We start from the raw sequence: 113,290 nt of genomic DNA on the forward strand, positions 1-113,290 counted from the left end.
CAGGGGAACGCCGGCGTCGGGGAGGAAGTTGAGCATCGACTCGATGATGAGCGGCTTGCCCATGGCGTAGTTGGTCTTCTCGAGTTCGACGGTCTGGATGAAGTTGTCGAGAAGGATGCGTTGGACCTTGGTGTTCTTGTTGCCCGAGTAGTCCTCGACGGTGATCGTGACGTCGTAGAAGTCGTCGGGGAAGAGGGCGTGCGCGTTCTTCGCGGCGTCGTTGGCCTCGCTGCTCGGCGTGTTCCACTTCCGACCTTCGCCCTTCCTGACGTTGGAGTTCCAGTAGAGGTCCATGTTCGCCTTCTTGACGACACCCGTGCCGTCGGCGTTGGTGACGGTGAAGCAGTGCACGAGGTCCTTGTTGTCGCCGCTGCCGTCGTTCGAGTTTGCTCGCTTGTCGTTCGAGAAGAGTGCGCGGACGAGTTCGTGGTTGCGGAAGTCGTCGTAGTCCTGGCCCGCGCCGAGGAACTGTCCACGGAAGTCCACGGTGTTGACAGCCCCGGTGTCGCCGGCGGCGGTGACGCCCTTGGCCTGGAATCCGATCTTGCGGACACCTATGTAGCGTCCGTCCTTGTGCCACTGGTCCCACGCTGAGGCGACGATGTCGAAGTCGGCCGAGCCGTCGTGGTCTTCCTTGCCGGCCTTGATGCTGCGGGTGGCGGCGCGAGCGCCGACGATGGCGGCGTCCTTGCCGGGGCCGCCGGGAACCTTGAGGAAGAAGTAGTCGTTGTCGTCGCGTTCGGTCTCGTCCATCATGCCGTGGGTGTTTTTGGTGTGAGTGCCGAGGCGGTCGTGGGCGGCGACGCGGAACCGCACCGCGCCGACAGAAGGCTTGTGGGTGTCCTCGTTTCCCTTCGCGGGCGTGACGTGGGCGAGCAGGTCGTCCACGGGCTTGCCGATCTTGGTCCACGCGCTCTCGTTGTTGGCCCAATCGAAGTGGAGGTGGGCGGGGTGACCCGTGCCCTTGCGCACCTTGCCGAGGGTCGTGCCTGCGGCGATCTTGTCGCCGACCTTGAGGTCCTTGTGCGGCTCAAGGTGGACGAGGTTGAATGTCTGTCCATAGGCGCCGGCCTTGTTCTCCGCCAGAACGAGGTAGGAGTTGTATCCATCGCTCTTGATCGCGCGGACGAAGTAGTCCTTCATCCACGCGGGCGCCTTCATCTCGTCGCCGGCCTTCACCTCGATGTCCACGCCCTCGTGGAAGTGCAGCCCGCCGGCCCTTTCCTGGTACTGGCCGTAGCCGTTGTAGAGCGGACTCTTCCAGTCGTTGGGCGTGATGGGCCAGTCGTTCTGGGCCTTGGCGGAGGAGGTCAGGGCGGAGGCCGCGGTCAGGGCGGCTGCGATCACGATCTTGCTCACGGTTCGCATGTCTGGACTCCTTGTCGTGTCGGCCGCACGCCGGCCGGGGTGGTCGATACCCGATGGCACGAACGGAGCCGCACGTGAACACTCACGCTGGGAGTTTCCGAGGGTTGTCCTCGAAGTGCGTGTTTCGGGAGTTGGGGAGGCTCTCGGCCCTCGTTCCGCGAGGGACGCTACTCTGATCTCGTGCGCGTTCTGGGCGTCGATCCCGGCCTGCGGCTGACCGGCTACGGGTGCGTGGACGGGCTGGGTGAGCGGCCCGCGCTGGTCGAGGCGGGGGTGTTGCGGCTGGGCGCGCCGCGGCCTCGCGGGGCGGATGAGCCGCGTCGTCCGCCGGACGCTGTGAGTGTGTCGGCGAGACTGGCGGAGCTGGACGGGGACTTCCGCGAGTTGTTGGTACGGCTTCGGCCTGACGTTGTGGCGGTCGAGTCGCTCTTCGCGCACTACAAGCACCCTGCGACCGCGATCGTGATGGGGCACGCGCGGGGGGTGCTGCTGCTGGCGATCCGGTCGGCTGGCGTGCGGCTGGTGGAGTACAGGCCGAACGAGGTGAAGAAGTCGCTGACGGGGTTCGGGCACGCGAGCAAGGAGCAGATGCAGGCGGCGGTGCAGGCGTTCTTTTCTTTGGCTGAGCCGCCCGAGCCGCCGGACGTGGCCGATGCGCTGGCGGTGGCGCTGTGCGCGGCGCGGCGTTTGGCGGTCGATCCGGTCAAGACGGGGTGGTGAGGGGCAAACCGGAACTCGCCGATCGTCCTGCCCTCTAGACTGTGTGCCCATGACGGAGCGCGACAGACAAGGCGGAGGGCGGCTGGTCGCTCAGGTGCTGATCGTGGAGGACGAGCCGGACCACGCGGAGGTCATGGCCGACGCCCTTCGCAAACCGGGGCACGTCTGCACGATCGTCGGGTCGGTGGACGCGGCGATGGCGGAACTCAGGGGGGGGGCGTTCGACGTCATCGTGACGGACCTGCGGATGCCCGCGTCGGCGGGGCAGGCAACGCTCGGCGGCCGGCGCGTCGGGCCGGACGGAGCGGACGCGGGGCTGCTGGTGCTGGCGGCGGCCCGGGAACTTCAGCCCGCGGCCGAGACGATCATGGTGACGGCGCACGGCGACGTGCCGACGGCGCGGGCAGCGTTCAAGGAGGGGGCGTACGACTTCGTCGAGAAGCCGCTGGACCTCGAGGTCTTCCGCGGGGTGGTGAATCGGGCGGCGGAGACGGTGCTGCTGCGGCACGAGTCCGGCCCGCTCGACGACTTGGTGCAGCACGGCGGGTTCGAGGGGATCATCGCCGGGTCGGAGCCGATGCGGCGCATCCTGCGCACCGTGAAGACGGTCGCGGCGAGCAACATCCCCGTGCTGATCACGGGCGAGAGCGGGACGGGCAAGGAGCTGATCGCGCAGGCGGTGCACCGCAACTCGGCGCGCGCGAAGGCGCGGTACGTGGCATTCAACTGCGCCGGGCAGGCCGAGAGCCTGCTGGAGGACCAGCTGTTCGGGCACGTGCGCGGAGCGTTCACGGGTGCGGAGCGTGACCGCGAGGGCGTGTTCGAGTACGCGAACGGGGGGACGCTGTTCCTCGACGAAATCGGGGACATGCCGCTCTCGATGCAGGCAAAGCTGCTGAGGGTGCTGGAATCGGGCGAGGTCGTTCGGCTTGGCTCGAACGAGCCGCGGAAGACAGACGTGCGGTTCGTGAGCGCGACAAACCAGGACCTGCAGAAGATGGTGCGTGAAGGGACGTTCCGTGAGGATCTGTTCTTCCGCATCAACGGGGCGCACGTGCATCTGCCGCCGCTGCGGGAACGACGCGAGGACGTGCCTCGGATCGTGCGGCACGCGATCGCGAAGTACGCGTCGCAGCTCGCGCCGGACCGTCCGACGCCGGGGATCACCGACGCCGCACTGATGCGTCTGACAGCGTGCCCGTGGCCGGGCAATGTTCGGCAGTTGCTGAACGTGGTGCAGAACATGGTGGTGACCGCGCTGGGCGAGGCGGGAGAGAAGCGCGGCGAGGTGACGCTGGACTCGCGGCACATCCCGGACGAGGTGCGCGCGGCAGAGACGGACGACGCCGACGAGAGCTCGGGTGCGGCAGGCTCGCTCGCGGGAACGAGCCTCGAAGCGATCGAGAAGAGAGCGATCCGAGAGACGCTGCGGCTGACGGCGGGGAACCGCGAGCAGGCGGCGAAGTTGCTCGGGATCGGGGAGCGGACGCTCTATCGAAAACTGAAGGAGTACGGGCTTCGGTGACGGCTACCGACCGGCTCGCCGTGCGGACTCGGAGACGGCATCGGCGAGGGCGGCGACGCCTCGTTTGGCCATCTGGATCACCTTCGGTCCGGAGTAAAGGCTCGATACTTTGTGAGCGAGTTCGGTGCCGCCCCAGAGGACGACGCGGTCGGCACGGGCGATATCGTCGCGGGCCTGGCGCGCGCTCCGAGACGACGTGCCTTCGACGAAGGTAACGTCGAGGCGACCGGCGACGGCTTGGCGTACGTCCTCGCGCGTCGCGGGTGAGCCGCCGACGATGCAGAGGCGCGTCCAGCCCGCCGCCCGACAGGCCTCGATCATGCGGTCGATGGCGGCGGTGTTGGCGGAGCCGCCACAGATTTCGCAGGCGTCGGGGCCGGCGGCGGGGGCGATGGCGCGCCCGCGTGCGAGCCGCTCGGCGGCGGCTCGGCAGTCGCCGCGCGTGCAGACGGGCATGAAGCGTTCGCGGAGGACTCGCTCGACGTTGTCGCGTTTCGCCGACGAGATGGCGCGTTTCTCGGGGCGAGAGAGGCCGGCTTCGCGAAGGGCGGCGTCGTAGAAGGCTGGATCGCCGCCGAAGCCGAGCGAGCGGAGGAGTTCGTCCTTGGGCAGGTCGCGGTGCGGTCCGGCGGTCATGGCGCCCCCGGCGGGAGTGTACCTCCGGTCGTGGGAGATCGAAAAGAGAAGCCCGGGGCACAGGGCGCGCCGGGCGTCGGAGGGGAGAGCGGGGGTGGCGGTGGTCAGATGTCGTCGCTGACGTCGCTGACGAGGAATGGCTGTATGGTGATGAGGAGGCTGGAGGTCGTGTCGCTTTCGGATCGGGCTGAGAAGAGGCCGCCGAGAACGGGGATGTCGCCGAGGACAGGGACGCGGCCGCGGTAGAGGAGGTTGCCGTCGGATCGTCCTATGAGGCGCGTCTGTCCGTCGGGCACGACGACATTGGACTTCTGGAGGTCGCCGCCGACCGTCTGGTGCGACCAGTCCTGTGCGAACTCCCATCGGAAGATGGAGATGTCGGAGTCGTCGTTTCGGATTGCGAAGTTGTAGAAGTCGCCGGTGACACGGTCGAAGTGGAGGGCGGTGGAGTCGGGCCGGAGGTTGGTGGCGGGTTCGCCGAAGATGCCCGAGAAGTCGGAGGCGACCCAGTTGCCGATGAGTTCGGGCGCCCACCAGACGTGCCAGAGGGTGCCGCCGACGGTGAGGCTGACGTGGATGGCCTGCCAGTCGGTGGTGATGGCGCTGATGCCGGTGGCGTCGATGTTGCGCAGGCCGGAGTTGGTGGAGAGGTTGTTGTTGAAGTAGTCGTTGAGGCCCGGCGCGGTCCAGACGACGCGGAGGTCGCCGATCCCGTCGATGTAGAAGAAGTGCCAGGCGTTCCAGGGCGTGACGTGCATGTCGGCGACGGCGGTGGGGGCCGCGGGATCGCCGTCGGGGTTGACGACTTCATCGAGCACGGTGGCGACCTCGTTGCCGTTGATGTCGTAGCGGAGCGGCGTGCCGTTCTGGTTGAAGCCGGCGAAGGTTCGGTTGCCGTCGTTGTCGAGGCCGGAGACGGGTGTGATGCCGAAGGCGTCGGCGGCGGACTGGTTGACCTTCTGGGTGCTCCACTCGCCCGCGGGGCTTCGGCGGACGATGTAAACGCCGGAATCGTTGGCGCCGAAGCACTTGAGCCCCTGTCCGCCGTCGGTGAGTCCCACGGTCAGCCCGAAGGTGAACGGCCCGACGCCGCCCTGCTGTGTGACGTTGAATCGGATCTGTCGGGCGTCGGTGGTCTGGGCGATGACGTAGTGGTTGCCGTCGTCGTCGGCGACGACGGAGGCGGAGGTGAAGGTGTAGACGTTGGGGGTGCCGGGGTCGTCGTCGTCGTTGTCGTCGCCTGGGCTGAGGTCCACGGCGGGGAAGTCGCCCGGCGCGCCGTCGCGGATGAGGGTTCCGCCGCCGAAGGTGTGCTTGAACTCGGCCGCAAGGGCGGTTCGGTAGTGCCCGGTGAGGATCGTGGAGAGGTCGTCGCCGAGTTTGAAGCCGATGGATCGCTCGCCGTCGCGGGCGGTGAGAGAGAGCCAGTCCTGGTTGACGGCGTACGACCCGTCGAAGACGACGGGGGCGTTGTCACGGCCGAGGGCATAAAGGTCGTGGAGCCAGTAGTAGCGGAAGGTGGCGGCGTCGGCGAGTTCGAGGGCGCCGGTGTAGGAGAAGAACCGCTCGCTGGTGGGCGTGACGCCGAAGAAGTCCGCGAGGGCGGGGGAGCCGGCGATGGTCATGGCGTAGATGTTGCCCGCCAGGTCGGAGGCCTGGAAGTTGGCTTCGGGGTTCACCTTGATTCCGAGCGAGTAGCTGCGGAAGCCGTCGGAGCCGTCGAAGTCGGCCTGGAGAACGGTTCGGGCGGAGTTGCCGAAGAGGGCGATGGAGGAGTGACCGTCGAACTGGGTGAACCCGTCGGCGAACATGCCCGTGGAGAGGAAGTTGTAAGAGAACGGGACAGGGTCGCCGGTCTCGAAGCGTTGCTCGCCCGTGAGGCTGGTCCCGCTGATGATCCCGGGGCCCTTGGCGAGCATGAAGGTGTCGTTGACGACGTCGTTGACGAAGCCGTTGAACCAGAAGTTGCCGTCGCGTGAGCCGGGGCCTTCGGACAGGTTGGTGGCCTGGTTCATCAGGTAGGTGATCGAGACGTGGTAGTTGTTCGGCTCGTAGCCGAAGGAGAAGCCCCAGGGCCGGTTGGCGAAGCCGACGGTAGTTCTCTCCGAGAAGGCATCGGGATCGGTGAACCCGATCGAGCCTTGGAACAGGTTGTTCGCGTCGCCGAAGGTGAAGTTCGAGAACGGCGTGAGCGAGCCGCCCGCCGTGCCGTTGCGCGAGCCGAAGATGATCTGCCCGTCGTCGTCGTACTGTCCGAACTCCTGGAAGAAGTCAACAGAGGCGTTGTAGTTCACCCCCGCGGCGAAGTAGCCGGAAAGCAGGCACCGACTCTCGAGATGTTCGAGGAGCGAGGCGTGATCTCGACAAGACGAGCGTTGTTGCGGCTTCATGGCGTCCTCCACGGTGCGATGGGGTGACGTTCCCCGGATGCGAGCAGTAGAACACCTGCCGCCCCGAGCCGCAAGTCGAGGGACCATGGGTTCCGCGTCCCCTTTACCAGTCGAGCGGAGCGCGCCAGGCCCGGGCGAGGTCTTCGACCTGGGCGTCGAGCGAGGCCGCGGGCCAGCGGAGTCGGCCGGAGAAGTCGAGGACGCCGATCTGTTGGACGACGGCGCCGGTGGCGTGCTGCTGCACGATCTCCCGCACTCGGGCGACGCCGAGGGGGGGCACTTCGAGCAGGTAGCGGGACGGGGTCTCGGCGAAGGCCCAGACGGTCGCCCCGAGATCGTCGGGATCGTGGGTGAGTTCCGCGCCGATCGGTGCGTGCGGACGCGAGCCGGCGATGAGCATCTCGGCGATGGCGACGAGCGTGCCCCCATCGGAACAATCGTGCGCCGATGCGGCCAGACCCTCGGCGATCACGGCCGCGACCGCGCGGGCCTTGGCGGGTCCGAGTTCGAGGTCGGTGGTCGGAACGGCGGGGCTGGTCCAACCGCGCCTGGCGGCGTCCGCGATGGCGTTCACGATCGCTGCGGCCCGCTCGCGTCCGACCTCGGCTTCGAGGCTTTCCGCCTGCTCGCGGCCGACGAGTTTCGCCAGCCGGCGCACGGCCTGTTCGGCCTTGGAAGCGCCGAGCGCGACGGCCTCGCCGAGGTGATCCACGATCACCGGCGCGATGCCGTGCAACAGCGTGTCCACGTGGCGGCGGGCTGTCTCCGGGAGCGGGCCGACGACGGACTCGACGCGCGCGGCGACATCATCGGCGAGCGAGCGTGCGGGATCACCCAGGCCGAACGTCTGCTGGTAGTGCGACCCGCCCATCGAGGGGGACGTGCGGCCGATGAGGAGCAGCACGTTGCCGGGTCGCTTGGCATCGCTGGTGACGCACCTGGCGAGGTCGGGCACGATGCCGAGGCCGGTGATGAGCAGCGTCGGCGGGATGGCGATGGTCCGGCCGTCCTCCGTGGTGAACTGGTTGTTGAGCGAGTCCTTGCCCGAGACGAAGGGCGTGCGATAGGCCTTGGCGGCGTCGTAACAGCCCTCGGCGGCGCGGACGAGAGAGCCCAGGTTCATGGGATCCTTGCAACTCGGCCAGCAGAAGTTGTCGAGGATGGCGGTGCGGGCAGGGTCCGCGCCGACGCACACGAGGTTTCGCACGCATTCGTCCACGGCGGCCAGCGCCATCAGGTACGGATCGCCGCCGATGGCCGGATCGCCGATGCCCGTCGCAAGCCCGGACGCGATGGCGATGCCGCGGCCCGAGCCGGGCACGGGTTCGAGGACGGCGGCGTCGCCCGGGCCGCGCGAGGTCGGGCCGACGAGCGGCTTGACGACGGTGTTGCCCTGCACCTCGTGGTCGTACTGGCGGATGATCCAGTGCTTGGAGGCGATGTTGGGGTGGGCCAGCAGCCGCAGGAGCGCATCCTGAACGGACGGAATGAACGCGGAGGGCGCGGAGCGGGGCGATGAGAACGCGGAGTCGGTCGTTGACTCGGCGCTTGGCATCCACACCGCGTCGCGGGTGGGCATGGGCAGGCCGTCGTGGAGGAAGTCCATGGAGAGGCGGCCGACTTCGGCGCCGTCGTAGCGGAGGACCAGGTCTTCGTCGGGCGTGCCGAACTCGCCCAGGACGGCGGCCTCGACGTGCTCCTCCTCGCAGATGCGCCGCAGGGCGTCGAGATTCTCCGGCGGAACGGCGAGGACCATGCGCTCCTGGGCCTCGCTGATCCAGACCTCGGTGTAGGTCAGTCCTTCGTACTTGAGCGGGGCGCGGTCAAGGTGGACCTCCGCGCCGAGGCGCCGGCCCATCTCGCCGACGGCGGAGGAGAAGCCGCCCGCACCGCAATCGGTGATCGCGTGGTAGAGCGGCTCGCCGTGCTCGTCGCGCGCTCGCAGGATCGCGTCCAGCACGCGTTTTTCCTCGATGGCGTTGCCGATCTGGACCGCGTGGGCGAACTCGTCGGCGTGGGTGTCGGTGAGTTCGGCGGAGGAGAAGGTCGCGCCGTGGATGCCGTCGCGCCCCGTGCGCCCGCCGAGGGCGACGATGAGGTCGCCGTGGCGGGCCTTGCCGCGCACGCGGTCGCGCGGGAGCAGCCCGACGCAGCCGCAGAAGACGAGCGGGTTGCCGACGTAGCGGTCGTCGAACCAGACCGCGCCGTTGACGGTGGGGATGCCCATGCGGTTGCCGTAGTCGCGGACGCCCGCGACGACCTCGGTGAGCGTGCGGCGCGGGTGCAGGCAGCCGGCGGGCAGGGCGAACGCGGCGTTGTTCTCCGTGCTCTCCGCGTTCCAGTTCCCTGGGAACGCGACGCAGAAGACGTCCGTGCTGGCGATGGGCTTGGCGCCGAGTCCGGTGCCGATGACGTCGCGGATGCACCCTCCGATGCCGGTGGCCGCGCCGCCGTAGGGTTCGATGGCGGAGGGGTGATTGTGGGTCTCGACCTTGATGCAGACGGCGTGGGTGTCGTCGAACGCGACGACGCCGGAGTTGTCCTCGAAGACGGAGAGCGTCCAGTCCACGCCGTCGGCGATGAGTTCGTGCGTGGCGGCGGCGACGGTGCGCTTGAGCAGGTTGTCGATCTCGACGGTGCCGTCGGGGTGGATCGTGTGGCCGGGGCGATCGTTCCAGTCGATCGGGTCGGCGGGGCGCGGTTCGTCGCCGTCGGACGCCGCGTGCCCGCGGTAGCGGATGCGGCTCTTGAGCGTCTTGTGAACGCAGTGCTCGGACCAGGTCTGCGCGAGGGTCTCGAGTTCGACATCCGTCGGCTCGCGGCCGAGCGCGCGGTAGTGCTCGCGGATCGCCCGCATCTCGTCGAGGCTCAGGAACAGGTGGGCATCGCGGCTCAGGCGTTCGAGGTCGGCATCCGCGAGCGGCGTGAGCGTGACGTGCCGGACGTGCTGTTCCACGCGCCGGCCCGCGGGCAGGCGGTCGGGGTGGAACGGCCGCGTGTGCACCGCGTGGACGACCGTGTTCGCGAGCAGCCGCCGGGCGATCTCCTCAGCGCGGGGGGCATCGGGGCCGGCCAGGTCGTAGCGCCAGCCGGTAGAGACGCGGACCGCCTCGCCGGTCAGCTCGCGGATGGCGTCGGTGACGGTCCGAGCCGTCGGGTCCATGACGCCGGGGAGCGGGTGGACTTCGATGAGACCGGGAGCGGCGGGCGATGCGCCGAGGGTGGATCGCTCCGCGACCGGGTCGGTGAGCAGCCGCGCGGCCAGGTCGCCCGCCTCAGCGGCGTCGAGCGCCCCCTCGACGAGGTAGACCCGCGCCACGGCGATCGAGTCCAGCCTGAAGCCGAGCGAGGCCGCATCGGCGAGCAGACGCCGCCCCCGCGGGTCCGCGGCCGGATCGGCGGGACGCACCTCGACACGATGCACGGCGACACCGGGCGCGGTGGGCGCGGCGGGGGTGGTGGGGGTCGTGGGAGTGGGCATGGGCGATGGTAGAGCGGGGTGCGGGCAGAACGTCGGGGGCGCGGAGGGGGCGAAGGGGGAGGGATCGGGGGGAGAGGGGTCGGGCGGCGAGAAAGGGGGGGGCCGGATCGCGGCCGCTCGGGGCGGGGCCTCGGATGCCCTCACGAAGGGCCGGAATCGGGGGAACACCTCGGGTTTCGCGCAGGCCATGCGCACGAAACGCTCCATCCCCGAGCGCGAACGGAAGGTTCGCGCACGCGAACATGACATTCGCGCGCGGGAAGACGAGGTTCGCGCTCGCGGGCCGGACCCTCGCGTCGCCGGCCCGACCCGCCGCCGCGTGAGTTGCTTGCGCGTCCTTCGCGCCCTTCGCGTTCCGCCTTCAATCCTTGATCCCCCGCTCCCTCGCCTGCCGCTACAGTGCGGGCCATGGCCGAGCGGCATGAGACTGTGCATCTGTTCACGGACGGCGCGTGCTCGGGGAATCCGGGGCCGGGGGGGTGGGCGTATATCCTGCGCGACGAGCGGACGGGCGTGGAGAAGGAGGCGTCCGGGGGCGAACCGGAGACGACGAACAACCGCATGGAACTCGTGGCGGTGATCGAGGGGCTGGGCGCGCTCAGGCGGCCGACGGTCGTCGAGCTGCACTCGGACTCGCAGTACGTGCTCAACGGGATGCGCGAGTGGCTCCCCGCGTGGAAGGCCCGTGGCTGGCGCACCGCGGGCAGGCAGCCGGTGAAGAACCGCGACCTGTGGGAACGGCTGGACGCGCTGCTCGCCATGCACGAGGTCCGGTTCAACTGGGTCCGCGGGCACTCGGACCACCCCGAGAACGAGCGGTGCGACCGGCTGGCCGTCGCGGCCCGGGAGCGGCAGGCGGGCCGCTGATCCGGGGCACCCTACCCTTCCGGCTCCGCGTCGGCGGGCGTTCGAGGCCGGCCGTGCGACACTGAAAGGCGATTCCCCATGGCCAAGCGTGATGCGTTGAACCTGGACCTGCTCAAGCGGCTCTGCGAGACGCCCGGCGTGCCGGGGCGCGAGGAGCGCGTGCGTGCGTTGATCGAGAAGGAGGTCAAGGGGCTGTTCGACGAGGCGCGGACGGACGCGATGGGGTCGCTGATCTGCACGCGCGGGCCGCGTGGGGCTGCGGGGAAGAAGACCGGCAAGGGTTCGCGTCCGACGCGGGTGATGATCCTGTGCCACATGGACGAGATCGGGTTCTACGTCTCGCACGTGAGCGACAAGGGGTTCATCTACGTCGATCCGGCGGGCGGATTCGACGCGCGCAACCTGTTCTCGCGGCGTGTGCTGGTCTGCACGGAGGACGGCGACCTGCCGGGCGTGATGAACCCCGGTGGGCGGCCGATCCACATCTCGTCGCCGGAGGAGCGGACGAAGGTGCCGGAGACCAAGGAGTTCTTCATCGACGTGGGGCTGCCGGTAGAAGAGGTGAAGCAGCGCGTGCGGGTCGGGGACTTCGTGGTCATGCACGAGCCGGCGATGGCCATGGGCGAGAAGTTCGTGAGCAAGGCGCTGGACAACCGCGTGGCGTGCTGGCTGGGGATCGAGGGCGTGCGTGAACTGGACCGGCTCGGCGGCGAGCACGCCTGCGAGGTGGTGGTCGCGTTTACGACGCAGGAGGAGGTCGGGCTGCGCGGTGCGAAGGCGGCCGCGTACGCGGTCAAGCCGGACATCGGGCTGGGGATCGACGTGACGCTGGCGTGCGATACGCCGGGCGTCCCCGAGCCGGAGTGGGTGACGAAGCAGGGCGACGGCTTCGGGCTGCACGTGAAGGACGCCTCGTTCATCGCGGACAAGGCGCTGGTGGACGAGGTCGAAGCGGTGGCGAAGAAGCACAAGATCGCGTATCAGCGGACGATCCTCGCCCGGGGCGGCCAGGACGGGGCGGCGGCGCAGCAGGCCGCTGCCGGCGCGCGGGCGGTGGGGATCACGGTGGGGACGCGGTACATCCACACCGTGACGGAGATGATCGACGTCCGCGACCTGAAGGCGGCGCGGGACGTGATCGCGCGGTATCTGGCGGAAGTCGAGTAGACACGGCGCGGGGTCACGAAGGCAGGTGCTCGAGCAGCCTTGCCTCGTCCCAGACTTCCACGCCGAGGGCGCGGGCCTTGTCGAGTTTCGAACCCGCGGCCTCGCCGGCGATGACAAGGTCGGTGTTCTTCGAAACCGACCCGGTCACCTTCGCGCCGAGTGATTCGAGCAGTTCGGTGAGCGTGGTGCGGTCGAAGGACTCGAGCGTGCCGGTGAGCACGATGGTCTTCCCGGCGAACGGGCTGTCGGGGCGGGACGAGGCCCTGCCCGGCGGGCGGTAGTCGTGGCTGGCCAGGTCCACGCCGAGGCTCCGAAGTTCAGCGAAGGTCTTGCGTGCCGCGGCGGAATGGAGGTATTCGTACACCACGGGCGCGGTGTCCTCGCCGAGTCCCGTCTCGTAGACAGGCTCGACGGGGTCAGGGCTGCCGGTGAGTTGTCTGCGGCGGATCGACGACATGCGGTTGACCGCCATCGGCATAAGTTGCCAGACCTTCGCGGCGAGCAGTGCGTCGAGATCGGGAAAGACCCGTGCGATGGCCCTCGCCGTGGTATCTCCTACGTGGCGGATGCCCATGCCGGCGAGCACGCGGGCGAGGCCGCGAGATTTCGCCTGCTCGATGCCCGCGAGGAGGTTGTCTACGGACTTCTCGCCCATGCGTTCGAGACCGACAAGCGCATCGCGGTGCTCGCGGAGCCGGAAGACGTCGGCGAACGAGTTCAGGGGGATCGGCCGGTCCGTGCCGGCGGTCGCGCGGATCAGGTCAACCGTCTTCTCGCCCAGGCCCTCGATGTCCATCTGCTTTCGGCCCGCGAACCAGATGATCTTCTCGCGGACCTGGGCCGGGCACTCGGGGTTGATGCATCGGCGTTCGGTTTCGAGCGTCGGGTCGTCCCGCGCTTCGGGCGGCTCGATCTCAACCGGGCCATCGCAAACGGGGCAGGTCTGGGGAGCCTGCACACGCCTCGCCCCCTTCGGTCGCTTGGCGAGGACGACGCGGAGGACGTAGGGGATGATCTCCCCGGCCTTCTCGATCTCGACCGTGTCGCCGATGCAGAGGTGCGTGCAGGGGTCGGCGGGTTCGTCCACGGATAGATCGGTGCGCATCTTGCGCACCCGGCCGTAGTTGTGCAGGGTCGCGTGCTGCACGACCGTGCCGGCGATGAGCGTCGGTTCCATGACCGCCCTGGGCGTGATCCGACCGCTCTTGCCCACCTGCGGCTCGACGCGCAGGAGTTTCGTGAGTTTGCGCTCGGCGGGGTACTTGTACGCGATGATCCAGCGTGGGCTTTTGGCGGTCGTGCCGAGGCGGTCCTGCACAGACCAGGCGTCCACCCGCACGACCATGCCGTCGGTTGCGTAGGGCATCTCGTGGCGGTGCGAGGCGAACTTCTCGATCGCGCAGATCATGTCCTCGATCCTGCGGCCGCGTGCCTGGATCGGATTGACGGGGATGCCGAGGCTGCGCAGGCGGTCGAGGAAGCGGGAGTGCGAGTCGGCGAAGTGGGGGTCGGAGACTTCGCCGCGGCCGTGGGCGACGAAGGCCAGCCGCCGCTGGGCGACGGCCTTGGGGTCGAGCTGCTTGAGCGTTCCAGCGGTGGCGTTGCGGGGATTCATGAAGGGGTCGAGTTCGTCGGCCTCGCGCTGGGTGTTGATGCGTTCGAACTCGTCGAGCGGCATGTAGATTTCGCCGCGGGCTTCGAGGACACCGGGAGCGTCGCCTTCGAGTCGGAGGGGGATGGAGCGGATGGTGCGCGCGTTGTGGGTGATGTCGTCGCCGCGGGCGCCGTCGCCGCGGGTGAGGGCGAGGGCGAGGCTCCCCTTCTCCCATCGCACACTGACGGCGACGCCGTCGATCTTGGGGTCGCAGACGAGCCAGGGGGGTTCGCCCGCGAACAGCCCGCCTTCGCCGCCGAGGCCGCGCAGGACGCGGGCGTGCCACTCGCGCAGTTCGGCCTCGTCGTAGGTGTTGTCGATGGAGAGCATGGGCCGCGAGTGCGCGACGGTCCGGAAGCCCTTGATCGGCTCGCCGCCGACGCGCCGGGTGGGGCTGTTGGGGTCGGCCAGTTCGGGGTGCGCGGCTTCGAGGTCCTCGAGTTCCCGCAGGAGGCGGTCGAACTCGGCGTCGGGCATGATGGGGCGCGTGTCGACGTAGTACGCGCGGTTGGCGCGTTCGAGGAGGCTCCGAAGTTCCGCCGCTCGGCGCGCCGGGTCACGAGCGCTCATGCCGCCATCGTACTCGCCCGCCGCCGTTCGCCGCGTGCCCCGCGTATGCTGCCCGCATGACGGCCCGGACCATCGACGGCCGCGCCCTCGCGGAGGCGTACCGCGCCCGGATCGCCGGGCGGGTGGCGGCAGCGCGTGCAGCCGGCGCGAGCGTGCGGCTCGATGCGGTGCTGGTCGAGTCCGGGGACAGCGCGGCCCGCCTCTACGCGGACAACCAGAAGCGGACCTGCGAGGCGCTCGGGATCGAATACCGGCTGCACCTGCTGCCGGCGACGGCGGGATTCGACGAGATCGCGGGGCGCGTGCTGCTGCTCAATCTTGACGAGGCCGTCTCGGCGATCATGATCCACATGCCCCTGCCCGAGGGCGTGGATGCCTACCGCGTCCAGCGGTTGATCGCACCGGAGAAGGACGTGGAGGGCGTGAACCCCGCGAACATCGGGAACATCGTGTACGGACGGTCGTCGCTTGCGCCGTGCACCGCGCTCGCCACGGTCCGCATGATCCAGCACACCGGGGTGGCGCTGCGGGGGCGGGTGGCGGTCGTGGTCGGGGCGAGCGACGTCGTGGGCAAGCCGATCGCCGTGCTGCTGATGCGCGAGGACGCGACGGTCATCTCGTGCAACAAGTGGACGCCGAGGTTGGACGAACTTTGTCGAGGGGGGGACGTTCTTGTGGCTGCGGCCGGGGTGCCGGGGCTGATCCGGCGCGAGATGGTGAAGCCCGGCGCGGTGGTGATCGACGTGGGCGTGAACCGGGTGCAGGGGCCGGGTGGCTCGATGCGGACGGTTGGCGACGTCGACTTCGACGCAGTCAGGGAAGTGGCGGGTTGGATCAGCCCCGTGCCCGGGGGCGTCGGCCCGATGACCGTCGCCATGCTGCTCACGAACGTTGCCCAGGCGGCGGGCGGCTGGGCCGACGCGGATTGCGAGCCTGCGATATCACCCCAGCCGGGGCATTGACCCGGCCTCTGCCGGGGGCTTGAATTGCTGGACCCCTCCGGGGTGATTGGAGACGCGATGAACGCTCTGACTTTCGGGCTTCTCCCGAACATCGGCACGTGGGAGATGCTGCTCATCCTGGCGATCGGCCTGCTGTTGTTCGGCCGTCGTCTCCCCGAAGTCGGCAGGAGCTTGGGAAAGGGCATCGTGGAGTTCAAGAAGGGCCTCAAGGGGATCGAAGAGGACATCGAGCACCAGTCCAGCGCACCCCCTGCGAAGTCTCCGGATTCGATCCGTCCTCCCCTGACGAGCGGCGGCGAGGACGCACGCGTGTCGCAGGGCCAGCCGATCGAGCAAACGGCGACCAGGACAGCAGAGTGAGCGACCGGGGCTGAGCGGGTACCATCCGATCATGCACCCGATCCTTCTTGCGTTGTTGACGGCCGTGCCCCCCCAGCCCGACCTGCCGATCGTCGAGGTCCGCGCTGACAACACGGTCATCGACCGGTCGTGCAGGGTCGTCGTTCCGGGTGGGCGCGTGATCGCCGACGCGGACGGGAACGGCGTAGTTCACATCCGGGCGAGCGGCATCACTGTCGAGTTCGCGGAGGGATCAGCGTTGCGCGGCGCGGCGTCGGACGTGCCCTGGGATGAACACACGGGTATCGGCATCCGCATCGACGGGCAGACCGATGTGACCCTGCGCAACGCCCGCACGCACGGCTTCAGGGTCGGCATCTGGGCGACGAACGCCGACGGGCTGACGGTCGAAGGGGCGGACGTCTCGGACGGGTACGCGATGCGGCTCCGATCCACGCCGCAGGCCGAGGACGGCGGGGACTGGCTCTGGCCGCACGAAAACGACAAGCACGAGTGGATGGAGCGCTATGGCGCTGGGCTGTACGTCGAGCGGTCGTCGGGCGTCACGGTCCGGGATTGCTTCGCCCGGCGGCGTCAGAACGGCATCATCCTCGACCGCGTGACGGATTCGCGCGTGTTCGACAACGACTGCTCGTTCCTGTCGGGCTGGGGCCTGGCGATGTGGAGGTCCAGCGACAACGTCATCAGCCGCAATGCGTTCGACTTCTGCGTCCGGGGCTACTCGCACGGCGTGTACAACAGGGGGCAGGACTCCGCGGGCATCCTCGTGTTCGAGCAGTGTTCGCGGAACGTCTTCGCCGAGAACTCCGCCACGCACGGCGGCGATGGATTCTTCGGGTTCGCCGGCAAGGAGGCGCTGGGCGAGAACCCCGGCCCCGCCTGGTTCTCCGTCGAACGGGCAGGCTGCAACGACAACCTGCTCATCAACAACGACTTCTCCTACGCCCCGGCCCACGGCATCGAACTCACCTTCTCGTTCGGCAACCGCTTCATCGGGAACCGGCTGGTCGAGAACGCGATCTGCGGCGTGTGGGGGGGTTACTCGCAGGACACGCTCATCGCGATCAATCACGTCGAGGGCAACGGCGAGATGGCCTACGGCCTCGAACGCGGCGGCATCAACATCGAGCACGGGGCGAATAACCTCATCCGCGAGAATGTCTTCCGCAACAACAAGTGCGCCGTGCACCTCTGGTGGGACGACGACCAGCACCTCCTGAAATCGGCGTGGGCGAAGGCCAACCACAAGGGGTGCGCAGAGAACGTCGTCATCAAGAACCGCTTCGAGGGCGACGATCTCGCCCTCCACCTGCGCGATTGCCAAGGCACGAAAGTCGGGGCGAACCTGATGGAGGGCGTGAAACGCGAGGTCGACGCGACGCCGGGCTCCGAGCCGGAGGAGGTGCTCGTCACGATGGATATCTTCTCGCCTCCGGAGTATCCGGCGTTCGGCGAGCGGAGCCCGGTCGGTGCTCGCGCGCACCTCGCGGGACGGCGGAACATCGTGATGGGCGAGTTCTTCCCGTGGGACCACGAGTCGCCGTTCGCCCGGCGTGGGCACGCCGATGCAGGAACCGCCTACGAGGTGTTCGGCGGGAGCGATTCGCTCTCCGTCGTGCTCAACGCCGACAAGGTAACGTTCGCCTGGGAGGAGCCGAAGGACGGCGGACCGAACCGCTTCGTGCTCGGCGCGCCGGCGGGCGTGCACCCCTACGCGATCACTTTCCGCGACGGAGCATGGAGCGAGCGCTTCGAGGGCACGATCGTCGGCGCGCTCTGGACCATTCGCGTCTTTCCCTGGACAATCGACCCGCGCGAGAACCTCGAGGGCTGGCGGGCCGAGGCCCAGGGTCCCGGCGCGATGGAAGCGACGGCCAACGCGCTCCAACTCAAGTTCGCCCACGGCGGCCCCCGGACGGTCGGCCTCTCGGATGAGATCACCACCGCCGGTCCAGGCCCGGATCGCTTCGGCGTGATCGCATCGACCCGCATCCGACTCTCGCCCGGTCGGTGGCGGGTCTCGACGCTCAGCGACGACGGCGTTCGGGTGACCGTGGACGGCAGCGTCTTGCTCGAGAACTGGACTTGGCACGCCCCGACCCGCGACAAAGCAGAGTTCGTCATCGCCGAGGAACGAATCGTCGAGGTCGTGGTCGAGCACTTCGAGATCGACGGGTACGCGGTCCTGACGTTCGACATCGAGCCGGCGCCCTGACCCTCGTTGCCGCCCGGGGCGGCGGGGCTAGACTTATCCACGGCTGACGGCGAGGTAGCTCAGCTGGTTTAGAGCGGCGGATTCATAACCCGCAGGTCGAGGGTTCGAGTCCCTCCCTCGCCATTCCGTTTGCAGCCCGCTCGGTTTCACGACCGCCCGCCGCCCGGTCCGAACTTGAGGGCCGCGATACGCTCGGGCAGGCTGAGCAGGCGGATGAACCCTTCGGCGTGTTTCTGGTTGTAGACCTCGTCGGCGGAGAAGGTCGCGTAGCTCTCCTCGTAGAGGCTGTAGGGTGAGGAGCGGGCGACGAGGGTCGCGCTGCCCTTGTAGAGCCGGACGACGGCGCGGCCGGTGAGGCGTTCGGCAATCTTCTCAGCGCACGCACCGAGGGCTTCGCGCAGTGGTGTGAACCAGCGGCCGTTGTAGACGAGTTCGGCAAATCGCACGGCCATCTCGTCCTTCCAATGGGAGGTCTCGCGGTCAAGGACGCACTGCTCGATGCCGCGGAGTCCCTCCACGATGACCGTGCCGCCGGGCGTTTCGTACAGGCCACGGGACTTCATCCCGACGAGACGGTTCTCGAGGATGTCCACACGCCCGACGCCGTGTTCTCCAGCGACTGCGTTGAGGTGAGCTACGAGTTGTTCCGGGGCGAGGCGTTCGCCATCGACCGCGACGGGGCAGCCGTGCTCGTAGTCGATCGCCACGTCGCGAGGCTCGTCGGGCGCGTCCTTCGGGCTTCGGGTGAGCATCCAGACGTCGTCTGGCGGCGGGCAGGCGGGGTCTTCGAGCGGGCCGCCCTCGTGAGAAATGTGCCAGAGGTTGCGATCGCGGGAGTAGAGCTTCTTCGCGGTAGCGGTGGTGGGGATGTTGCGCTCGGCGAGGTAGTTCAGCAGGTCCTCGCGTGAGCGGAGGTTCCAGTGCCGCCACGGGGCGATGACTTCGAGATCGGGTGCGAGAGCGGCGAAGGTGCTCTCGAAGCGCACCTGGTCGTTGCCCTTGCCGGTGCAGCCGTGGGCGAGAGCGTCGGCCTTGAACTCGCGGGCGACATCCACCTGCGCCTTGGCGAGCAGGGGGCGGGCGATCGAGGTGCCGAGCAGGTAGCGGCCCTCGTAGACGATCCCGGCGATGAGCGTGGGGAAGACGTAGTCGCGGATGAACTCCCGGCGGAGGTCCACGACCTTGCAGGCCGATGCGCCGGACTTGAGGGCTTTCGTCTCGATGCCTGCGAGTTCCTCCTCGCCCTGACCGACGTCGCCGACGAAGGCAATGACCTCGCAGTCGATGTTCTCACGGAGCCAGGGGATGACGGCGGAAGTGTCTAGACCGCCGGAATAGGCGAGCACGACTTTCCTGGGCATGGGAACTCCCTCATTCCGGACCGTCGTCGGCCGGGCCATGACGATAGCCGGCATCAGAGCGGGTTGACGTGAGCAGAGGCATCCCGGCCTTCGGCTTCGGGGCGTCGAGAGGATCACGGTGGCGGTAGGATGAATGCTGCCACGGAGACCAAGCCATGGTTCGTCTGATGCTGGTGTCGTTGCTGTCCTTGCTGGGACTGATGCCGAAGGCGGCCCTCGCTTCGATGGAGAACGGACCGGAGTTTCGCGTGCTGCTCTACAGCCGAACGGCCGGTTTCCGGCACGGGTCGATCGCGGCCGGCATCGCGGCGGTGACGAAACTGGGCGAGAAGCACGGGTTCGTCGTGGATGCAACCGAAGACCCCTCCGAGTTCACCGACGAGAACTTGGAGCGGTACGCCGTGGTGCTGTTCCTGAACACAACGGGCACGGTGCTCGACGCCGAGCAGAAGGCTGCGTTCGAGCGGTTCATCGCCAAGGGTCGGGGCTGGGTCGGCGTGCACTCCGCTTCGGACACGGAGTACGAGTGGCCGTGGTACGCGGGGCTGGTGGGGGCGTATTTCAAAGGGCACCCGGCGATCCAGGAGGCGACGATCCTGGTCCACGATCGGGATCACCCATCGACGAAGATGCTCCCGGAGCGCTGGGTGCGCACGGACGAATGGTACACCTTCCGCGACAGCCCGCGCGGCCGCGTCCACGTGCTGATGTCGGTCGATGAGCGGACCTACGAGGGCGGCGGAATGGGTGACGACCACCCGATCGCGTGGTGCCACGAGTACCGGGGCGGCCGGGCATGGTACACCGCGCTGGGGCACACCAACGAGTCGTACGAGGAGCCGCTCTTTCTGGAGCACCTGCTCGGGGGAATCCGGTGGGCTGCGGGGGTGGAGGAGGGCGCTCCTGCTCAGGCGCCGGCTGGCACGCCCGTGTCGTCGTCGCCTTGAGGCGGACTGCGATCACACGAGCAGCGAGGCAGGTCGTTCGAGCATCTGCTTGACGGTGTTGAGGTACTGGGCAGCCATCGCGCCGTCGATGATGCGGTGGTCGCTGGACATCGTCATCGCCATCTCGCGGAGGGTGGCGATGCGGGTCTTGCCGTCGTCGTCCTGCTCGATGGCGGGGCGTTCGATGGCCCGCCCGACGGCGAGAATTGCGGCGTTCGGGGGGTTGATGATGGCGGTGAAGTGATCGACGCCGAACATGCCGAGGTTGGAGATGGTGAAGGTTGAGTCGCTCATTTCCTCGACGGAGAGGCCTTTCTCCCGGGCCTTGGCGGCGAGGCGGCGTGTCTCGTCGGAGATCTGGCGCAGGCCGACCCGGTCGGCATCGCGGATGACGCCGACGACGAGGCCGCCGCCCTTTTCGGCGGGGAGCGCGATGGCGACGCCGATGTTGACGCGCCCGTGCAGGCGGATGGCGGGTGGGTCGTTGCCCTTGCTCTCAACCCAGGATGAGTTGACGAAGGGATGCTGGTGCATGGCGAGGGCGCAGGCGCGGACGAGGAAGTCGTTCACGCTGAGTTTCACGCCCTGCGGCTCCAGCTGCTCGTTCAGTTGCTCGCGGAGCGAGAGCAGCGCGTCCATGCGCGCGCTGACCGTCACCTGGTAGTGGGGGATGGTGGCCTTGCTCTCGACGAGGCGGCGGGCGATCGTCGCTCGCATGTTCGAGAGCGTGACCGTGCGGTCCTCGAGCCGGGCCGCGGTCAGTTCGGGGAGAGGCGCCGGCGGCACCTTCGCGGCGACCATGCGCTCGGTCTGTGCATCCGCGGAGGCTGGGCGACGGGGAGCGGCTGTCGGTGCGGCGGCCTCGACGTCCTTGCGCGTGATGCGGCCGGAGGGGCCGGTGCCCTCAATGGACGCGAGATCGAGGCCCCTTTCTTCCGCGATTTTGCGGGCAAGCGGAGAGGCAAAGACGCGGGCACCGTTGCGATCGGCGCGTGAGGCATCGGATGCAGAGGTCGCGATCGCGGTGGATGCCCCCGGACCGTCGCTTCGCTCACGCCCTGCATCGGCGCGCGCGGACGTGGCGGTTCCAGCCTTTGCGCTCGACGTTGTGAGAGCGCTGCTCCCGGCTGCGGCGGCATCCTCGCCCTCACCCGCCAGCACGGCGATGACGGTCCCGACCGCCACGGCCTTGCCCTCGTCCACGGCGAGCCTGGCGATCGTGCCCTCGTCGAAGGACTGGAGTTCCATCGTGGCCTTGTCGGTCTCGATGTCCGCGATGACGTCGCCGGAGGAGACCGAGTCGCCCTCCTTGACGTACCACTTCACGACGGTGCCCTGCTCCATCGTGTCGGAGAGACGGGGCATGGTGATCTCAATCGGCATCGAATCGTCCTTGGCGCGAGTGCGGTACCGGCATGGATCAGGCCAGTGTACGCTTCACCGCCGCTGCGATCTTCTCCGGATTCGGCAGGTACGCGGCCTCCATGTTCTTCGCGTAGGGCGTCGGTACGTCGTCGGTGTTGACGCGAGTGGGGGGGGCGTCGAGCCAGTCGAAGGCTTTTTCGGTGATCTGAGCGATGACCTCGCTCGCCACGCCTCCGAATGGCCAGGACTGGTCCACCACGACGACACGGTTGGTCTTCCGCAGGCTGCGGACGACGGAGTCGAGGTCGAGCGGACGGACAGTTCGCATGTCGAGCACGTCGCACTCGATGCCCTCGGAGGCGAGCGATTCAGCGGCTTCGAGGCAGAAGTTCACGGGTCGGCCGAAGGAGACCAGCGTGCAGGCGTCGCCCTCGCGGGCCAGGCGAGCGCGGCCGAAGGGGATGTAGTATTCCTGCTCGGGGACGTGAGCCTTGTCGCCAAGCATGCGCTCGGACTCGAGGAAAAAGACGGGGTCGGGGTCGAGAATGGCGGTCTTGAGGAGCCCCTTGGCGTCGTACGGGTTGCTGGGGATGGCGATCTTCATGCCGGGGACGTTGGCGTAGAGGCCCTCGACGCACCAGGAGTGAGTGGAGCCCAGTTGTCCGCCCGCGCCGTTGTTGCCGCGGAAGACGACGGGGCAACCCCACTGACCGCCCGACATGTAGAGCATCTTGGGTGCGTTGTTGAGAATCTGGTCGGCGGCGACGAGGCTGAAGGACCAGGACATGAACTCGATGATGGGGCGCAGGCCGTACATGGCGGCGGCGATGCCGAGACCCGCGAAACCGTTCTCGGAGATCGGGGTGTCGATGATGCGCTTGGGGCCGAACTCGTCGAGCATGCCCTGGGAGACCTTGTACGCGCCGTTGTACTCGGCGACTTCCTCGCCCATGAGAAAGACGCGCGGGTCACGGCGCATCTCCTCGGACATCGCTTCGCGGAGCGCCTCGCGGAACTGGATGACGCGGTCGCCCTCGCGCGACGGGAGTTCGGCGTCGAAGTCGGGCACGGCGTAGCCGCCGGGGAGGGCGGGGTGCTCGACGAGCCGGGCGCGGGGGGGGAGGGGGGAGGCTCTGGATGCAGTCAATGTGCGAATCTCCGAGAGGGGGTGTCGTGTGCCGCAGCGAATGTTTTGAGCAGAAGCAGGAACTCATCCGCACTTCCACAACCCCCGCAAGACCAAGAAGCTCGCTCGTTGAGCCCGGCTGCGAGAACCAGTTTCTCAACCAGCATGGTGGTCACTGCTGCGAGCCGTTTGGTGCGTGCGGTTCGGATGTCGCCATGCCTCATGGGCACAAGGATCGTCGGAGGGTCGGTGTGCGCGATTCGTTTGACTCGATGCTCTTTGACCGGTTCGATACGTCGTCTGAGCCGCTGCGCACAGCGTCGCAAGCCACCCGCGGGTGGGATGTTACCAGTGGGCTTGTCGAGGCGGTCGATTGCTCGGATAATGCTGGTTGCAGAACGGCTCTGGTCGCTGAGTTTGGTCAGCCTCAGGAGTACGGCGTTCTGAATCATATCACGGAGATGCCATGCCATGTCGGGCACCTCTTCAAGAATCTCTATGTGTGGCGCAATCTCATTCAGAGGTGCGATGACGAACACTCGTTCGAAAAAGCACCAATCGCGGCGAAGTCCGGCGGATTCAGGCGTGAGTGCGAGAAGCATTTCTCGTTGTTCTTTGGTTGGCGTCATCCCGAGGATCACAGCAGCGGGTTCTTCTCGCCGTGGACGTAGTCCCGGATCGGGCTGGACTGCGGCAGGGGGTTGATGAACACGTCGCTGTAGAGTTCGGCCTCGATGTTCGGGGCGGGCGCGGACTCGGCGAAGTCCACCGCCTCCTTCACGATCGCACGGATCGAGCGCTGCATCTCCTTCCACTCGTCCTCGGTGAGGCACGCGCGGCCGCCGTCGTCCTTGCTCCGCATCAGGTGGGATGCAAGGGCAGCGATCGAGTCACGTTCCTTCCACTCGTCAACTTCCTCCTTCGTGCGATACTTCTGCGGATCGGACATGGAGTGGCCCATGTACCGGTAGGTCTTCAGGTCCACGAAGGCGGGGCGCTGAAGGTCGCGGCATTCCTCGGCGAGTGGGCGGAACTGGTCATAGACGTTCAGCACGTCGAAGCCGTCGATCTCGACGCTCTTGATGCCGTAGGACTCGCCGCGCATGGTAAGCCGGTCGTGGTTCGCGGTGTGCCGGTGGATGGCGGTGCCCATGGAGTAGCCGTTGTTCTCGATGACGTAGATGACGGGCAGCCCGAAGAGCGAGGCGAGGTTGAGCGCCTCGTGGAACGCGCCCTGGTCGATCGCGCCGTCGCCGAGGTAGCAGAGGCAAACCTTCTTCTTCCCGGTTTCGAGCACCTCCCACTCGTAGCGTGCGGCAAAGGCGAGACCCGCGCCGAGGGGGGTCTGTGCGCCGACGATGCCGTGGCCCCCGAAGAGCCAGTTGGGCTTGTCGAACATGTGCATGGATCCGCCCTTGCCCTTGGCGCAGCCGGCCTGCCTGCCGAACATCTCGGCCATGCAGACCCGGGGGTCCATGCCGCGTGCGAGGGCGTGCCCGTGGTCGCGGTATGCGAGGATGACGGGGTCGTCATGCTCGACGGCTGCGATGGTGCCGACGGCCGAGGCTTCCTGCCCCGAGTAAATGTGGCAGAAGCCGCCGATCTTGGCCTGCTGATAGGCCTGCATCGTGCGGGTCTCGAACTCCCGGATCAGCTGCATGTCGTGCAGCCATTTCAGGAGCGTCTTGTCCGGGAGCGCGTCAGACGGGCGGTCGCCCTTGGTGTGCGCGCGCGGGTTTTTCGCGGAGGTCTGGGACATCGTGGCCCGTCCTGATTCGGGGGTGCGCTGAGATCGCCGCGGCAAGTGTAGGAAAGCGCACCCAACCCGACAACGAACAGGCACCGGGGCGTGCTGGGTGCTCCGCAACGCTTTGACGGCTCAGCGCACGGCCGAGGCCGGCTCGCCGACGGGCTTCATCGTCGTTCGTGAGGCGATCGGCGCGAGGGTGCGGCTCTGGAGCAGGACGAGGGCGGTGTTGAGCTGCAGGTCGATGCCCTTGGCGAGGAGGTCATCCGGGTCGGGGGCCGGCTCGGCGTCGTCGCGCTTCGCGGCGCCGTTCTCGTCGAGAACGAGCAGGTCGGCCTTCTGGCGGAGCAGGAGCGAGGCCTCGATCTGCGAGGGGAGCATGGACACGGTGACGTCCGGCTCGATGCCCCAGCGCGTTTCGCCGGGGTGGCGCTGGCGGTGGATGAGGCGGCCGGCGGGGAGTTTGTAGTACTGCGTGGTGAGTTTGAGCATGGCGTCGGTCTGCACGGGGAGTGGCCAGACGTTCTGAACGCTTCCCTTACCGAAGGAGCGTTCGCCGACGACGATGGCGTCGATGGTGCCGGTTCGCGCGTAGTCCTGGATCGCGCCAGCGACGATTTCGCTCGCGGAGGCCGAGCCTTCGTTGATGAGCACGACGATCGGAATGTCGGCGAGCGTCGCGCCGCCGAGCGCGGTTTCGACGCCGGCGACGGAGCCGTCTGCCGCCTCAGTGGTGACGATGCGACCGCTCTCGATGAACTGGCTGGCAACGCCCACGGCTTCGTTCAACAGGCCGCCGGGGTTGAAGCGGAGGTCGAGGATGAGGCCGCGCAATCCAACCGCGCGCATCCGAACGATGGCGCGCTCGAGTTCCGCGGTCGTGTTCTCCTGGAACTGCGTGAGGCGGACATAGCCGATGCCTGCCTCGCGGTCGATGAACCACTCCCAGTCGTCCTCGCGCTCCCCGCGTTTCCAACCCTTTACGCTCTTGACGTCGATGACGTCACGGGTGATGACGAACTCGATCTCCTGTGTCTGCCCGTCGATCTCGCGCTCGATCGTGAGCGTGACCTTCGTGCCGCGCGGGCCGGTGATGACGTCGACGGCCTGGTCGAGGGAGAAGCCGACCGTGGAGATGCCGTCCACCTTGCTGATGACGTCGCCGGCGCGGATGCCGGCCCGCTGGGCGGGAGTGCCTTCCAGCGGGGTCACGACGGCGAGGCGCTGGGCCTCGTCGAGGTGAATCTGCACGCCGATACCGACGAATGAGCCTCGCGTGTTGCGCTGGAAGCGTCGGACTTCGTCAGGCCAGATGATGGAGGAGTACTCGTCCAGCCTGCCCATCGCGCCGTTCCCGAACTCGTGGAGCAGGGCCTCTTCGGGGATGCGCAGTGTCAACTGGTTGGTGGAGAGAAGGGATTCGATGAGGGCGGTGATGTCGCGGACGCCGAGGACGCGGTTGCCATGGCGCAGTTCCCCTCTGGCCTGGTCCACAAACTTCACCATCGCATCGCGGGCCTTGGGATCGGCTATGCCGGGGAAGGCTTCGCTCAGGCACTCCGTCGAGGCGAGGGTACGGATGGCTTCCAGGCCGCCGTCGAGCAGCGATGCCGTTGTGACGCCCTCGACGTTCGATTGGGCCGCCTTGAGCAGGGCGCGGATGACGAGGTAGCGGCTGATGCCGTTGAGTTTCTGCGACCACCCGTCGGCGGTGGCGTTGTAGGGCGGGAGGGGCGTGTCCATCTCCATGAGGCGCCGCGAGTTCCGGAGTTGCCAGAGTTTCTCGGGAACGTAGAGGCGGATCATCGCCAGGCGATCGTTCTGGCGGTCGAGGTCGGCGAGGTACCTGCCGTCCACTTCCTCCGTCAGCACGTTGAGGCGGTGGAACAGTTCGCTGGCCATGAGCCAGTCCGCGCGAGACTCGGCACCCTTGGCCGCGGATTCGGCCCGCGCAATCAGTTCCGCCACGACCGGTTCACGCACGACAGCGCCGGCGTCGCCCACGAGCATCTGCCACTCGGCCGCGAGCCGCATCGCCTTGCTCAGGTCGAGGTCGGTCGGCGCGCCCTCGGTGGGCCGCAGCGCAGTCTCGATCTCAGCGCGGACAGTCTCGATGCGAGAAACACGCTCCGCGTTCCGTTTCTCGAGATTTGTCTCGAAGAGTTCGAATGAGTCACGCAAGCGGGCGATCGGCTCCTCGACGGCGTCCGTTGGGAAGTCCGAGGCAAGCCCCCGCAGCGCGCCCTCGCCCTTCTCGCGGGCCGTCGCCCAGACGCGCGCCGACCAAGCGTCGTCAATGACGGCTGCCCGGCTCTCCGCTAGCGCGTGCTGCTGCTGGGCATGCGCACTCGGCGTCGGGATCGGACCGGCGGAAAGGAGAACGACCAGCCCCGTCGCCAACAATCCCGACGTGCCTCTGATGCTCATGGTTGCTCCACACACTCGGCGTTATCGGCCGGGGCACGCCGCACCGGCCGCGTCCAGATCGACCCGTCGCTCGGGACGGTTCAGCAGGGGCGGGTCTCTCCGAACGCCGCTCCATGCTATCGGTCATCCCCTTGTACGGTTGCCCCGTTTGGGAGGTTTGCGGCATTTGCCTTCGCACCGTGAAGGACGAGGCGGGCGACGACCAGCCCAACGCCTGCGAGAACAACACCGACGGCAGAGAGCACAGCGACCTCGACGGCGACGCCGGACAGAAGCCCGGATTCGACGCCCAGCGTGCCGGCAAGACCGCAGGCCGGCCCCAGGGTGAAACCAAGCCCGATGAGGGCCTCGTGCTTCCCCCCGGCGGAGACCTCGGCTTCGCCGACCTCCATCGCGTAGTAGAGGGCAGCCGAGTAAACGATGCCCATGCCAAGGCCGAGGATCGAGAGGCCGACGATCATCGCAACGGTGCCCGCAACACCCGCGCCGACGAGCGGCGAGAGGACGCTGACAGCGAAGCCCATGCCCAGCAGGATGGCCCCGGCAAGAGGGGTAGGCCATCGGCCGTGCCAGCCGTGCCATCGCTCCATCACGAAGAAGATGATCACGCGGCTCGCCATCCAGGTCGCGACCAGCGGTGTCTGCCATGCGACGGCGACGCCGATGCGTTCGACCGCCGTTGGGGCGAAGGGCTGCCACGCTGCGGCAATGAAGTAACTCGTCGGAAGCAGGATTCGCAGGACGCCGAGGAGTGAACGGTACACGGGAGGGTGTGGTTCATGGCGGCTCTCGAGGTGCCGGCCAGGCTCCGCGCCGAGTGGCCAGGTGATCGCGGCGGTGAAGACGTGCAGCACACCGAGGATGGCGATGATGCCGAGCGGCCAGGGCTTGACCAGCGGAGCCATCATCCAGAAGGCTGCGACGACGGCGACGCCCCAGACGACGTTGAATCGGCCGATGGCCGAGCGGAGTGCCTTGTCGCGTCGGCCCCCGCTCAGGTAACTCTCGATCATGGGCCAGAGCGAGCCGGAGAGTGCGCTGTAGCAGGCCGTAAAGACCCAGATGGCCCACGTGCCGGCGTTCAGACGATCAGCGAGCACGGGCAGGAAGCACAGCACGCCGAGCGATGTGGTCACGAAGATGAGCACGGCGCGAGTGCTGATCGCCTTGTGCCGGGCCGCAAGCCTGAGCAGAAGCGGGCTGACGCCGAGCGCGCCGGCGACGTAGAAGATGCCGAGGAGGAGCCCCAGGCCGTAGTTGGCCGTCGCGCCGAATCCGTAACTCTCCCTTGCGACGAAGAAGACGCCGTTGGTGACGATTCCCGTGCCCAGGCTGTTGACAAATGTGACGGCTAAAACGGCCCAGAGGGGCGCGCAGACGGGCTTTCGGCCGGAGTGTGTCGGCGTGACGGCGGGGTGCATGTGTGGGCTGGGAATGGGGTGCGATGTTGCCGGGTCGGGCGGCTGATCGTACCATCCTCGGTGCGGGGCGTTCGTTCGTGCCCCGGGGATGCGCCCGTAGCTCAATTGGATAGAGCGCTGCCCTCCGAAGGCAGAGGTTCCGCGTTCGAGTCGCGGCGGGCGTATTGAGGGGTCAGGCCGACGGGCGGGGGTCGCAACCTCGGGCCGCGCCGGTGGTTGACTCTCGTGGCGCACCCGCGCCGAGGAGATCCGCATGAACGCTTGGTGCCGCCGGTTGGTGCCGTTCGGCCTCGTGTGCCTTGTGTCGGTCGCGTCGGGCGTCTGCCTGTTCGGTGCCCAACAGGCTTTCGCTCAGGGCGAGGGACAGCCCGCGGGCGAAGCGCTGCCTTCGGCCAAGTCCTTGTTCGAGCGTCACGTGGAGGCTGCGGGAGGCTGGGAGACCTTCAAGAAGCAGAAGAACCGCGTGATGCACGGTTCGTTCACGAGCAACCTTCCAGGGTCTCCTCGGCTCCTGCTCACGATCTGGGCGGCTTCGCCAGACCGCCTCCGTGTTGAGATCGACGAGCCGGGCGTGGGCAAGACGATCCGGGCGTTCGACGGCAAGGTCGGCTGGGAGACCACCCGCGCCGGCGTGACGGTGCTGTACGAGGGGGATGAACTCACCGACTTCCGCGAGACGGCATACTTCAACGGCGAGGCTGACTACGACAAGTTGTACGCGTCGTACGAGACCGTCGGCCGCGTCAACATCGGGGACCGCCCGGCCTACCACGTCAAGGCGACTTCGCCGACGGGCAAGGAATCCGCCGTGTATTTCGATGTGGAGACGGGGCTGCTGACGGCGAAGGCGACGACGCTCAGGAGCGAGCGCGGCAACGAACTGATCCGTGCTCTCTTCCAGGACTACAAGGAGTGGGAAGGATTGAAGTTCCCGATGCGGGTGGTGCAGGCGATGGGGCAGACGGAGTGGCGTGTGCAGTACACCCGCATCGACGTCAACGCTGACGAGTCGAAGTTCCCGAGTTTTTCGCCGCCGCCCGGGGCGATCGCGCCGAGCGCGCAGCCGCCCGGGAACTGACCTTCTCGGAGTCTCTGGCGGTCGTCTTCGTCTTGGCCGACTTCGACGAGACGCGCAGCTCGCACGAGGTTCCGAAGCGCCTGCAGACCGGGTGGTCCGAGCATGAGGGCATTCGTGCCTTGCAGGCGCGCCGCCCGTGCCAGATGAGCATGTGGCTGAGGTCGCACCAGCGGCTTTGAGGGAAGAGGGCCATCAGGCGGCGTTCGATCTGCGAGACGTTCGAGCCGGGCGGGGCAAGTCCGAGCCGCACGGCGAGGCGCTCGACGTGGGTGTCCACGACGAAACCCTCGTTGATCCCGTAGGCGTTGCCGAGGACGACGTTGGCGGTCTTGCGGGCGACTCCGCGCAGCGTGAGCAGTTCTTCCATGGTGCGAGGCACTTCGCCGCCGAAGCGGTCCGCGACCTCCTTCATCGCTTCGTGGACCGCCCTGGCCTTGTTGCGGAAGAAACCGAGTGTCTTGACGTATGGCTCGATCTCCTCCGGCGAGGCGTCGGCGAAGGCGCGGGGGGTCGGGAAGCGCTTGAAGAGCGCGGGGGTCGCCTTGTTCACCGCCACGTCCGTCGTCTGAGCGGAGAGGATGGTTGCTACGAGCAACTCGTGGGGCGTGCGATAGTCGAGTTCGCAGTGCGCGTCGGGGTAGGCCGCTTCGAGCCCGCGCATCAGGTCGAGAGCGCGGCGCTTCTCGGCTGCGGTGGGCGGTGCATCGTCAGCCCGCGCGGGCTTGCGGAGCTTCGCGGGCGCCTTGGCGGGCCTCTTCGGCAGCGTCTTGCGGGGCATCGTCGTCTCTCCTCGGGCGTGTCGCGTCAAACGCGCCCGCCGCCAACGCGAGCAGCACGAGCGCGGCATTGATGGTCATCCCCCTCGTCGCCGTGGGGTGCAGCGCCCCGAAGGCGGCACGTTCCTCTTCCGCGAGTTCACTGTCACCGGCCATCGCAGCGGCGCGATAGGCGGACAGATGCAGGTCCATGCGGGGGCGCAGCGAGAGCAGTTGCCACGCCAGCGACACGCTCAGCGCGGCAACAAGCCCGATGCGAACGATCGGCACGAGCCGGTGCCCGCCGAAGAAAGCGCCGGCGATCGGCAGCGTGAGCCAAGCGACGCCGGCAAGGGCGACCTGAGCGCCGTCGCTGGCCCGGAAGAACCGCTCGGCGACATGCCCGGCGGCGAGCGTCCAATGGGGACGGTCGAACGCGGCGTAGGTGGGGAGCGTGGGGTCGAGAGCCTTCATGGCCGGGAAGATCATGGCGGCGGCCGTGCCGGTAGCGACCAGAATGCCCAGCCACAGCCCGAGTGTGGCGAGGTGGACCGACTCGACGGCTCGACGGAGCGGAGACATGCCCGCATGGTATCGGGGAGCAACGGCCTACAACTTGGCGTGATCGGCAGGCCCCCACTGAGCATGGCCTTGTGTGCGCTGCGCACACGCGACGGTGGGGAGGCGCGTGCGCAGATTGAGTCGGTCGCGGCGGCCGGGTACCGGTGGGTGCAACTCGACGCCGCCGCGCCCGGGGTTCGCGCCCGTGAACTGTCGCGCTCGGCGCGGCGGGATCTGGCCGCGCTCCTGCGGCGGTGCGAACTGGGCCTCTCGGGGCTGGACCTCTGGATCCCGGAGGAGCACTTCGCGCTGCCGGAGCACGCCGATCGGGCCGTGGCGGCCACTATGCAGGCCATCGCGCTCGCGGCGGACCTCGCCACGCTTACCGCCTCGCGGGGGCGCGTCGTCTCGATCCGGCTGCCGCAGGCGATCGCCGACGGCGTGGAGCGCTCGCTGCTCGACGCCGCCCAGCGATTCGACGTGCGAATCGCCGATCATGCGTTCCCGGTTCGCGAGCCGGCTTCGTCGGATAGTCCGCTCGGCGTCGGCGTGGACCCCGCCGCCGTGATGATGGCGGGAGAAGACCCGGCCGCGATCACCGCCCGGATCGGTGGCCGGCTCGCAGGCCCCCGTTTGAACGATCTGGATTCCGCAGGGGGCCGCGTCACGCCCGGCCACGGTCGCCTGGACGTCGAAGCCTACCTCGCCGCGACGTCCGTGGCGGCGTGGAACGGGCCGCTTGTGGTGGACCTCCGAGGGCTGACTTCATCAGCGGAGCGAGCGATGATCGAAGTCCTCGGTGAATGGGGAATGTCAACGTAGGGCTTTGACAAGAAGCGTGGTTGGCCCGTTCTCTTGCCGATTCTGGGTACGCCTCATGCGAGCCTTCGTCAGCGTCGGTACCGCGCTGTTGCCGCAGCGAGCGCAAAGATCGCAAGCGAAGCTGGAGCAGGGATGGGGATATGGGCCATCCAGGCTTCCTGCTGGAGGGTGCCGCTCAGGCCGGTGCCGACGATGAAGAGCGTATTGTCCACGACCGTGATGCTTGTCGCCTCCATCAAGCGCCAGCCCATGGCCTGGGCGTCCACGCCGTGCTCGAGGAGGACTTCGCGCAACGAACGCATCCCCCATTCCTCGGACCAGATGAACGCCTCCTCCTTGACGCCGTTGTGGGAGCGGCCGACGACATACCTGCCATCAGAGGTCACGCCGTAAGCATAGCTGAGTTTGGTCGTCTCGCTCAGGAACCCAAGCCCTCTCATGCCCCCATCGGCGGTCCAGAGGAAGGCTTCGATGGCGTACTGGCCGTTGCTTCCACCACCTCCGATCGCCTTGCCTGTCGTGGAGAGAGAGACCGCCGACGCGTCCTTCCAACCCGGCGGCAGGCCCAGATCGACCATGCCGGTCTCTTCGCGCCAGAGGAAGATGCGCCCCCCGCTGGAACCCGCAATGACCGTGCCGTCATCGGTCACCCCCGCAGCGCTGCTGCTCGATGCGCCGGGAAGGAAGCCAAGACCCACCATGCCGGTCTCCGGCGTCCAGCGGAAGGCCTCGCTGCCTCCAGCTGGCCTCCCGAAACCGACAACAACGCGACCGTCACTTGAAACGCCGTTGGCGAAACTCCAACCATCGAGCCTTCCGAGTGCTTCGAGGCCGACACCATCTGCCCAGCGGAAGGCTTCACCTCCGCTGCTGCCAACCACATAGCGGCCATCTGCAGAGACCGCGTTGCCATAGGACTCGATGGCGCCGTCGAGTTTTCCGAGCGGGATCATGCCCTCGTCGTGCGTCCATCGGAAGGCCTCGAATGAACCCGGGAAACCGCCGCCGGAAAGGCTGTAGCCCGTGACGGCGCGGCCGTCAGAAGACACCCGCGAAGCGATGCTGTTGAAGTCGCCGCCGGGCAGGTCGCCGAGTCCGAAGAGCGTCGCCGAGCGTTGGGCGTGCGCGGCCGATGCGAGGGCGGTCGTCGCCAGGATGAGGAAGCGGACGAACAGAGGGCGTTGCATCTGCGGACCTGATTGGGTTTCTTGACAGCGCATTGCCTTCACGGGATTACGACCATGGCGTTGATCAGGACGGTGATGTTGTGGCTCTCATGGTTGGCTGTGATGACGTCGTCGAGGCCGTCCTGGTTGAGGTCGGCGCAGATCACCTGGATCGCCATCTTGGAGTAATCCGGGCCGTTGCCGGTGTCGAGCGCCTTGTGGTAGCTGGGGTTGCCGGCGACGTACTGGAAGGCGCCGTCGCCCCTGCCCAGCAGGAACGTGATGGCGCTGGTGTTCTTGTTCGGGCGCGTCACGACAAGGTCGGGCTTGGTGCCCAGATTGAGTTGCCCCACCGCAATCCCGTCCCACGCTGGGACGAACGGCAGAGGCGGAGGGGACAGGTAGTACGTGTCGAGTTCGTCCTGGGAGCAGTCGAAGGAGAAGTTGCCCCGGCCGTCGCCGTGCAGGATCTGGATGACGCCTTCGGAGTAGATGAGGCCCGCGACGTCGTGCCTGAGGGTGTTCGCCGAGAAGCGTCCCGTCGCCATGGCATGGAAGCGCCAGCTCCCGCACGGCGCGTTGCGATGGGCCGTCGTGAACCCGAATCCTCCCGTGTTCGTGAGGAGCGAGATGTTGTTGTCGAGCAGGTTGCCCGTGACGATGTCCGGACGGACAGGGCCGGACGTGCGGTTGAAGTCCGCGACCACCATCCCGGCGGGCGAGTCGTGGCTGTCGATGTCGAGTACGACCGCCGCCGCAAGATCGAGGCGGCCCGGATCGGATGGATCGTTGCGGAGGACGTACACCTGGTCGATCGGGACGTACCAGAGGTTCAGGTCCGGCGCGACGGCGACGTCGTTGAGGCCGTCCAGGTCGAAGTCCGCCACGGCCAGCCCTCGAACGGGAAGCGGTGTCGGCATGAAAGTCTTGAGTTGGAACCGTTGAAGCGGTTGATTCCAGAGGTAAACAAAGACACCCCAGATGCCAGGGGAGTTCTCGTCGTTGGGATCGAGCGAGGAGGTGCTGATGACGAGGTCGAGGTATTCGTCTTCGCCAGGATTCATGTGAGCGAAGCGCACGTCCGCCGGGACGGTGATCGGGTTGTCGAACTCGTCGTGGAAGTGCTCGGTGATGTCATGGAGTAGTTGGAGTCCGTCGGCGGGGTCTGCCCAGTTGCCGGTGTTGCGGTAGATTCGCACACCCATCCCGCTCCAGAGGATGCGCCGATTGACGTCGAAGCCGCCGTTGACGACCGCGAGTTCGGGGAAGCCGTCGGGCTGGTTGCTCGGCCCGGTGACGTCGCCCGCGGCCAGCCCGAACGGGTATCCGCCGCCGCTGCCGAAAAGGACGGGCGGTCTGAAGATCGGCAAGAGTTCGCCCTGCCCCCACGCCCTCTCCCCGGCCCCGACGCCCCCCGCCATGGCCAGCGCGGCCACGACCCTAACCCCCCCCCGAACGGATCGCCGAAAGAGATCGCTCCGCGAAGCCCTTCATGCTCGTTGCCGCCATCGCCGTTCTCCTGTTGTGTGTGTGGCGCTCCCACCACCCGGCCCGCGCGGGGCAAGCCGGGAACCCGTGGCCCACGATCCGAATATGCACCGGAGATGCGGCAGCGTCAAGGTCGCTCACGGACATTCCTGCCTCTACCGCCCAAACAGGCGTGCGACGTCGTGGAAGGTCACGACGAGGAACACCGTGCCGATGAGGAGCAGGCCTGCCATGGTGACGGCGTTCTGCACGGGGATCGGGACGGGGCGGCCGCGTATCTGCTCATAGACGAGCATGAGGAACTGCCCGCCGTCCACGATCGGGAGCGGCAGGAAGTTGATGACGGCGAGGTTCACGCTGATCAGGCCGAGAAAGAAGATGAGCCAGATGATGCCGCGCCCGGCGATTCGCGTGCCGAGGTCGGCGATACCGACCGGGCCGCGCAGGTGCTCGACCTTCACCGTGCCCTGGAACAGGCGTGCAATGGTGAGGTAGGTCATCATCATCATGCGGTGCGTCTCGCGGACGCCCTCGGTGACGGCGTTGACCGGCCCGGTCGTGCGGCGACGGAAGGATTCGAGTTCAAAGACCGCAACGTCGAACGGCGGCCGCCAGGACAGCGCGTGCAATGCGGCGAGGTCCGCCGGAGCGATCGTCCACTCAACGGTGCGCACGACGGGCACGCCATCGCGTTCGACGGGGAGCTCGAGTTCGAGCGCAACTGTCGCGGGTTCACCGCGTTCGAAGGCTTGATGCGTCGCGGCACGGAGCGCCTCGCGCAGTTGCGTGAAATCGGCGACCGGGACGCCGGACACGGAGAGCACGTGCGTCCCGGGTCGCGTGATCAGGCTCGCGGCGGCGGGCGCGGCGGGCACTGCATCGCGGCGCAGGTCGGCGATGGACTCGGGCGGGAGGGCGAGGAGCGTGCTCTCGCGGGCCGTGTCGTCCGCGCCGAAGCCGATCGTGCCGGCGCGGGAGACCGATGGTTCGAGCGAGACGCGATCGATCGCGCCGGTATCCGGATTCCCGCGGAGAACAACCACCGGCACGGTGCGTCCTGCATGGCGTTGGATCTCGGCGCGTCCGGCGGCGATGCTCGGGTACTCCAGCGTGCCGACGCGAGCGAAGACGTCGCCCTCGCGCAGGCCCTGGGCGTAGCCGCGATCACCCTCCGACGCCGAGCCGACCTTCATCACGGGGGTAAGGCCGAGCAGGTGCGTGAGCGGGGTGACCACCTTCGGGTCGGGGTTCGCGTCGCTGGTCATGAGTTCCGCGCGCGGGGCAGCGGACACCTCAATGCGCCTCCCGTCGTCGGACTCGAAGACGAGCGGCACGGGTTCTCCGCGCGATGCGCGGAAGGCCAGTTCCGCATCTGCAGCGCCGGCGAGGTCCGTGCGCCCGCCCGCCGAGACGAGGCGCATGCCGGGTTCGATGCCGGGGAGGCCGAGCCGCGGAGCGACTTCGGCCCAGGCGTCGGCATGGCGGGCGAGTTGCGGGTCGATGCGGAGGGCGCGCGCCGGCTCGATGCCGAGGTCAAGAAGGCCGGTGAGCGTGCCTCGCTCGGGTGTGATCGCGAAGCGGAGGGGCGCGATCACACCGGCCCGCTCGACCTCGACAACGACAGGCCGATCCGGCGACGACGTGGCAACGGCAAGCACAACGTCGTCGAACGTTCGCGGCTCGCGGTTGTTGATCCGCACGATGCGGTCGCCGGGGCGCAGGCCCTCGTCGGTTACGCCGAGGCCGGCGGCGTTCGATGCGACGACGGTGGCGGCGGGGCCTTCGGGCCAGACCCGGCCGACCTTGGGCGGCTCCGTTTCGAGGCCGACCATGAAGACGAACATGAAGGCGAGCATGGCCGCGATGAGGTTCATCACGACGCCCGCGCTGATGACGACCATGCGCTTGACCGGCGGACAGCGCTGGTAGCTGTCGGGGGCGTCGCTGACCGCCCCGGGTGCCAGGTCTTCCTGGCCGAGCATTCGGACGTAGCCGCCGAAGGGCAGGGCGTTGATACGGTACTCGGTCGGGCTGAGGCTCGACGGGTCGCGGCGTTCGAGGCCCTCGCAGGCGCCGCGAAGCGCTGCCGCGTACTCGCGTTCCGTTGAGCCTCGCCTCCAGCCGAGGCCCTTGCGGTAGCTGACGATGGCGGGTCCGAAACCGATGGCGAACGCGAGCACGCGGATGCCGGCCCATCGCGCGGCGAGGAAGTGGCCCAGTTCGTGCACGAAGACGATCAGCCCGAATCCCACGATGACGAGGGCGAGGTCGAGGGCGGTGCCGAGCAGGCCGAGGAGCGAGTTCATCGCGTGATCCTACGGTGGCGGGGCGTCGCCGTTGCATCGGGTCCAGTACGATCGCGGCATGAGCGAGAAACGGGAGATGCGGTGGCGGTGGCGGCTCCTGGACGCCGGGCCGCTGCTGCTGGACGGGGGTTCGATGTTCGGCGTGGTGCCGCGGGTGGTCTGGTCTCGGAGCGTCGTCGCCGACGAGCGGAACCGGATTGCCCTGCATCACAACTGCCTGCTGCTGGAGTCGGAGTCGGTCGATCCGTCGCTCGGGCGGGTTCGGCGGGTCGTGATCGAGACCGGGACGGGCGGCAAGCTCGACGCCAAGATGGCCGAGATCTTCGGGGTCGGCGGTCGCACGGTGGAGACGGCCGTGAACGAAGCGGGCCTTGCGTGCGACGAGATCGACACGGTGATCGTTTCCCACCTGCACTTCGATCACGCCGGCGGCCTGACGCGCCGGGTACGAGCCGGCGAGTCGCCGGACTGGCGCGCCGGGCCCGGCGAGGCGAGCGGCGAATGCGCCGAGGTCAAGCGGACGTTCCCGAACGCGGAGATCGTAGCGCAACGGCGCGAGTGGGAGGTCGCGCTCGCCAACGATGCGGTGATGACCCGGACGTACTACCGCGACCACCTGCTGCCGATCGCGGACCGGCTTCGGCTGGTGGATTCGGCGCGGCCGTTCCCCGCGGGCGTGCTCCCGCACCGTGACGAGATGCCGCGCGTGCCCTTGTCGTACAGGGAGACGACCGTGTTGCCGGGGGTGCGGGTGTTCCTCGCGCCGGGGCACACCTGGGGCCAGCAGGCGATCCGGTTCGTGGACGTTGACGGGCGGAGCGTCGTATTCACGCCGGACGTCATGCCGTCGGTGTGGCACGTCGGGGCGGCGTACAGCCTGGCATACGACGTGGAGCCGTATACGTCGATGGTGACAAAGCGATGGTTCCTCGACGAAGCCGCTCGAGGCGAGTGGACGCTCGTGCTGGACCACGAGCCACGGACGCCGGTCGTGCGGGTTTCCCCGAACGGGAAGGGATGGTACGAGTTGACGCCCGTGCAGGGGATCGGGAGGTGACTCTGCCTGAGTGGGGCATCGCTATGATGGTGTCGCCTTCATGCTCCCAGCCGCGTCAGAGGTTGAAACCGTGGCCGTGTCGGTCGAACCGGCCGATGCGACTCCACCGTCGGATGGTGGGGGGGCTGCAACACCGCCACCCGAGCAGCCTCGGCGTCCCACGGGGCACCACAAGCGGTCGTTCATGGACCGCGTGGACGCCTACGTCAGCCGGCTGAGCACGCGGAACAACTTCTTCCACCGGCTCGCGTCGCTGATCTGGCTGCCCTACGCGTTCCACAGCGGCATCCGGATGAAGCGGCTGGACCGCAAGACGTTCACGGCGGTGCTCCCGTTCCGGCGTTTCAACCGGAACTGGTACAACGCGATGGCGGGGGCTGCGCTGCTGGGGAACGCCGAGGTCGCGGGTGGAATGTACGTCTTCGGCGTGGTCGGCGGGGACTTCACCGTGGTCTGCAAGAACCTGGAGTACCGGTTTCTGCGCCCGTGCTTCGGTCCGGCGGTCTACCGGATCAACCCTCGCGAAGACATCGAAGCCCTGGCGGCGAAGCGCGAGGAGTTCGACGTGACGGTGGACATGGACGTTGTGCAGTCGATCACGAAGCCTGGCGGGAAGGAGCGGCGCGTCGGGCGTGCGACGGCCACGTTCCACGTCACGCCGAAACTGCACCAGAAGAGCAAGGGGCGGCGGATCCGCTGATCGGGCGCGTCAGGTCTCGCGCTGCCTGCGATGAACGGCGAAGGCGACGAAAACAGCAAGCGCGGACGGCGCGGGCACCACCGTGTCGAGGTAGTCGGTGAGCGTGCGCAGGGTGATGAGCGTGGCCTGCTCCGCGGCCCACAGCGGCGTATCGATGCCGACGTGGACGTGGCCGGCGGCGAAGTTGCGGTACTCCGCGTCCGGCGCGTTGTTCAGTGAGTGGTACCAGACCCCGTGCAACCCGATGAACTCGGAGAGGAAGTTGCCCCCGAAGCCGTTGCCGGTGTCGATGTAGACGTCGTCGATGATGCCCGCGACGGCGACGGCGTCGCGGATCGCGTCCATCGGGAGCGAACTGTGCAGGATGTCACCAGGCGTGAGCGACTGGAAGATGGGCATGTCGGTGGTGGGGCGGAATGGAGCCTCGTAATCGTTTGCCCAGCCGTTGACCGATCGCATCATGTGGCGCGACTCGATCTCCCATGAACTGCCCGGAAAGCCGCGCGAGAAGGTGATGATGGCCAGCGGCTTGAGGTCGTCGGTGATCCGGTGCCAGTCTGCCACCGTGTCCTGGTAGTCCACCTCGAAGTCGCCGACGCCCTTGCCCCAGTTCGGGCCGTCCTGGCCGGGGAAGGTGGGGAAGAACGAGTGGACGTTGTAGCCCCGCCCTTCCCAGTTGCCGCCGATCCAGCCCGAGGGATTGAGGTCGGGGTTGGTGCTGAACCGCTCGACCATCCAGTTCGTCGGGGGCCAGTACCCCGTGATCATGATGTTGCGGGTGAAGTTGTCCGCAGCGACAGCCTGACCGGCCGCGCCGAGCGCGATCAACACGACGAGCGTGCGAGTGTGCATGAGAAAAGCGGGTCCGGCGTCGGCCGTGCGGGCAAGGGTCTCTCTCTCCTCCCGCCGGCGTCCGATCCCGCGTGGGCAGCATACCGGACGGCGAGGGGCGCGCCAAGCACAAATCGCGGGATTCGTGGGATGAAAGCCCAGTCTTTGCAGGAGTTTGCGCATTGATCGGGGTACGAGCGGCACTCTCATCCACGCCTGTAGGCACCGAGCGGACAGCGGCACCGTACACTCCCCGCCTTGATGGCGACAGCGGTCGAGAACAGCTCGGATGTCGACAGTATTGGGGGGTATCCCTCGATGCTCGGGTGGGCAGCATTCCTCGCTTGCTCGTGGACGTGGTGCATCGGGATGTTCCTCCCGGTGCTTCTGGTCCGTGACTACGGCCTGTGGGGCTTTGCCGCATTTGCCGTCCCGAACGTGGTCGGCGCGGGGGCGGTGGGGTGGGTGCTGGCGAGGCCCGGGCAGGCCGAGCGGATGCGGGAGCGGCACGCAGCCGCCGTGCGGAGCTTCGCGCTGGTGACGATCGTCTTCCAGTGCTTCTTCATCGGATGGCTGATGCAGTGGGCCGCGCCGGGGCCGGTGGTGGGGGCGGTGGCGCTTGCGGCGGCCGTGGGCGCGTTCCCGCTCCGATCCGTGCGCGGCACGCTGCTGCTGGGGGCCGTGGTGTGGCTGGTCTCGGCGGTGTGTCTCGTTGGATATGTCGCGGGTGCGGGTGTGGCATTGCCTGAGCCGCGCCCCATGCCGACGGGGTTGTTCTGGCTCGCGCCGGTGTGTGTGTTCGGGTTCGTGCTCTGCCCGTACCTCGACCCGACCTTCCTGCGAGCGGCCGCCTCGCTTGAAGCGCGCGGACGGCGCGCTGCGTTCACGGTCGGCTTCGGCCTGCTCTTCGCATCGATGATCGCGTTTACGTTGCTGTACGGGGCGACGATCGAGCGGCTCGGCGCCGCCGCCTCAGGCACAATGCTCGCCGGCACGCTCGTCCTCGTTCACATTGGCTTGCAGATCGTGTTCACGGTCGGTGTTCACGTCCGGGAGTTGGCGAGTGTGCCGTCGCTTGGGCGAGGGCGGGCGGCGCAGGCGCTTGTCGCGGGCATCGCGGGGGCCATGGCGGCATTCTCGTTCCACCTCGGCTCGCCTGTCGTCGCCGACCCCGGCATGACCGTCGGCGAGGTCGTCTACCGCGTCTTCATGGCGTTCTACGGCCTGGTCTTCCCCGCCTACGTCTGGATCTGCATGATTCCTACTCGCGACGGGCACTCCGGACTCGCCGGACCGGCCGGGCGTCGCAAGGCGTTGGTGTGGGCAGGAGCGGTCGGGGTGGCTGCGCCGCTGTTCTGGATGGGGTTCATCGAACGGCACGAGGTCTATCTCGTACCGGGGCTGCTCGTGGTCCTGCTGGCACGACTCGTCGTCAGGTCGCGGCCGGGGTCGTGAGCCGCGCGAGCGCTTCGCGTGCGGCAGCGCGGACAGTCGGCTCTTCCGCCGCGTTCCAGGCGGTGTCGCGGAGCCGGTCGATCGATGCTGCCATCTCCGCTGACGATCCGTCAGCCGTCAGCCGGTCCGCGAGCAGAATCGCGGCGGTTCGCTTCATGTGTGCCAGCGTGATCCGCTTCATCGCGCTGTTGGCGAAGCGGCCGCGGCGCGTCGCCTCATCCCAGCCGAGCACGTCGAGCAGGTCGAACGAGTCGCGGCGCGGGGTGTAGTCGTGGTGTCGATCGCCCGTTGCCGCATCGCCCGGTCGGGGTGAGTTGTGCGGGCAGACTTCCTGGCAGATGTCGCACCCGACAAGCCAGCCTTCGAGCGAGCCGTGGAACTCGGGTCCGATCGGGTCGCGGCGCTCGATGGTGAGGTAACTGATGCAGCGCGAGGCGTCCACGTTGTAGGGCGAAATCGCGCCTGTCGGGCAGGCGTCGATGCAGCGGGTGCAGGTGCCGCAGTGGTCGGCCACCGCCGCGGTGTCCGGGTCGCGCAGGTCGAGCGTCGTCAGGAAGCCCCCGAGCAGGAGCCACGAGCCTCGCTGCGGGTTGATGAGGAGCGTGTGCTTGCCGATCCAGCCGAGGCCCGCGCGGGCGGCGAGCTCGCGTTCAGGAACCGGCGCCGTGTCCACGAACGCGCGGAACCGCTCGCCGGGGTGGCGCTCGCGGAGGGTGTCGCAGACGGCGTGAAGACGGCGCTTCATCACGCGGTGGTAGTCGCGCCCGCGTGCGTAGCGGGCGATGCGGCCGTGCGTCGCGGGCACGGGCGAATCCGCCGTGCGACCGCGCGGCGCGTACTGGTCTGCGACCATGACCGCGGAGCGTGCTCCGCGCAACAACCGCGCTGGGTCGGTCCGGTCGTCGGCGGTCTCCGCGAGCCAGTCCATCGTGCCGTGCATGCCCGCCGCCAGCCACGCGCGGAACTCTTCCGCGCGCCGCGACGGTGAGCAGTCCGCGATCCCGGCGAGCGCAAAGCCCTGCACGCGGCAGAGTGCGAGCGTCTCGCGGCCGAGTTGCTCGGGGGAATCGGGCACGAGGGATGGTACTTGAAAGGAGGCCGAAAGCGGAGGTATGAAGGCACAAGGGCGTCAGGCGTGGGCCATCTGCGGCAGTTCGTGCATCACCCGGCCGGCGACCAGGGTGCAGACCGCCCGTCCGCGCACGCGCCGCCCGAGGAACGGCGTGTTCCGCGACCGCCCCGCCAGGTCGCGCTCGGCGACCGTCCACTCGAGGTCCGGGTCGATGAGAGTCACATCGGCAGGGCCGCCGACTTCGAGCCTGCCCAGGGCGTGCTCGTCGAGGCGGGTCAGCCGCGCCGGTTCGACGGTCATGAGCGCGATCAGCCGCGGCCAGTCGATCAGCCCCGTCGCCACCAGCGCCTCGGCGTACAGCGCGAGCGCGGTCTCCAGCCCGATGATGCCGAACGGCGCCTCCTCGAACGGCCGGTCCTTCTCGTCCGGCGTGTGTGGCGCGTGGTCGGTCGCCAGCACGCTGATCGTGCCGTCGGCAACGCCCTCGCGCAGAGCCCGCACGTCGCGCTCCTCGCGCAGCGGCGGGTTCATCTTCGTCGCCGTGTCGTAGGTCTCGCACGCCCCGTGCGTCAGCAGCAGGTGGTGCGGCGAGGCCTCGGCCGTCACCGGCAGGCCCTCCGCCCGCGCCCGTCGAACCAGCTCGACCGTTCCCGCGCACGAGGCGTGCTGCACGTGGTAGCGGCAGCCGATCGCCCGGTTCAGGCGCAGGTCGCGTTCGACGATCGTCTCCTCGGCCTCGCGCGGCCAGCCGATCAACCCCAGCCGTACCGCCACGTCGCCCGCATGCATGGAGGCGCCGCGTGTCAGTGTCGGTTCCTGGCAGTGCTGCATGAACGCGAGGCCGGTCGCCCCGACCGCCCGCAGCACGCTCCGCATCATGCCCGCCGAGGCCACGCAGTCGCCGTCGTCGGAGAAGCCGACCGCTCCCGCGTCCGCGCACAGGCCGATCTCCGCCAGTTCTTCGCCCAGCCTGCCCTTGGTCGCGGCGGCGACGGCGTAGACGCGGCAGCGGGCCGTGCGGGCGGCCCGGTCGCGCACGAACGCGACCAGCTCCGGGGAGTCGATCGCCGGCGTCGTGTTCGGCATGCAGCAGACGGTCGTGAAGCCGCCGGCGACCGCCGCGGCCGAGCCGGTGGCCAGGGTCTCCTTGTGCTCGCCGCCCGGCTCGCGGAGGTGGACGTGCGGGTCGATGAGGCCGGGGGCGACGAGGAGGCCGGAGGCGTCGATGACGCGGTCCGCGCCGGAGCGGTCCAGGCCGCGGCCGATGGCGGCGACACGCCCTTCGGCGAGAGCGAGGTCGAGCGAGGCGTCCGTCCCCGAGGCGGGGTCAACGAGCCGTCCGCCGACGATGAGGAGCGTGGGCATCGGGGCAATATACGCCGCAGGGCCTTCTCGCCGCACATCCTCGGTCACGCCTTCGGCCTCTGGCCTCGCCGACGCCTATCCTCCCCCGCCACGGGGTGTAGCGCAGCTTGGTTAGCGCGTCTGACTGGGGGTCAGAAGGTCGCTGGTTCGAATCCAGTCACCCCGATTCGCGCGAGAAGCCCCGCACCTGGTGGGGCTTTTCTCATTCAGGACGCGGCGGACAAGACCTCATGCACGCCTTCCACGGGGAAGGCGGCTGATTGGCGGCCCCCTCCGTCTGGCCGTGGTTCGCTCTCGCAACCGCCACGGCCGTCGGCTCCTGCGGCTTGACCGGAGCCGGCAGGTCCGGGCGTGGTCCGAGATCGCCCTCATGGGGGGAAGGGACGCGGGGCTTGACATGAGACGAAAGTCTCATTAGTGTACACAAGTCACAGGAGCGCCCGCCATGCCGCTGTCCCCGCAGGAGATGGACCGCAAGATCGACGAGCACTTCGGCTTCGAGGCGACCGACGACATCGAGGGCGTCGTCGCCACGCTCGCGCCGGACGCCACGCACGACATCGTGGGGTTCCCGACCGGCCCGACCCGCGGCAGGGAGCGCGCCCGCGAGTTCTACCGACGGATGTTCGCCGACCTGGCCGAGAGTCGCGTGACCCCGCTCAAGCGTCTCTACGGCGACAACTTCATGATCGACGAGTCGGTGTGGGAGGGTCGCGCCCCGGGGAGGCCGTTCGGCCTCGACGGCCGCAACCGGCCGCTGCGGTTCCGCATCCTCCACGTGCTCGAGTTCACCTCCGACGGCCGGCACATCGAGCGCGAGCAGGTCTGGGTCGACATGGCCGCGATCCTTCGGCAGCTCCCGCAGGACGAGCACGCATGAACATCGACCTGGTTCCGGCCGAGGCGGGTCACTTCGCCGAGCTTGCCCGCATCTGCCACCTGGCGTTCGACACGCTCCAGGCGCGTCACGGCGTTCATCGGGACGTGCCGACCGAGGAGATCGGCGGGCTGATCATCGGCGGCGTGCTCCACCGTCCGGACTACATCGGCGTGGTCGCCGTCGCGGACGGACGCGTCGTCGGCTCCAACTTTCTCCTGCTGGCGGATGAGGTCTGCGGCGTCGGACCGATCACGGTCGATCCGACGGTACAGTCCCGCGGTGTGGGCCGGCTGCTCATGCAGTGGGCGATCGACGAAGCCCGCCGCCGCCGAGGTCCGCGGCCTCGCGTGCGGTTGTTCCAGGAGGCGGTCAACACGACCTCGCTGTCGCTCTACACGCGCCTGGGTTTCCGCTGGCGGGACTCGGCCGCGTTGATGCAGGCGAAGCCGGCGGACACCGACGATGCCTCGGTGCGCCCGATGACCGGGGACGACCTCCCCCACGTGCAGCGGCTCTCGGCGCGGCATGACGGCGCCTCGCGCGTGAACGACGCCTCCATGCTGCTCGGCATGGAGCTGCCGGCGTTCGTCCGCGAGCGTGATGGGCGAGTGGTCGGCTACCAGATCGCTTCGCTCTTCGGGCACGCCGCGGCCGAGACCGTTGACGACCTGCTCGTCCTCGCGGGCCAGACGGCGCGGCGCGTGCCGCCGCCCATGGGCGTGGTCATCGTGCCGATGAGCCAGCCGTCGCTGTTCGAGGCCGCGCTGTCGGCGGGCTTCCGCGTCCTGAAGATCCTGAACTCCATGTCGCTGGAGGAGTTCGATCTTCCTCGCGGGCCTTCGTTCCCGTCCATCCAGCGCTAGTGCGAGCGGAGGCGAGCGATGCCGGCCAATCGCGTGGTCACACGACGGGACAATCAGCGCCACCGAACCCGCAAGGACCTGCTCGAGGCGGCGGCCCGGCTGCTCCGGCGTGGGGGCGTGCCCGACATGGACGAGGTGGCCGCGGAGGCGATGGTCTCGCGGGCGACGGCGTACCGCTACTTCCCCAGCGTCGAGGCGCTGCTGGTCGAAGCGCCGCTGGACGGGCTGATCCCCGGGCCCGAGCGGGTCTTTCCCGCCGATGACGGATCGACCGATCCCGCCGAGCGCGTCGACCGGGCCGAGGCCGCCCTGCACGAGGCGTGCTGCCGCTACGAGGCGCAGCTCCGCCTGATGCTCGCCGCGAGCCTTGCACGAACCGCGAAGGGGTCGCGGCGTGGCGGCGTCCCCGTGCGTCAGAACCGCCGCACCCTGCTCATCGAGGCGGCGCTCGCGCCGGCGCGGCGTCGCTTCTCGAAGCCCGCGTACGCGCGGCTGTGCGCGGCGCTGGCTATGGTCCTGGGCACCGAGTCGATGATCGTCTTCCGGGACGTCCTGGGCCTGGACGAGCGGACGGCGCGCAAGGTCAAGCGTTGGACGGTCCGATCGCTCGTCGCCGCCGCGCTCAAGGACTCGGACAGGCGGCGCCGGGGCCGGGCGGGGCTTTGACGCGGGAGGATCGGCATGGCGACCGTCACCGAGATCTCACCGGGCGTTCACCGGATCAGCATCCTCTACCGCGAGATCAACCTGCAGTTCAACCACTTCCTCGTGGTCGACGAGGAGCCCCTGCTGTACCACACCGGCATGCGGCGCATGTTCCCCGAGGTACTCAGCGCGGTCCGCCGCGTGATCGACCCGGCGGAGCTCCGCTGGATCGGGTTCGGCCACTTCGAGGTGGACGAGTGCGGCTCGCTCAACGAGTGGCTCCGCATCGCGCCGCGGGCCGAGGCGGTGTCGGGCGTCGTCGGCTCGCTGGTGAACCTCAACGACTTCGCCGACCGTCCCCCGCGCGTGCTGACGCCGGACGAGACGCTGGTCACGGGCGCGTTCCGCTTCAGGCACAGGCCCACGCCGCACCTCCCGCACGGCTGGGACGCGGGCGTGCTCTTCGAGGAGACGCGGCGGGTCTTGTTCTGCGGGGACCTGTTCACGCACAACGGCGACGCCGAGCCGCTGACCGAATCCGACGTCCTCGGGCGTGCGCGCGACTCGCTCGCGGCGTTCCAGGCGGGACCGCTCATGGACTACATGCCGTACACCCCGAACACGCGTCCGCTGCTGGAGGGGCTGGCCGCGCTGCACCCGCGGACACTCGCGATCATGCACGGCAGCTCCTTCACCGGCGATTGCGCGTCCGCCCTTCTCGGGCTGGACGGCGTGATGAAGGAGATGCTCGGCTCGCCCACGCGCCGATGACCGGCGATGCAGGCGCGTGCCCGGCGGCGTTCCGGATGCGCACGTGAACCGATGAAGCGCCCGCCCGGGCGGGTTGGCGGCTCGATCCCGCCCCGGAGGGGCGGAGGGGGATGCGGGAGGGAACCGAGCTCCATGACGGTCGCGGCTCCTGGAGAGTGCTGTCGCGGCTGATCGAGAGCGTGGTTGCGGTCCGTTTGGTTTCTGTCAAGGGGTCTGGGGCGGGGTCCGGGGGGTCCTGCCCGGCGTTCGAGGGCACGGGGCGCGGTTCCGGGGCATCGTCCGGCCCGCCCGAAGGCTCGAAAACGGCGTTCGGGCCACCGAATGTCGCATTCGGTGGCTCGGATTGGACATCCGGCGGCTCGGATGCGGCGGCCGGAGGCTCGAAAGCGGCGGCCGGGGGCTTGGCCGAGGTCCGGGAAGCATCGGACGCGGCGGCCGCGACCGCAACCCCGTCGGTCGAGAGGACGGTCGCCGGCGGACACCCCCCTCACCGCCGCCGCGACGTGAACTCGTACCGCCCCGACCCCACGCGCAGCACGACCTCGCCGCCGTCGCGCCGCAGCACCCGCACGCCCTCCGCGCTCTCGAGGGCGCGCCCCGACTCGAGCACCTCCGCCCCCCCCTCTGCGGGCACGTGCACCGTCGCCGCCGTGTTCGCGGGGATCGTGACCGCGAGCGTCAGCGTGCCGCCGTCGCGGCGCCACGCGACCGAGATCTCGCCGCGGATCGAGCGGTAGGTCGCGCTCGCACGGGTGAGCGGCCCGTCCGTGCGCGGCCGCACCGTGAAGCGCGCAAAGCCGGGATGCTCCGGGTCCGGCTCGATCCCGGCGACGCCCTCGAAGAGCCAGCGCCCGCACGAGCCGAGCGCGTAGTGGTTGAACGAGTTCATCCCGGGGTCCTGCATCCCGCGCTCGGGGGTCCAGCCGTCCCACCGCTCCCAGATCGTCGTCGCCCCGTGCTTCACCGAGAAGAGCCACGACGGGAACTCGTCCTGCACCAGCAGCCGGTAGGCGACGTCGTCGCGCCCGCCGTCGCTCAGCGCGTGCAGCAGGTGCCCGACCCCCACGAACCCCGTCGAGAGCCGCCACCCCTTCGCCTCGATGTCGGCCACCAGGCGTTCGAGCGCGGCCGTCCGCAGCTCATCGGGGAGCAGCCCGAAGCGCAACGCGAGGACGTAGCCGGTCTGCGTGTCGCCCGCCACGCGCCCGTGCGGATCGACGTAGCGCCCGACGAACGCGGCGCGGATGTCCTCGAAGAGCCGCTCGTAGCGCGCCGCGTCCGCGTCGCGCCCGAGGGCGCGCAGGCTGCGCGCCAGCAGGTCCGTGGAGTGGGCGAAGTACGCGGTGCCGAGCAGGTCCTTCGGCGTGTCCGCGCCGATCGAGAGCCAGTCGCCGTAGTCGTTGCCCCGGGCGTGGTCGCGGATGAGGCCGCTGCTGTGGGCCCGGCACCACTCGACCCACCGGATCATCGACTCCGCGTGCCGCTCGAGGATGCGCACGTCGCCGTAGGCCCGGTAGACCGCCCACGGCACGATGACGCCGGCGTCCGCCCACGCGGGCGTGCCGTAGCTCAGCCCGCGCATCGCCGGGGCAACGTCGGCGTGCGCGCCGTCCTCACGCTGGGCGTCGCCCAGGTCGGCCAGCCACTTCGTCATGAACGGGGCGATGTCCGCGTTCCAGGCCGCCGTCGGCGCGAACGCCTGGGCGTCGCCGGTCCAGCCCATGCGCTCGTCGCGCTGCGGGCAGTCCGTCGGGATGCTGAGGAAGTTGCCGCGCAGCCCCCACGCGATGTTCGCCTGCAAACGGTCGATCCGCCCGTCCGAGCACGAGAACTCGCCCGCCGGCGCTAGGTCCGACCCGAGCACGATGCCGGTCACGGTCTCCGGGCCGGGCCGCTCGCGCAGCCCCGTGACCTCCACGTACCGGAACCCGTGGAAGGTGAAGCGCGGCTGCCACACCTCGACGCCGCCCTTGCAGATGAAGGTGTCGGTCGCCGCCGCGGCCCGCAGGTTCGCGGTGTAGATCGTGCCGTCGGGGTTCAGCATCTCCGCGTGCCGCACGGTCAGGACCGTCCCCGGCTCGCAGCGCACGCGCAGCCGCACCACGCCGACCATGTTCTGCCCGAGATCGAACGTCCACCGCCCCCCGGCCGGCTCGGCCACCGAAACAGCCGGCAACTCGAGCAGCTCGCGCACCGGATGATCGACCTCGCCCACCAGCCGGCGCGACTCGGCGCGCACCGTCACGGGCGTCCACGCGGCGTCGTCCAGGCCCGCGGCGCACCACCCCTCGACCTCCCCCCGCGCGTCGTGGACCTCGCCGTCCATGAGGTCCGCCGCCATGATCGGCCCGTCGTGCCGCCGCCACGTCGCATCGGTGACGATCCGCTCGACCGACCCGTCCGCGTACGTGATCTCCAGTTGCGCCAGGAACGCCTGGGTCTGCCCGTAGAACGCCCGGACCTGGAACAGCCCCGCCCGGCCGCAGAACCACCCCGGGCCGACCATCGCGCCGATCACGTTCTCGCCGGGCGAGATCCGGTCGGTCACGTCGTGCACCTGGTAGCGCACACGCTCGCGGTAGTCCGTCCACCCCGGCGAGAGCCGGGCGTCGCCGACGCGATCCCCGTTCAGGTACGCCTCGTACACGCCGAGCGCGGTCGCGTACAGCCGCGCCCGAGCGACAGGCTTGCCGACCGCGAACGATCGCCGCAGATAGGGCAGCCGCTCCCGGGCGAGCAGCGCCTGCGCGTTCTCCGCCGCGTCCGCGCGCAGGGTCGCCCCGTTGATGCGGTACGTCACCGCGAGCCGCTTCGGCACGCCGAACGCGGGATCGCCGCCCAGCGCGCTGTTGCTCGCCACGATCGCCTCGCCGCGCGCGACCATCGCGTCCACTCGCTCCGTCACGTCCGCGCGGACCGCGCCGTCCACCGTGGAGTACACCGCGCTCTCGACCTCGACGCCAACGCGGCTCGGACCCGCTTCGATCCACTCCGCGCTCCAGTCCTCGGGCGCGAGCAGACCCATCTCCCAGCGTGCCGGTGCGCTCCAGTCCCCCGCGGCGCCGTCGCGGTCCCACGCCCTGACCTTCCAGTAGCACGCCCGGCGCGACGCGAGCGGCGTGCCCGCGTACACGACGTGCGCCGTGGCGCTGGAGAGCACCTTCCCGCTGTCCCAGAGGTCGCCCTGATCGCGCGCCAACCGATCGGCCGACGACGCCACGAGGACCTGGTACGCGGTCTGCGTTTCATCCCGGCGGTCCGACTCCACCACCCACGTCAGGCGCGGGGACGGCTCCTCGACGCCGAGCGGCTCGCGCAGGTACTCGCAGCGCAGGTCCGTCGCGCGCAGATGTCCCGTGCCATCAGCGGCCGCGCGCGCCCCGCCGAACACCCACGCCGCCGCCGCACACGCCAGGACAAGCCCCGCTCTGGCCATCGCGTGCCCTCCTTGCAGATGGAGAGCCGAGTGTACCGGCGTCAGCGGTTGCCGAGTTGCCAGAGGCCATGATCGATCCCGCCGAGGACATAAATGGCGAACGTGCCGTGGCCGGGAATCTCCAACGGGCGCATCGCCACCTGCGCCCCCGCGGCCTCGGCGGCCTTGACCGCGGCATCGATGTCGTCCACCAGGACATAGGGCCGCACGACGGGCGCTTCCGTCGCGCGCATCGGGGCGCGCACGCCGATCCGTCCGCCGCCCCTCAACTCGGCGGTGCGGGCGTTGCCGAGTTCGGCGATCGGCTTGCCGAACGCCACGCCGTGCGCCTGCTCCAGCGCCTCGCACGTCGCATCGACGGAAGGCGTCACGATCTCGAGGTAGTGGACCTTCAATGTCGCTTCCTCCCGACGATTCTTGTCCGACCCGTTCGACTCGGGCTGGACGTGCATTGTTGTGGGTCGCTCGGGCCGTTGCGTCAGCGCAGCGCCGACGAGCGGTACGACGACGATGAGCGCGATCAGGCCGATCTTCTTCATGGCGTTTCTCCGGAATAGCGGTGATCTCGTATCTCGTCGGTCAGGCGCCCTGGCTCGCGGCGTCAGCGGGGAACTGCCGGTCGATCCATGCCTGCCAGGCGGACTGGAACTCCGGTGCGAAGCCCGCGGCGTGTCGGCCGAAGAGATGGAACGTCATCGATACCATCGTTGGACCACCCATCGGCATGATGAAGACGTGCGCGAACCCCGGGACCGGGCGCTCCAGGCTCACGAGCAGTTCCGGATGCTCGCCCTCCATTCCTTCCAACGCTGCGACGATCTGCGGGGCAGTCTCCCGGGCGCGCAGCAGGTCCGGGTCGCTGACCTCCAGGTTCTCAGCCACGCCCGCGAGTTCAGGGACATCTGGAGCGGAGCTCACCCGACCGTTGCCGTGGTCCGCGCGCAGCGCGCCCTTGATCACCCGCCACGTCTCCGGTCCCGATGCCTGGCTGAAGGCTGTGAGCTGGAACGCGGCGCACTCCTCGTCCGCGAAACGTTCGAGGTAGATGCGCAGCATGCGGAAGTACGACGTCACCCACCCGTAGGCGTGCCCCTCGAACTGGGCGTCCCAGTCGTCGGTGCTGGCGAACCAGCGATGCACGACACGGACCACGCATCTCCCGCCGTTGCGGGCCTCCACGATCCACTCCGTCGCGACCTTGCCCAGCCCTTCCTGCTCCGTTTCGGCCGCGTAGTTCTTCGGCGGATTCCACGCAGTAATCTTCGCCGCCGCGTCCATACCCGGCCCGTAGTTGCTGACGACCGCGCCGCCTTCGCGCCCTTCGACCGTCGTGGGGACGAACCACGACGAGATGCCCTTGCCCGTCGCGATCGCACGCCACACCTCTTCGGGTGATCCCGGCACCTCGACGGCGGCCTCGATCGATCGTTCACCGTTCTTATCTTTCTTGACCGGCATGAGTCTCTCCTTCATTGTCATCGGATTGCTTGGGCAGCGGGTGCGCCAGGAGCACGAGACGGTGTGGGCGACCGCCCGGAGCGGACTCGTCGTGGTACTTCGCAACGAGGCGGTTCATTGTCTCGGATAGCTCATGGCTGAACGCGGCGCGCTCCTCGGGGGATCGAAACCTGATCACGGTGTCCACGGACAGCGTCGCCAGGCGCTTGCCGGCTTCGTGTGCGCGTCGGACGAGGTCACCGACTTCACGGACGACGCGGGCCGCCAGCGCGATCAGGTAGCCCGCCGCGAGGCGGTCCGTGCTCCGCTCGGGATCGACGGCGACCGGGCCGAGGGCACTCGGCGAGACGACGTAGCCGGACGCTGTCGCCACCAGCCTCCGTTCCGTCAGCCCGCCCCAGCGCTTCTCGCCCGCCAGGCGGACAAGCCCGTGCGCTTCCAGTGTCCGGAGGTGATAGTTCACCTGCTGACGGGTCAGCCCGACCCGCTCGGCCAGCCCCGCGGCGGATGCCGGCTCGCGGAGTTCCGCCAGCAGACGGCACCGCACGGGGTCCAGGGCGGTGGCCGCGGCCTGGGGTTCGTCGATGACGCCAACGTCGATCATGGCCGCAGCGTACCATTGACAAAAGAGATTGTCAAGCAGGGACCCATCGTACACGCCCTCTCCCCTGTCCACCCCGGTGCCTGGCTAACCTTTCGCCTTGCTCGGCCCACCCGGTGGCAGAGGCTCTTGCTCCCGCGGTGGCGGGGTGCGCCGTGGGGGATGGCGGGGTCCGGGCGATCCGTGACTTCCCCGGCTTGCCCAGCACCCGGTCGCGGGTACCGTCCCCCGAGCCGTTACAAAGGAGAAGGACCGATGCCGCCGACTGCCGGCCACACGATCCGTCTGCACCGCGTATTCCGTGCTCCGCCGGAGCGTGTCTACCGGGCGTTCCTCGACCCGGACGCGATGTCCAAGTGGCTGCCGCCGCACGGGTTTACGGGGAAGGTCCACGAGTCGGACCCGCGTGTCGGCGGCGGGTACCGGATGTCGTTCACGAACTTTTCCACCGGCAGCAGCCACACCTTCGGTGGGACGTACACGGCACTGGTACCGCACGAGCGGATCGACTACACCGACCGGTTCGACGACCCGAACCTGCCCGGAGAGATGGCGGTCACGATCACGCTGCGGCCGGTGCTGTGCGGCACGGAGGTGACGGTCGAGCAGGCGGGCGTACCCGCGGTGATCCCGCCGGAGATGTGTTACCTCGGCTGGCAGGAATCACTCTCGCAGCTGGCCCACCTGGTCGAGCCGGAGATTCCGGACGGGGCATGAGCGGAGGGCGAAGAGAGTCTGCTACATCGCCCCGCCCTCGAAGACGACGCGTTTCTTCTCGGTCCGCGGGTCCGGTACGGGGACAGCAGAGAGAAGCGACTGCGTGTACTTGTGCTGCGGTCGTTCGAGGATCTGCTCGCGTTCGCCGTGCTCGACGATCTTACCCTGGTACATGACGGCGATGTTGCGGCAGACGTGCTGGATGACGGCCATGTCGTGCGAGATGAAGAGATAGGAGAGTCCGAACTCGCTCTGGAGGTCGGTGAGCAGGTTGATGATCTGGGCCTGGATGGAAACGTCGAGCGCGCTGGTGGGCTCGTCGCAGACGATGAACTTGGGTTCCAGGGCCAGGGCACGGGCAATGCCGATGCGCTGGCGCTGCCCGCCCGAGAACTCGTGCGGGTAGCGGTCGGCGGCGGCCTTGGGCATGCCGCAGCGGACGAGCAGTTCGCCCGTCTTCTCGCGGAGTTCGTCGCGGGACTTGACCAGCCCGTGGACGACGAGCGGCTCGCCGACGATCGCGCCGACGCGCATGCGCGGGTTGAGCGAACCGGCGGGATCCTGGAAGATGATCTGCATGTCACGGCGCAAGGCCTTGAGGGCCGCACCGTGAGCGGCGAAGACGTTCCTGCCCTCGAACTCGACGGTGCCCGAGGTGTGGGGGATGAGCTTGAGAATGGTCCTGCCGACGGTGGTCTTGCCGCACCCGGACTCGCCGACAAGCCCGAGCGTTTCCCCGCGGGCGAGGTCGAAGGAGACGCCGTCCACGGCCTTCACCCAGCCGGTGATGCGCTGGAGGATGCCGGAGCGCACGGGGAAGTAGGTCTTGAGATCGCGCACCCGGAGGAGCGGTTGCTCGGCGGAAGGGGCCTTGACGTCGGCGGCGGGCTTGATCGTGGTGGTCATGTCCGGGGCATCGTAGCGACGGGTCTGCGGTGCGGGATCAACCGGTGGGCAGGAGGCGACCGGCCATCACGGCCCGAACGGGGAACGCATCGAGAAGCATGCGCAGGTCTTCGAGGGTGACGTGCTCGATGCTGTCGAGTTCATCTTCAAGCGAGCGGTGCCTGCCCGTCAGCGTCCAGAGTCGGCCGATGCGCTGCATTCGGTCGGGCGGCCGCTCGCCCGAGAGCGTGACCCCGGTGGCGAGGCGATTGCGGAGGCGTTCGAGGTCGTCCTCGGTGAGCGAGTCGGCGAGTTCGGCACACTCGCGTTCGACCGTCTCCCAGACCTCGTCGGCACGCTCGGGGTCGCACGAGGCGTAGACGAAGAACTCGCCGACGCCGTCGTGGGCGTCGTAGGCCGCCTGAGCCTCCTCGGCCAACCCGGTCTCGATGAGCGACCAGTGCAGGCGCGAGTTGTCCGGGCCGCCGAGGACGAGGGCTGCCATCATCGCGGCGTACTTGCGATCGTCCTGTGCGCCCGGCCCGGGCGAGAGGCCGAGCAGATAGGCCCGATTGACCTTCTCGTCTCGCATCTCGAATCGTCCCTCGTTGACGCGAGGCGGCGACGGCTCCCGCATGACGCCAGTCCGCTGCCACGTGCCGCAGAGACGCTCGGCGAGATCGACGCAGCGGTCGAAGTCGAGGCATCCGGCAAGGGCAAGGGTGGTGTTGTCGGCCGAGTAGCGGCGGTCGAAGTAGTCGCGCATCTGAGCGACCGTCATGGCCGTGATGGTCTCCGGTGTGCCGAGGACGCGGTGCCTGAGCGGGTGGGGGGCGTAGTAGCGATCGACGCACTCTTCGTAGAGCACCCAGAAGGGATTGTCCTTATACATGGCGATCTCTTCGAGGATCACACCCTTCTCGGTGGTGAAGTCGTCGTCGCGGAGGGCAGGGCGCATCATGCGGCCGAGGAGGGACTCGGCGTCGTCGAGCCGCTCGGGAACGACCTGGGCGTAGAAGCAGGTCATCTCGTTGCTGGTGTAGGCGTTGTGCCGGGCGCCGAGGTCGTCGAAGGCCCGGTTGAGGGCGTCTGCCGAGAGGTCGCCGGTGCCCTTGAACATCATGTGCTCGAGGAAGTGGCTGACGCCCATGAGGGTGGCAGGCTCGTCGCGCGCGCCGGTGCGAACAAAAAAGCCCGCCGCGGCGGAATGTGCGGCGGCGTCGATCTCGGCGATGACGGTGAGGCCGTTCGGGAGTGAGCGGTGGCGGAACTCGATCGGCATGAGAGGAGTGTACCGCCCGGGGTGGGCGGATCGGGGCGGTGGCGTCGCGGGTGGCCCGGTCCGGCCGGGGGTGGCCGACGGCACGAACCGCAGGGCTTGACGCGGGGTGATTCAGGGGTGGCATGAGCGTTGCAAACTCCTGGAGGGCTGCCCCCATGGAGCGATCCGATGCACACCGACAGGTCCGTGCCCCTCTCCTTCGACTCGCTCGAAACTCGACGGCTGATGAGCGGGTCCGATGATGGGCTTGGCTTCGAGGCGTATTTTCCAGAGGGCTACTCGCACGCGGGCATCAGCGAGTTCGTGCCGCTCACGAACCCGCACGACCGGGACGTGCGCTACGAGTTGCACGCGCGGTACGAGGTGGGAGAGCGGGACCAGTTGATCTCGAAGGGGGTGCTGCCCGCGAGGTCGCGCGGGGGCGTGACGATCAGTCTTGCCGGGCGGCCGGACCTGATGCTCGTGCGCCCGGACACGCCGTATGCCCTTGTGCTGAAGGCAGAGGATGCTCTCGGAGCGACGATCAGCCACTACGACTTCGGCACGGCGATCGGCGAGTCCTTCTCGACGACTCCCTCGACGCGATGGACGTTCGGCGAAGGGTACCGGGATCACAACTGGACGCGGGACTTCGTGCTGTTCTACAACCCGAACGGTACCTCGACGCAGGTTACGACGCGGGTGTTCGGCGCCGGGGGAGAGACGGTGACACTCGAACTGACGCTGGATGGACAGCGTCGCGGCGGGTGGAACTTCGACACCCAGCCGGGGTTGCCGGACGGTGTCTTCGCGGTGGAGGTGGTGGCGACTGCCCCGATCGTGGCGTCGCAATCGCACTACGAGATCGTGACCGAGCGAGGCTTCGGCGCGCTCGGAACCGCGGACGGCGGAGCATTGGCGGGCTTCATCCCGGCCATCGAGTTCGAAGACCATGGGCCGCGGGTCAGCCCTGATGGACCGGAAGACGACAACGGCGGCCACGGCAACGACGACAGCGACGACACGAACGACGACAACGGCGGCCACGGCAACGACGACGGCGACGACACGAACGACGACAACGGCGGCCACGGCAACGACGACGGCGACGACACGAACGACGACAACGGCGGCCACGGCAACGACGACGGCGACGATTGGCCCGCCAACGCCTTCCTCACCGTGCTGAACACCAGTGATGAAAACGCTACGGTCACATTCACCTTCCTGTGGCGAGACGATGTCGCCGCGCCAACGCCGCGCGAGGAACGCATCGTCATTCCCGCCAACTCGCGCGGCGGCCTGTCGATCCGCGAGCTTGGCGTGCCGTTCGATGAGGAGTTTGGCGTGCTGTACCTCTCCGACGTGCCGGTGACGGTGACGGCGGTGGTGTACCAGGCTGGCGACGCGATGGGCATTCCCGCTGCGACGGTCGCGGCGACGACATGGGACTTCGGCGAGGGCTACATGAGCCGCTCCCGCGCAGGCAAGGCCGTCACCGACGATGTCTACGTTTTCAACCCGACCGGGGCCTCGGTCACCGTGACCATCGAGTTCTTCTTCTCGGATGGCCGCTCTGTTGTCGTCCCCAAGCGGCTCGACCCGTTGGAACTGGAGGATGTGAAGGTCCACGCTGAGAAGTCGGTGCTGGACCTCGGCGAGGACCTCTTCTACGGCGTGCGCGTGTCGGCGCCTCGGGTCGTGGTCGCCGGATTCGAGCACTGGGACCGCGACCTGGGCGGTGGGTTTGCAACGATCGGCATCCCCGGCGGGGAGATCATGCCCCTGTTGGATGCCCTCAACACGGCGTAAGCCGCAATGACAACGCCCCCAGGGTCGATCCCCGGGGGCGTTTCGTTGGTGAGCGACCGTAGTACAGGTCAGGGGCGACGGCTCACGGGCAACCGGCGACGTAGGCGTTGAGGAAGGCGATGAAGTCGAGAGAGTTGACGACGGTGTCGCCGTTGAAGTCCGCCCTGGGGTCCTGGACGACGTAGAGGTTGAGGAAGCAGATGAAGTCGAGGGAGTTGACGACGGTGTCGCCGTTGCAATCAACGGGGCACGTCTTGCCGACCGTGACGCAGTAGTTCAGGTCTGTGTTGTGGCAGACCTCCTGCATGGCCGTGGTCATGTTGTAGGAGTACGACGGGAAGCCGATGACGCCGCTGCTTCCGCCCCAGCAGAAGATGCACGGGTCGTTGGGGTTGTTGGCGAGTGCGTAGATGCCGAGGACGTACGTTGTCCCGGCGGTCACGTTGAAGCCCGCCGGCACGCTGACGGTAAACCTGTAGTGCTGGATGCCGAAGATGTCCACGCAGGTGGGGGTGGGGTTGGTCGCGCTGAAGGGGACGGTGAAGCTGCCGATGAAGGACTGGACGTTCCAGCCGCACACGCTGCCGGACGGCCCGCCGGTGTAAAGCTCGATGAGGAAGCTGTTGATGCCGGAGATGCCGCAGGGCGTGTTGGTGGAGACGTTCCAGCCCCCACCTTCGAAGGTAACCAGGGTCCACGGGCCGCTTGCCGTGGGTTTCCAGTCGTCGGCTGCGATGTAGGGGTTCATGTTGTGCCAGGCGTTGCTGAACCAGCAGGTGGTGTTGCAATCGTTCTTCTGGCAGTACGTGCCGCCCGTGCTCGGGTTGAGGGTGAAGGCGTTGTCCGGTCCGCAGCGGTCGTAGCTGCCGTCGGTCCGGTCCCAGGAGACGGCGCGGTTGAAGTTGTTGACGGTGCTCGTGCTCCAGCCGAAGACGCAGGGGTGGTTGGCATTGGAGACCGTGCCGTAGATGGTGATCATGTAGTTCTGGCCGTTGTTGAGGGAGATGCCTGACGAGAAGTTCGCGACGAACTTGTAGACGTCCTCGCCGAACGCGCCCTTGCAGTGGAAGGCGGGGTTGAGCGAGGCGAGAGGGAAGGACTGCGCCGCGACGAAGCTGGCGTACTGCCAGCCGCACGCGCCGCCGCCCTGGATGGTCCAGATCTCGATTCCGACGGAGGAGAGGTTGGTCAAGCCGCAGCCGGTCCAGGCGTTGAGGTCCCACATGCCGCCGTAGAACTCCACGGAGGTCAGCTGGCTGCCGTCGGCGACGAAGTCGTCGAAAACGATGTAGGGGTTGTTGTTCGAGTTGTTGTTGGAGAACCAGACGCCACCGCCGCAGTCCGGGGGCTGGTTGATCATGCGGGAGCCGTCACCGCCCTCGTTCCCGCCGTTCCAGCCGACGGGTGCGGAACTCATCTGCGTGTTGGGGAATCCGCCCTCCGGAATCTCGCGCGCCACGCGGAGTGCGGACTCCTCCTCGGTCAGCACGCGTGGCGGGTCGGCGAACCCCCAGCCGCCGCCCCGCATGTCGTGAGGACCGCGCGGGCCGAGGATTGCCGGATCGTCGAGCACACGAAAGAGCATCGGCTCTCCGTCCCAGCGCTCGATCGGTGTGGCGTCAGGCTGGGGACTGACCGGGTTGATGGGCACGGCGATCGGCATCGCCGCGGCCGCACACGCGACCGACACCCCACACACCAAGGTCAAGACGCATTTCATGGCACCTCTCCCATGCGGCCGACGCACGGCGTGCGCCGCGCACGAACGACGTGACACTGCGACACGATGCAGTCAACCGCTGAATGAACGCCTGCTCTTCCGTCGCCGGCCGAGACCCACTCCACAACGCGCGGCAACGATCCCCCTACATGGTGACAGGAGCGAGCATACAGGGATTTTTCTCGGACGCAAGCGGAATAATGGGGGCGAGATCACCCGAGAAACATCGGGCGATTTCACTCTGAATTACGGGCACAAGCTATCCAAACATACTCCGTACATACGGAAGCTGGTTCACGCGACCCGCAGACGCTCGAACAGACAGCGATCCCCTCCGCGCCGGCGTCGAAGACGGATGCCGCAGTGCCTGGGGTGATGCCACCGATGGCCAGGTGAGGCGTGCGGCGGCATCGTTCATCGGAAAGGTACTCCCGCAAGTAGTCGAGACCTGAAATCGCTTGAACTGCCTTGGTCCTCGTCGGGAAGATCGGGCCGACGCCGCAGTAGTCCGCGCCGGCGTCTGCCGCGCGGCGTGCCTGCACGATGTTTGCGGTTGAAGCGCCGACGAGCAGTCGGAACCCCGCGACTCGACGCGCGTCTTCGACCGTGATGTCGCTCTGCCCGAGGTGGACTCCGTGCGCGCCTGCCGCCAGGGCGATGTCAACCCGGTCGTTGATAATGACGTGAGCGCCTCGCGGCCCGGCGAGGTCCACGAGTCGGCGGGCGCGACGGACGAGCTCGTCCCCGTCGAGAGACTTCTCTCGCAACTGAAGGCAATCTGCGCCGCCTTCAAGGGCGAGTTCGGCCACCCGGTCCCAGGGATGATGGAGACAGAGCGATTCCGTGATGAGCACGCAAAGCCGCCACTGGATGGCGCGTCCCGTGCCGAGTGCGAGCGTGAGCGAGCGTTCGGCGTCGTAGAGCCGGTAGCGGAGGTCTTCGAATGCGTGAGCCGTGGCAGCCGCGCCGGGCAGGGTCTTGGTCGTTTCCTCAAGAACTCGAAGTGCCTCGCTCGTCCGACCCGCGGCCGCCGCGACGACCTGGGTCATGGTCTCGCGTCGCATCTCGCCGGGTGTGGAGATCGCGGCACCGCGGTCCTCCTGCACGGCCCGGTGGGCCAGCAATGCCCCGCGGTCGATGGGGAGCGACTCGACCGCCTCTCGCAGATCGTGGCGCATCGACTTGAAGGAGGAGCACAACCCCGCGTCGTCGAGCAGGAAGCGGGCCGCGTCTTCGAGGACGCGCAGACCCTCGCGTGCCCGGTTTGCGTTTGCGTCGATGAGGCGTGCTTCGTGCCGCACGGCGCGAGGATAGGCCCCGGCCCCGGCAACTCCGCGATAGGATGCGAGCCATGCCTCCCAGCACCGTCCCCGAGCCGTGCGTGCTTGTCATCTTCGGTGCGTCGGGCGACCTGACCGCCCGCAAACTCGTCCCCGCACTGTACGAACTCGACCAGCGGCGGCAGTTGCCGGACGGGCTGTGCGTGCTCGGCGTGTCGCGAACGGAGATGACGGACGACGCCTTCCGCGACCGGATGCGCGAGGCGGTCTCGAGGCACGCCCACGCCTTCGATGGGGATCGCTACGCGGCGTTCGCGCGCCGGCTGCACTACTTCGCCGGCGATGCGGTGCGGCCTGAGGTGTATCCCTCGCTCGTGCGGCGGATCGAGTCGCTGGGCGCGGAGCGGGGCATCGGGCGGCCGCAGGGGGGGCCGAACGTGCTCTTCTACCTGTCCGTCGCGCCTGAGTTGTACGAGCCGATCGTGGCGAACGTCGGTGTGTCGGGCATCATCACCGAGGGCAAGCGGTGGTGTGTCATCGATCCCGCGGCGACGGCATGGCAGCGGATCGTGGTCGAAAAACCGTTCGGCACTGACCTCGCCAGCGCGCGGTCCCTGAACCGGGCCATCGGCCGCGTCTTCGAGGAGGACGCGGTCTATCGCATCGACCACTACCTCGGAAAGGAACTGGTCCAGAACCTGCTGGTGATGCGGTTCGCCAACTCGATCTTCGAGCCGATCTGGAGCCGTGACGCGGTGCATTCGGTGCAGTTGACGGCCGCGGAAACGATCGGCGTGGGGGCACGCGCCGGATCGTTCTACGACGGCGCCGGTGCGATCCGCGACATGATCCAGAGCCACCTGCTGCAGGTGCTCGCGCTCGTGGCGATGGAGCCGCCCCCTCGCTACGAGGCGGACGCGATCGTCCGCGAAAAGATCAAGTTGTTCTCAGCCGCACGGATCGCCTGCTCGCCGGAAGAGGCGGCGGCGTGGGGCGTCCTGGGACGCTACGGGGCAGGGCCGGATGGTCCGGCGTACGCCGACGAACCGGGCGTCGATCCGGCCCGGCGAACGGAGACCTACGCCGCTATGCGCATCGAGTTCGACAACTGGCGGTGGGGCGGCGTGCCGTTCTTCGTCCGCACGGGCAAGCGGCTTGCCGCCAAACTCACCGAGGTCGTCGTGCAGTTCCGCGAGCCTCCGACCGCGATCTTCAGGGGTGTGCGCGGCCTCGGCGATGGGTGCGCCCCGAACCGCCTCGTCATCAACGTCGCCCCGCGCGAGGGCATCTCGCTCGAACTGCGAGGTAAAGTGCCCGGGGCGGGACTCCGGATCGCTTCGGCCGCGCTCGACCTGGACTACGTCGAGCGGTTCGGCGGCGAGCCGATCGAGGCCTACGGCCCGCTGCTGCTGGACGCGATGCGCGGCGACCGGACGCTCTTCAAGCACCGCGACGAGGTGGAGGGCGGCTGGTCGATCGTGCAGCCATTCCTCGACCCCGGTCCGCTGCGGGATCGGATCGCGACCTACGCGCCCGGTTCGTGGGGGCCGCCCGAGGCGGACTCGCTGATCGAGGCTTCCGGGTGCCGCTGGCACAACCCGGCGGGGTGAGGCTGGTCCCGGACGATCGGGGGGCGGACAATGCACCGGTGATGCCCGATCGGATCGAGGTCGAGCCGGAGCCGACGCCCCCCGCGTTGCCGGGGGAGGTCATCGTGCGGGCGTCGGTGGATGCCGTTGTTGACGCCGTCGCGGCGGACCTGCTCGGGCAGGCGGTCTCGTGCGCCAGGGCGTTCGGGGACTTTCACCTCGCGTTGTCGGGCGGTTCGACACCGGAACCGCTCTATAGGCGGCTGATGTACGACCCGCGGCTGCGCTCGATGCCCTGGAGCCGCACGCACCTGTGGATCGTGGACGAGCGGCGGGTGCCGTTCGACGACGAGCGGAGCAACTTCAAGCACATCCGCGAGTTGATCGTCGAGCACTCGGACATTCCCCGCTCGCAGGTGCATCCGATCCACGCGACGGACGAGAACGCGGCCGACGCCTACGAGCGTGAACTCCAGAGCGAACTGGAATGGCGTGAACGGGGGCACGACCGGCTGGATTTTGTCCTGCTCGGCGTCGGGGCGGATGGGCACACCGCGAGCCTGTTTCCACACTCGCCCGCGCTGCACGCGAACGGCCGGCTTGTCGCGCTCAACTCGGGGCCGACGGTCACTCCACCGGATCGTGTGACGATGACGTGGCGGCTCCTTAACGCCTCGCGGCTGGTGGCGGTGATGGTCACCGGGGCCGGCAAGCGCGGCATCCTGACGCGGCTTGTTCACGAGCGGCTTTCACCGGAGGACGCGCCGATCCTCGGCGTGCGCCCATTGGCAGGCTCGCTCCGGTGGTACATCGACCACGAGGCCTGCCCGACGGCGTGACGCGTATGCCGGCCCTCACCGTCCAGCCCAACGACCGCGTGACCTTTGGCATCGCCCATCAGGACGAGGAGTTGCTGATCGTCGAGAAGCCGGCACGGCTGGTAACGATACCGGGCAAGGCACACGAGGCCGATTCGCTCCTGAACGGCCTGTTCGCGCGGTTCGGGGCGCGGCTTCAAGCTCTCGGCGCGAAGCGAGACTTCGGGCTGCTGCACAGGCTGGACAAGGACACGAGCGGGCTTGTCGTCGTCGCCCTGACCGCGCCCGCCTACGACCGACTGCGTGAGGCGTTCGAGGGGCGCGAAGTGGGGAAGTACTACTGGGCGGTCACCCGGGCCGCGCCGGCGAAGCCGACGGGGATCATCAAGCGCACGATCGCGGAGCAGACGGTCCGGATCGACCGCTACCGCACCGTGAAGGTGGCGAGAATCTCGGGCACGGGCAAGGCCGCGGCGACGGCGTACCGAGTGCTCGAGGCTTCGCCGATGGGCGCGCTCATCGAGGCGAGAGCGATCACAGGCAGGCTGCACCAGGTGCGTGTGCATCTTGACTCGGTCGGCGCGACCGTGCTGGGCGACGACACCTACGGCCCGGAGGCTGCGCGGCAGGCAGCCCCGCGTCTCGCGCTGCACGCGCACCGTGTGACACTCGACCATCCGGTGACGGGTCGTCGGCTCGACGTGCGGACTCGATGGCCGCGTGACCTTCGGAATCTTCTTTCTCGCCTCGGCCTGAGCAGGCCGGACACAAGGTGCGCTGAAAGCGACCCGTGAGCGGGCGCACAAGATCGCTCCGCGGGGCTTTGCCCGTCAACCCGGGTCTTCGACCTCGGTCGGCTTCCAGCCTCCCCGACCGAGGCGGGTGAGCGTCAGGTCGTCGATGGTGAAGACGACGTGCTCGTTCGTGCCGGGGACGAGGCCATCGCGGCGGTGATAGATCAGCAGTGCTCCCTCGGGCGGATCGGTGAGGGTCTTGCCCCAGCGGTCTCGGGTGGGGATCGGCCATGCTCCTCGCTCGAGGTACAGCCGCGCGCCGCGAGCAGGGTTGAAGCCGCCCTGCCAGACCGGCTCGTCGGGCAGCGAGTCAAGGAAGGCGAAGAGCGCGGGCCATTGCGGCTCGACCGGTCTTTGGACGCGGATCGGCAGGAGTGAGAACACGAACGCACCGGCAATCACGAATCCGCCGACGATCTTCCAGTGAGCGGCGAATCCTCGCACGCCGAAGCGAAGCCATCGCCAAGGCGCGTGCGCGAGGCCGAGTCCCGCGAGGACGCTCAACGCGGGCCACACGACAACGGCGTAGCGGTCCCGACGGTCTGGGAACGCCGAGAGAAGAAGCAGCCAGCCGATGACCCAGACGATCGCCCAACGCTCGACGGACCCTCGCCCGGAAAGGCGGCGGCATCGCACCCAGGCCGTGAACGCGATGCCGACACACGCCAACCACGGCCAGTACGCGACACCGACCTGGTGCAGATAAAACCACCACGGCTTTGCCCAGATTGGCGAGGCCGTCAGTTTGCCGGCAGCACGATCGACGACTTCCGCCCCAAGGTACTGCGACACGAACTCCTTGCCGTGGATAGCGACCATTGAGAGGTGCCAGGGAAGGGCCACGACGAGCGCGAGGGCGGCCGCAAGCGCGAGAAGCAGGAGTGCGCGGCGTGTGTCGATGCGGTGATTCGGGCCTGCCGGCCGGAGGGCATCCCAGGCCAGCCACGCCGCGAGCAGCGGGATGACGGCGAGCGCGACGAGGGGCTTGGTGAGCAGGGCGGCGCCGAGCGATGCGCCCGAGGCGCACGCCCAGAGGGTGCCGGCGGCGCGTCCCGACCGTCTGGTGCGAGTCGCGCGCACGAGCAGGGCGACGGCGAACAAGATGAACGCCGCCTGCCAGAGGTCGAGCGAGATTTCGCGGGTGCGACGGAGGTACTCGGCGGTGAGGGAGAGCGTGGCGCCGCTGAGCAGAGCGGCCCGTCTGCCGGCCAGCATCCGCACGGTCCAGACCGTTGCGAGGAGACCTGCGCAGGCGGCGAGGACACTCGGGAGCCTTGCGGCGTGCGCGCCCGGCCCCGCTGCGTGCAACGAAAGCCCATGAAGCCAGAACGCCAGCGGCGGCTTGTTGAAGTAGGGCTGTCCTGGCGGGCCGTGGAGCGTCCAGAGTTCGCCCGTCCGCCACGCTTGAACCGCGATCGCGCCGTACCACGCGCCGTCCGTCCGCTGCCAGTCGCCCTGGCCGAGGTGCGGGAGCGTCATGCACAGCAGGAAGACCAGCGGGAGCAGCCAATGCCGGATCGATCGCACCGCGGCAGATTACCGCTTCGACGAGGTCGGCGTGATCGCCCCCGCGGTCTCGGGCGTGATGAAGAGGATGCACTGGCAGTTGGGGCAGAGGGTGAGTTTGCCGCCCAGCAGCGAGATGGCGATCTCCATCGGCAGGCTCATCATGCACGCCCCGCAGGTGTACTCGTGACGCTTGCGGTCGGCAATCTCGAGTGCGGCCATCGCCTCATCGTCACGGAGTTTGAGGAGACGGGTATACATGGCCATCACGTCGCCGGGGACTGCACGGGCGAGGGTGTCGCGCTCGGTCTTGAGTTGCTCGACCCGGTCTTTGATCTCGGCGGCCCGCGCGTCGCGTTCAGCCTCCGCGACCTTGCGGACCTTGTCCCGCTCGGCTTCCTGGGCGGCGAGTTCGGCCAGCTGGGCCTTGAGTTCGTCAACCCGGGTCATGTGCCCGAGGGCCTCCTCCTCGATCCGCTCGCGCTCGGCCTTGTGCGTGTTGACCTCGGTCAGGAGCGCCTTGTATTCCTTGTTCGTCCGGGCCTCGTTCATCTGGGTGCGCAGATGCTCGATCCGTTCGTCGAGCGATCGGATCTCGTTCTCGAGGTTCCCCGCGGTGGCGGCGAGTTGTCGGGTCTGTGCCCCGATCGACTCGGCCTTTGCACGAATCTGGGTGAGTTGGCGGACCTGCTCGGTGTGGAAGGCTTCGGCGGCGCGGAGACGGCTCTGGAGTCCTGCGAGTTGTCTGTCTGCCTGGAAGACGCGGAGAAGGCGGGCCGTCACGTCGTCCATCGATCCCTCCCGGGGCGCGGTCACGCCATGAGTCTAGCCGGGCGGCATGGGCAGTTCCGCAGCCGGGGCGAACCGGAGTATCCAGTAGGCTGCGGGCATGACGAGCAAGGGCGAGTCGAGGACGTCGAGCACTCCGCCGAAGCCGGGAAGCGAGTGGCCCGAGTCCTTCATGCCGGCATCGCGCTTGAGCAGGCTCGCAAGGAGGTCGCCGACGTGCCCGAGGAGGCCGAAGGCGACCCCGGCGATCGCGCCCACGACAAGCCCCGGTCCGCCGGCGATTCCCGCCGACGCGAGCGCCCATGCGCCGAGCGTGCCGACGGCCGCGCTCATCGCGACGCCCCCCGCCAGGCCTTCCCAGGTCTTGCCAGGGCTGAGCCAGCGGATGAGTTTGTGGCGTCCGAAGGCCCTGCCGACGAAGTACGCACCGATGTCGCAGGACTTGGTGGTCATCAGCACCCAGAGGATCGTCCAGACGGAATGCTCGCGCCGAAGGGCGAGGACAAACCCGAACATCAGACCGAGATAGACGAAGGCGAGGAGTGTCCCACCCGCCGCGGCGACGACTCCCTCGAAACTCTGGTGGCGCGAGAAGAACAGCAGCGAGCCAACAAGCACGACGACGGCTGCGGAAGAAACCGTAGCGACGCTCGCCACCGCGTCCGCCTCGCTGGGGACAAGGCAGGAGACGGCAAGCCCGACCAGGGCCGCGGCCGCGCTCACGCGAGCGGATGCCTGGATGCCGTTCGCGCGGAGGATGGTGGCGAGTTCGATGGCGGCGAGCCAACTCAGGGGAACGACAGCGCAAAAGATCACGACTCCGGGCGGCGCGGTCTGATGGCCGAGAAAGTCCGCAAGCCCCTCCGGGAGCGGGAGGTCGTTGACCCATTCGTCGAGGGCGAGTCCCGCGACGAGGAGGGCGATCATCAGGGGGCCGAAGAGGAGCCGCTGCTGGAGCACGGCGGGCACTGTAGCGTCTGCGGCTCAGTCCGGGGCCGGACCGTGGCCCAGGCCGCCGAAGCGCCGTCCTCGCCGAGCGAACTCACGGATGGCCGCGTGGAAGCGGGGGGTATCGAAGTCGGGCCAGAACACGTCGGTGACATAGATTTCGGCGTAGCTCAGTTGCCAGAGCAGGAAGTTGCTCAAGCGCATCTCGCCCGCGGTTCGGATGAGCAGGTCCGGGTCGGGCAGTCCGGCGGTGCCGAGTTCGGCCTCGAAGGTCCGTTCATCGATGTCCGCGAGGTCGAGTTCGCCCAAGCGGACCCGACTTGCCAGGGAACGGGTCGCGTTGATGATCTCGGCGCGAGAGCCGTAGTTGATGGCGAGGCAGAGCGTCGGGCCGGTCAGGTGCGCCGTTGCCGCCTCCACGGACTCGATGGCCCTGACCACCTCGGTCGGCAACCCTTCTCGCCGGCCGATCACGCGCAGGCGCAGATTCTCTCGGACGAGAGCGTCGCGCTCGCCTTCGAGGTACATCACGCACAGTCGCATCAGCGCCTCGATCTCGTCGGGGGGGCGTTTCCAGTTCTCGCTGGAGAAACTGAAGAGGGTCAGGGCCTCGATGCCGAGCCGGCCGCACTCGGCGATGGTTTCACGCACCGCGGCCGCGCCGTTGCGGTGCCCGAAGATGCGCGGGAAACCGCGCTGCTCGGCCCATCGGCCATTGCCGTCCATGATGATGGCGACGTGGCGCGGCAGGCGAGAAGGCCGGACGTCCGGAAGCCGTTCGAGCGGGTTCGCCCTTGGGTTGATCCGCCGGATGCGATCGAGCGCTGCCCGGTCGGCATCGTCGAGATGCACGGCCTGACAGCAAGGCGTTTCGACGGTTTCCGCAACGATGTCCGGCACTGGTCCGCTCCCGTGGTTCGCAGAGACTACGACCGGCACCCCTCGATCGTTCGCCCTCGACATCGCGCCATCAAAGAACGATGGTTTGTGCCCGGTCCGGCCCGACGCTCACGATCGAGATCGGCACCCGGACGTATTGGGCGATGAAGTCGAGGTATTTCCGGGCCTGATCCGGCAGGTCGCGGAGGCTCCGGGCCGCGCCGATCTCCGAACCGAAGCCCGGGAGCCGCTGATACACCGGGCGACCGCGTGCGAGATCGACGCCGTCAGGAGTGAAGCGGTCCGTGCGCTGGCCGTCGATCTCGTAGGCGGTGCAGACGTTCAGCGAGTCGAAGCCGGCGAGCACGTCGAAGAGCATGACGGCGAGTTCGGTCGCACCGTTGATCGCGGCGGCGTAGCGAACCGCGACGAGGTCGAGCCACCCGCAGCGGCGCGGGCGGCCGGTGGTGGTGCCGTACTCGCGCCCTCGCTCGCGGATGCGGTTGCCGGTCTCGTCGAGGAGTTCGGTGGGCATCGGTCCCGCGCCGACGCGCGTCGAGTACGCCTTCATGATGCCGACGATTCGTCCGATGCGCTGGGGTGGAACGCCCGTGCCCGGCCCGATGCCGAGCGCTGAGGCGGAGGACGAGGTGACGAACGGATACGTGCCGTGGTCCACGTCGAGGAGGGTTGCGTTCCCGCCCTCGAACAGCAGGCGCTTGCCTTCGGCGAGCAGGTCGTGCAGGAGCCAAGTCGTGTCGCGCACCAGAGGCGCAAGCCGTTGCCCGCACTTAATCATGCGCTCCGCGATGACCGCGGCGTCCACGGCTTCTGGGGCGCGATCAGCGAGCAGGTGCTTCTTCAGCCTGCACGCGGCCTCGACGCGCTCGCGAAGCGTGTCCGGTCGCAGCAGGTCGGCGACACGGACAGCGGTCGAACGCTGGGATTTCTCGGCATAGCAGGGACCGATGCCGCGCTTGGTCGTGCCGATGACGACGCGGGCCGGATAGGCGGGCGACCCGGCGGTCACGGTCTCACGCAGTTCGTCCTCGGCCTTGTGGTAGGGCATCACGACGTGGGCGCGGCTGCTGAGCACGAGGCCCGAAGTGTCGATGCCCCGCTGGTTCAGGGCGTCGATCTCGCGGACGAGCGCCTCGGGATCGACGACAACCCCGTTGCCGATGACCGCTGTCTTGCCGGGGTACAGGATGCCGGAGGGGACGAGGTGGAGTGCGAATCGCTCGCCGTTCACGACGACGGTGTGTCCCGCGTTCGCGCCGCCGTTGTAGCGGACGACGGCATCGTGTCCGGCCGCGAGAAGGTCCACGACCTTGCCCTTGCCCTCGTCTCCCCACTGGAGGCCGACGACAGCGGTGGCTGGGGCGGCGGGGAGCGGTGGCGTCCCGGTCTGATGCAGAGAAAGGGTCATGTCTCGCTCGCGGTGTGGGGCTTGGCCAGTGCGGGCGAACGATAGGCCGCGGCACACGCGGCACAGCCCTCGTGGTCGTTACAGACCGCACAGGACGAGCCACGTGCATGCCCCGCACGCACGGTCAGTGAAGGGGCGTGGCGGTGAGGTCGATCGGTAGGCGGGGCGATCCACCGAACGGTGAGAGCATGAGCGAAGAGACCATCCGAATCATGTGCCCGAGCCTGGTCTGCCGCAAGGTGCTCGCGGTGCCCGTTGAGGCTCGCGGCAAGACAGTCAAGTGCAGGGCGTGCGGGACGCGCATCCGGATTCCTGAGGCGAGCGCAGGCGCAAAGCCCGCGGAGCAGAAGGCGCCCGCGGAAAAGCACGTTCCACCCGCGAACGCAGCGTGAACGTGGGCATGTGACAGTCGATCCCGGGATTCGCTCCGCTCATCCCGGGCGTGGTCGCGTGCCCGAGATTGACCCGGTTCAGAGGGAGGGCTGTTCGTCCTCGTCGTCGTCGAGGTCGAGGTCGAAGTCGAAATCAATGCTGCTGTCGCCGGCGGAGGGCGAGGCGAACCCGGACTGGATCGCGGATGGGGCGGCGCCGGGAGCCTGTGCTGGCTTGCCTCGCCGGGCAGCTTCCGATGCGTCGATCGCGCGCGGGTGGCCGTCGAGACGGACGACGAACACGAGCGAGCCGATGGAGACGAGGTCGCCAGGGGTGAGTTCGGCCTCGCCTTGGAGCCGGTGGCCGTTGACGAACGTGCCGTTGCTCGAACCGAGATCGCGGAGGTACAGGCCTCCGTCGGCCATGCGGAGTTCGCAGTGCCGGCGCGAAACGCTGGAGATCGGGATACGGAGTTGACAGTCCGTACGGCGGCCCACGAGCGTGACGGGGTGGTTGAGGGGGATCTCCCGCTGGCGGCCGTCGGATCGGACATGGACGAGGGAGGCGTTCACGCGGGGCGTATCCTTGTTCCGTGAATGGGTCCCCGGCCACGGGCAGCCTGCCCCCGGGAGTCGCCGACCACAATACCGTGCTGACCGTCCTCCCGCAACGCGAGCGCCCCTCGGCCCACCCCCTCGGGTCGGTGTTGGCGGGGTGGCGCGGGGTCCGGTCCCTTTACATCCATGTCCCGTTCTGCTCGCACAAGTGCCACTACTGCGATTTTTACAGCCTTGTGGACGCTCGCGATCGGCAGGCCGCGTTCGTGGATCGGCTGATCCGGGAGTTGGAGGGCGTCGCCCCGTGGTTCGCGGGTGTGCCGCTTCGGACCGTCTTTATCGGAGGCGGCACGCCGAGCCTGCTCCGAATCGACCTGTGGGAGCGTGTTCTTGCCTCGCTCCACCGGCTCCTCGACACTCGCGTGATCGCGGCGGGTGAAGGTGAGTTCACCGTCGAGTGCAACCCCGAGACGGCGAGCGACGAGCTGATGGGGGCACTGGCGGCAGGGGGGGTGAACCGCATCAGTCTCGGGGGGCAGTCGTTCGAGGCACGCCACCTGCGGACCCTCGAACGCCGACACAATCCTGAGAATGTGCCGCGAGCGGTCGAGGCGGCGCGCAAGGCGGGGATTGCGAGACAATCGGTAGACCTGATTTTCGGCGTGCCCGGGCAGACGCACGCCGAGTGGGCGCGGGACGTCGAGCGGGCGATCGGGCTGGGGACGACGCACCTTTCGTGCTACGCGCTGACCTATGAACCGAACACGGCGATGACGGCACGGATGCGCCGGGGGGAGTTCGAGCCGATCGAGGAGGAAACCGAGGCGGAGATGATGCGGTGGACCGCCGCACGGCTGCGGGATGCGGGTCTGGCACGGTACGAGGTCAGCAACTTCGCCGCGCCGGGCGCGGAGTGCCGGCACAACCTCGCCTACTGGCGGCAGGAGCAGTGGATCGGGGTGGGGCCGTCGGCAGCCTCGCACGTGCTCGATCCAGGCGGGGGAAGCCGGCGCTGGCGGAACGTGCCGCGTCTGGACGACTATCTCGCATGGGGAGAGTCGCTCGGGCCGGCGATCGACGCCGAGGAGCCCGACCCGCGCCGCCTCCTCGCGGAACGGCTGATGACCGGCGTGCGAATCACGGAGGGGATCGATGCGGCGGGCGTGCTCGCGGAGGCTGGCGAGATCGGCGGCGATTCGGCCGAGAGGCTTCAGCGGTGCGCCGGACGGCTGATCGCACAGGGATGGCTTGAGGCAGAGGACGGACGATGGCGACCCACGGACGACGGGTTCCTCTTCGCGGATCGGATGGCCCGAGACCTCATGGCGGCGGTCGGTTGAGCCGCGTTACTCAGCGCTGAACAGTTCAGCGTCGAGACTCGATGCCGTCGGCTTGAGTTCGATGCCGAGGTGTGACGCGCCGGCGCGGGTCAGTGCCCGCCCGCGCCGGGTGCGGGCGAGGAAGCCGATCTGGAGCAGGTACGGCTCGACGACGTCTTCGAGCGTGCCGGCGTCCTCGTTCATGGTGGCGGCGACGGTTTCCAAGCCGACGGGGCCGCCCTCGTACACAGAGCCGATGACACGCAGGTACGCGCGGTCGAGTTCGTCGAGGCCGAGCGCGTCGACCCCTTCGAGCGCGAGCGCTTCGTCCACGAGGTCCGGGGTGATCGTGCCGTTGGCGCGCACCTGCGCGTAGTCGCGGACACGACGGAGGAGGCGGTTGGCGATACGAGGCGTGCCGCGCGAGCGTGAGGCGATGGTCGCGAGCGCGGCTGCCGAAGGCGCGCCGATGGCGAGCACGCGGCAGGTGCGTTCGAGGATGGTCAGCAGTTCGTCGGGCGAGTAGTAGCGGAGGTGGTGCACCAGCCCGAAGCGGGAACGCAGCGGGGCGGAGAGAAGGCCGGCCCGTGTCGTCGCGCCGATGAGCGTGAAGGGCTTGCAGCGGATCTGGACCGTACGGGCGTGCAGCCCGCTATCGACCGTCACGTCAATGCGGAAGTCCTCCATCGCGGGATAGATGAACTCCTCGACGGCGACCGGCAGGCGGTGGATTTCATCGATGAACAGCACGTCGCCCTGGTGCAGGCGGGTGAGGGCGGCGACGAGGTCGGTGCCGCGGGCGAGCGCGGGGCCGCTGGTGACGTAGACGCGCGAGCCCATCTCGTTGCCGATGACGTGGGCGAGGGTCGTCTTTCCGAGGCCGGGCGGGCCGTGCAGCAGCACGTGCTCCATCGCCTCTGGCGAGGCCGGACCGACGGAGACACGGGCCTTTACGGCCTCGATGGTGATGCGGAGGCGTTCGAGCAGGTCGGCCTGCCCGACATACTCGTCGATTCGCGATGGGCGCAGCGCGTTTGATGCAACATCATCCTCGGGCTGCTGCTGCGCGGTGACGAGCCGTTCCGTGGCCATGCGGGAGAGTGTACGGGAAACGGGCGGGTCGTGGAAGTCAATCTCCCAACGGCAGGTCAGTTGCCGGCCGCGGCCTGCTGACCTTCCTGCGTGGGCGGCGCAGCCCGAGGGAGCAGTGAGGGCGCGCAGGCAAGGTTGTACGCGGTGATCGCGGAGTTGGTGGAGGACTGCACAAGGTACTCGGGGATGGCGAGGTCGAGGCGGTCGTACTGGGTGTGCCAGCCGTGCCCGTAGTTGGCTCGGCCGATCTCGTCCCAGAAGAAGCCCGGGACGCCGACGCGGTTGAAGGCGGCGTGGTCGGACCCTCCGCCGCGGGGCATCTCGTTCTCGATACGCACGTTCACGTCCATCCAGGCGTCGCGCGAGGAGTCGAAGAAGCGGCCGTTGGTCGGGGCGGTGGCGGCAGCGAGATAGTCGCGCATCGGGGCGATGGCGTGGAGGCCCCCCTGGTAGTTCGTGCCTCCGTCATCGACGAAGACAGCGGAAATCTTCGAGAGTTGCTCGGGCGTGAGCGATTCGACGTAGGCGCGCGAGCCCAAGAGCCCCTGTTCCTCGCCGGTCCAGAGGATGAAGCGGATGGTGCGCTTAGGCTTCGCGCCGACGGCGGCGAGGATGCGTGCGGTTTCAAGCGTGACGGACGATCCCGTGCCGTTGTCGGTCGTGCCCAGCGAGCCGGGGCCGTTCCACGAGTCGAGGTGGGCCGAAACGATGATGACCTCGTCGGGGAACTCGGTGCCCGGAATCTCGGCGATGACGTTGTAGACCGGGATGGGGCCGGGCGTGAAGGTGTGCGGGAGGTTGAACTCGAGATCCAGTGGCACGCCGTCGTACAGACGGGAGTTGATGTAGTCGTAGTCCGGCTCGGAGACGTTGACTTCGATGTCCTGCGCGATCTTGTCCGGGGTCATCTCACGCCATCCCGGGGCCGCGCTGGTCCATACGCGCTCGTCACCGGACGATGACACAAAGCCGAGCGGACCGGCGAGGAGGACGCGTTCGAGGAGCGAGGGGCGATCGGGGGTGTCGCGCGTCATCGTGGCGTGGTAGCGGGCGTCGGGATCATCCGCCAACATCGAGGAGGCATCGGCCGTGTTCCCGGCGATCGTCCACGTCGAGGTGAAGGCTCCCGCCGGGCTGACGCTGCGGTAGGACAGGGAGCCGGTTGCCGGATCGAACGTGACGCCTTCCAGTTCGGCGGTGAAATCCTGCACGGTGAAGGTGCCGGCAAGCGAGCCGTCGTCCTGCCGAGTGATCTCGACGCGCATGTCAAGCCCGTCGCCGAGGTCTTCGCCGGTCACGACGCCGGTCCAGATGCCCACGACGGCGTCGGGCGGGGGAGCATCCGCTCGTTTGGCGATGTTCTGGCGTGCCTCGACGCGGGCAGAATAGCGGGCGGAGACCCGACCGGGCGCGCCGCGAATGCCTCGACGTCCGGCCTGTTCGGGCGGGACGACGACCCATGCCCCGGCGAGCGACTCCTTGGCTGCCTCGAACTCTTCCTCAGTTGCGGGCATTCGCACCGCATGACCGCGCGCGGGGCCGTCGGTGCCCGGGGTCCACGCGAGCGTGGTGAACCCGGCGAGGTCGCGGATCTTCTCGTGCGTCACCGTGCCGTCGTCTCGCTCAACTCGGCGGTACACGGCAGCGGTCGAAGGTCCGCGGTCAAACCGCATCGAGACTGTGCCCCACTCGTGCAGGTGAGCGTTGGACAGCCCCCAGGAGGCGAACTGATCGCGCGCCCAGCGTGCGGCACGTTCGAGGTCCGTCGAGCCGGTGAGACGCGGGCCGAAGGTCTCGCAGAGCGTCGTCAACTGTGCCATGACTTGGTTACGGTTCATGCCCTCGTCGAGGATGGCGCGGATGGTCGCCTCGTCGCCCATCGCGATCTCGGGAACGGGCACCTTCTCGCCGTTGACCACCGCATACCCGGCGACCGGCGCAGCGAGCGTTGCGGCCGCGCCGGACTTGCCGGTCTCGGCATCTCGGCAGGCGCGACAGGTCGTCTGGCAACCGACTCCGGCGAGTGTCGTGAGGCACAGGATGACCAGGAGGGAACGGGTGACGGCACGCGGAGAGTCGGCTCGCATGAACATGGGGAGGCTCCGGGGGGACTCACGTGCGAGGATATCGCATGCGGCTGAAGTGTGTGCCTCGCCTCAATCGCGTATTGGTCCGACGCCTCGACGGACGGAGGATTCCAACTGCCGCAAGCGAGAAGACGAGAGTGAACCGGCGGCAGGGGGGCATGAAAGGCCCCGCCTCAGACGGTGTTATGGGGGTCTGGAAGGCACCAGCCGGAGGAGGTAGGCGGTAGGGGGGGTGGAAAGCACCAGCCCGGGAGGAATGGGTCAGTCCATCGGCAGGTTCTTCGATTTCCACAGGCGGACGAGGCGGTCGAGCTCGATCGGTTCCCACACGCCTGCGTCGTTGGGGAGGTCGGTGTGGATGAGGTCGCCGTTCTGGGCGAAAAGCGAAACCTGCGGGGCCTCGTCCTCGCTGAGCCGGGTGGTCAGTCGCCAGACACTCGGGCGGTCGGACGGCTGCTCGAGTGTGTCAGCGCGGAGCGTGATCTTGCCCGCGCGTGAGTTGTAGGCGTAGAAGCGGTAATCGCCGGGGATGCCCTTGCGGACCAGCAGTTCGGGGAGGAGGAAGGCGAGCGCACGGCTGACGTACCCATCGCCCTCGATGACAGGCCGGGTCTCGGTCGGAGCGGTGCCCGCTCCCGAGGTGATGATGGTCATGCTCCGGCCGCTGCGGGCACCGGTCTCCGTCCAGACCGCGGGCTTGGCGCCGCTGCGTCGGACGGCCATGCGGATGGTCCACGCTTCTTCCTGGCCGTCGGGCGTCATGAAGAACGCGCCCGCGCTGTCGATGGTGCCTTCCGGCGTGAGGGTGCGACTCTCGACGCGAACGAGGTAGCCCTCCTGGCGACTGACGGGGTCGGTTGCGCGCGCGCCGCCGGTTGTGGCGAGTTCGCTGCGAGAGCCTTTGTACGCCGCGACGCGGCGGTAGCCGAGTTCAGTGGAATCGGCGTCAGCACCCGTGGCGGCGGGAATATGCAGGCGGTGCCACTCCCAGTTGGGGCCGGTGGGTGTGACGACGGCGTCGAACTCGGCCGACGTGAGTTGCGAGACGACGGCCGCTCCGAGGTTCAGCCCCGTGCCTCGGCGAAGGGCGATGTCGGCAGGATCAGCAAAGACGACACGGGCCATAGTGGCCTCGTACAGGGCACGGGCGATCGGGAGGTTCGGCTCGGTCGTGATGAGTTCGAAGGTGACGATTCGCTCGGCGGTGGGGCGGAAGACGGTGTAGCCGTAGACGATCGCGGGGCCGGAGTACGCGGGTGTCGAGATGTAGAAGCGGTCGACGGGTTTGCCGTCGAGGACCATGTTCGAGACACGGTCAAAGGTGACGGCCTGCGTCCGGGTCGACCGGCTGTCGCCGGGAGCGCGGACGATGCTGGAGACCGACTCCTCCCGCTTGCGGATGATCTCATCGCCGACCGAAGTGACGGTCTGATCCGGCTCAGCGCGGGCGGTCTGCACGTTGATGAGGCCGATCATGTCCGGCAAGTTGATGCGGACGTTGGTCACCCCTCCGATCTCGTTCGAGGCCGCCTCGGAGCCGATCGGCAGGTACATCTCGAGGCCGATCGAATCACGCCTGAAGGGGGTATCGTCGAACTCGACGGAGATCGGGCGCGCCGATTGATCGGGTTGTGTTTGGGCTGCTGAAAGGTGTGGGATCACCAATAGGGCAGCGGCGAGAGTGATGGCTGAGGCGGAGCGAAGGCGGCTTCGGGATGAACAGGACATGACGGTCCCTCCGTGTTTCGATCGTGTCCGTGGGGATCATCGACCTGCTGCGGGCACCGGCTTTGGCGGGGGTCTTCGGTGAGGTCGTGGAGCCTATCCCTTCGGCGTGGGCGTGGAAAAATGGGGGGGCAGCGGGCGGGGCGGCGTTGACAACTGCCGTCAGGGCCGTACCCTACGGGGCTTGTCTCCGAGGGAGGCAGAGCGCGCGCACAGGCAGAGCTTGGCGCGGGTCACGAGCTGGCCGGTCCGGCGGGAACGGCCGCCAGAGTTCGGGGAGTGAACCGAATCGCGTCCGGAGATCCGGGCGTGTCGGTGTGGATCGCCGGTCGGGCGTTCCGATCGGCGTGCGGTGTGTGTCCCACGAACGCGCGTGCGGGCACGGAGTGGTAGGGCCGACGGCGAGCGTCGGCGATGCGGGGCGCACGATGACGGGCGGGAAGATCCGAATCCGGATGGAGGCGTACGACCACATCGCGCTGGACGCTTCGGCGCGCGAGATCGTGGAGCACGCGAAGCGCACGAACGCGAAGGTCGCGGGTCCGATCCCGCTGCCGACGCGGATCGAGCGGTACACCGTGCTGCGCTCGCCGTTCATCGACAAGAAGAGCCGCGAGCAGTACGAGATTCGTACCCACAAGAGGATTATCGACATCATCGAGCCGAACGCGCGGACGGTCGAGGCGCTCAATCGACTTGTTGTCCCCGCGGGCGTGTTCGTGAAGATCAAGGCGTGACGTGTTCCGGGCCGGTCCTCAGTCGAGAGGGTCGGCCCGGTGAGTTTGAGAGAAGGCTTCCTCTGCCCGGAGAGGCACGAAGCAGCGAAGGACGACGGACGATGGGCCTGACACTGCTGGGCAAGAAGATCGGCATGACGCGCGTCTTCAACGACGCGAACGTCAGCGTGCCCGTGACCGTCATCGAGGTCGGGCCGTGCGTGGTGACGCAGGTGCGCACGGACGACCGCGACGGGTACTCCGCCGTGCAGGTCGGATACGGCGAGATCAAGCCCCGCCGCTCGACGATGGCGATGATCGCGCACGACGCGAAGGCCGGAACCACGCCCAAGCGTGTGCATGTCGAGTCTCGGCTCGGCGCGGACGAGGCGTCGGCGTTCGAGGCGGGCCAGGCGCTCGGTGTCGACCGGTTCGAGGGCGTGCCCTACGTGGACGTGATCGGTGTAAGCAAGGGCAAGGGCTTCGCCGGCACCATGAAGCGGCACAACTTCAAGGGCATGACCGCCACGCACGGAACGGAGCGCAAACACCGATCTCCCGGCTCGATCGGCGGCCTGGCGACGAATCGCGGCTTCAGCGGCAAGCTGAAGAAGGGCAAGCGCATGTCCGGGCACCTCGGCGCGGACCGTGTCACGGCGCGAAGCCTCGACGTGGTGCGGATCGACGCGGAAAAAGGTCTGCTGCTCGTGAAGGGACCGGTCCCTGGCCCCTATGGTTCGGTGGTGGAGGTTCGGCCGGCGATCCGGCTGAACAAGAGCAAGGCGAAGAAGGCTGCCGCAAAGAAGTAGCGGCTTGAAACAGGCGACCTCCGCGGGTGAGAGCGACTCGCCCGGGAGGCCCGGAGGGTCGGAGGCGAATGCCGACGAAACCGCCGGGCGGCAACAGGAGACGCATGCGACCCGTCGCGTGGCGGGTCGCGGGAAGGCAGCCGAGTCGAAGCCGACCCGGCCCCCATCGGGGAAGCCCGATGGCCCGCGAGGGCAACAGGGGAGGGCGGATAGGCGAGCCGGGCGAAGCCCGGGGCAAGGCGCAGGGCGAGGTAAGACGCATGGATGTCCCCGTCTACAACACGAAGGGCGACGAGGTCGCGACGCTCAACATCGACGAGCAGTCCCTGGGCGGGACGGTGAATGCCGCGCTGATCAAGCAGGCGTACGTGATGTACCATGCCAATCTTCGGCAGGGTTCGTCGCGGACGAAGAACCGCCACGAGGTCGAAGGCTCGACGAAGAAGATCTACAAGCAGAAGGGCACGGGCCGGGCGCGCCACGGCGACCGGAAGGTGCCGCAGTTCCGCGGCGGCGGGCACGCCTTCGCCAAGCGTCGGACTCGTGAGGACTACCACCTCTCGATGCCGACGAAGATGCGGCGCAAGGCGAACCGCAACGCGCTGCTGGCGAAACTGGTGGACAACGAGGTGCGCGTGGTGGACGACCTGGCCTTCGCCGAGCCGAAGACCAGGTCGTTTGTCGATCTGCTCGGCGCATTGAAGGTTGATCGCAGCGCGCTGGTCGCGCTCTCGGGCGACCGCGAGCGGCAGCGGAACGCCGCGCTCTCGGCGCGGAACATCGACGGCGTGACGCTCTGCCGTTCCGACCAGCTGACGTGCTTCAACATGCTGAACCACCGCTACCTGGTGATCGGTCGGCGGGAGTTGGAGTCGTGGCTGAACGGGCCGAGCAGCCAGACGGGCAAGTCGGCGAAGGTCGAGCCAATGGGCCGCGCAAAGGCGGGCGGGGAGGCGAAGTGATGAACCCTGCGGACGTGATCAAGCGGCCGCTGCTGACCGAGAAGTCCACGCTCGGGATGAACGAGCGCGGGCACTACGCGTTCGTGATCGACCGCCGCGCGTCGAAGACGGACGTGAAGCGGGCGGTCGAGACGCTGTACGGCGTGAAGGTCGAGCGGGTGTGGACGCAGAACCAGAAGGGCCGGCGGCGCCGCCTGCGGTACGGGTGGGTCAAGGAGCCGGTGGTGAAGAAGGCGAGCGTTCGTCTGGCGGAGGGCCAGTCGATCGAGTTGTTCTGAGGTGATTGACGATGCCGATCCGCACATACAAACCGACGAGCGCCGGACGCCGCAACGCCTCCGTGAACACGCACGCGGAAGTGACAAAGAAGCGGCCCGAGAAGTCGCTTGTGCGTCCGCTCCGCAAGAAGGGCGGGCGGAATCACCACGGGATCATCACCTCACGCGGACGGGGCGGCGGCGTGAAGCGGATGTATCGCCTCATCGACTTCCGGCGCAAGGACCGCGACGGCATCGAGGGTAAGGTCATCGGTGTCGAGTACGATCCCAACCGCTCCTGCCACATCGCGTTGATCGAGTACGCGGACGGCGTGAAGCGGTACATTCCCGCGCCTGCCGGGCTGAAGGTGGGGCGCACGGTCGTGTGTTCCAGCAGCGGTCCGGTCGAGCCCGAGCCGGGCAACGCGATGCCGTTGCGGTACATTCCGACCGGCCTGGAAGTGCACTGCGTGGAGATCACGCCGGGCAAGGGTGGGCAGATGTGCCGATCGGCCGGGACGAGCGCGCGGCTGAGCAACCGCGAGGGCGGCTTCGCCACGCTCGTGCTGCCGAGCGGTGAAATCCGGCGCGTGCCTGCGGACTGCCGGGCCACGATCGGCGCGGTCGGCAACGCGGACCACCAGAACCGTCGCCTTGGCAAGGCGGGGCTGACGCGCAAGCTGGGCCGCCGCCCGATCACACGCGGCGTCGCGAAGAGCCACCACGCCCACCCGCTGGGCGGCGGCGAGGGCCGCTCGAAGAGCAACCGTGCGCCGTGCGGTCCGACTGGCGTGCCGGCCAAGGGTGGGAGCACTCGCAATCGGAAGCAGCACAGCGAGAAGATGATCATCCGTCGTCGGTACAGCCGCCGTTACGGGCAGTTGAAGTGATCTGAAGGACGAGGCACATGGGACGCAGTCTGAAGAAAGGCCCGTACGTCGTGGAGAAGCTCTACCGGAAGGTGGAGCGTCTGAACCAGCAGAACAAGCGCGAGCCGGTGAAGACGTGGTCGCGTCGCTGCACGATCGTGCCGGAGTTCGTGGGGCACACGTTCAAGGTGCACAACGGTCGGGTGTTCATCGACGTGTTCGTCACCGAGGACATGGTGGGGCACAAGCTGGGCGAGTTCAGCGCGACCCGCACGTTCCGCGGGCACACGAACAAGAAGGAAGGCATCAAGGCGGGCGAGTCCGCCTGAGGCGGACGAAGCAGCAGAGGGACCGTGCCGTGAGGATTCGAGGCGACAAACTGAGACTGCTGGCTGAGCAGAGCGGCGTGACGGCCGACGAGTTGGCGCGCGCGGTCGAGCGGACGGGCCTCAAGGGCGACCGGGCCGCGACCGCCGTGCGGAACTGGATGTCCGGGCGCGATCACCCCCGCTGCAAGGCCGCCGACGTGGCGAGACTGGCCGAGTCGCTCGGGTGCGAGGTTCGCGACCTGGCCCGGTTCACGAGCAGCGTGCGGTACAGCCGCGGCAGCACCCGCAAGGCCCGGCTGGTGGCGGACATGGTCCGCGGGCGCACGGTCGAGGACGCGCTGAACGTGCTCGCGTTCAGCCCGAAGCGTGCGGCGACGAACGTTCGCAAGGCGCTCTCTGCGGCCGTGGCGGACGCGGAAGCGGCGGAAGCGGACGTCGGCAACCTGATCGTCGCCGAGAGCCGCGTGGACGAAGGGGCGCAGATCAAGCGGTTCCGTCCGAAGGACCGCGGTCGTGCCCACCAGATCATCAAGCAGACGAGCCACATCACGATCGGCGTGGAGGAGCGCGGCTGATGGGACAGAAGACGCACCCGTTCGGACTGAGGCTCGGCATCACGGAGGCGCACCGTTCGCGGTGGTATGCGCCGAAGGCGCTCTACGGGGAACTGCTGGTCGAGGACGAGAAGATTCGCCAGCATCTTGACAAGCGTCTGAACCGGACCCCGCCGAACGCCGCGGTGTCGGACATCCACATCGAGCGCACCCGCGAGGAACTGAAGGTCATCATCCGGACGGCGCGCCCGGGTCTGGTGATCGGCCCGAAGGGTGCCGAGGTCGAGCGCATCACGCAGGAACTGGCGTACATGACGGGCCGGAAGGTGGCGATCTCGATTATCGAGATCAAGCAGCCGGACCTGGACGCGCAGCTGGTGGCCGAGGGCGTGGCGGAGCAGCTGGCCAAGCGGGCGGCGTTCCGTCGCGTGGTCAAGACTCGGGCCGAGGGCGTGATGCAGGCCGGCGCGAAGGGCGTGAAGATCCTGATCTCGGGCCGATTGGGCGGCGCTGAGATGAGTCGCCAGCTGGACGTGCGTCTCGGTTCGCTGCCGCTGAGCACGCTGCAGGCGCATGTGGACTATGGGTTCGCCGAGGCTCGGACGGGCTACGGCGTGATCGGTGTGAAGGTGTGGATCTACCGCGGGATGTACGACGAGCAGCAGACCGAAGAAGAGAGCGCGTCGCGTGCGGCGGGCGCGAGGCCGCGGGCGCGCGGTCGTCACTGAGACACGGAACGAGCAGCAGCGGAGATTGACGGATGCCTCCCTACAAGATTCCCAAGCGAGTGAAGTACCGCAAGGAGTTCCGGCGCGTGCGCGATCGCCGCGCGACGAAGGGGAACTACGTCGCGTTCGGGGACTATGGCCTGCAGGCGCTCGAAGGGTGCTGGCTGCCGTCGAACGTGATCGAGGCTGGGCGTATCGCCGCCCAACACCTGCTGAAGCGCGAGGGCAAGCTGTTCATCCGCGTGTTCCCGGACAAGCCCATCAGCAAGAAGCCGCTGGAGACCCGCATGGGCACCGGCAAGGCGGACGTGGAGTACTGGGCGGCGCGGGTGCGTGCGGGGACGATGCTCTTCGAGATCGCGGGCGTGCCGGAGGACGTGGCGAAGCAGGCCTTGTCGCGAGTGGCGATGAAGATGCCGGTGCGGTGCCGGTTCGTGGGCCGGCGGATCACGGCGTGAGGAGGTCGGCGCGATGACAGGCCCTGAGATCAGGCGGATGAAGGACGAGGAACTGACGATCGAACTGCGCACGCTGCGCGAGAAGCTGTTCAGGATGCGGACGCAGGCCGCGAGCGAGAAGATCGAGGACACGTCGCTCTTCCGGAAGGTGCGGCGTGACATCGCGAGGCTGGAGACGGAGCGGAGCCGGCGCAGGGCGTCGGTCGGGGCGAGAGCGTGACCGGCGGATCGGCTGAGGACCATCGACGATGAGCGAAGCGAAGACGGAATCCAGGACGACGAAGATCGGCGTGGTCGAGACCGACGGGCGCGACAAGACGCGCAAGGTGGTCGTGCGGTTCACCGCGCGGCACCCGAAGTACGGAAAGTACGTGCAGCGGCGGACGGTGCTGCACGTGCACGATCCCGAGAACGAGAGCCGCCGGGGAGACGTGGTGGAGGTGACGCAGTGCCGCCCTGTGAGCAAGACGAAGCGGTGGCGTCTGGTCCGGGTCGTGGAGCGCAAGAGCGAGCGCCTGATCGAGGGCGCGTGAGAACGGGTTGAGGTGCCGTCATGCTGCAGCAGGAATCCAGGTGCGAGGTCGCGGACAACTCGGGCGCGAAGATCGCGTACGTCATCAAGGTGTACGGCGGCTCGACGCGACGCGGCGGTTTCCGCCGGCGGACGGCGGGCGTGGGCGACCGGGTGCTCGTAAGCGTGAAGAAGGCGCTGCCCGGGGCCGAGGTGAAGCCGGGCGACATGTCGAAGGCCGTCGTCGTGCGGACGGCAAAGCCCAAGCGTCGTGCGGACGGCTCGTACGTGCGGTTCGATCGCAGTGCCGTTGTGCTGATCAACGACGATGGGAACCCGAAGGGAACGCGCATCTTCGGCCCTGTGGCGAGAGAGCTGCGCGAGCGGAACTACATGAAGATCGTTTCTCTGGCCTCCGAGGTGGTGTGAGGGAAGGTGATCCGATGCCCAGGCACGTGAAGAAAGGCGACGTGGTGATCGTGACCTCCGGCTCGCACAAGGGCCGGCAGGGTGAGGTCATGCGCGTGATCCCCGACAAGGAGCGGGTAGTTGTGAAAGGCGTGAACCTCCGCGTGAAGCACCTCAAGCCCACGCGGACCAGCCCACAGGGGGGGATCATCACCAAGGAGGCGCCGATCCACATCAGCAACGTCAGCCCGGTCGTGGAGGGGCGGCCGACGCGCGTGCGGTTCGAGGTGAAGCCGGACGGGAGCAAGGTTCGCGTCGCGGTGCGCGGTGGCAAGACGCTGGGCAAGGTGCGCGGGCCGCGCACGAAGGCGGGGGCGTGAGGCCCGGAGCGGGCAGAACGGCGGGTTGAATCATGGCAAAAGACGCGACAAAGCAGAAGAAGGGCAAGAGCGGCGTGGTCGAGGGCGCGGAGGCGGCGCGGCCGTCGCGCCTGCGTGCGCGCTACGACGCCGAGGTCCGGCCGAAGGTGACCGAGCGTTTCGGGATCGAGAATCGCATGGCGATGCCGAAGCTCGAGAAGATCGTGGTCAACGTGAACATGGGGCGTCACCTGGACGGAACAAAGCTCCCGCCGACCGTGAAGCAACAGGTGCTCGACACGCTCCGAGCGATCAGCGGGCAGAAGCCGGTCGTGCTGAAGGCGAAGAAATCGGTCTCGAACTTCAAGGTTCGCGCGGGGTACGAGACGGCTGCGATGGTGACGCTCCGTCGCGACCGGATGTGGCACTTCCTTGACCGGCTCATCAACCTTGCTACGCCCCGCATCAAGGACTTCCGCGGCCTGTCGCGGACGGCCTTCGACCGCCAGGGCAACTACTCGATGGGCTTGAACGAGCAGGGCGTGTTCCCCGAGATCAACATGGCCGAGGCCCAGTTCACGCACGGGATGAACATCAACTTTTCCTTCTCGAACTCGGACCCGGAGAAGAGCCTCTTCGTGCTCGAGCAGTTGGGGATGCCGTTCCAGAAGGTGGGCGAGAAGAACTGAGTTGGTTCTGGAGGACGCATGACGACGAAGGCGCAGATGGCGAAGACGAGGCGGACCCCGAAGTTCTCGACGCGGACGGTGCGCAGGTGTGAGTTGACCGGGCGTTCGCGCGGCGTGTACCGGAAGTTCCGCATCAGCCGCATCATGCTGCGGAAACTGGCGCTGGAGGGGAAAATTCCCGGGATGCGGAAGGCGAGTTGGTGAGCGTTGGACTGGACGAAACACACCGAGGCACACAGGCTTCGAGGCGGTGACGAACGATGGCGATGAGCGACCCAATCGCGGACATGCTAACACGGATCCGGAACGCCGTGCGCAACAAGGCCCGGACGGTAACCTGCCTGAACAGCAAGGTGAACCGCGGGATCGCGGACGTGCTGCAGGCCGAGGGCTACGTCGAGGGCTACGACGTGGTCGAGGACGGCCGGCAGGGTCTGATCAAGCTCCGGCTCCGCTACGGCCCTCGCGGCGAAACGGTGATCCACAAGATTCGGCGCGAGAGCCGTCCCGGCCGGCGCGTGTATGTCGGCGTCGAGGCACTCCCGCGCCCGATCCAGGGGCTAGGCATCGCGGTGGTCTCCACGAGCCGCGGTGTGCTGAGCGACCGCAAGTGCCGCGAGGAGCGTATCGGGGGCGAGTTGCTCTGCACGGTCGAGTGAGCTCGAGGAAGGACTGAAATCCCCCGCCGCCCGGCGGATGACGAGGACAGCCGAGATGTCGAGGATCGGAAAACAACCCGTTGCCGTGCCAAAGGGCGTGAAGGTCACGGTGAGCGACGGCGTGGTGTCGGTCGAGGGGCCGAAGGGCAAACTCTCGATCAAGCGTCCGGCAGAGGTATCGGTGCGCATCGATGAGGGTGCCGGCCGGGTCGTTTGCGAGATCGCCCCGATGCACGCGGAGGACCGTCAGGTGCGTGCGGACTGGGGTTCGACGCGGGCGCACATTCAGAACATGGTGGACGGCGTCTCCAAGGGGTACGAGAAGACGATGGAGATCGTCGGCGTGGGCTGGCAGGCGACGCTCGCGGGGCGGGAGGTACGGCTGCAGCTCGGCTTTGCCAACCCCGTGGTCATGCCGATCCCCCAAGGCCTGACGGTCACGGTGGACAAGCAGATCGTGAAGATCGCCGGCCCTGACAAGCAGGCCGTCGGGCAGTTCGCAGCGGCGATGCGCGCGAAGCGCAAGCCCGAGCCGTACAACGGCAAGGGGATCAAGTACTCGGACGAGACCATTCGTCGCAAGCAGGGCAAGCAGTTCGGCGCCTGAACCGGCGCACTGGCCCGGGCGAGCCGGGCGGAGTTGGAAGATGGACAGGCAACAGAAGAAAGAGCAGCGTCACACGAGAAGGCGGATCGGCATCCGCAAGCGCATCACGGGCACGGCCGATCGGCCTCGCCTGGCGGTGTACCGCTCGCTGAACCACGTTTACGCGCAGGTTATCGACGATCTTGCGGGCCGGACGATCGTCTCCGCATCCACGCGCGACAAGGACGCCTCGGTCGAGAAGACGGGCAACGTTGCGGCGGCAGCTGCTGTCGGCACGAAACTGGCCGAGAGAGCCAGGGCCAAGGGCATCACGAAGGTCGTGTTCGACCGAGGCGGCTTCCGCTACCACGGGCGGGTCAAGTCGCTGGCGGACGCGGCACGCAAGGGCGGGCTGGAGTTCTGATTCGCAAGGATTGAATCGTGGCGGAGCGCGGCGGGCGCGTGCCCCGCACGGATGGACGGTTTGACGGGCTGAGGCCCGGGGACGAACAGAGAGCATCATGGCACAGGGTCTCGAAGAACACGGGCAGATGGAATCGACGACGCTGGGTGTCTTCCGCACCGCGTCCACCGTCAAGGGCGGACGCCGGTTCAGTTTCGGCGCACTGGTCGTCTGCGGGGACAAGCGCGGGCGCGTCGGCTACGGGCACGGCAAGGCCAAGGAAGTCCCGACTGCCATCGAGAAGGCGGAGAAGTTCGCGCGCCGACAGATGACCACCATCCCGCGTGTCGGCGGCACGATCCCGCACGAGGTCGAGGGGCGGTACGCCGCATCGCGCGTGCGGTTGATCCCGGCTTCGCCGGGCACCGGCGTCGTCGCGGGCGGCTCCGTCCGTGCGGTGCTTGAAATGGCGGGGGTGAGCGACTGCCTGACCAAGTGCTACGGCTCGACAAACAAGATCAACACGGTGAAGGCCGTGTTCGATGGGCTTGCCCGGCTGCGGATGAGCGAGACGGTGCGCGAGCTGCGTGGGGTGGAGCTGCCCGCCACGGAGATCGAGCAGAAGATCGAGCGTGGCAAGCGGTTCATGCCCTCGAACGTCGCCGGCGAGCGGATGCGCGCCCCCGTGAACACCATCGGCCAGGAGCGTCGCGGGGGACGGGGTGGCGGCGGCGGTCGCGGACGGCGCGGCGGCCAGCAGGGCGGCGGCGAAGCGGGGGGCGGTGCCGAAAGCGCCAAGGAATGAACGGCAGGCGGCCCACGACATCGGCACGATCGAGCGGGAGTGATCCGAGATGATGATCCACGACGTAACCAAGATGGCCGGCAAGTACAAGGCACGCAAGCGCGTCGGTCGCGGCCAAGGCTCCGGCCAGGGCAAGCAGTCCGGTCGCGGGCACAAGGGCGAGGGAAGCCGGAGCGGTACCTCGACGCGCCACCAGTTCGAGGGCGGGCAGATGCCGTACTTCAGGCGCATGCCGAAGTTCGGCTTCTCGAACGTCAACTTCAAGACGCGGTTCTGGATCGTGAACCTCGGCTCGATCGTCTCCCACCCGGACTTCGCCGGGGGCGGCGCGGTGAACGCTGAAACACTCGTGAAGGCGGGCCTTATCCGCGACACCAGCCGCGGCGTGAAGGTTCTGGGCGACCTCGGCGAGCACAAACTCACCCAGAAGTTCACCGTGGAGGCGGCGCGAGTGTCGGCGTCGGCGCGGAAACTGGTCGAGGGCGCGGGCGGCACGGTGAACGAGACCGGCTCGCGTCGCGACCGCGTCCGCGGCATCGACCGCAACTCCGGCGATCCGACACCGAAGAACCTGACCAAGAAGCTGCGCCGCGGAGCCAGGAAGAAGCCGGCGAAGGCGGAGGCGGCCGCGCCGACGGAGGAATCGTGACCGTCCCACGAGTGCGTGAGTCCGGGGGGAGCGGCCGGTACGCGCGGGTCCAGGAGCCGGCAGGATGCTGAGCACCCTCGTCAACGTCTTTCGCATCGCCGAACTGCGGAACAAGATCCTGTTCACGCTCGGGATGCTCGTCGTCTATCGGATCGGGTTCTGGATCCCGCTCCCCGGCGTGAACCAGGAACGCCTCGCGGAATACTTCCGGCAGGCCGCAGAGACGGGCAGCGCGGTCGGTCGGCTCTCGCAGTACGTTGCGATCTTCTCGGGCGGCTCGTTCTCGCAATCGACGATCTTCGGCCTCGGCATCATGCCGTACATCTCGGCGGCGATCATCTTCCAGTTGCTCATGTCCGCGTGGCCTGCGCTGAAGAAGATCCAGGACGAAGGCCCGACCGGCCGCGTCAAGATCCAGGAATGGACCCGCTACACGACCGTCGGGTTGTGCATCGTGCAGGCGATCGGGTGGCTGACCTATATCACCTCGCAGGGTATGGTGTACCAGTCCGCGGCTCAGAACCCGATGTGGTGGATCACCGCCGTGACGGCCCTGACGGCGGGAACCGTCTTCCTCATGTGGCTCGGTGAGCAGATCGACCGCTTTGGGATCGGCAACGGCGTCTCGATGATCATCATGGCGGGCATCCTGACGGGGATGCCGCAGGCCGTGCTGTGGGTCTTCGGGAACTTCGACCCGACCGACCCGACGAAGATGAACTACATGAGCCTGCTCTTCCTCCTCGGCGGATTCGTGCTGGTCGTGGGGGGATCGGTCATCCTGACCGTGGCGCAGAGGCGTATCCCCGTTCAGCAGGCGAAGCACACGCGAGGTCGGCGCGTTTACGGCGGGCAGCGCAGTTACCTGCCCCTGAAGGTGAACCACGGGGGCGTCATGCCGATCATCTTCGCCAGTTCGCTGATGATCTTCCCTTCGGTCATCTTCGAGGCCCTCGCGGGGACGGCCCAGCCCGGCTCGTCTCCCGCGTGGTGGATCGCCACGACGCGATGGCTCGGCGACGCCTTCATGATGGGCGAGTTCCCCTACGTGCTGCTCTACGTGCTGATGGTCTACTTCTTCAGCTATTTCTGGATCACGGTGCAGTTCAACCCCGAGGAAATGTCCAAGCAGCTGCGCGACCACGGGTCATTCATCCCCGGCCTGCGCCCCGGACCGCGAACCGCCGAGTATCTCGAAACGGTGATGGAGCGGATCACCTACGTTGGCGCCGCGTTCCTGGCGGTGATCGCCGTGCTGCCAATGGTGGTGAACAAGAGCCTGAACATCGACTTCTCGGTGACCCAGTTCCTTGGCGGGACGGGGCTGCTGATTGTGGTGAGCGTGACGCTCGACTTCCTGCAGCGTGTCGAAGCCGCTCTGCTCATGCGGAACTACGCGGGGTTCCTCAGCGGGCAGGAGGGCGGCCCGAAGATGCGCATCCGCGGCCCGAGAGGCTGACGTTCGCGGATATAACATGGTGATCGTTCTCAAGACTCCGGACGACCTCGCGGCGATGCGCGTCGCGGGGCGGGCGGTGTGGGCTGCCGTGTCCTCGGCGATCGAAACGTGCCGCGCAGGGATGACGACGGCCGGCGTCGCCGGCGCGGCCCGGGCCGCTTCGCCCGCTTTGGAGGAGGTGGTGGTCTGTGTGTGCTTGAACGAAGAAGCCGCGTTCGCCGCGCCGGGGCCGAGGCGGCTGGAACCGGGCGACCTTGTCACGGTGGACGTGGCGGGCGCGATTGAAGGATGGTGGGCCGATGCGGCGAGCGTGGCGGTCGTGCCGCCCTCGCAGGAGGCGTCGTTGCGACTAAAGCGGGCGGCAGAAGGCATCATCAGGGCGGGGCTGGCGTCACTGGCACCCGGCGTGTCGTGGTCGGTGGTGGCGGCGGCGATGCGTGCGGAAGCGGGGCAGCGGGGCGTTGGTCTTGCGGGGTCGCTCTGTGGGCACGGTATCGGCAGGCGGCTGCACGAGGGGCCGGAGTTGCGCCCGGGCGTGGTCGAAGGCGGTCGAGGCGACATCGTCCTGGGGCCGGGGATGGTCGTCACGCTGGAGCCGACGGTGACGGTCGGGCGTTCCGGAGAGATCATCGAGCGGAACGGGGTGGCGATCACGGCGGACAGCGGCCTCGCCTGCACGGAGGAACGGACGGTGGCCATCCTGGAAGAAAGCGTGATGGTGTTGACCGGGGCATGACGCGGGCAGTCGGGCGGCCAACAATGCCTCTCCGGTTCTGGGAGGGGTGGCGTCGCCCCCCGGATCGGCGGCAGCCGGGAGGCGTATGGCGAAGCAGGACGAGAAGTTCACGTTTGAGGCGACGGTGATCGAGGCGTTGCCCAACGCCACGTTCAAGGTCCGCCTGCCGAATGAGCAGAAGACCGAGGTGCTGGCGTACGTGTCGGGAAAGATGCGGATGAACTACATCCGCATCCTGCCGGGCGACCGGGTGACGGTCGAGATGAGTCCGTATGACCTGACCAAGGCGCGGATCACCTACCGCCACTGACACGTGGAGCCGCCGTGGAGATTGGGAAGTGGCCGGGTCTCGGGGGCGGGCCTACCATCCCGGCCCCGCCGCGTGGGCGGGTGTGCGGGTGCGGATCGTGTGCGAGTTGGCCCTTGGGCCTGGGGTTTGAGCCGTGAAGGTCAAGGCGAGCGTGAAACGTGTCTGCGCGAAGTGCCAGGTGGTTCGTCGCCGGGGCAAAGTTCGCGTGATCTGCAAGGCGGACCCGAAGCACAAGCAGGTCCAGGGCTGACGTCGGCTGGATTGAAGGAGCATCGCGGTGCCACGTATCGCCGGTGTTGACGTTCCCGAGAAGAAGAAGATTCTGTACGCGCTGCAGTACGTTCACGGGATCGGTCCGAAGTTTGCGTCGGACATCCTGGCCGAGGCGCAGGTCGATCCGAATCTGAAGGCGAGCGAACTGCCCGAGCAGAAGGTGGCGCAGATTAACGCCATCATTGACGCGAGTTACCTCGTCGAGGGCGCGCTTCGTCGGCACGTGTCGCAGAACATCCAGCGGCTGAAGGACATCCGGTGCTATCGGGGCGAGCGTCACCGCAAGGGTCTGCCCGTCCGCGGGCAGCGCACGCGTTGCAACGCACGCACGCGCAAGGGCCGGAAGAAGACGGTCGCGGGCAAGAAGGGCGTGAAGGCCAAGTGATCGCCGCGCGTCGCGGCTCGGCATCGCGAGGTTCCTGCCCCGCACGGGGAGAAGGAACCGTTGAAGCGAGGGACAGATGGCGAAGAAGGTCAAGAAAGTTCGCAAGAACGTCGTCCGCGGGATCGTGTACGTTCGCGCGACGCAGAACAACACGATCGTGACGATCACGGACCCGAACGGCGAGACGCTGTGCTGGGATTCGTCGGGCACGATCGGGTTCAAGGGCGCCCGCAAGAGCACGCCCTTCGCCGCGACCCGCGCGGGCGAGCAGGCCGGTCAGAAGGCCCGCAAGCTCGGCATGAGCGAGGTCGAAGTGCGGATCAAGGGGACAGGCCCGGGGCGCGAGTCGGCAGTCAACGGGCTGGTGAGCACCGGGCTTCGAGTGACGGCGATCGAGGACCACACGCCGGTGCCGCACAACGGATGCCGGCCGCGGAAGCGTCGCCGCGTCTGATGCGGATTCGTTCTCGTCGCCCCCGGACAGCAGGGGCCGAGGCCACGCGGCAGGGCCTCGGTATCCGAGAGCCGGAGGGCGTCTGACCTCTCGGGAGGCTGCCGCGGTTTTGAGGTGGTCATCATGCGCATTCGCTGGCGTGGGCTGGAGTTGCCGAGCCGGGTCACGAACGACCCGAAGTTCAGGAGCGACACGTTCGGTCGCTTCACGATCGAGCCGTTCGAGCGGGGGTTCGGGACGACGGTGGGCAACAGCCTCCGTCGCATCCTGCTCAGTTCGCTCGAGGGTGCGGCGGTCAAGAGCGTGAAGATCAAGGGTGCGGAGCACGAGTTTACCACGCTCCCAGGAGTGCTCGACGACGTGACGGATCTGATCCTGAACGTCAAGGGTCTCGTCGTGCGTCTGGACGGCGATGAGGAGAAGACGATGAAACTCGCGGCCCGTGGGCCGGGCGAGGTGACGGCGGACATGATCGAGGCCGACCCCGCGATTACCGTCCTCAACAAGAACCACGTGGTCTGCACGCTGAGCGACGAGGTTGACTTCGAGATGGAGTTCGTGGTCGGCAAGGGGCGCGGCTACGTCCCCGCGAGCGAGCAGTACAGCCGCAATGAGGAGCAGGAGATCGGCCGCATTTTCATGGACGCGATCTACTCGCCTGTGCAGCGGGTGCGCTACAAGGTCGAGGAGACTCGCGTCGGGCAGCGCACGAACTACGACAAGCTCATCATGGAGATCTGGACGAACGGCACGGTCGCGCCCGAGCTGGCGCTCGTCGAGGCCGCGAAGATTCTCCGCAAGCACCTCAACCCGTTCGTGCAGTATTTCGAGCTGGGCCAGGAGCGTGTCTCGGACGAGGCGGCGGCCGCGGCCGGCGTGGACGAGGAACTCATCCGCAAACTGAACATGCCGATCGGCGACCTGGAGTTGAGCGTTCGGGCGAGCAACTGCCTCGAATCGGCCAAGATCGAGACAGTGGCGCAACTCGTCACGCACAGCGACGCGGAACTGCTCAAACTCCGCTCGTTCGGGCGCACGTCGCTGCGAGAGGTCAAGCGGAAACTGCAGGACCTCGGTCTGGACCTCGGGATGTCGCTCCCGGAGGGGTACATGCTGCCGACTTCCTCCGCCTGACGGGGGTATCGGCCTACAGTTGAGGCCCGCCGGGGCGGTCCGGGGGCTGTAGAGGAGTCGTGTCATGCGCCACCGCAAGGCTGGCTACAAACTGGGTCGGACGACGGCGCACCGGACGGCGATGCTGCGCAACATGGCCGCGTCGCTCTTTGAGCACGGGCAGATCGTCACGACGGTGCCGAAGGCCAAGGCTGTGCAGCCGTTCGTTGAGCGCATCGTGACGAAGGCGAAGCGCGGCGACCTGCACGCTCGCCGCCAGGTGATCGCCATGCTCGGGCACGATCGACGTGCGTTCGCCTGGTCGTACCTTCCCAAGCAGGCGTCGGATGCGGAGCGGGAGCGTGTCGAGCAGCAGCGCGAGCGTTCAGAAGCGTTCTTCGACATCCCCGAGGCGTCGGCTGTCGAGCGGAACCGCTACGGCGAACTCCGCAAGGCGCCGCGGCTCGTGAAGCACATCTTCGACAATGTCGCCCCTCGCTTCCAGGATCGGCAGGGCGGGTACACGCGGATTGTCAAGCTCGGCTACCGCCGCCTCGGCGACGGCACACCACTCTGCGTCCTGCAGTTCGTCGGCGCAGAGGAAGGCCCCGAAGTCGGCGGCAAGCCGGGAACTCGGCGCCGGCAGGCGGATCGCCGTACGGCCTTCGCCGCCAAACTCCGCAAGGACGGCCAGGAAGCCCAGGCCGCCACGGCTTGAACGCCTCATGATTGGTAGACTCTTGCAACGCCCGGCCATCGCGGTCGGGCGTTGTCATTGGGAGGCGTGATCATGCGGAAGGCGAGAGTCATCGTCGCGATCGTCGGTGTGCTGGCCTTGACGCTTGTGCTGGTCGGCGTGCGGACGAAACTCATCCGTTCGGTTCGTCCCTTGGTGAATACGGCAGAATCCCGCGGCGATCCTGGGCAGGTGGCGGAGGACGCGCCGAGGCGCATCGTGGTGGTGGGAGCGAGCCTCTACCGTATTCCTGAGACTTCGCTCGAACGCGGCGACGCCAGAATGCTCGTCGAAACCGCATCGCGGCTCCAGAGTGGTGCGGTGGACGCCGCGACGCTGAAGCTGTTGCGCGGCATCGCGGACGCGCTGGCCGCGCAGGGTCTGGCAGAGTGCGACGCCACGATGGGGGTGATCCAGCGCGAGGGCGAACAGGCGGGGATCGGCGTGTCGGAGACGTCCGGTCCCGGCTCGCGGGATCTGACCCTGCTCTTCCGGCCGCGACTGACGGAGGATGGCGGCGCGATCCTCGACGCGGAGTTGTCGGCTTCCGAGGCGTTCACCAGCGTGGAACTCTTGAGCCGAGACGTCGGCCTGCCTCTTGGGCCGACAGGGAGGACACGGATGGAGTTGGTCGTGCCTCCCGGCGGCGGTGCGGTCGTGACCTGCCGCGTGCGCGGCGTGACAGGCGGTTCGTGGCGACTGCTTGCATTTATCGAGGCGAACGAGCAGGGTGTGCCGAACGGCCCTTGAAACAACCGGCCTCCAGCCGTCGTACCATGCAGCCATGCTCGCAGAGTTGTCAAAGATCGAATCGGAGGGGCTTGCCGGGTTGTCGGCCGCGGGGGATGCCGAAGCCGTCGAGGCGTGGCGCATCGCCTACTTGGGAACGAAGGGGCGGCTTCGCGTTGCGATGGCGGGCCTGAAGGACATTCCCGGTCCGGAGAAACCCGCCGTGGGCAAGCGGCTGAACGAGGTGAAGGCCGTGCTCGAAGCCGCGTTCGAGTCCAGGCTGGCCGCGCTGGCGAACGGCCAACCCGCGTCTTCCGGGCCGGTCTTGGACGTGACTGAACCGGGAAGGGTTGTGACAGAGGCCGCCGGTCGTCGGCACATCCTCACTCGCGTCCGCGAGGAGTTGTGCGAGGTCTTCGGGCGTATGGGGTTCGACGTCGCCGACGGACCGGAACTCGAGGACGACGAGCACAACTTCATCAAGTTGAACATTCCGCCGGACCACCCTGCCCGCGATCCGATCGACAACTTCTACGTGGACGACCCGCGGACGACCGCCCGGCCACGGATGATGCGCAGCCAGACGAGCACCGTGCAGGTGCGCGTGATGGAGGACGCGGTGGCCAAGGGATGGGGGCCGCCGATCAAGGTCATCAGCCCGGGGCGGGTATACCGGCCCGACACCGTGGACGCCACGCACTCGTTCATGTTCCACCAGATCGAGGGCCTGTTCATCGACCGCGGCGTGACTATGGTGGACCTGAAGACGACCCTCTTCCAGTTTGCCCGGGCCTACTTCGGCGACGGGGCCGAGGTGCGGCTCCGCCCGTCGTTCTTCCCCTTCACCGAACCGAGCGCGGAGTTCGACATGAAGATCGCCCTCCGTCCCGGCGAGCCGGCGAAGTGGATCGAGTTGGGCGGGTGCGGGATGGTGGACCCGGCCGTGCTGCAAGCCTGCGGCATCGATCCCGAACGATGGACGGGCTTCGCGTTCGGGTTCGGGATCGAGCGGATCGCCATGGGGCGATACGGCATCCCGGACATCCGGCTGCTGTTCGAGAACGACCTGCGGTTCCTCGGGCAGGTGTGAAGCGTTGGGCAAGGGGGTTGCATGAGCGAGCATGACCGAGGGCTGGAGCCGCCGACCGGGTTCGACCCGGACGATCCGTCGCTGTTCGTCGAGGCTCCGAGGTGGCCGAAGGTGGTAGGGATCGTCAGCATCGCCTGGGCGGGGCTGGGGCTGTTCTGCGGAGGGTGCGGGCTGGCGATGATCCCGTTCCAATCGCAGATGGTGGAATCGATGCTGGAGGGCGCGCCGCTCCCCCCATCGATGGTCATGGGGCCGCTGGACTGGGCACTGGCAGCGATCGGCATCGGATTGACTTTCGTGCTCCTGTTTGCCGGGATCACGACGCTGGGTCGCAAGCCGGTGGGACGAACGCTGCACCTGGTGTACGCGGTTGCGTCACTGCCGCTCGTGGCGGTCAACATCTGGAATGCACTCGAGAAGAACGCCGCAATGGCCCAGTGGGCCGCGGACTATCCGAACAATCCGATGGCGCAGAGCCAGTCCGGGCCTGGCGCGGCGTTCGGCGCGGTGATCGCCGTCGGGATGATCCTGTTCTTCGGGTTGCTCTGGCCTGGGTTCTGCTTGGTCTGGTTCGGGTTCGTGAAGCGGACACCCGAGTCGATGACGGGAGGGGTCGGAGCCGGTGACGTGCTGTAGTTGGCCGGGCACACTCTGTGCGTGGTCTGTTGAGAGGCTGGAAGCATGAAGGGGGCCAGAAAAGGCCCGCCCCGAAGCGGACTGAAGGGGACTCGATGCGTCGCCCGGGGTGGACCGAGAGGGGGGCATTTCCATCCCGGAATGCGGGAGGTATACTGATCTGGTTCGCGGGCGTAGTTCAGCGGTAGAACGTCAGCTTCCCAAGCTGAATGTCGAGGGTTCGATTCCCTTCGCCCGCTTTGAAGAGGCCGCCCGGGTCGCTGGCGCGATCCGGGCGGTTGTATTTGCGAAGCAGGCTCGGTTCATCGTGGGCTGCGGCGGCATCACGGGGGCCACTTGAACTTGATCTTCGGATCGGGCAGGTCGTTGACGCCACCGCCAAAGTGGTTGTTCCTGCAGTTGTGGACCTCGACGCTCATTGAGGGGTAATCGTTCCACATCAGTGGGTAGAAGAAATCGTCCGGGAAGGCGCCGATGGTGTCGTCGGCGTAGCAGTCGATCGGCAGACCGTCGGGGACAACGGGCACATCTGCAACGCAGTTGGCAGCGGAGACGTACGCGCCCACGGGTGGTGAGCCGGCTTGTCCTCTCTGGCCGATGGTGTGGGCGGTGAACGAATGGCGCGAGCCTGCGAGGTCGTGCGTGCGAGCGTAGGTTGTCGGTCCGCCGCCTCCGTCGGTCCAAGTGCGGATGGGTGCTCCGGTGGCGGGGTCGAGGACCATGCCGTAGGCGAGGCTGTAGCAGGTCGTGCCGCCGGCGACAAGCAGTCGCTCGGTCGAGCCGGAGATCGACTTTCTGAAGGAGACGGCGCCGGGCGCGGGGATGAAGTCGAGGCCCGGCTCGGTCGTGAGCCAGTTGCTCGCCGGTGGGAAGCCGCAGGTGCCCGGTGTCAGGCGACCGACGACGAGTTTCGGCCCGAAGCAGAAGTCGAGCTGGTGGACGATGATGCCGGAGAGGAACATGTCGAATGTGGTCCAGTCGAAGTCGATGCCGCGCCATTGGGTCACGCCGCTGAAGACGGTGGAGCCGACGCCCCAGAGGATGTTCCCGGTGGCGGCGTCGATGTTCATGACCAGCCCCTTGTCGTCGAAGCTGCCGACGGCGATGAGGCTTCCGGCGGGGGGGTTGACGCTCCCGGGCGGTGCGACGGTGAGATCCTGAATGTTCAGCCACCGGTTCAGCCCGACGGCGTCGGAGTAGTACTTCGACCACTTCGGAATTCCCGCCGCGTCGAGGCAGGAAACGAGTCCGACGGTCGGTGTGAACCCTCCGAAGTCGAGCGTGCGTGCGATGGCGACGTCGCCATTGGGGAGTTCCACGAGCGCATACGCCGGCTGTGCCAAGCTCCATGGGATGCCGGGCGTCGTGTACTGTCCGGTCAGTCCCACATACCAGACCACACTGCGCGCGACGAGGTCGAGGCGACAGACAAACGTTCCCTGCACGCCGCCAGGTCGGCGGTACTCACCCGCGATCAGGAGGTGCTTGTTCGCGGCGATCTTGACGTCGTAGCCGACGAGATCGCCGCCGATCTGGTGGTCCGTGAGGAGGAGTTCATCGAGGATGGTGTGCTGCTTGGACCACACGATGACGTGGAGTCCGCGTTCTCCGGTGGGCAGGGTGCGCGATCCGACACTCACGAGACGGTCCACGACCGCAGGGGCGGAGAGTATCGCGTCGATGGCGTAGTGCTCGGTCAGTTCGGCTGGTCCGTTTGCGCTGATGAACTCGCGATCGGTGTCGAAGGCCTTCGGGAACTGTGCCAGCGCTCGGCCGGGCACGAGGGAGAGTGTCGCAGTGCCGAATGCGGTGAGGATGAGTTTGCGAGGGGTCACGTGGGTCTCCTAGCACGTCGCGTGTGCGTGTCGAATCTCGTTGCCGACGATCCCGACGACGATCGCCGGACCGATAGGGATTGACGCGAGATTCAGTGCGCTGTCAGACCAGGAACGAGAATTGTGGGCAGCGATCCGCAAGAGGGACCCCCTACAATGACCCGAACACCTTTGCCAGAGGCCGTCTTTTCAATGCCGCTCACGCTCGTCGAGAAACTCGCCACGAACGCCGCGGTCGGACTCGGGCCAGGGGAGGCAGCATGGTCGGGGCGGATCGTCCGCATCCGTCCGAAGCACGTGATGACGCACGACAACACGGCGGCTGTCATCCCGAAGTTTCTGGGCCTGTTCGAGGGAACCGGCCGCTCGGCGCGCGTGAATGATCCGCGTCAGCCGGTCTTCGCGATCGATCACGACATCCAGAACGTGACCCCGGAGAACCTCGGCAAGTACGCGCGGATTGAGCGGTTCGCAGCCGAGCATGGGATCGACTTCTACCCGCCTGGCACGGGCATCTCGCACCAGGTGATGGTCGAACAGGGGTACGTAACGCCCGGCTCGATGGTGGTTGGATCGGACTCGCACTCGAACCTGTATGGGGCGCTCTGCTGCCTCGGCACGCCGATCGTGCGTACGGACGCCGCGTGCCTCTGGGCGACCGGGACGACATGGTGGAAGACCCCGCGCGTCGCCCGGTGTGTACTGAAGGGGCGGCTTCGCCCCGGCGTGGTCGGCAAGGACGTCATCATCGCGCTGTGCGGGGTGTTCAACCGCGACGAGGCCCTCAACCATGCGGTCGAGTTCCAGGGCGAAGGTGTCGCGTGCCTCTCGCTGGACCAGCGCATGTCCATCGCGAACATGACCACGGAGTGGGGTGCGCTGGCGGGCATCTTTCCCTTCGACGAGACGCTGCGAGACTACCTCTTGGACCGCGCAGCGTACTTCACGCGAGGGCGAAGACCGGGCACTCGACGCGAGAGATCGCTCGGCGTGTACACCGCGGAGGACGTCGAACGGTGGTGGAAAGGTCGGCGTGAACTTGCTGCGGACCACGGCGCGACGTACCACGTCGAGATGGAGTTGGACCTCTCGACGGTGATCCCGTACGTGAGCGGGCCGAACGGAGTGAAGGCGATCCACGCGCTGCCCGAGATCGAGCGACGGCACGTGCGCATCCAGAAGGCGTACCTCCTCTCGTGCGTCAACGCGAGACTGGAAGACATCGCGGAGGCTGCGGCCGTCGTGCGGGGCAATCGTGTTGCGGACGGGGTTGAGTTCTACGTCGCCGCGGCGAGCGCGGAGGTCCAGCGCGAGGCGGAACGGCTTGGCTACTGGCGGGCACTGCTCGACGCGGGGGCGATCGCGCTGCCGTCCGGCTGCGGCCCGTGCATCGGCCTCGGCGCGGGACTGGTGCGAGACGGCGAAGTGGCGATCAGCGCAACGAACCGCAATTTCCGAGGGCGCATGGGGAGCAGAAACGCGCAGGTCTATCTCGGGTCGCCGGCCGTGGTGGCGGCGAGCGCGATCGCGGGCTGCATTCGCGCGCCCGGCACATTCGCCGATACGCTCGCGCACGCGTCATACCGGGTGGGTGATCGCCCGCCCGCCTCACAGGTTCCCAACGGGCGGACGCGCGTCGTGCAGGGATTCCCGGCGACGGTCCGCGCCGGGACGGTCTTTCTCCCCCGGGATGACGTGGACACCGACGGGATTTTTGCCGGGAAACACACCTACAATGAGGCCCTGACACCCGAACAAATGGCCGCCGTGATCTTTGAGAACTATGATCCCGCGTTCCACACGCACTTCAGGCGGGGCGACGTGATCGTGTCAGGCCGGAACTTCGGGACGGGTTCGAGCCGCGAGCAGGCGGCGACAGCACTCAAACACGGGGGCGTGCCGTGCGTGATCGCGGCATCGTTCAGCGAGACCTACCTGCGCAACGCGTTCAACAACGGACTTCCGTGCATCGAGTGTCCCGGGTTCGTCGGTGTCATGCACGATCGGTTCGCCGGTGTGTCCGGGGGCACTGTGCGAGGGCCGACGATCGAGATCGACTTCGGGGCGGCCGTCGTGAGGTGCGAGGGAGAGGAGTTCGGGTTCACGCCGCTCTCACCGGTTGCGCAGGAACTGGTGGCGCTGGGGGGGGCGGAGTCGATGACGCGGGCCGCGCTCGGCGCGGGATGAGGATCGAGGCCATGGCGAAGAAGTCAGGAACGACAGCGACGAAGTCCGCGCCGAAGCCGAAGCAGGCGGCCGCCCCGGCCGACCAGGCGGTTGCGAACGGCGGTGCCGTCGCCGAGGCGAACGGCGTGGATAAGACCGCGGGGATCACGGAAGAGGCCGTCAAGAAGGGGACGGGGCGCGGTTGGGAGGACTGGTGCCGCATCCTCGACGACGCCGGGGCGGAGGTGATGACGCACAAGGAGATCGCGGTCTTTCTGACCGAGCGCGACGGCCTCTCGGCGTGGTGGGCGCAGATGGTGACGGTCGGCTACGAGCAGGCGCGCGGGCGGCGCGAGCCGAACCAGGCCACGACCGGTTACCAGACGTCCGCCAGCCGCGTCATCGAGGTGCCGGTCTCGCGTGCCTACCGGGCCTGGGCGGACACGCGGACGCGCAAGCGCTGGCTCATGACGCCGTTCACGGTTCGGGTGGCGAACCGGGACAAGAATCTGCGCGTGACGTGGCCAGACCAGACGTTCGTGGACGTGTACTTCACGCCCAAGGGCGAGGGCAAGTGCCAGGTCGCCGTGCAGCAGCGAAAACTGAAGGCATCGAGCGACGTGGCGAAGGCCAAGAAGTTCTGGGCCGATCACCTGGAGCAGTTGCGGGCGCTGCTTGAAGAGTGAGCCGGTGGGGAAGCGCCGAATCGCGTGGATGCCGGGCGACGGCGTCGGGCACGACGTCATGGATGCGGCGCGGATCGTGCTCGATGCGATCGGGTTCGACGCCGACTACGTGCACGCGGACATCGGCTGGGAGTTCTGGCGGCGCGAGGGCGATGCCCTGCCTGCCCGAACGATCGAGGCGCTGAGGACGACCGACTGTGCCCTCTTCGGGGCGATCACGAGCAAGCCGAGCGAGGAGGCTGAGGCGGAACTGGACCCGTCCCTGCGAGGCCTGGGGTTGGTGTACGTCTCGCCGATCGTGCGCCTCCGGCAGTTGTTCGACCTGCACACGAACCTGCGGCCGTGCAAGGCCTACGAGGGGAACCCGCTCAACTACCGCGGGACCGAGGCATCGCCGGTGACGGAGCCGATCGACATCGTGGTATTCCGCGAGAACACGGAGGGGATGTACGCCGGGGTGGAGTTCTATCCGCTGCCTGAGCCGGTGTACGGCGCGCTGTGTGCAAACCCGCGCATGACGCCGTGGGCGGACAAGGGGCTTGAGAACGTCGCGCTTTCGACTCGGATCGTGTCGCGGCAGGGGTGCGAACGCATCTGCCGACAGGCGTTCGAGTACGCGAGAGAGCACGGGAGGCGGCGGGTTACGCTCGTGGAGAAGCCGAACGTGCTGCGGAAGACGGGCGGCCTGATGACGCGGGTCTTCCGCGAGGTGGCGCGAGGCTATCCGCGTATCGAGAGCGACGAGGCGAACATCGACGCCATCTGCATGTGGCTGCTCAAGAACCCGCAGGACTACGACGTGCTCGTCGCGGAGAACATGTTCGGGGACATCATATCGGACCTGTGCGCCGGGCTTGTCGGCGGCCTGGGCTTCGCGGCGTCGGCGAACATCGGGGACGACTACGCCGTCTTCGAACCGACGCACGGGTCCGCACCGAAGTATGCGGGCCGGCACGTCGTGAACCCGATGGCGATGCTGCTGACTGTTCGGATGATGCTCGATTGGCTCGACGAATCGTCGCTCGCCGGGCGTTTAGAGCAAGCGATCGCTGAGGTCATCCGCGAAGGTCGTGTGGCCACCTACGACGTCAAGGGGCGCGGCCGGGGAGATTCGACGCTCGACGTGGCGCGAGAGGTCGCAAGGAAGGCAATCGGCGCATGAAAAAGGGCGGGCGATCCTCGCCCGCCCAGGTGGGAGTTGACGAGTCCGGCATCAGGCGCGACGCCTGCGGACAGCCAGCACGCCGCCGATGGCGAGCAGGGCAGCGGTGCCGGGCGTCGGGACGGTCACAATCCACGCACTGGAGCCGTCGGCGAGGGCCTGGACGTGGCCCGCGAAGCGAACAGCGGCCGGGTCGGTGTACGCCGCCTGTATCGCGGCGACTGACGACGAGCCGGGGTCGATCTTCAGCGAGAGCCACTCACCGGGGCCGACGCCCTTGGCGGGCTTGGGGTTGTCCGCGCCGAAGGCGAAGAGCGAGCCGCCCCACGGGCCGCCGAAGTCGGCGATCGAGCCTGGCGGGTTGGCCGGCGTGGTGCCGTTTCCGAACGAGACGCCGCTCGACCAGTCGTGCAGGGAGACCCCGCCCCAGAGCTGCGAGGTCGCGGTGTTCTCGACATAGAAGGTGGTGAGAACGCCAGCGGTGATGGAATCGTTCGAGATCACGAGTTCCGCGAACGAGCCGCGATCGATCACGTCAAGGCGGATCGTGAGACCCGCGACGGAGGATGCGTGGTCCATGTTGAACGGTGTCGCGACGATGTCTGCGAGCGAGGCCGAGGCGAGGCCGACCGTGGCGAGCGACCCGAGGACGATGCACGAAGTCCTTCTCATGCTGAACCACCTTTCCGGCGTTGGCCGGTTGTTGCGGGCTGCGTCGTGAACGACGTGTGCCCAGACACCCACACCATTCCATCGGAACGGCGCTGATGCCAGACCGTTCAGGCACGACCGGCCACCGCGGTAGCGTCTGCGACAGAGATAGGGGTGCTGCGGCCGCGCGTGGAGCGGCGGCGATTCCGGCGATCAGCGGGTGGTCCGAGAATCCGGATCGGTGCCGGGGTCAGGGCTGACCGCGCAGTTCACGCTCGGCGTCGAGCCAGTCGTCGAGGTCGTGGCCGTCCCGACAGCCGCGGGCGATCCAGAGCTCATAGGCACGCCTGCGGACCTGCTCGGTGGTCGGCTGGACCGGTGGGCCCTGGTTCGAGCCGGAGTTTGCTGGTTGGGTTGCAGCCGGGACTGAAAGATCGAGCATCGGACGGCGGCCGAGGGTTCGGCGTCGTGGGGCTTCGGTATGGCGAAGAGAGTTCAACTCGGCCAACGCCTCTCTTACCGTCCCAAACTCAACTGTTGCGCTCCGGGTCGTACTGCCTTCCGCTTGATGGCTCCGCCGTGCCATGGGGGCCTCCCTTCCCTTGGTCCATGCGGACAGCAATGTCTTGAATATTGTCGGCAATCGGATGGCCTGGGTCAAGATGGGTAAACAGAACTTCACGCCGCGCACAAGTTCTTGTCGTGACTGAGGTTACAGACTTGACCGAAACATCTCGACCCTGCCAGCCGCGCGATGGAGGGGTTTCGCCAGGAGAGATCGTGGCAGCAGAACGGGTGGCTCTGCCGATCATCCTGCCCATGCGGTCCGCAGTAGGCTTCGTTGCTCAAACACGGACACGACTCCTGGAGGCGTGAGGATGTTCGGATTCAGGCATCCGGTGAAGGGTCGGCAATACATCGAACCCCTTGAACCTCGCCAGCTGCTCGCCGCTGATCCGATTACGCAAGATCATCCGCTCTGGGCGATTCCCTACGGCAGTGCGCAGATCGACGGCGTGCTGAACGATTCGTCCTGGGCGGATGCGTTCACGGTGCATCGCACGCTGCCGTTCAGGACAGGAGCGTCCGCGACGGTGCGGTTCATGTACGATGAGGCCGGCTTCTATGCGTCCGTCGACGTCAAGGATCAGTATCTGTGGGCGGACGGCAACGGGGGGGGGGCGGGCAGCCGCTGGGAGTTGGAGAACGACGATTCGTTCCTCCTGTACTTCGACCTTGACGGCTCGCGCGACGAGTATTTTCGGGCTGACGATGTCGCGATCGGCGTGAACATCGCCAACCTCGACAGGCCGGTGAACGGTTCCGGAGCGGTCGCGCGCGGCAAGTACGTCATGGGCGACGGCCAGGGTGGCGCACCGGGCATCCTGGACGCAGCGGCGGATGACCTGGCGACCTCTCTGCCCGCAGGATTTCAGTACGCCACCGTCGTCAGCGGCACGATCAACGACAACGCCGACCTCGACGAAGGCTGGACGATGGAGATGTTCATCCCCTGGTCCGCGCTGGGAACAACGACGCCGACGCACGGTCGCGCGATGGGGATCAACTTCGAGGTGATCTTCGATGACTCGGGAGGGGCGCGCGACCTGACCGACCGGCGCGACCTGACGGAGCGGTTCGAGATGCCGGCGTTCGTGGACGACTTCATCACCGGCGTCCACAGTGGGTACGCGTCGACCCAGGCGGGCATCCGCGGGCCGGTGAACTACGCCGAGGTGATGTTCATCGACACGCGTGCGGGCGAGAGGCCGGCGCCGGTCGCCGGTCTGACGGTTACCGACGCCACGGGCTACTCGGCTCGGCTTCGGTTCGACGCTCCTGCCGGGACGACGACCGGCCTTGGTCACGTCTCGGGGTACTACATCCGCTACAGCGAGACGCCCATTCTCGATGAGCGCGACTGGATCGAGGCAACGGTGTACGAGAATCGCCATGTGCCGCGGCTCGCAGGGCTGGAGGAGGACATCCGTCTCATCGGGCTGTCGCCTGGGACCACGTACCACGTTGCCGTTCGGGCGTTCGATGCAGCCGGTGCACTGAGCGATCTTGCCGGTTCCGTGCAGTTTGCGACGCAGACGACAGCGCAGGACTCATCGGGTGGCCTGCGGTTGGTTCCGTCGCCGCTGGGGCGGATGCTGGTCACCGAGCGGGGTGACGCCTTCGTTGCCGTGGGGGATCACCTGGGACTGAGTTGGGCTTACACGCGGAATCTGTACACCGGGAACGTGTGGGACAACGAGGGTGACGTCTTCCGGAACTTCCACGACGAGCCGTCGTTCGAGGGGCCAGCCGGGCCGTACTTCGCGGCGCTGGCTGCGCGCGGCATTAACACGATGCGCGTGTACGTGGAACTCTTGAACACGCACTGGCAGGGCAACCCGACGGTGCCGACCGGCCCGGACACGCCGATCACCGGGACGCCGGACGGGCTGTACTGGCTGGAGTGGAGGCCGGGCGAGTTCAACCCGCACATGCGGCAGTTCATCCACAACCTGCTCGAACTGGCGGACCAGCACGGCATCTACGTCATCCTCAGCGCGTTCGACACGTTTCACTACGACGAGGTCTTCGAGGCGTTCGGTAACACCGGCTCCGCGGTCGAAGGCCCGTGGGCGCAGAACTTCGGCGGTCCGCTGGCATCGATCAACGAGTTCTTCCAGACTCCGGGCACGCTCGACATCGCCAAGCGCCGAATGGAGGTCGTCGCAGACTGGGTGAACGAAAGCATGCACGCCCACCGCGTGATGGGGTGGGAGATTCCGAGCGAGTGGGACAGCTACGAGTGGACGCTCAACGCCGAGGGAAACGTCGGACCCGGGCGCGAGCCGGAGTTCGCGCGGCGGTCGCGGTGGATCGACGCCCTCGCGGCCCACATGCGGGCGTACGACCCGCACCATATGGTGCTGAACAGCACGATCGCGCAGGATCCGCGAGGGCCGCTGCATCGTCTCAACTTCCTGAGCCGGAACTTCGACGCGCTTACACCGCACTTCTACACGAACGCGAACGAGGAGCCGATCAACAACCCGGACGCGGATCGTTCGATCCGGGCCGCCATCGAGCAGGGCAACATCACGGCGTACTGGCTGACGCACGAGTTGCAACGTCGGCCGATCATCAACGGCGAGTGGGGGATGACGCGCGTGGACTGGCCGAACGGGAGGCCGGCATACGGTCCGGGCTTCACGCAGGCGGATGACGAGTCGCTGTTCCGAACCGTTCTGTGGTCGGGCCTGGCATCGGGGCAGTTCGGCACGCCGCTGCGCATCGTGACGGAAGAACTCGACTTCAACGGCTACATCCTGACGAACGGGATGCGGGCGCTCCAGCAGACGATCGCGCGGTTCGTGCAGCACGGCTCGCTCGGGTTTGACTTCGCCCACTACCACCCCGACTCGCTGGTGGGGCGGATGTCGTCGACGAACTCGTCCGGGGATGTGCTGCACCTCTTCGGCGGTTCAGACCGGAGCCGGGGTCTGGTGTACGTGCTGAAGGACGCGAACGTGCGCGAGGGAACGGTGCAGGGCGCAAGGCTGACGGTGCGCGGCCTGATGCCAGACACCATGTACGACGCGGAGGTTTGGGGAACGGCAGCCGGAGTCGCGGGGCCTGCCGTGACGCTGACCGGACTGTTCAGCCCCGACGGCTCGCTTACGTTCAACCTGCCCTCGTTCGCGCGCGATCTCGTGGTCCGATTCAGCGCCAGAGCGTCGCACGGGCAGACCGAGAAGATCGTCTCGACGCGAGTGGGCGGGGCGATTGCGACGTTCGCCCTCGGGCCGGACCTGCGGCCGTTCCTGCTGCTGACGAGCGGGACGACCGGCGAGGTGAGCCGACAGGACATCGCGCTGTTGACCAATTTCCGTGGTCGTGTGCACGATATGACGCCGTACGTCACGCCGGATGGCATGCTCCACCTGGCCGTGACGGACGGCGAGCACAGGCTCTGGATCTTCAGCGGTGACCACGAGCTCGGAACGTGGAAGGTCATGAACAAAACGGCAGAGATCGGCGCTCCCGGCCTGACCGGGGACCTGACGACCTACCAGCCGAGTTGGGGATCGATCCACGTCGCCGGGCTGGATGCGCGGGGGCACGCGATCAACTACTGGTGGGCGCCTGGTCTGCCGGCGTGGGAGTACTCCGACCTCACGGCCCTCTTCGACGGCCCGACGATGACGGGAGGGCTTGCAGGGTACGTCGCGGCGTGGGACGGGCTGAATCTCGCGGGCCTGAACGAAGACGGCGAAGTGATCGTCTACTGGTGGGCACCCGGCCTCATGGACTGGCAGACGCTGAACATGACGGCGCTCTTCAGCGGGCCGACTTTCGAGGGGCAGCTGGACGCCTACGTCACGCCGTGGGGCGGGTTGAACATCGCGGGGCAGACGGCAGGGGGCGAGGTCTGGACGTACTGGTGGTCGCCCGCGCTGCGCGATCAGAAGGCAGCGGCCGGGGAGCCGGACGGATGGGAGGTCGCGAACATCTCGCAGGCGGCTGCCGCGCCCGCGCTCGACCGGGCCGTCGCTGCGGCTGTGTCGGCCGACGGCGGGATCAACCTGTTCGGCCTGACTTCGGCCGGGAACCTCGTGATGCTGCGGTTCTCGCTGGTCACGCTCGTCTGGAGTTCGAGCGACGCCACCTCGCTCGCGCTCGGGCCGGAGATAGACTTCCCAGTTTCCGCCGCGTCGGCAGGCGGGCGGATGATCGTCGCGGCACGCGAGGCGAGTGGACCGAGCGCGCTCGGCCAGTACACGTTCCTGCTGGGCGAGGAAACGTGGAGCTTCGAGACGATCGGAAGCACTGTCGTGCTGTAGGCGATTCGACAGATGGAGCGGGCCGCGATGAGACTGAAAACAAGATCCAAAGCGTTCGTGCAACGGCTGCTCAAGCCGGGGCTTGCGGGCATCCACGCTCGACTGGACCAACTCGAGGCAACGAGAACGGACACCGTCGGGATGTGGCGAGGTGGGCTGGCCGATGGGTGGGTCGTGCATCCTGACGGCGTCGAGGCAGTGGTGTCGGAGGAGCAGACGGCAAAGTACCGCGACGAACTGGCGTTCTGGGTTTCGTTCATTCGCGAGCCGGACCGCCGTGCAGGCATCGGCGACTACGAGGAGACATTCGGTCGTTGGCAGCGTGATCGGATCGTCGAGTTGGGCCGGTTCGTCGGTGCGGCCGATGAGCGAGAACTCCGCGCCTGGTGCGAGCGGCAGTCCGTCGTGGAGATCGGGCCGGGTCCATACCCTGCCGTCGCGGCTGCCCGTTGGCGGCGGGCAATCGCGGTCGATCCACTGGCGGACGGTTACGTGCGCGAAGGGCTGTTGCCGAAACGATCGCACTGCGATGAGGTCGTGTTCGTCGCCGCGCCTGGCGAATCGATCCCCGTGCCAGGAGGCACGGCCGACCTGGTAATCGCGGAGAACTGCCTGGACCACGTCTCGGAGCCTGCGCGAGTGATGCTGGAATGTCGTCGGGTGCTGCGCCGGGGCGGGTTGCTCTGGCTGCTGGTGGACCTTATGGACTACAGCGACCACATGCACCCGCACTCGTTCAGCGAAGAGAAGTTGCGACAACTGATCGCGACCACTGGGTTCGAGGTCGTCCGCGATCGGGTGTCCAAGGACCACAGGTCGCACCCAAACGCCTACGGCGAGTACCGGGCGTTGCTGGCCAAGCCGGGCGGGACTCGCGACGTCGCCGGCGCGACGACGACGATTCGAACGGCTGAACTCGCGCAGGCGATCAAAGCGTGAAGGTCAGGAAGCCGCCCGTATCGGCTTTGGGATCGCGCAGGCGAGGGCCGCGGCGAGCGAGTCGATCTGCTCTGGCGTGTGCTCGCTCGAGACCATCAGTCGGAAATAGACGGGGGCGGGGCCGCCGGGATAGTCGATGAGCGGCACCCGGAAGCCCGCGGATTCCAGCGTGGCTCGGGCGCGCTCCATGTCCTCGCGTGTGCCGAGCGTGAAGGTGATGATCGGCGTGGGGTCCGGGCAGACGGACAGGCCCAGGCGGACGGCGTGCGCCCGCAGGCGCGAGGCGTTTTCGCGCAGGCGATCGAGCCGCCAGGGTTCATCCCACATGACGCGGAGGCCCTCCCGCGCAGCCTCAGCGAGCGCGGGAGGTGTTGGTGTGGTGCAGACGTAGGCGGTCGCACGTCTCGCTCGCTCGACGAAGCAGCGATTGCCGGCGACGATGCCGCCCGCGCAGCCGAGGCCCTTGGCGAGCGTGGTCGTGATCGCGAGGCGCTGATCGAGCAGGCCCAGGTGCGGAACGGTGCCGCGGCCGTGCGGGCCGAGCGTCAGGAATCCGTGGCAGTCGTCCACGATCAGCAGACCATCGTCGGGGAGCGCGGCGAGGAGGTCGCGGAGTCGCGCGAGCTGACCATCCGCGGCAAAGACGCCGTCCACCATCGCCACGACGCCGTGCTCGGCGTGCTCGGCGGCGATCGCTGCGGCGTGACTGATCTCGCCGTGGCGGTAGACGAGCGAGTGCAGACCCGCGGCGGCAGCGGCGTCGTGGAGGCTTGCGTGGGCACGCTCATCGAGGATTGCGACGCCGTGTGTTCGTGCCGCCGCTTGCGCCGCGGCGACGTTCGCGGTGTAGCCGTCGGGGACGAGGAGCGTGCTCTCCACGCCGACGAAGTCCGCCATCTCTCGTTCGAGGCGCTCGTGGGGGTGTGCGTTGCCCGAGGTCTCGCGGCTGGCCGACGCGCTGACGCCGAATCGTGCGAGGGCATCCTGTGCGGCATGCACAACGCGCGGATGGTGCGCCAGGCCGTGGTAGTTGCACCCGCCGAAGGAGACGAGCGTGCGTCCGTCGGTCGTGGTTACGGTGGTCGCGGTGGCTGCGTCAAAGGGGGGGGCGGGCATGGTCAGCGTCCGTGCTGAAGTGGTGCGGTCGCGTGCCGGTCGCAGGCCGGGGGCGCGATGGTGGACATCGTATGGAGTCCGGGCGGGGACGCAAGCAGCGGGCGGATGGCGTTGACGGTGATGGCGACGGTCGCGGTGTCGCCGTGGACGCCGCCGCGGATGGTCAGATCGATCGGGGGTTCCCCGTCGATGCGCACGCTGTCGTGCGGGTCGGGCTGGCCGATGGCAGCGACGAACTCAAGCCGAACCGTGTCGCGTCCACGCCCGACACCGACAGCGACCTGACGCACGCCCGCCGCCTGTCCCGGCTCGATCACGCCGAGGGCGCACCGGAGTTCGCGTTCGGCAAGGACGGGTTCGACCGATTCACTCCAGTCCTCGATCTCAAGCCGGAGGCGATCGGCGATGAAGTGGAGACTTTCGCCAAGCCCGACGTGCCGGAGCCAGCCCTTGCGCACGCCGCGTTCGAAGGCGTCCCGGTCGAGTCCGGCCCCGATCTTGCGCTGGAAGGGAACTCGGCGCGTCGAGGCGTCCTGCACGCGCCGAACCCGCACGGCACGGACAACACGGCAGACTCCCGAGGCCACGACCGGCAGCAGGTCCATCAGAAAGCCCGGATTGACGCCCGTACCCAGCAGTCGGCCTCCCCGTCGCAAAGCCAGAGCGTGGAGTTCGTCGGCGAGCAGGGCGTGGCGCAGGTGGGGATACACCAGTTCCTCGCAGGTGCTCACGACCGTGGCGCCGCGATCGAGCAGCGTGCGAAAGGTGGGAGCGCACGATGCGAGCGATGAAACGGTCGTCACGATGGCGGCGTCAAACGCGGCGGAATCGGCGGCGCGGGCGAGGTCCGCATCGATCGTGACGCCGGGTGTCGTGCCGGGCGCGAAGTCGCCGAGGGGTCGTCCGGCGAGGGCGGGGTCGGGATCGACGGCGGCGACAACGACTCCAGCGCCGCGGGCGTGGACATCGGAGGCAATGAGCCGCCCGAGCGGACCAAGCCCGACATGGAGAACGCGCACCGGTTCGTTGGCGGCTGCGGTCATGGAGTCTCGTCGTGAACGTCGTACACCTTGATCCACTCGAACCGGGAACGCCACTCGGCGACGACGGCGACGTGCAGCGGATGGTCAACGTACGCGGTGTAGTCCTTCAGCGTGTCAAATCCGACGTAGAACGCGACGTCGTAATCGGTCTCGACGGTCGGTCGGCCGGTATCGACGTGCCTGCCGCAGAAGTACGACGTAATGCCCGGGATGCGAGCGAGTCGGCGGTCGCAGTCGTCGATGAGACGGGCGGCGTCCGCCTGGTCTTTGAGTTTGAAGAAGACAACATGGTTTATCACGGCGGGACGGGGTGGCGTCCTGACCGCCTGACCGGCTTCGGGCTGGGCGTGGGACGGGACGATGGCAAGCGTGCAGGCCGAGGCGACGATGGCCGCGAGACCGGAAGCGAGGAGGGTGCGTGGGGTATGCATGGGTACTCTCCGAGGGTGAAGCCAGCATACCAAGGGCGAAGAGACGCGAGCGGCGCGAGTGTTCAAGTGTTTGTCAGCGATGGTCTTATGGTAAAACCGGAGGTGGCCAAGCGTCGTCATCCCCGGGGAGAACAAGGCTGCGGGAGACACGGGATACGGCTTGTCGAACGAGTGTGGCATGAGGGCGTTGGAAATGGGGGAGGGAGTCCCCTTGACCTTCTCCATGCACGGGCCAAGGGAGAGGGCTAGAATCCGTTCGTCCGGCAGGGCCAGGCGTCTGGCTCCGCATCAGGATCGCCGAAGCTGACTCTTGCCCGGGTTCAAGCAGCGGTCGGAAAAGCACTCGGGCAAGAGGATCGGGTTCATGAAGCTCTATGTCGGCAATCTCTCGTTCAGCACCACCGAGGACCGTCTTCGCGAGCTGTTCGAGGAGCACGGCCAGGTCGCGTCCGCCACGCTGGTGATGGACCGCGACACGGGTCGCCCCCGCGGGTTCGGGTTCGTCGAGTTCAACAACGATGACGAGGCTCGGGCCGCCATCAACGCCCTCAACGGCAAGAACGTCGACGGGCGCGACCTCACCGTCAACGAGGCCAAGCCCCGCGAGAACCGCGGAGGCGGCGGAGGCGGGGGTGGCTGGTAATCCAGACGCCATCCACAGCGCCATCCATGCAGCACACACCGGAGCCATTGCGGCTTCCGGGGGGAAGCGCAACATCGGGCCGCGAGACGCATGCCCCGCAGCCTGGTGAGGACGGTGGCACCTTGCCCAACGATCGCAACGGGCAGAGTGTGCCGGCCGAAAGCGTGTTCCTGACACCATTCGTTGACGCGATCGAGAACGAGCCCGCCCAGCGGGCTTCGTTTTTGTTTCGGCTCGTCAACCTGCTCGCCGTCGTCGTGCCGTTCATCGGGCTGGTGGCGGCAATCGTGCTCCTGTGGGGCGTCGGCTTCGGCTGGGTTCACCTGTGGCTGCTGGTCTGCGGTTACATGCTCACGGGACTGGGCGTTACGGTCGGCTGCCATCGGCTCTTTACGCACCGGTCCTTCCGTGCGAATCGTGTCGTGACGACGGTTCTCGGCGTGCTCGGTTCCATGGCCGTCGAGGGGCCGATCCTTTCGTGGGTGGCCACGCACCGGCAGCACCACCAGCACAGCGACCGCGACGATGATCCGCACTCACCGCACGGGCACGGTGAGGGTGTTCGCGGATTCCTCCACGGCCTTTTCCATGCCCACTTCGGATGGCTTCTGCTGGGGCGGCAGTGCGACCTCGATCGGTACGTTCCGGACCTCCGGGGCGACTGGCTCGTACGGAACATCAGCCGGCTGTTCGTGGTCTGGGTCGTGCTGGGGCTTGCGATTCCCGCGGGCATTGCGTGGGCGGTCACGGGGACATGGAGCGGCGCGGTCCTCGGGCTGCTCTGGGGCGGGCTGGTCCGCGTGTTCCTCGTGCATCACGTGACATGGAGCATCAACTCGGTGTGTCATCTGTGGGGGACGAGGCCGTACCGAACGCACGACCACAGCCGCAACAATGCGGTGTTCGGAGTGCTTGGGTTTGGTGAAGGCTGGCACAACAACCACCACGCGTTCCCGGCGTCGGCGCGGCACGGCCTGCGGTGGTGGCAGATCGACCTGAGTTACCTCGTCATCAGGGGGCTGGCAGCGGTCCGGCTCGCCCGGGACGTCCGGCTGCCGCGGCCCGAGCACGTCGCCTCGAAGCGGGCGGCCTGAGCGAACGGGAGCCAGGCCCGTCACGCAATATGATCCGGCGGCGTGCCCCGGTGCGGAGGGGCCGCGCCGCACGGAGACGGCTCATGCCGAGAGTGACGCGTGCAGCGTTGATCCAGGCCTCGCTCTGCGAGTCGGCCGATGCGCCGTTCGACCGGATCAAGCAGGCGATGATCGACCGGCACGTCTCGCTGATCGCCGAGGCGGCCGATCGGGGGGCGAGAGTCGTGTGCCTCCAGGAGTTGTTCAACGGCCCGTATTTCTGCGCCGAGCAGGAGACGCAGTGGTATGCCTTTGCCGAGCCGGTGCCCGATGGGCCGACAGTGACCACGATGCGCGCCGTGGCGAAGAAGCACGCCGTCATTCTGATCGTGCCGGTGTACGAGCGTGAGATGCCGGGGCTGTACTACAACTGCGCCGCGGTGATCGACGAGCGCGGCGAGTTCCTCGGCAAGTACCGCAAGAGCCACCTGCCGCACTGCAAGCCGGGATTCTGGGAGAAGTTCTACTTCGCGCCCGGCAACCTCGGGTACCCGGTCTTCGAGACGAGCGCGGGGCGCATCGGCGTGTACATCTGCTACGACCGTCACTTCCCGGAGGGGGCGCGCATCCTCGGGCTGAACGGGGCGGAGATCGTGTTCAATCCCAGCGCGACCGTCGCCGGGCTCAGCGAGTACCTGTGGGAGATCGAGCAACCTTCGATGGCCGTGGCGAACCAGTATTTCGTCGGTGCGATCAACCGTGTGGGGCGCGAGGCGCCGTGGAACGTCGGCGAGTTCTACGGGAAGAGCTATTTCTGCGATCCGCGGGGGAAAATCATTACGCAGGCGTCGCGCGACAAGGACGAAGTCATCGTGGCGGACCTGGACCTTGACATGATCGAAGAGGTCCGTGCCACGTGGCAGTGGTTCCGGGACCGCCGTCCCGAGACCTACGGGGGCGTGACCCGCCTCTGACGCGGGGTGGCCGGTGGCGCGGGAGCGAACCGATGGCGTTGCTCATCAAGGGCGGTCGGATCATCACGGCGAGCGAGGATCGCATCGCGGACGTGTACTGTGAGGGAGAGACGATCACGCGGGTCGAGCCGTCGATCGACGCACGGTCACTCCCCGGGTACAGCGCCGGGCTTGAGGTGATCGACGCGGCGGGCATGATGGTGTTCCCCGGATTCATCGACCCGCACGTCCACATTCACCTGCCCTTCATGGGGACGTACGCAAAGGACGATTACGAGTCGGCGAGCAGGGCCGCGCTCGTCGGCGGGACGACGACGCTGATCGAGATGATCTGCCCCGGTCCGAAGGACGAGCCGTCAGCGGCCTTCGACGAGTGGCGGGCGAAGGCCGATGGGCGTGCGGCGGTGGACTATTCATTCCACATGGCCGCGGTGCGGTTCGACGAAGTCGCGCGCCGGCAGTTGCGAGAGATCGTGCGGGATGGTGTGGCGTCGTTCAAGGTCTTCCTTGCGTACAAGGGCGCGCTGAACCTCGATGACGCGGACCTCTTCGCCCTCATGGCGATGGCGAAGGAACTGGGGGTCATCGTCACTGCGCACTGCGAGAACGCCGACGTTGTGGCAGCGATGCAGGCCCGTCTGCTCGCGGAGGGCAGGACCGGCCCAGAGTGGCACGAGCCGTCGCGCCCGACGATCGTCGAGGCGGAAGGCGCAAGGCGGATCACGACGTTCGCAGAGTTGACGGGCGCGCACGTCTACACGGTCCATACCTCGTGCGAGGAGGCGGTACGAGAGGCGGTCGAGGCGAGGCTGAGGGGCGTGAACGTGTGGGTCGAGGCAGTGGTGCCGCACCTGACGCTCGACAGGTCGTTCGCGGAGCGACCCGGCTTCGAGGGCGCGAAGTACGTGATGTCGCCGCCCTTGCGAGAGAAGAGGCATCAGGCCTTCCTGTGGAATGCCGTCCGCGGACGGGAGATATCCACGATCGGCACCGACCATGCGCCGTTTGACTATCGGGGGCAGAAGGAGATCGGCCGCGGCGATTTCACGAAGATCCCCAACGGCGTGCCCTCTCTCCAGGAGCGGATCACGCTCGTCTACACCCACGGTGTCGCTTCCGGGCGCATCGACCTGCACACATTTGTTGACGCCTGCTCGACGCAGGCTGCCCGAATCTTCGGGATGTACCCGATGAAGGGCACGATCGCCGTGGGCAGCGACGCGGACGTGGTCGTATGGGATCCGTCCTGGAGGGGAGTGCTCTCGCAGCGTACGTCGCTGTCGCGCGTGGACTACTGCGCGTTCGAGGGCTGGCCAGTGCAGGGTCGGGCAAGCGTGGTGACCGTGCGCGGCGAGGTGCAGGCGAGGAACGGCGAGTTCGTCGGCACGATCGGTCGGGGTCGGTTCATCTCACGTGAGCCGACGCACTTCTGATCGGGAAGGATCAGTTGCGGGCGAGCCGTTCGCTCTGTTCCGTGACGCGATCACCCTCCCAGACCGAGTCGCCGCTCGCAGTGTTGGCATCGTCGGTTCGATGGGTGATGCCTCGCTCGGTTTGGAGGCGCACGAGTTCGGCGTGCGTCGTGAAGTACTGGAGGGAGTGGCCGCGGAACTCGTCAACGGCCTGGAAGCCGTGGCGGGCCATGAACGCCGACAACCCTTCACGCAGCGTTTCGATCAGGCCGTAGCCGAACTTCATGACCCCGGTGCAGACTTGGACGGTGTGCGCGCCGGTGAGGATGAACTGGGCGGCGTCCGTGCCCGACTCGACGCCGCCGATGGCGTGGAGCGTCGCGTGGGGGAACTCACCCGGCCGGGCCGGCTGGCCGGGGGCAAGGATGGGCTGCCCGTTGCCGCCACCGAA

107 protein-coding genes, 4 tRNA genes and 1 pseudogene (2 of these 112 only partly in view) are annotated in these 113,290 nt (G+C 67.9%); 67 read left to right on the plus strand and 45 right to left on the minus strand.

Translation table 11 applies throughout. The features are described 5' to 3' along the window. A protein-coding gene (locus FBT69_01010; protein ID MDL1903380.1) for a M23 family metallopeptidase crosses the window boundary here: on the minus strand, positions 1-1,368 show its 5' portion. The gene continues 282 nt to the left of window position 1, outside the view; the window shows 1,368 of its 1,650 coding nt (coding positions 1-1,368); the start codon lies at positions 1,366-1,368; the stop codon falls past the left edge of the window. A 189-nt stretch (positions 1,369-1,557) separates the two neighbouring features. Here FBT69_01010 and FBT69_01015 point away from each other — a divergent pair, with 189 nt between their 5' ends. Then, entirely contained in the window at positions 1,558-2,088 is a 531-nt protein-coding gene (locus FBT69_01015; protein MDL1903381.1) for a crossover junction endodeoxyribonuclease RuvC, read from the plus strand. Continuing rightward, positions 2,021-3,613 carry a sigma-54-dependent Fis family transcriptional regulator gene (locus FBT69_01020; GenBank protein ID MDL1903382.1) on the plus strand — a complete coding sequence of 531 codons (1,593 nt, stop codon included), beginning with the start codon at positions 2,021-2,023 and terminating at the stop codon, positions 3,611-3,613. Before FBT69_01015 ends, FBT69_01020 begins: the two co-directional genes overlap by 68 nt. 3 nt (positions 3,614-3,616) lie before the next feature. Here FBT69_01020 and FBT69_01025 read toward each other — a convergent pair whose 3' ends face one another. From FBT69_01025 to FBT69_01035, 3 genes are all read right to left on the minus strand, one after another. Then, positions 3,617-4,249, minus strand: coding sequence for a hypothetical protein (locus FBT69_01025; GenBank protein MDL1903383.1), 633 nt, complete (start codon positions 4,247-4,249; stop codon positions 3,617-3,619). Between the two features lie 104 nt (positions 4,250-4,353). Next, the gene (locus FBT69_01030) at positions 4,354-6,639 is read right to left on the minus strand and encodes a type II and III secretion system protein (GenBank protein ID MDL1903384.1); all 2,286 of its coding nucleotides are present in this window, start codon (positions 6,637-6,639) and stop codon (positions 4,354-4,356) included. A 103-nt stretch (positions 6,640-6,742) separates the two neighbouring features. Beyond that, on the minus strand, positions 6,743-10,120 hold the full coding sequence (locus tag FBT69_01035) for a phosphoribosylformylglycinamidine synthase (GenBank protein ID MDL1903385.1): 3,378 nt from the start codon (positions 10,118-10,120) through the stop codon (positions 6,743-6,745). Between the two features lie 408 nt (positions 10,121-10,528). Here FBT69_01035 and rnhA point away from each other — a divergent pair, with 408 nt between their 5' ends. Then, the gene (rnhA, locus tag FBT69_01040; GenBank protein MDL1903386.1) at positions 10,529-10,987 is read left to right on the plus strand and encodes a ribonuclease HI; all 459 of its coding nucleotides are present in this window, start codon (positions 10,529-10,531) and stop codon (positions 10,985-10,987) included. A 96-nt stretch (positions 10,988-11,083) separates the two neighbouring features. Then, positions 11,084-12,154 carry a M42 family metallopeptidase gene (locus FBT69_01045; GenBank protein MDL1903387.1) on the plus strand — a complete coding sequence of 357 codons (1,071 nt, stop codon included), beginning with the start codon at positions 11,084-11,086 and terminating at the stop codon, positions 12,152-12,154. 13 nt (positions 12,155-12,167) lie between these two features. Here the strand turns inward: FBT69_01045 and ligA are convergent, their stop codons facing one another. After that, positions 12,168-14,378, minus strand: a complete 2,211-nt coding sequence (ligA, locus tag FBT69_01050; protein ID MDL1903388.1) for an NAD-dependent DNA ligase LigA — start codon at positions 14,376-14,378, stop codon at positions 12,168-12,170. Between the two features lie 56 nt (positions 14,379-14,434). Between ligA and FBT69_01055 the strand changes: the two genes are divergently transcribed. The 4 genes from FBT69_01055 (at position 14,435) to FBT69_01070 (ending at position 18,038) form a co-directional block, all read left to right on the plus strand. Then, a complete protein-coding gene (locus FBT69_01055) occupies positions 14,435-15,340 on the plus strand; it encodes a bifunctional 5,10-methylenetetrahydrofolate dehydrogenase/5,10-methenyltetrahydrofolate cyclohydrolase (GenBank protein ID MDL1903389.1) in 906 nt (301 codons plus the stop codon). A gap of 57 nt (positions 15,341-15,397) precedes the next feature. Then, positions 15,398-15,700 (plus strand): twin-arginine translocase TatA/TatE family subunit, encoded by a 303-nt coding sequence (locus tag FBT69_01060; protein MDL1903390.1) that lies wholly within the window; start codon positions 15,398-15,400, stop codon positions 15,698-15,700. 31 nt (positions 15,701-15,731) lie between these two features. Next, on the plus strand, positions 15,732-17,915 hold the full coding sequence (locus FBT69_01065) for a hypothetical protein (GenBank protein ID MDL1903391.1): 2,184 nt from the start codon (positions 15,732-15,734) through the stop codon (positions 17,913-17,915). 48 nt (positions 17,916-17,963) lie between these two features. Further along, positions 17,964-18,038: transfer RNA gene (locus FBT69_01070), tRNA-Met, on the plus strand. Positions 18,039-18,061: 23 nt separating this feature from the next. Here FBT69_01070 and FBT69_01075 read toward each other — a convergent pair. Beyond that, positions 18,062-19,315 (minus strand): argininosuccinate synthase, encoded by a 1,254-nt coding sequence (locus tag FBT69_01075; GenBank protein MDL1903392.1) that lies wholly within the window; start codon positions 19,313-19,315, stop codon positions 18,062-18,064. A 116-nt stretch (positions 19,316-19,431) separates the two neighbouring features. On the opposite strand from FBT69_01075, the gene FBT69_01080 reads away from it, so the two are divergent. Beyond that, positions 19,432-20,223, plus strand: a complete 792-nt coding sequence (locus FBT69_01080) for a ThuA domain-containing protein (GenBank protein MDL1903393.1) — start codon at positions 19,432-19,434, stop codon at positions 20,221-20,223. Positions 20,224-20,235: 12 nt separating this feature from the next. Here the strand turns inward: FBT69_01080 and FBT69_01085 are convergent, their stop codons facing one another. The 6 genes from FBT69_01085 to FBT69_01110 all read right to left on the minus strand — a co-directional run bounded on the left by FBT69_01085 (position 20,236) and on the right by FBT69_01110 (position 28,309). Further along, positions 20,236-21,606, minus strand: a complete 1,371-nt coding sequence (locus tag FBT69_01085; protein MDL1903394.1) for a 2-oxo acid dehydrogenase subunit E2 — start codon at positions 21,604-21,606, stop codon at positions 20,236-20,238. 37 nt (positions 21,607-21,643) lie between these two features. Beyond that, positions 21,644-22,657: a pyruvate dehydrogenase complex E1 component subunit beta gene (locus FBT69_01090; GenBank protein MDL1903395.1), complete on the minus strand. Its 1,014-nt coding sequence runs from the start codon at positions 22,655-22,657 to the stop codon at positions 21,644-21,646. Positions 22,658-22,731: 74 nt separating this feature from the next. Continuing rightward, complete coding sequence (locus FBT69_01095; protein ID MDL1903396.1) at positions 22,732-23,343, minus strand: hypothetical protein; 612 nt, start codon at positions 23,341-23,343, stop codon at positions 22,732-22,734. Positions 23,344-23,351: 8 nt separating this feature from the next. Further along, complete coding sequence (gene pdhA / locus FBT69_01100) at positions 23,352-24,473, minus strand: pyruvate dehydrogenase (acetyl-transferring) E1 component subunit alpha (GenBank protein ID MDL1903397.1); 1,122 nt, start codon at positions 24,471-24,473, stop codon at positions 23,352-23,354. Between the two features lie 120 nt (positions 24,474-24,593). After that, a complete protein-coding gene (locus FBT69_01105) occupies positions 24,594-26,888 on the minus strand; it encodes a S41 family peptidase (protein MDL1903398.1) in 2,295 nt (764 codons plus the stop codon). Between the two features lie 116 nt (positions 26,889-27,004). Beyond that, positions 27,005-28,309 (minus strand): MFS transporter, encoded by a 1,305-nt coding sequence (locus tag FBT69_01110; protein ID MDL1903399.1) that lies wholly within the window; start codon positions 28,307-28,309, stop codon positions 27,005-27,007. Between the two features lie 90 nt (positions 28,310-28,399). On the opposite strand from FBT69_01110, the gene FBT69_01115 reads away from it, so the two are divergent. Together FBT69_01115 and FBT69_01120 are read left to right on the plus strand one after the other, a co-directional pair. Then, positions 28,400-28,473, plus strand: a tRNA-Arg gene (locus FBT69_01115). An 89-nt stretch (positions 28,474-28,562) separates the two neighbouring features. Continuing rightward, complete coding sequence (locus tag FBT69_01120; protein MDL1903400.1) at positions 28,563-29,387, plus strand: hypothetical protein; 825 nt, start codon at positions 28,563-28,565, stop codon at positions 29,385-29,387. Here the strand turns inward: FBT69_01120 and nth are convergent. Together nth and FBT69_01130 are read right to left on the minus strand one after the other, a co-directional pair. Beyond that, positions 29,305-30,165 carry an endonuclease III gene (gene nth / locus FBT69_01125; protein MDL1903401.1) on the minus strand — a complete coding sequence of 287 codons (861 nt, stop codon included), beginning with the start codon at positions 30,163-30,165 and terminating at the stop codon, positions 29,305-29,307. The two genes, FBT69_01120 and nth, sit on opposite strands and share 83 nt — an antisense overlap. Next, positions 30,095-30,724 carry a hypothetical protein gene (locus FBT69_01130; GenBank protein MDL1903402.1) on the minus strand — a complete coding sequence of 210 codons (630 nt, stop codon included), beginning with the start codon at positions 30,722-30,724 and terminating at the stop codon, positions 30,095-30,097. Before FBT69_01130 ends, nth begins: the two co-directional genes overlap by 71 nt. A 39-nt stretch (positions 30,725-30,763) precedes the next feature. Here FBT69_01130 and FBT69_01135 point away from each other — a divergent pair, with 39 nt between their 5' ends. Beyond that, entirely contained in the window at positions 30,764-31,525 is a 762-nt protein-coding gene (locus FBT69_01135; protein ID MDL1903403.1) for a hypothetical protein, read from the plus strand. A gap of 68 nt (positions 31,526-31,593) precedes the next feature. Here FBT69_01135 and FBT69_01140 read toward each other — a convergent pair whose 3' ends face one another. The 3 genes from FBT69_01140 to FBT69_01150 form a co-directional block, all read right to left on the minus strand. Beyond that, the gene (locus FBT69_01140; protein ID MDL1903404.1) at positions 31,594-32,745 is read right to left on the minus strand and encodes a PEP-CTERM sorting domain-containing protein; all 1,152 of its coding nucleotides are present in this window, start codon (positions 32,743-32,745) and stop codon (positions 31,594-31,596) included. Between the two features lie 5 nt (positions 32,746-32,750). Next, positions 32,751-34,127, minus strand: coding sequence for a hypothetical protein (locus tag FBT69_01145; GenBank protein ID MDL1903405.1), 1,377 nt, complete (start codon positions 34,125-34,127; stop codon positions 32,751-32,753). Between the two features lie 207 nt (positions 34,128-34,334). Next, entirely contained in the window at positions 34,335-36,485 is a 2,151-nt protein-coding gene (locus FBT69_01150; GenBank protein ID MDL1903406.1) for a hypothetical protein, read from the minus strand. Positions 36,486-36,543: 58 nt separating this feature from the next. On the opposite strand from FBT69_01150, the gene FBT69_01155 reads away from it, so the two are divergent. Both FBT69_01155 and FBT69_01160 read left to right on the plus strand, forming a co-directional pair. Further along, on the plus strand, positions 36,544-37,542 hold the full coding sequence (locus FBT69_01155) for an MBL fold metallo-hydrolase (protein ID MDL1903407.1): 999 nt from the start codon (positions 36,544-36,546) through the stop codon (positions 37,540-37,542). A 40-nt stretch (positions 37,543-37,582) separates the two neighbouring features. After that, on the plus strand, positions 37,583-38,242 hold the full coding sequence (locus FBT69_01160) for a hypothetical protein (protein MDL1903408.1): 660 nt from the start codon (positions 37,583-37,585) through the stop codon (positions 38,240-38,242). A gap of 9 nt (positions 38,243-38,251) precedes the next feature. On the opposite strand, the gene FBT69_01165 is transcribed toward FBT69_01160, so the two are convergent. Further along, entirely contained in the window at positions 38,252-39,094 is an 843-nt protein-coding gene (locus FBT69_01165) for a hypothetical protein (protein MDL1903409.1), read from the minus strand. A 240-nt stretch (positions 39,095-39,334) separates the two neighbouring features. On the opposite strand from FBT69_01165, the gene FBT69_01170 reads away from it, so the two are divergent. Then, positions 39,335-40,528, plus strand: coding sequence for a hypothetical protein (locus tag FBT69_01170; protein ID MDL1903410.1), 1,194 nt, complete (start codon positions 39,335-39,337; stop codon positions 40,526-40,528). On the opposite strand, the gene queG is transcribed toward FBT69_01170, so the two are convergent. Together queG and FBT69_01180 are read right to left on the minus strand one after the other, a co-directional pair. Then, positions 40,506-41,642 carry a tRNA epoxyqueuosine(34) reductase QueG gene (queG, locus tag FBT69_01175; GenBank protein MDL1903411.1) on the minus strand — a complete coding sequence of 379 codons (1,137 nt, stop codon included), beginning with the start codon at positions 41,640-41,642 and terminating at the stop codon, positions 40,506-40,508. The two genes, FBT69_01170 and queG, sit on opposite strands and share 23 nt — an antisense overlap. A 15-nt stretch (positions 41,643-41,657) precedes the next feature. Further along, entirely contained in the window at positions 41,658-42,965 is a 1,308-nt protein-coding gene (locus FBT69_01180; GenBank protein ID MDL1903412.1) for a dihydroorotase, read from the minus strand. A 91-nt stretch (positions 42,966-43,056) separates the two neighbouring features. On the opposite strand from FBT69_01180, the gene FBT69_01185 reads away from it, so the two are divergent. From FBT69_01185 to FBT69_01205, 5 genes are all read left to right on the plus strand, one after another. Next, positions 43,057-43,131: transfer RNA gene (locus FBT69_01185), tRNA-Pro, on the plus strand. Between the two features lie 279 nt (positions 43,132-43,410). Further along, the gene (locus tag FBT69_01190) at positions 43,411-43,845 is read left to right on the plus strand and encodes an ester cyclase (GenBank protein ID MDL1903413.1); all 435 of its coding nucleotides are present in this window, start codon (positions 43,411-43,413) and stop codon (positions 43,843-43,845) included. Next, entirely contained in the window at positions 43,842-44,708 is an 867-nt protein-coding gene (locus FBT69_01195; protein ID MDL1903414.1) for a GNAT family N-acetyltransferase, read from the plus strand. Before FBT69_01190 ends, FBT69_01195 begins: the two co-directional genes overlap by 4 nt. Positions 44,709-44,726: 18 nt before the next feature. Continuing rightward, the gene (locus tag FBT69_01200; protein ID MDL1903415.1) at positions 44,727-45,374 is read left to right on the plus strand and encodes a TetR/AcrR family transcriptional regulator; all 648 of its coding nucleotides are present in this window, start codon (positions 44,727-44,729) and stop codon (positions 45,372-45,374) included. 15 nt (positions 45,375-45,389) lie between these two features. Further along, complete coding sequence (locus tag FBT69_01205; protein ID MDL1903416.1) at positions 45,390-46,124, plus strand: MBL fold metallo-hydrolase; 735 nt, start codon at positions 45,390-45,392, stop codon at positions 46,122-46,124. Positions 46,125-46,611: 487 nt separating this feature from the next. Here FBT69_01205 and FBT69_01210 read toward each other — a convergent pair whose 3' ends face one another. From FBT69_01210 to FBT69_01225, 4 genes are all read right to left on the minus strand, one after another. Then, positions 46,612-49,560, minus strand: a complete 2,949-nt coding sequence (locus FBT69_01210; GenBank protein ID MDL1903417.1) for an alpha-L-rhamnosidase — start codon at positions 49,558-49,560, stop codon at positions 46,612-46,614. A gap of 41 nt (positions 49,561-49,601) precedes the next feature. Further along, entirely contained in the window at positions 49,602-49,955 is a 354-nt protein-coding gene (locus FBT69_01215; protein ID MDL1903418.1) for a hydroxylase, read from the minus strand. 184 nt (positions 49,956-50,139) lie between these two features. After that, entirely contained in the window at positions 50,140-51,018 is an 879-nt protein-coding gene (locus tag FBT69_01220; protein MDL1903419.1) for an SRPBCC domain-containing protein, read from the minus strand. Further along, a complete protein-coding gene (locus FBT69_01225; protein ID MDL1903420.1) occupies positions 50,999-51,622 on the minus strand; it encodes a helix-turn-helix transcriptional regulator in 624 nt (207 codons plus the stop codon). Before FBT69_01225 ends, FBT69_01220 begins: the two co-directional genes overlap by 20 nt. A 252-nt stretch (positions 51,623-51,874) precedes the next feature. On the opposite strand from FBT69_01225, the gene FBT69_01230 reads away from it, so the two are divergent. Continuing rightward, positions 51,875-52,336 (plus strand): polyketide cyclase, encoded by a 462-nt coding sequence (locus tag FBT69_01230; protein MDL1903421.1) that lies wholly within the window; start codon positions 51,875-51,877, stop codon positions 52,334-52,336. Between the two features lie 21 nt (positions 52,337-52,357). Here the strand turns inward: FBT69_01230 and FBT69_01235 are convergent, their stop codons facing one another. From FBT69_01235 to thiE, 5 genes and pseudogenes are all read right to left on the minus strand, one after another. Further along, positions 52,358-53,242, minus strand: coding sequence for an ABC transporter ATP-binding protein (locus FBT69_01235; protein MDL1903422.1), 885 nt, complete (start codon positions 53,240-53,242; stop codon positions 52,358-52,360). Positions 53,243-53,279: 37 nt separating this feature from the next. After that, complete coding sequence (locus FBT69_01240; GenBank protein MDL1903423.1) at positions 53,280-54,503, minus strand: insulinase family protein; 1,224 nt, start codon at positions 54,501-54,503, stop codon at positions 53,280-53,282. A 943-nt stretch (positions 54,504-55,446) separates the two neighbouring features. Then, a pseudogene (locus FBT69_01245) lies at positions 55,447-55,629 on the minus strand (hypothetical protein). Between the two features lie 747 nt (positions 55,630-56,376). Beyond that, positions 56,377-58,014, minus strand: a complete 1,638-nt coding sequence (locus FBT69_01250) for a hypothetical protein (GenBank protein MDL1903424.1) — start codon at positions 58,012-58,014, stop codon at positions 56,377-56,379. 236 nt (positions 58,015-58,250) lie between these two features. Further along, complete coding sequence (gene thiE, locus FBT69_01255) at positions 58,251-59,315, minus strand: thiamine phosphate synthase (protein ID MDL1903425.1); 1,065 nt, start codon at positions 59,313-59,315, stop codon at positions 58,251-58,253. 41 nt (positions 59,316-59,356) lie between these two features. Here thiE and zwf point away from each other — a divergent pair, with 41 nt between their 5' ends. Genes zwf through FBT69_01270 form a run of 3 tightly spaced genes read left to right on the plus strand, consistent with a single transcriptional unit; the run spans position 59,357 to position 62,495 of the window. After that, complete coding sequence (gene zwf / locus FBT69_01260; GenBank protein MDL1903426.1) at positions 59,357-60,904, plus strand: glucose-6-phosphate dehydrogenase; 1,548 nt, start codon at positions 59,357-59,359, stop codon at positions 60,902-60,904. Between the two features lie 41 nt (positions 60,905-60,945). Continuing rightward, a complete protein-coding gene (gene pgl, locus FBT69_01265) occupies positions 60,946-61,722 on the plus strand; it encodes a 6-phosphogluconolactonase (GenBank protein ID MDL1903427.1) in 777 nt (258 codons plus the stop codon). A 5-nt stretch (positions 61,723-61,727) separates the two neighbouring features. Continuing rightward, positions 61,728-62,495 (plus strand): RluA family pseudouridine synthase, encoded by a 768-nt coding sequence (locus FBT69_01270; protein MDL1903428.1) that lies wholly within the window; start codon positions 61,728-61,730, stop codon positions 62,493-62,495. Between the two features lie 36 nt (positions 62,496-62,531). On the opposite strand, the gene FBT69_01275 is transcribed toward FBT69_01270, so the two are convergent. Genes FBT69_01275 through FBT69_01295 form a run of 5 tightly spaced genes read right to left on the minus strand, consistent with a single transcriptional unit; the run spans position 62,532 to position 68,046 of the window. Continuing rightward, positions 62,532-64,022: a phospholipid carrier-dependent glycosyltransferase gene (locus tag FBT69_01275; GenBank protein MDL1903429.1), complete on the minus strand. Its 1,491-nt coding sequence runs from the start codon at positions 64,020-64,022 to the stop codon at positions 62,532-62,534. Positions 64,023-64,031: 9 nt separating this feature from the next. Next, complete coding sequence (locus FBT69_01280) at positions 64,032-64,817, minus strand: hypothetical protein (GenBank protein ID MDL1903430.1); 786 nt, start codon at positions 64,815-64,817, stop codon at positions 64,032-64,034. Positions 64,818-64,826: 9 nt separating this feature from the next. Further along, positions 64,827-65,750 (minus strand): hypothetical protein, encoded by a 924-nt coding sequence (locus tag FBT69_01285; GenBank protein ID MDL1903431.1) that lies wholly within the window; start codon positions 65,748-65,750, stop codon positions 64,827-64,829. A 24-nt stretch (positions 65,751-65,774) separates the two neighbouring features. Further along, positions 65,775-66,701 (minus strand): isoprenyl transferase, encoded by a 927-nt coding sequence (locus tag FBT69_01290; protein MDL1903432.1) that lies wholly within the window; start codon positions 66,699-66,701, stop codon positions 65,775-65,777. A gap of 7 nt (positions 66,702-66,708) precedes the next feature. After that, the gene (locus FBT69_01295; protein MDL1903433.1) at positions 66,709-68,046 is read right to left on the minus strand and encodes an adenylosuccinate synthase; all 1,338 of its coding nucleotides are present in this window, start codon (positions 68,044-68,046) and stop codon (positions 66,709-66,711) included. A gap of 188 nt (positions 68,047-68,234) precedes the next feature. Here FBT69_01295 and FBT69_01300 point away from each other — a divergent pair, with 188 nt between their 5' ends. Continuing rightward, positions 68,235-68,438 (plus strand): hypothetical protein, encoded by a 204-nt coding sequence (locus tag FBT69_01300; GenBank protein MDL1903434.1) that lies wholly within the window; start codon positions 68,235-68,237, stop codon positions 68,436-68,438. A gap of 78 nt (positions 68,439-68,516) precedes the next feature. On the opposite strand, the gene FBT69_01305 is transcribed toward FBT69_01300, so the two are convergent. Further along, complete coding sequence (locus FBT69_01305; GenBank protein MDL1903435.1) at positions 68,517-68,990, minus strand: FHA domain-containing protein; 474 nt, start codon at positions 68,988-68,990, stop codon at positions 68,517-68,519. Between FBT69_01305 and hemW the strand changes: the two genes are divergently transcribed. After that, the gene (gene hemW / locus FBT69_01310; GenBank protein MDL1903436.1) at positions 68,963-70,315 is read left to right on the plus strand and encodes a radical SAM family heme chaperone HemW; all 1,353 of its coding nucleotides are present in this window, start codon (positions 68,963-68,965) and stop codon (positions 70,313-70,315) included. The genes FBT69_01305 and hemW overlap by 28 nt on opposite strands. A gap of 6 nt (positions 70,316-70,321) precedes the next feature. Here the strand turns inward: hemW and ruvB are convergent, their stop codons facing one another. From ruvB to FBT69_01325, 3 genes are all read right to left on the minus strand, one after another. Next, positions 70,322-71,386: a Holliday junction branch migration DNA helicase RuvB gene (gene ruvB, locus FBT69_01315; GenBank protein MDL1903437.1), complete on the minus strand. Its 1,065-nt coding sequence runs from the start codon at positions 71,384-71,386 to the stop codon at positions 70,322-70,324. Between the two features lie 56 nt (positions 71,387-71,442). Then, positions 71,443-73,479, minus strand: a complete 2,037-nt coding sequence (locus FBT69_01320) for a M20/M25/M40 family metallo-hydrolase (protein MDL1903438.1) — start codon at positions 73,477-73,479, stop codon at positions 71,443-71,445. 255 nt (positions 73,480-73,734) lie between these two features. Continuing rightward, complete coding sequence (locus FBT69_01325) at positions 73,735-75,135, minus strand: hypothetical protein (GenBank protein MDL1903439.1); 1,401 nt, start codon at positions 75,133-75,135, stop codon at positions 73,735-73,737. A 491-nt stretch (positions 75,136-75,626) separates the two neighbouring features. On the opposite strand from FBT69_01325, the gene rpsJ reads away from it, so the two are divergent. From rpsJ to FBT69_01485, 32 genes are all read left to right on the plus strand, one after another. Next, a complete protein-coding gene (gene rpsJ / locus FBT69_01330) occupies positions 75,627-75,935 on the plus strand; it encodes a 30S ribosomal protein S10 (protein ID MDL1903440.1) in 309 nt (102 codons plus the stop codon). Positions 75,936-76,036: 101 nt separating this feature from the next. After that, on the plus strand, positions 76,037-76,723 hold the full coding sequence (rplC, locus tag FBT69_01335; protein MDL1903441.1) for a 50S ribosomal protein L3: 687 nt from the start codon (positions 76,037-76,039) through the stop codon (positions 76,721-76,723). Between the two features lie 68 nt (positions 76,724-76,791). Further along, positions 76,792-77,685, plus strand: a complete 894-nt coding sequence (gene rplD / locus FBT69_01340; protein ID MDL1903442.1) for a 50S ribosomal protein L4 — start codon at positions 76,792-76,794, stop codon at positions 77,683-77,685. After that, on the plus strand, positions 77,685-77,963 hold the full coding sequence (locus FBT69_01345; GenBank protein MDL1903443.1) for a 50S ribosomal protein L23: 279 nt from the start codon (positions 77,685-77,687) through the stop codon (positions 77,961-77,963). Before rplD ends, FBT69_01345 begins: the two co-directional genes overlap by 1 nt. Positions 77,964-77,974: 11 nt before the next feature. Next, positions 77,975-78,832 (plus strand): 50S ribosomal protein L2, encoded by an 858-nt coding sequence (rplB, locus tag FBT69_01350; protein MDL1903444.1) that lies wholly within the window; start codon positions 77,975-77,977, stop codon positions 78,830-78,832. A 17-nt stretch (positions 78,833-78,849) separates the two neighbouring features. Beyond that, entirely contained in the window at positions 78,850-79,140 is a 291-nt protein-coding gene (rpsS, locus tag FBT69_01355) for a 30S ribosomal protein S19 (GenBank protein ID MDL1903445.1), read from the plus strand. Positions 79,141-79,298: 158 nt separating this feature from the next. After that, the gene (locus FBT69_01360; protein ID MDL1903446.1) at positions 79,299-79,715 is read left to right on the plus strand and encodes a 50S ribosomal protein L22; all 417 of its coding nucleotides are present in this window, start codon (positions 79,299-79,301) and stop codon (positions 79,713-79,715) included. Next, a complete protein-coding gene (rpsC, locus tag FBT69_01365; GenBank protein MDL1903447.1) occupies positions 79,715-80,422 on the plus strand; it encodes a 30S ribosomal protein S3 in 708 nt (235 codons plus the stop codon). The genes FBT69_01360 and rpsC overlap by 1 nt, the downstream gene beginning before the upstream one ends. Positions 80,423-80,454: 32 nt before the next feature. Continuing rightward, positions 80,455-80,880, plus strand: coding sequence for a 50S ribosomal protein L16 (gene rplP, locus FBT69_01370; protein ID MDL1903448.1), 426 nt, complete (start codon positions 80,455-80,457; stop codon positions 80,878-80,880). Positions 80,881-80,893: 13 nt separating this feature from the next. Beyond that, positions 80,894-81,100, plus strand: coding sequence for a 50S ribosomal protein L29 (rpmC, locus tag FBT69_01375; GenBank protein MDL1903449.1), 207 nt, complete (start codon positions 80,894-80,896; stop codon positions 81,098-81,100). Positions 81,101-81,128: 28 nt separating this feature from the next. After that, entirely contained in the window at positions 81,129-81,413 is a 285-nt protein-coding gene (gene rpsQ / locus FBT69_01380) for a 30S ribosomal protein S17 (protein MDL1903450.1), read from the plus strand. A gap of 20 nt (positions 81,414-81,433) precedes the next feature. Beyond that, entirely contained in the window at positions 81,434-81,820 is a 387-nt protein-coding gene (rplN, locus tag FBT69_01385) for a 50S ribosomal protein L14 (protein MDL1903451.1), read from the plus strand. 14 nt (positions 81,821-81,834) lie between these two features. Beyond that, on the plus strand, positions 81,835-82,179 hold the full coding sequence (locus tag FBT69_01390) for a 50S ribosomal protein L24 (protein MDL1903452.1): 345 nt from the start codon (positions 81,835-81,837) through the stop codon (positions 82,177-82,179). 32 nt (positions 82,180-82,211) lie between these two features. Next, positions 82,212-82,847 carry a 50S ribosomal protein L5 gene (rplE, locus tag FBT69_01395; GenBank protein MDL1903453.1) on the plus strand — a complete coding sequence of 212 codons (636 nt, stop codon included), beginning with the start codon at positions 82,212-82,214 and terminating at the stop codon, positions 82,845-82,847. An 18-nt stretch (positions 82,848-82,865) separates the two neighbouring features. Continuing rightward, positions 82,866-83,051 (plus strand): type Z 30S ribosomal protein S14, encoded by a 186-nt coding sequence (locus FBT69_01400; GenBank protein MDL1903454.1) that lies wholly within the window; start codon positions 82,866-82,868, stop codon positions 83,049-83,051. A gap of 62 nt (positions 83,052-83,113) precedes the next feature. Further along, positions 83,114-83,506, plus strand: a complete 393-nt coding sequence (rpsH, locus tag FBT69_01405; protein ID MDL1903455.1) for a 30S ribosomal protein S8 — start codon at positions 83,114-83,116, stop codon at positions 83,504-83,506. Positions 83,507-83,561: 55 nt separating this feature from the next. Continuing rightward, positions 83,562-84,113, plus strand: coding sequence for a 50S ribosomal protein L6 (locus FBT69_01410; GenBank protein MDL1903456.1), 552 nt, complete (start codon positions 83,562-83,564; stop codon positions 84,111-84,113). A gap of 40 nt (positions 84,114-84,153) precedes the next feature. Next, positions 84,154-84,516: a 50S ribosomal protein L18 gene (locus tag FBT69_01415; GenBank protein ID MDL1903457.1), complete on the plus strand. Its 363-nt coding sequence runs from the start codon at positions 84,154-84,156 to the stop codon at positions 84,514-84,516. A 97-nt stretch (positions 84,517-84,613) separates the two neighbouring features. After that, on the plus strand, positions 84,614-85,300 hold the full coding sequence (locus tag FBT69_01420; protein ID MDL1903458.1) for a 30S ribosomal protein S5: 687 nt from the start codon (positions 84,614-84,616) through the stop codon (positions 85,298-85,300). A 49-nt stretch (positions 85,301-85,349) separates the two neighbouring features. Further along, positions 85,350-85,949, plus strand: coding sequence for a 50S ribosomal protein L15 (locus tag FBT69_01425; protein ID MDL1903459.1), 600 nt, complete (start codon positions 85,350-85,352; stop codon positions 85,947-85,949). A 64-nt stretch (positions 85,950-86,013) separates the two neighbouring features. After that, positions 86,014-87,408 carry a preprotein translocase subunit SecY gene (secY, locus tag FBT69_01430; GenBank protein MDL1903460.1) on the plus strand — a complete coding sequence of 465 codons (1,395 nt, stop codon included), beginning with the start codon at positions 86,014-86,016 and terminating at the stop codon, positions 87,406-87,408. A 16-nt stretch (positions 87,409-87,424) separates the two neighbouring features. Next, the gene (locus FBT69_01435) at positions 87,425-88,144 is read left to right on the plus strand and encodes a methionyl aminopeptidase (GenBank protein MDL1903461.1); all 720 of its coding nucleotides are present in this window, start codon (positions 87,425-87,427) and stop codon (positions 88,142-88,144) included. 85 nt (positions 88,145-88,229) lie between these two features. After that, a complete protein-coding gene (gene infA, locus FBT69_01440; GenBank protein MDL1903462.1) occupies positions 88,230-88,454 on the plus strand; it encodes a translation initiation factor IF-1 in 225 nt (74 codons plus the stop codon). A gap of 133 nt (positions 88,455-88,587) precedes the next feature. Next, complete coding sequence (rpmJ, locus tag FBT69_01445; protein MDL1903463.1) at positions 88,588-88,704, plus strand: 50S ribosomal protein L36; 117 nt, start codon at positions 88,588-88,590, stop codon at positions 88,702-88,704. Between the two features lie 27 nt (positions 88,705-88,731). Next, positions 88,732-89,112 carry a 30S ribosomal protein S13 gene (gene rpsM / locus FBT69_01450; protein MDL1903464.1) on the plus strand — a complete coding sequence of 127 codons (381 nt, stop codon included), beginning with the start codon at positions 88,732-88,734 and terminating at the stop codon, positions 89,110-89,112. A 76-nt stretch (positions 89,113-89,188) separates the two neighbouring features. Beyond that, positions 89,189-89,566, plus strand: coding sequence for a 30S ribosomal protein S11 (gene rpsK / locus FBT69_01455; protein MDL1903465.1), 378 nt, complete (start codon positions 89,189-89,191; stop codon positions 89,564-89,566). Positions 89,567-89,689: 123 nt separating this feature from the next. Next, positions 89,690-90,700, plus strand: a complete 1,011-nt coding sequence (locus FBT69_01460) for a DNA-directed RNA polymerase subunit alpha (protein ID MDL1903466.1) — start codon at positions 89,690-89,692, stop codon at positions 90,698-90,700. Between the two features lie 64 nt (positions 90,701-90,764). Continuing rightward, complete coding sequence (locus tag FBT69_01465) at positions 90,765-91,397, plus strand: 50S ribosomal protein L17 (GenBank protein MDL1903467.1); 633 nt, start codon at positions 90,765-90,767, stop codon at positions 91,395-91,397. Positions 91,398-91,469: 72 nt separating this feature from the next. Next, entirely contained in the window at positions 91,470-92,165 is a 696-nt protein-coding gene (locus FBT69_01470) for a hypothetical protein (GenBank protein ID MDL1903468.1), read from the plus strand. Positions 92,166-92,199: 34 nt separating this feature from the next. Next, the gene (gene pheS / locus FBT69_01475; GenBank protein MDL1903469.1) at positions 92,200-93,234 is read left to right on the plus strand and encodes a phenylalanine--tRNA ligase subunit alpha; all 1,035 of its coding nucleotides are present in this window, start codon (positions 92,200-92,202) and stop codon (positions 93,232-93,234) included. Positions 93,235-93,255: 21 nt separating this feature from the next. Next, positions 93,256-93,870 carry a hypothetical protein gene (locus FBT69_01480; GenBank protein ID MDL1903470.1) on the plus strand — a complete coding sequence of 205 codons (615 nt, stop codon included), beginning with the start codon at positions 93,256-93,258 and terminating at the stop codon, positions 93,868-93,870. Positions 93,871-94,037: 167 nt separating this feature from the next. After that, positions 94,038-94,109 (plus strand) — tRNA-Gly (locus FBT69_01485). Between the two features lie 84 nt (positions 94,110-94,193). Here the strand turns inward: FBT69_01485 and FBT69_01490 are convergent. Next, positions 94,194-95,705 carry a hypothetical protein gene (locus FBT69_01490; GenBank protein MDL1903471.1) on the minus strand — a complete coding sequence of 504 codons (1,512 nt, stop codon included), beginning with the start codon at positions 95,703-95,705 and terminating at the stop codon, positions 94,194-94,196. A 192-nt stretch (positions 95,706-95,897) separates the two neighbouring features. Between FBT69_01490 and lysF the strand changes: the two genes are divergently transcribed. The 3 genes from lysF to FBT69_01505 are packed head-to-tail and all read left to right on the plus strand — an operon-like array spanning position 95,898 to position 99,719. Beyond that, complete coding sequence (lysF, locus tag FBT69_01495) at positions 95,898-97,892, plus strand: homoaconitase (GenBank protein ID MDL1903472.1); 1,995 nt, start codon at positions 95,898-95,900, stop codon at positions 97,890-97,892. Positions 97,893-97,903: 11 nt separating this feature from the next. Continuing rightward, positions 97,904-98,557, plus strand: a complete 654-nt coding sequence (locus FBT69_01500; protein ID MDL1903473.1) for a hypothetical protein — start codon at positions 97,904-97,906, stop codon at positions 98,555-98,557. 28 nt (positions 98,558-98,585) lie between these two features. Next, on the plus strand, positions 98,586-99,719 hold the full coding sequence (locus FBT69_01505) for an isocitrate/isopropylmalate dehydrogenase family protein (protein MDL1903474.1): 1,134 nt from the start codon (positions 98,586-98,588) through the stop codon (positions 99,717-99,719). Between the two features lie 51 nt (positions 99,720-99,770). Here FBT69_01505 and FBT69_01510 read toward each other — a convergent pair whose 3' ends face one another. Further along, a complete protein-coding gene (locus FBT69_01510; protein MDL1903475.1) occupies positions 99,771-100,391 on the minus strand; it encodes a hypothetical protein in 621 nt (206 codons plus the stop codon). 229 nt (positions 100,392-100,620) lie between these two features. After that, on the minus strand, positions 100,621-100,956 hold the full coding sequence (locus tag FBT69_01515; protein ID MDL1903476.1) for a DUF2934 domain-containing protein: 336 nt from the start codon (positions 100,954-100,956) through the stop codon (positions 100,621-100,623). A gap of 292 nt (positions 100,957-101,248) precedes the next feature. Between FBT69_01515 and FBT69_01520 the strand changes: the two genes are divergently transcribed. Together FBT69_01520 and FBT69_01525 are read left to right on the plus strand one after the other, a co-directional pair. Beyond that, a complete protein-coding gene (locus FBT69_01520; protein MDL1903477.1) occupies positions 101,249-105,208 on the plus strand; it encodes a hypothetical protein in 3,960 nt (1,319 codons plus the stop codon). Between the two features lie 12 nt (positions 105,209-105,220). Next, a complete protein-coding gene (locus FBT69_01525) occupies positions 105,221-106,147 on the plus strand; it encodes a class I SAM-dependent methyltransferase (protein MDL1903478.1) in 927 nt (308 codons plus the stop codon). Between the two features lie 3 nt (positions 106,148-106,150). Here the strand turns inward: FBT69_01525 and FBT69_01530 are convergent, their stop codons facing one another. Genes FBT69_01530 through FBT69_01540 form a run of 3 tightly spaced genes read right to left on the minus strand, consistent with a single transcriptional unit; the run spans position 106,151 to position 108,962 of the window. Then, on the minus strand, positions 106,151-107,263 hold the full coding sequence (locus FBT69_01530; GenBank protein ID MDL1903479.1) for a pyridoxal phosphate-dependent aminotransferase family protein: 1,113 nt from the start codon (positions 107,261-107,263) through the stop codon (positions 106,151-106,153). Positions 107,264-107,265: 2 nt separating this feature from the next. Beyond that, entirely contained in the window at positions 107,266-108,306 is a 1,041-nt protein-coding gene (locus FBT69_01535) for a dihydrodipicolinate reductase (protein ID MDL1903480.1), read from the minus strand. After that, positions 108,303-108,962 carry a Dabb family protein gene (locus tag FBT69_01540; protein MDL1903481.1) on the minus strand — a complete coding sequence of 220 codons (660 nt, stop codon included), beginning with the start codon at positions 108,960-108,962 and terminating at the stop codon, positions 108,303-108,305. Before FBT69_01540 ends, FBT69_01535 begins: the two co-directional genes overlap by 4 nt. A gap of 139 nt (positions 108,963-109,101) precedes the next feature. Here FBT69_01540 and FBT69_01545 point away from each other — a divergent pair, with 139 nt between their 5' ends. The 4 genes from FBT69_01545 to hydA all read left to right on the plus strand — a co-directional run bounded on the left by FBT69_01545 (position 109,102) and on the right by hydA (position 112,860). Continuing rightward, positions 109,102-109,380, plus strand: a complete 279-nt coding sequence (locus FBT69_01545) for an RNA-binding protein (protein ID MDL1903482.1) — start codon at positions 109,102-109,104, stop codon at positions 109,378-109,380. A gap of 26 nt (positions 109,381-109,406) precedes the next feature. Next, positions 109,407-110,474: an acyl-CoA desaturase gene (locus FBT69_01550; protein ID MDL1903483.1), complete on the plus strand. Its 1,068-nt coding sequence runs from the start codon at positions 109,407-109,409 to the stop codon at positions 110,472-110,474. An 83-nt stretch (positions 110,475-110,557) separates the two neighbouring features. After that, on the plus strand, positions 110,558-111,427 hold the full coding sequence (locus FBT69_01555) for an acyltransferase (protein ID MDL1903484.1): 870 nt from the start codon (positions 110,558-110,560) through the stop codon (positions 111,425-111,427). Between the two features lie 32 nt (positions 111,428-111,459). Continuing rightward, on the plus strand, positions 111,460-112,860 hold the full coding sequence (gene hydA / locus FBT69_01560; GenBank protein ID MDL1903485.1) for a dihydropyrimidinase: 1,401 nt from the start codon (positions 111,460-111,462) through the stop codon (positions 112,858-112,860). Between the two features lie 10 nt (positions 112,861-112,870). On the opposite strand, the gene preA is transcribed toward hydA, so the two are convergent. Beyond that, positions 112,871-113,290, minus strand: the final stretch of a protein-coding gene (preA, locus tag FBT69_01565) for an NAD-dependent dihydropyrimidine dehydrogenase subunit PreA (protein MDL1903486.1). It continues 756 nt past the right edge of the window; 420 of the gene's 1,176 nt are visible here — the last part of the coding sequence; the start codon falls outside the window, past its right edge; its stop codon occupies positions 112,871-112,873.

It is taken from the genome of Synechococcales cyanobacterium CNB (genome assembly GCA_030263455.1).
Classification (GTDB): domain Bacteria; phylum Planctomycetota; class Phycisphaerae; order Phycisphaerales; family UBA1924; genus CAADGN01.

Coding starts and splice junctions, on each gene's coding strand:
- FBT69_01020 (MDL1903382.1), top strand. CDS start 2,021: ATGCGCTGGCGGTGGCGCTGTGCGCGGCGCGGCGTTTGGCGGTCGATC.
- FBT69_01025 (MDL1903383.1), bottom strand. CDS start 4,249: ATGACCGCCGGACCGCACCGCGACCTGCCCAAGGACGAACTCCTCCGC.
- FBT69_01030 (MDL1903384.1), bottom strand. CDS start 6,639: ATGAAGCCGCAACAACGCTCGTCTTGTCGAGATCACGCCTCGCTCCTC.
- FBT69_01035 (MDL1903385.1), bottom strand. CDS start 10,120: ATGCCCACTCCCACGACCCCCACCACCCCCGCCGCGCCCACCGCGCCC.
- rnhA (MDL1903386.1), top strand. CDS start 10,529: ATGGCCGAGCGGCATGAGACTGTGCATCTGTTCACGGACGGCGCGTGC.
- ligA (MDL1903388.1), bottom strand. CDS start 14,378: ATGAGCGCTCGTGACCCGGCGCGCCGAGCGGCGGAACTTCGGAGCCTC.
- FBT69_01055 (MDL1903389.1), top strand. CDS start 14,435: ATGACGGCCCGGACCATCGACGGCCGCGCCCTCGCGGAGGCGTACCGC.
- FBT69_01060 (MDL1903390.1), top strand. CDS start 15,398: ATGAACGCTCTGACTTTCGGGCTTCTCCCGAACATCGGCACGTGGGAG.
- FBT69_01065 (MDL1903391.1), top strand. CDS start 15,732: ATGCACCCGATCCTTCTTGCGTTGTTGACGGCCGTGCCCCCCCAGCCC.
- FBT69_01075 (MDL1903392.1), bottom strand. CDS start 19,315: ATGGCCCGGCCGACGACGGTCCGGAATGAGGGAGTTCCCATGCCCAGG.
- FBT69_01080 (MDL1903393.1), top strand. CDS start 19,432: ATGGTTCGTCTGATGCTGGTGTCGTTGCTGTCCTTGCTGGGACTGATG.
- FBT69_01085 (MDL1903394.1), bottom strand. CDS start 21,606: ATGCCGATTGAGATCACCATGCCCCGTCTCTCCGACACGATGGAGCAG.
- FBT69_01095 (MDL1903396.1), bottom strand. CDS start 23,343: ATGACGCCAACCAAAGAACAACGAGAAATGCTTCTCGCACTCACGCCT.
- pdhA (MDL1903397.1), bottom strand. CDS start 24,473: ATGTCCCAGACCTCCGCGAAAAACCCGCGCGCGCACACCAAGGGCGAC.
- FBT69_01105 (MDL1903398.1), bottom strand. CDS start 26,888: ATGAGCATCAGAGGCACGTCGGGATTGTTGGCGACGGGGCTGGTCGTT.
- FBT69_01110 (MDL1903399.1), bottom strand. CDS start 28,309: ATGCACCCCGCCGTCACGCCGACACACTCCGGCCGAAAGCCCGTCTGC.
- FBT69_01120 (MDL1903400.1), top strand. CDS start 28,563: ATGAACGCTTGGTGCCGCCGGTTGGTGCCGTTCGGCCTCGTGTGCCTT.
- nth (MDL1903401.1), bottom strand. CDS start 30,165: ATGCCCCGCAAGACGCTGCCGAAGAGGCCCGCCAAGGCGCCCGCGAAG.
- FBT69_01130 (MDL1903402.1), bottom strand. CDS start 30,724: ATGTCTCCGCTCCGTCGAGCCGTCGAGTCGGTCCACCTCGCCACACTC.
- FBT69_01140 (MDL1903404.1), bottom strand. CDS start 32,745: ATGCGCTGTCAAGAAACCCAATCAGGTCCGCAGATGCAACGCCCTCTG.
- FBT69_01150 (MDL1903406.1), bottom strand. CDS start 36,485: ATGAACTCGCTCCTCGGCCTGCTCGGCACCGCCCTCGACCTCGCCCTC.
- FBT69_01155 (MDL1903407.1), top strand. CDS start 36,544: ATGAGCGAGAAACGGGAGATGCGGTGGCGGTGGCGGCTCCTGGACGCC.
- FBT69_01160 (MDL1903408.1), top strand. CDS start 37,583: ATGCTCCCAGCCGCGTCAGAGGTTGAAACCGTGGCCGTGTCGGTCGAA.
- FBT69_01165 (MDL1903409.1), bottom strand. CDS start 39,094: ATGCACACTCGCACGCTCGTCGTGTTGATCGCGCTCGGCGCGGCCGGT.
- FBT69_01170 (MDL1903410.1), top strand. CDS start 39,335: ATGGCGACAGCGGTCGAGAACAGCTCGGATGTCGACAGTATTGGGGGG.
- FBT69_01180 (MDL1903412.1), bottom strand. CDS start 42,965: ATGCCCACGCTCCTCATCGTCGGCGGACGGCTCGTTGACCCCGCCTCG.
- FBT69_01190 (MDL1903413.1), top strand. CDS start 43,411: ATGCCGCTGTCCCCGCAGGAGATGGACCGCAAGATCGACGAGCACTTC.
- FBT69_01195 (MDL1903414.1), top strand. CDS start 43,842: ATGAACATCGACCTGGTTCCGGCCGAGGCGGGTCACTTCGCCGAGCTT.
- FBT69_01200 (MDL1903415.1), top strand. CDS start 44,727: ATGCCGGCCAATCGCGTGGTCACACGACGGGACAATCAGCGCCACCGA.
- FBT69_01205 (MDL1903416.1), top strand. CDS start 45,390: ATGGCGACCGTCACCGAGATCTCACCGGGCGTTCACCGGATCAGCATC.
- FBT69_01210 (MDL1903417.1), bottom strand. CDS start 49,560: ATGGCCAGAGCGGGGCTTGTCCTGGCGTGTGCGGCGGCGGCGTGGGTG.
- FBT69_01220 (MDL1903419.1), bottom strand. CDS start 51,018: ATGCCGGTCAAGAAAGATAAGAACGGTGAACGATCGATCGAGGCCGCC.
- FBT69_01225 (MDL1903420.1), bottom strand. CDS start 51,622: ATGATCGACGTTGGCGTCATCGACGAACCCCAGGCCGCGGCCACCGCC.
- FBT69_01230 (MDL1903421.1), top strand. CDS start 51,875: ATGCCGCCGACTGCCGGCCACACGATCCGTCTGCACCGCGTATTCCGT.
- FBT69_01235 (MDL1903422.1), bottom strand. CDS start 53,242: ATGACCACCACGATCAAGCCCGCCGCCGACGTCAAGGCCCCTTCCGCC.
- FBT69_01240 (MDL1903423.1), bottom strand. CDS start 54,503: ATGCCGATCGAGTTCCGCCACCGCTCACTCCCGAACGGCCTCACCGTC.
- FBT69_01250 (MDL1903424.1), bottom strand. CDS start 58,014: ATGAAATGCGTCTTGACCTTGGTGTGTGGGGTGTCGGTCGCGTGTGCG.
- zwf (MDL1903426.1), top strand. CDS start 59,357: ATGCGAGCCATGCCTCCCAGCACCGTCCCCGAGCCGTGCGTGCTTGTC.
- pgl (MDL1903427.1), top strand. CDS start 60,946: ATGCCCGATCGGATCGAGGTCGAGCCGGAGCCGACGCCCCCCGCGTTG.
- FBT69_01270 (MDL1903428.1), top strand. CDS start 61,728: ATGCCGGCCCTCACCGTCCAGCCCAACGACCGCGTGACCTTTGGCATC.
- FBT69_01290 (MDL1903432.1), bottom strand. CDS start 66,701: ATGTCGAGGGCGAACGATCGAGGGGTGCCGGTCGTAGTCTCTGCGAAC.
- FBT69_01295 (MDL1903433.1), bottom strand. CDS start 68,046: ATGACCCTTTCTCTGCATCAGACCGGGACGCCACCGCTCCCCGCCGCC.
- FBT69_01300 (MDL1903434.1), top strand. CDS start 68,235: ATGAGCGAAGAGACCATCCGAATCATGTGCCCGAGCCTGGTCTGCCGC.
- ruvB (MDL1903437.1), bottom strand. CDS start 71,386: ATGGCCACGGAACGGCTCGTCACCGCGCAGCAGCAGCCCGAGGATGAT.
- FBT69_01320 (MDL1903438.1), bottom strand. CDS start 73,479: ATGTTCATGCGAGCCGACTCTCCGCGTGCCGTCACCCGTTCCCTCCTG.
- rpsJ (MDL1903440.1), top strand. CDS start 75,627: ATGACGGGCGGGAAGATCCGAATCCGGATGGAGGCGTACGACCACATC.
- rplC (MDL1903441.1), top strand. CDS start 76,037: ATGGGCCTGACACTGCTGGGCAAGAAGATCGGCATGACGCGCGTCTTC.
- rplD (MDL1903442.1), top strand. CDS start 76,792: ATGCCGACGAAACCGCCGGGCGGCAACAGGAGACGCATGCGACCCGTC.
- FBT69_01345 (MDL1903443.1), top strand. CDS start 77,685: ATGAACCCTGCGGACGTGATCAAGCGGCCGCTGCTGACCGAGAAGTCC.
- rplB (MDL1903444.1), top strand. CDS start 77,975: ATGCCGATCCGCACATACAAACCGACGAGCGCCGGACGCCGCAACGCC.
- rpsS (MDL1903445.1), top strand. CDS start 78,850: ATGGGACGCAGTCTGAAGAAAGGCCCGTACGTCGTGGAGAAGCTCTAC.
- FBT69_01360 (MDL1903446.1), top strand. CDS start 79,299: ATGTCCGGGCGCGATCACCCCCGCTGCAAGGCCGCCGACGTGGCGAGA.
- rpsC (MDL1903447.1), top strand. CDS start 79,715: ATGGGACAGAAGACGCACCCGTTCGGACTGAGGCTCGGCATCACGGAG.
- rplP (MDL1903448.1), top strand. CDS start 80,455: ATGCCTCCCTACAAGATTCCCAAGCGAGTGAAGTACCGCAAGGAGTTC.
- rpmC (MDL1903449.1), top strand. CDS start 80,894: ATGACAGGCCCTGAGATCAGGCGGATGAAGGACGAGGAACTGACGATC.
- rpsQ (MDL1903450.1), top strand. CDS start 81,129: ATGAGCGAAGCGAAGACGGAATCCAGGACGACGAAGATCGGCGTGGTC.
- rplN (MDL1903451.1), top strand. CDS start 81,434: ATGCTGCAGCAGGAATCCAGGTGCGAGGTCGCGGACAACTCGGGCGCG.
- FBT69_01390 (MDL1903452.1), top strand. CDS start 81,835: ATGCCCAGGCACGTGAAGAAAGGCGACGTGGTGATCGTGACCTCCGGC.
- rplE (MDL1903453.1), top strand. CDS start 82,212: ATGGCAAAAGACGCGACAAAGCAGAAGAAGGGCAAGAGCGGCGTGGTC.
- FBT69_01400 (MDL1903454.1), top strand. CDS start 82,866: ATGACGACGAAGGCGCAGATGGCGAAGACGAGGCGGACCCCGAAGTTC.
- rpsH (MDL1903455.1), top strand. CDS start 83,114: ATGAGCGACCCAATCGCGGACATGCTAACACGGATCCGGAACGCCGTG.
- FBT69_01410 (MDL1903456.1), top strand. CDS start 83,562: ATGTCGAGGATCGGAAAACAACCCGTTGCCGTGCCAAAGGGCGTGAAG.
- FBT69_01415 (MDL1903457.1), top strand. CDS start 84,154: ATGGACAGGCAACAGAAGAAAGAGCAGCGTCACACGAGAAGGCGGATC.
- FBT69_01420 (MDL1903458.1), top strand. CDS start 84,614: ATGGCACAGGGTCTCGAAGAACACGGGCAGATGGAATCGACGACGCTG.
- FBT69_01425 (MDL1903459.1), top strand. CDS start 85,350: ATGATGATCCACGACGTAACCAAGATGGCCGGCAAGTACAAGGCACGC.
- secY (MDL1903460.1), top strand. CDS start 86,014: ATGCTGAGCACCCTCGTCAACGTCTTTCGCATCGCCGAACTGCGGAAC.
- FBT69_01435 (MDL1903461.1), top strand. CDS start 87,425: ATGGTGATCGTTCTCAAGACTCCGGACGACCTCGCGGCGATGCGCGTC.
- infA (MDL1903462.1), top strand. CDS start 88,230: ATGGCGAAGCAGGACGAGAAGTTCACGTTTGAGGCGACGGTGATCGAG.
- rpsK (MDL1903465.1), top strand. CDS start 89,189: ATGGCGAAGAAGGTCAAGAAAGTTCGCAAGAACGTCGTCCGCGGGATC.
- FBT69_01460 (MDL1903466.1), top strand. CDS start 89,690: ATGCGCATTCGCTGGCGTGGGCTGGAGTTGCCGAGCCGGGTCACGAAC.
- FBT69_01465 (MDL1903467.1), top strand. CDS start 90,765: ATGCGCCACCGCAAGGCTGGCTACAAACTGGGTCGGACGACGGCGCAC.
- FBT69_01470 (MDL1903468.1), top strand. CDS start 91,470: ATGCGGAAGGCGAGAGTCATCGTCGCGATCGTCGGTGTGCTGGCCTTG.
- pheS (MDL1903469.1), top strand. CDS start 92,200: ATGCTCGCAGAGTTGTCAAAGATCGAATCGGAGGGGCTTGCCGGGTTG.
- FBT69_01480 (MDL1903470.1), top strand. CDS start 93,256: ATGAGCGAGCATGACCGAGGGCTGGAGCCGCCGACCGGGTTCGACCCG.
- lysF (MDL1903472.1), top strand. CDS start 95,898: ATGCCGCTCACGCTCGTCGAGAAACTCGCCACGAACGCCGCGGTCGGA.
- FBT69_01500 (MDL1903473.1), top strand. CDS start 97,904: ATGGCGAAGAAGTCAGGAACGACAGCGACGAAGTCCGCGCCGAAGCCG.
- FBT69_01505 (MDL1903474.1), top strand. CDS start 98,586: ATGCCGGGCGACGGCGTCGGGCACGACGTCATGGATGCGGCGCGGATC.
- FBT69_01510 (MDL1903475.1), bottom strand. CDS start 100,391: ATGAGAAGGACTTCGTGCATCGTCCTCGGGTCGCTCGCCACGGTCGGC.
- FBT69_01515 (MDL1903476.1), bottom strand. CDS start 100,956: ATGGCACGGCGGAGCCATCAAGCGGAAGGCAGTACGACCCGGAGCGCA.
- FBT69_01520 (MDL1903477.1), top strand. CDS start 101,249: ATGTTCGGATTCAGGCATCCGGTGAAGGGTCGGCAATACATCGAACCC.
- FBT69_01525 (MDL1903478.1), top strand. CDS start 105,221: ATGGAGCGGGCCGCGATGAGACTGAAAACAAGATCCAAAGCGTTCGTG.
- FBT69_01530 (MDL1903479.1), bottom strand. CDS start 107,263: ATGCCCGCCCCCCCCTTTGACGCAGCCACCGCGACCACCGTAACCACG.
- FBT69_01535 (MDL1903480.1), bottom strand. CDS start 108,306: ATGACCGCAGCCGCCAACGAACCGGTGCGCGTTCTCCATGTCGGGCTT.
- FBT69_01540 (MDL1903481.1), bottom strand. CDS start 108,962: ATGGAGAAGGTCAAGGGGACTCCCTCCCCCATTTCCAACGCCCTCATG.
- FBT69_01545 (MDL1903482.1), top strand. CDS start 109,102: ATGAAGCTCTATGTCGGCAATCTCTCGTTCAGCACCACCGAGGACCGT.
- FBT69_01550 (MDL1903483.1), top strand. CDS start 109,407: ATGCAGCACACACCGGAGCCATTGCGGCTTCCGGGGGGAAGCGCAACA.
- FBT69_01555 (MDL1903484.1), top strand. CDS start 110,558: ATGCCGAGAGTGACGCGTGCAGCGTTGATCCAGGCCTCGCTCTGCGAG.
- hydA (MDL1903485.1), top strand. CDS start 111,460: ATGGCGTTGCTCATCAAGGGCGGTCGGATCATCACGGCGAGCGAGGAT.